Source organism: Acinetobacter sp. S54, assembly GCF_016624945.1.
Taxonomy (GTDB): Bacteria; Pseudomonadota; Gammaproteobacteria; order Pseudomonadales; family Moraxellaceae; genus Acinetobacter.
The window spans coordinates 1-115,343 of sequence record NZ_JACVUI010000006.1; the positions used below are offsets into that span (position 1 = coordinate 1).

General features: G+C 39.0%; 109 protein-coding genes and 1 other RNA gene (1 of these 110 running past the window's edge). 63 read left to right on the forward strand and 47 right to left on the reverse strand.

The window, feature by feature from the left end; genetic code table 11:
- From IAE20_RS10385 to rimI, 3 genes are all read left to right on the forward strand, one after another.
- The coding region (locus IAE20_RS10385) for an elongation factor Tu (RefSeq protein ID WP_227611132.1) at window positions 1–751 on the forward strand (751 nt) is incomplete at its 5' end.
- Window positions 752–1,017: 266 nt separating this feature from the next.
- Window positions 1,018–1,899 carry a metal-dependent hydrolase gene (locus IAE20_RS10390; protein WP_200482767.1) on the forward strand — a complete coding sequence of 294 codons (882 nt, stop codon included), beginning with the start codon at window positions 1,018–1,020 and terminating at the stop codon, window positions 1,897–1,899.
- A gap of 109 nt (window positions 1,900–2,008) precedes the next feature.
- Window positions 2,009–2,467 (forward strand): ribosomal protein S18-alanine N-acetyltransferase, encoded by a 459-nt coding sequence (rimI, locus tag IAE20_RS10395; protein ID WP_200482774.1) that lies wholly within the window; start codon window positions 2,009–2,011, stop codon window positions 2,465–2,467.
- Window positions 2,468–2,521: 54 nt separating this feature from the next.
- On the opposite strand, the gene IAE20_RS10400 is transcribed toward rimI, so the two are convergent.
- From IAE20_RS10400 to trxB, 4 genes are all read right to left on the reverse strand, one after another.
- The gene (locus IAE20_RS10400) at window positions 2,522–3,337 is read right to left on the reverse strand and encodes an arginyltransferase (RefSeq protein ID WP_200482766.1); all 816 of its coding nucleotides are present in this window, start codon (window positions 3,335–3,337) and stop codon (window positions 2,522–2,524) included.
- A gap of 22 nt (window positions 3,338–3,359) precedes the next feature.
- Window positions 3,360–4,088: a leucyl/phenylalanyl-tRNA--protein transferase gene (gene aat / locus IAE20_RS10405; protein ID WP_200482773.1), complete on the reverse strand. Its 729-nt coding sequence runs from the start codon at window positions 4,086–4,088 to the stop codon at window positions 3,360–3,362.
- 61 nt (window positions 4,089–4,149) lie between these two features.
- Window positions 4,150–5,706, reverse strand: a complete 1,557-nt coding sequence (locus tag IAE20_RS10410; RefSeq protein ID WP_200482765.1) for a class I SAM-dependent methyltransferase — start codon at window positions 5,704–5,706, stop codon at window positions 4,150–4,152.
- Between the two features lie 124 nt (window positions 5,707–5,830).
- Window positions 5,831–6,778: a thioredoxin-disulfide reductase gene (gene trxB, locus IAE20_RS10415; protein WP_200460789.1), complete on the reverse strand. Its 948-nt coding sequence runs from the start codon at window positions 6,776–6,778 to the stop codon at window positions 5,831–5,833.
- 321 nt (window positions 6,779–7,099) lie between these two features.
- On the opposite strand from trxB, the gene IAE20_RS10420 reads away from it, so the two are divergent.
- Window positions 7,100–10,153, forward strand: a complete 3,054-nt coding sequence (locus tag IAE20_RS10420) for a DNA translocase FtsK (protein ID WP_200482764.1) — start codon at window positions 7,100–7,102, stop codon at window positions 10,151–10,153.
- Window positions 10,154–10,231: 78 nt separating this feature from the next.
- On the opposite strand, the gene ppk2 is transcribed toward IAE20_RS10420, so the two are convergent.
- On the reverse strand, window positions 10,232–11,167 hold the full coding sequence (gene ppk2 / locus IAE20_RS10425) for a polyphosphate kinase 2 (RefSeq protein WP_200482763.1): 936 nt from the start codon (window positions 11,165–11,167) through the stop codon (window positions 10,232–10,234).
- Between the two features lie 225 nt (window positions 11,168–11,392).
- Here ppk2 and rhtC point away from each other — a divergent pair, with 225 nt between their 5' ends.
- On the forward strand, window positions 11,393–12,016 hold the full coding sequence (gene rhtC, locus IAE20_RS10430; RefSeq protein WP_200482762.1) for a threonine export protein RhtC: 624 nt from the start codon (window positions 11,393–11,395) through the stop codon (window positions 12,014–12,016).
- A 53-nt stretch (window positions 12,017–12,069) separates the two neighbouring features.
- On the opposite strand, the gene IAE20_RS10435 is transcribed toward rhtC, so the two are convergent.
- The 6 genes from IAE20_RS10435 to IAE20_RS10460 form a co-directional block, all read right to left on the reverse strand.
- A complete protein-coding gene (locus IAE20_RS10435) occupies window positions 12,070–12,357 on the reverse strand; it encodes a PA4642 family protein (protein ID WP_200460786.1) in 288 nt (95 codons plus the stop codon).
- A gap of 121 nt (window positions 12,358–12,478) precedes the next feature.
- The gene (minE, locus tag IAE20_RS10440) at window positions 12,479–12,751 is read right to left on the reverse strand and encodes a cell division topological specificity factor MinE (RefSeq protein ID WP_120370064.1); all 273 of its coding nucleotides are present in this window, start codon (window positions 12,749–12,751) and stop codon (window positions 12,479–12,481) included.
- Between the two features lie 2 nt (window positions 12,752–12,753).
- The gene (gene minD / locus IAE20_RS10445) at window positions 12,754–13,566 is read right to left on the reverse strand and encodes a septum site-determining protein MinD (RefSeq protein ID WP_200460785.1); all 813 of its coding nucleotides are present in this window, start codon (window positions 13,564–13,566) and stop codon (window positions 12,754–12,756) included.
- A gap of 65 nt (window positions 13,567–13,631) precedes the next feature.
- Window positions 13,632–14,354, reverse strand: coding sequence for a septum site-determining protein MinC (gene minC, locus IAE20_RS10450; protein ID WP_200460784.1), 723 nt, complete (start codon window positions 14,352–14,354; stop codon window positions 13,632–13,634).
- A 118-nt stretch (window positions 14,355–14,472) separates the two neighbouring features.
- Complete coding sequence (locus IAE20_RS10455) at window positions 14,473–15,519, reverse strand: preprotein translocase subunit SecA (RefSeq protein WP_200482761.1); 1,047 nt, start codon at window positions 15,517–15,519, stop codon at window positions 14,473–14,475.
- Window positions 15,520–15,540: 21 nt separating this feature from the next.
- Window positions 15,541–16,467 (reverse strand): acyltransferase, encoded by a 927-nt coding sequence (locus IAE20_RS10460; protein WP_200460782.1) that lies wholly within the window; start codon window positions 16,465–16,467, stop codon window positions 15,541–15,543.
- Window positions 16,468–16,718: 251 nt separating this feature from the next.
- Between IAE20_RS10460 and IAE20_RS10465 the strand changes: the two genes are divergently transcribed.
- The 10 genes from IAE20_RS10465 to IAE20_RS10510 all read left to right on the forward strand — a co-directional run bounded on the left by IAE20_RS10465 (window position 16,719) and on the right by IAE20_RS10510 (window position 26,725).
- The gene (locus IAE20_RS10465) at window positions 16,719–17,375 is read left to right on the forward strand and encodes an OmpA family protein (RefSeq protein ID WP_200460781.1); all 657 of its coding nucleotides are present in this window, start codon (window positions 16,719–16,721) and stop codon (window positions 17,373–17,375) included.
- 121 nt (window positions 17,376–17,496) lie between these two features.
- Window positions 17,497–19,536 carry a UvrD-helicase domain-containing protein gene (locus tag IAE20_RS10470; protein ID WP_200482760.1) on the forward strand — a complete coding sequence of 680 codons (2,040 nt, stop codon included), beginning with the start codon at window positions 17,497–17,499 and terminating at the stop codon, window positions 19,534–19,536.
- 24 nt (window positions 19,537–19,560) lie between these two features.
- Window positions 19,561–20,013 carry a dUTP diphosphatase gene (gene dut, locus IAE20_RS10475; protein ID WP_200482759.1) on the forward strand — a complete coding sequence of 151 codons (453 nt, stop codon included), beginning with the start codon at window positions 19,561–19,563 and terminating at the stop codon, window positions 20,011–20,013.
- Between the two features lie 178 nt (window positions 20,014–20,191).
- On the forward strand, window positions 20,192–21,616 hold the full coding sequence (locus tag IAE20_RS10480) for a phosphomannomutase/phosphoglucomutase (RefSeq protein ID WP_200482758.1): 1,425 nt from the start codon (window positions 20,192–20,194) through the stop codon (window positions 21,614–21,616).
- A 10-nt stretch (window positions 21,617–21,626) separates the two neighbouring features.
- Window positions 21,627–22,538: an acetylglutamate kinase gene (argB, locus tag IAE20_RS10485; RefSeq protein WP_200460777.1), complete on the forward strand. Its 912-nt coding sequence runs from the start codon at window positions 21,627–21,629 to the stop codon at window positions 22,536–22,538.
- 113 nt (window positions 22,539–22,651) lie between these two features.
- Window positions 22,652–23,431, forward strand: coding sequence for a GNAT family N-acetyltransferase (locus tag IAE20_RS10490; RefSeq protein ID WP_200460776.1), 780 nt, complete (start codon window positions 22,652–22,654; stop codon window positions 23,429–23,431).
- A gap of 103 nt (window positions 23,432–23,534) precedes the next feature.
- A complete protein-coding gene (locus IAE20_RS10495) occupies window positions 23,535–24,383 on the forward strand; it encodes a class II glutamine amidotransferase (protein WP_200460804.1) in 849 nt (282 codons plus the stop codon).
- A gap of 331 nt (window positions 24,384–24,714) precedes the next feature.
- Window positions 24,715–25,164 carry a bacteriohemerythrin gene (locus tag IAE20_RS10500; RefSeq protein ID WP_200482757.1) on the forward strand — a complete coding sequence of 150 codons (450 nt, stop codon included), beginning with the start codon at window positions 24,715–24,717 and terminating at the stop codon, window positions 25,162–25,164.
- Window positions 25,165–25,322: 158 nt separating this feature from the next.
- The gene (locus IAE20_RS10505) at window positions 25,323–26,408 is read left to right on the forward strand and encodes a hypothetical protein (RefSeq protein WP_200482772.1); all 1,086 of its coding nucleotides are present in this window, start codon (window positions 25,323–25,325) and stop codon (window positions 26,406–26,408) included.
- On the forward strand, window positions 26,405–26,725 hold the full coding sequence (locus IAE20_RS10510) for an RnfH family protein (RefSeq protein ID WP_200460774.1): 321 nt from the start codon (window positions 26,405–26,407) through the stop codon (window positions 26,723–26,725). The genes IAE20_RS10505 and IAE20_RS10510 overlap by 4 nt, the downstream gene beginning before the upstream one ends.
- Window positions 26,726–26,768: 43 nt before the next feature.
- On the opposite strand, the gene IAE20_RS10515 is transcribed toward IAE20_RS10510, so the two are convergent.
- Complete coding sequence (locus IAE20_RS10515; RefSeq protein WP_200460773.1) at window positions 26,769–27,167, reverse strand: outer membrane protein assembly factor BamE; 399 nt, start codon at window positions 27,165–27,167, stop codon at window positions 26,769–26,771.
- Window positions 27,168–27,278: 111 nt separating this feature from the next.
- On the opposite strand from IAE20_RS10515, the gene fur reads away from it, so the two are divergent.
- Window positions 27,279–27,719, forward strand: a complete 441-nt coding sequence (gene fur / locus IAE20_RS10520) for a ferric iron uptake transcriptional regulator (protein WP_200460772.1) — start codon at window positions 27,279–27,281, stop codon at window positions 27,717–27,719.
- Window positions 27,720–27,793: 74 nt separating this feature from the next.
- Here fur and IAE20_RS10525 read toward each other — a convergent pair whose 3' ends face one another.
- Window positions 27,794–28,912 carry a PilT/PilU family type 4a pilus ATPase gene (locus IAE20_RS10525; RefSeq protein WP_200460771.1) on the reverse strand — a complete coding sequence of 373 codons (1,119 nt, stop codon included), beginning with the start codon at window positions 28,910–28,912 and terminating at the stop codon, window positions 27,794–27,796.
- A 27-nt stretch (window positions 28,913–28,939) separates the two neighbouring features.
- The gene (locus IAE20_RS10530) at window positions 28,940–29,977 is read right to left on the reverse strand and encodes a type IV pilus twitching motility protein PilT (protein ID WP_200460770.1); all 1,038 of its coding nucleotides are present in this window, start codon (window positions 29,975–29,977) and stop codon (window positions 28,940–28,942) included.
- Between the two features lie 123 nt (window positions 29,978–30,100).
- On the opposite strand from IAE20_RS10530, the gene IAE20_RS10535 reads away from it, so the two are divergent.
- Both IAE20_RS10535 and IAE20_RS10540 read left to right on the forward strand, forming a co-directional pair.
- Window positions 30,101–30,787 (forward strand): YggS family pyridoxal phosphate-dependent enzyme, encoded by a 687-nt coding sequence (locus IAE20_RS10535; protein ID WP_200482756.1) that lies wholly within the window; start codon window positions 30,101–30,103, stop codon window positions 30,785–30,787.
- A gap of 146 nt (window positions 30,788–30,933) precedes the next feature.
- Entirely contained in the window at window positions 30,934–31,779 is an 846-nt protein-coding gene (locus IAE20_RS10540) for an undecaprenyl-diphosphate phosphatase (protein ID WP_200482755.1), read from the forward strand.
- A gap of 188 nt (window positions 31,780–31,967) precedes the next feature.
- On the opposite strand, the gene IAE20_RS10545 is transcribed toward IAE20_RS10540, so the two are convergent.
- Together IAE20_RS10545 and IAE20_RS10550 are read right to left on the reverse strand one after the other, a co-directional pair.
- Window positions 31,968–35,564, reverse strand: coding sequence for an AAA family ATPase (locus IAE20_RS10545; protein ID WP_200482754.1), 3,597 nt, complete (start codon window positions 35,562–35,564; stop codon window positions 31,968–31,970).
- Between the two features lie 9 nt (window positions 35,565–35,573).
- The gene (locus tag IAE20_RS10550; protein WP_227611125.1) at window positions 35,574–36,827 is read right to left on the reverse strand and encodes an exonuclease SbcCD subunit D C-terminal domain-containing protein; all 1,254 of its coding nucleotides are present in this window, start codon (window positions 36,825–36,827) and stop codon (window positions 35,574–35,576) included.
- 127 nt (window positions 36,828–36,954) lie between these two features.
- On the opposite strand from IAE20_RS10550, the gene IAE20_RS10555 reads away from it, so the two are divergent.
- From IAE20_RS10555 to IAE20_RS10565, 3 genes are all read left to right on the forward strand, one after another.
- A complete protein-coding gene (locus IAE20_RS10555) occupies window positions 36,955–37,428 on the forward strand; it encodes an OsmC family protein (protein ID WP_200482753.1) in 474 nt (157 codons plus the stop codon).
- A gap of 46 nt (window positions 37,429–37,474) precedes the next feature.
- Window positions 37,475–37,930, forward strand: coding sequence for a GNAT family N-acetyltransferase (locus IAE20_RS10560; protein ID WP_200482752.1), 456 nt, complete (start codon window positions 37,475–37,477; stop codon window positions 37,928–37,930).
- A gap of 290 nt (window positions 37,931–38,220) precedes the next feature.
- Window positions 38,221–38,673, forward strand: a complete 453-nt coding sequence (locus IAE20_RS10565; RefSeq protein ID WP_200482770.1) for an ABZJ_00895 family protein — start codon at window positions 38,221–38,223, stop codon at window positions 38,671–38,673.
- 33 nt (window positions 38,674–38,706) lie between these two features.
- Here the strand turns inward: IAE20_RS10565 and IAE20_RS10570 are convergent, their stop codons facing one another.
- Window positions 38,707–39,828, reverse strand: a complete 1,122-nt coding sequence (locus IAE20_RS10570; protein ID WP_200482751.1) for an NAD(P)/FAD-dependent oxidoreductase — start codon at window positions 39,826–39,828, stop codon at window positions 38,707–38,709.
- Window positions 39,829–39,852: 24 nt separating this feature from the next.
- On the reverse strand, window positions 39,853–40,866 hold the full coding sequence (gene hemB, locus IAE20_RS10575) for a porphobilinogen synthase (RefSeq protein ID WP_200460764.1): 1,014 nt from the start codon (window positions 40,864–40,866) through the stop codon (window positions 39,853–39,855).
- 108 nt (window positions 40,867–40,974) lie between these two features.
- Here hemB and IAE20_RS10580 point away from each other — a divergent pair, with 108 nt between their 5' ends.
- The 3 genes from IAE20_RS10580 (at window position 40,975) to IAE20_RS10590 (ending at window position 44,450) form a co-directional block, all read left to right on the forward strand.
- Entirely contained in the window at window positions 40,975–41,472 is a 498-nt protein-coding gene (locus IAE20_RS10580; RefSeq protein WP_200460763.1) for a thioesterase family protein, read from the forward strand.
- A gap of 275 nt (window positions 41,473–41,747) precedes the next feature.
- Entirely contained in the window at window positions 41,748–42,902 is a 1,155-nt protein-coding gene (locus tag IAE20_RS10585) for an HlyD family efflux transporter periplasmic adaptor subunit (RefSeq protein WP_200460762.1), read from the forward strand.
- 3 nt (window positions 42,903–42,905) lie between these two features.
- Complete coding sequence (locus IAE20_RS10590) at window positions 42,906–44,450, forward strand: DHA2 family efflux MFS transporter permease subunit (protein ID WP_200460761.1); 1,545 nt, start codon at window positions 42,906–42,908, stop codon at window positions 44,448–44,450.
- A 78-nt stretch (window positions 44,451–44,528) separates the two neighbouring features.
- Here IAE20_RS10590 and IAE20_RS10595 read toward each other — a convergent pair whose 3' ends face one another.
- Entirely contained in the window at window positions 44,529–45,935 is a 1,407-nt protein-coding gene (locus tag IAE20_RS10595; RefSeq protein WP_200482750.1) for a PLP-dependent aminotransferase family protein, read from the reverse strand.
- Window positions 45,936–46,203: 268 nt separating this feature from the next.
- On the opposite strand from IAE20_RS10595, the gene IAE20_RS10600 reads away from it, so the two are divergent.
- The 3 genes from IAE20_RS10600 to IAE20_RS16935 all read left to right on the forward strand — a co-directional run bounded on the left by IAE20_RS10600 (window position 46,204) and on the right by IAE20_RS16935 (window position 47,420).
- Window positions 46,204–47,031 carry a hypothetical protein gene (locus tag IAE20_RS10600; protein ID WP_200482749.1) on the forward strand — a complete coding sequence of 276 codons (828 nt, stop codon included), beginning with the start codon at window positions 46,204–46,206 and terminating at the stop codon, window positions 47,029–47,031.
- A gap of 27 nt (window positions 47,032–47,058) precedes the next feature.
- On the forward strand, window positions 47,059–47,217 hold the full coding sequence (locus IAE20_RS10605; protein ID WP_200482748.1) for a hypothetical protein: 159 nt from the start codon (window positions 47,059–47,061) through the stop codon (window positions 47,215–47,217).
- A gap of 92 nt (window positions 47,218–47,309) precedes the next feature.
- Complete coding sequence (locus IAE20_RS16935; RefSeq protein WP_413784495.1) at window positions 47,310–47,420, forward strand: hypothetical protein; 111 nt, start codon at window positions 47,310–47,312, stop codon at window positions 47,418–47,420.
- 235 nt (window positions 47,421–47,655) lie between these two features.
- Here the strand turns inward: IAE20_RS16935 and IAE20_RS10610 are convergent, their stop codons facing one another.
- From IAE20_RS10610 to IAE20_RS10625, 4 genes are all read right to left on the reverse strand, one after another.
- Window positions 47,656–49,026, reverse strand: coding sequence for a sensor histidine kinase (locus IAE20_RS10610; protein WP_227611124.1), 1,371 nt, complete (start codon window positions 49,024–49,026; stop codon window positions 47,656–47,658).
- Between the two features lie 8 nt (window positions 49,027–49,034).
- Window positions 49,035–49,721 carry a response regulator transcription factor gene (locus IAE20_RS10615; protein WP_200460757.1) on the reverse strand — a complete coding sequence of 229 codons (687 nt, stop codon included), beginning with the start codon at window positions 49,719–49,721 and terminating at the stop codon, window positions 49,035–49,037.
- Between the two features lies 1 nt (window position 49,722).
- Window positions 49,723–51,375, reverse strand: a complete 1,653-nt coding sequence (locus tag IAE20_RS10620) for a phosphoethanolamine transferase (protein ID WP_200482747.1) — start codon at window positions 51,373–51,375, stop codon at window positions 49,723–49,725.
- 84 nt (window positions 51,376–51,459) lie between these two features.
- Complete coding sequence (locus tag IAE20_RS10625) at window positions 51,460–52,200, reverse strand: phosphatase PAP2 family protein (RefSeq protein WP_227611123.1); 741 nt, start codon at window positions 52,198–52,200, stop codon at window positions 51,460–51,462.
- Window positions 52,201–52,363: 163 nt separating this feature from the next.
- Here IAE20_RS10625 and IAE20_RS10630 point away from each other — a divergent pair, with 163 nt between their 5' ends.
- Window positions 52,364–52,906, forward strand: coding sequence for an undecaprenyl-diphosphatase (locus IAE20_RS10630; protein WP_200460755.1), 543 nt, complete (start codon window positions 52,364–52,366; stop codon window positions 52,904–52,906).
- A gap of 43 nt (window positions 52,907–52,949) precedes the next feature.
- Here the strand turns inward: IAE20_RS10630 and IAE20_RS10635 are convergent, their stop codons facing one another.
- The 6 genes from IAE20_RS10635 to IAE20_RS10660 form a co-directional block, all read right to left on the reverse strand.
- Window positions 52,950–54,305 carry a sensor histidine kinase gene (locus tag IAE20_RS10635; protein WP_200482746.1) on the reverse strand — a complete coding sequence of 452 codons (1,356 nt, stop codon included), beginning with the start codon at window positions 54,303–54,305 and terminating at the stop codon, window positions 52,950–52,952.
- A 12-nt stretch (window positions 54,306–54,317) separates the two neighbouring features.
- The gene (locus IAE20_RS10640; RefSeq protein ID WP_200482745.1) at window positions 54,318–54,992 is read right to left on the reverse strand and encodes a response regulator transcription factor; all 675 of its coding nucleotides are present in this window, start codon (window positions 54,990–54,992) and stop codon (window positions 54,318–54,320) included.
- A gap of 71 nt (window positions 54,993–55,063) precedes the next feature.
- The gene (locus IAE20_RS10645; protein WP_200460752.1) at window positions 55,064–55,747 is read right to left on the reverse strand and encodes a Fe2+-dependent dioxygenase; all 684 of its coding nucleotides are present in this window, start codon (window positions 55,745–55,747) and stop codon (window positions 55,064–55,066) included.
- Between the two features lie 97 nt (window positions 55,748–55,844).
- Window positions 55,845–58,115 carry a TonB-dependent receptor gene (locus IAE20_RS10650; protein ID WP_200482744.1) on the reverse strand — a complete coding sequence of 757 codons (2,271 nt, stop codon included), beginning with the start codon at window positions 58,113–58,115 and terminating at the stop codon, window positions 55,845–55,847.
- Between the two features lie 160 nt (window positions 58,116–58,275).
- Complete coding sequence (locus tag IAE20_RS10655; RefSeq protein WP_200482743.1) at window positions 58,276–58,716, reverse strand: Fur family transcriptional regulator; 441 nt, start codon at window positions 58,714–58,716, stop codon at window positions 58,276–58,278.
- Between the two features lie 585 nt (window positions 58,717–59,301).
- Window positions 59,302–59,562, reverse strand: a complete 261-nt coding sequence (locus tag IAE20_RS10660) for a metal/formaldehyde-sensitive transcriptional repressor (RefSeq protein WP_200460749.1) — start codon at window positions 59,560–59,562, stop codon at window positions 59,302–59,304.
- Window positions 59,563–59,619: 57 nt separating this feature from the next.
- Here IAE20_RS10660 and dmeF point away from each other — a divergent pair, with 57 nt between their 5' ends.
- Window positions 59,620–60,594 (forward strand): CDF family Co(II)/Ni(II) efflux transporter DmeF, encoded by a 975-nt coding sequence (gene dmeF, locus IAE20_RS10665; protein ID WP_200482341.1) that lies wholly within the window; start codon window positions 59,620–59,622, stop codon window positions 60,592–60,594.
- Window positions 60,595–60,682: 88 nt separating this feature from the next.
- Here dmeF and IAE20_RS10670 read toward each other — a convergent pair whose 3' ends face one another.
- A complete protein-coding gene (locus IAE20_RS10670) occupies window positions 60,683–61,732 on the reverse strand; it encodes a helix-turn-helix domain-containing protein (protein WP_200460747.1) in 1,050 nt (349 codons plus the stop codon).
- Between the two features lie 106 nt (window positions 61,733–61,838).
- On the opposite strand from IAE20_RS10670, the gene IAE20_RS10675 reads away from it, so the two are divergent.
- The 4 genes from IAE20_RS10675 to IAE20_RS10690 are packed head-to-tail and all read left to right on the forward strand — an operon-like array spanning window position 61,839 to window position 65,519.
- Window positions 61,839–62,642, forward strand: coding sequence for an SDR family NAD(P)-dependent oxidoreductase (locus IAE20_RS10675; RefSeq protein ID WP_200482340.1), 804 nt, complete (start codon window positions 61,839–61,841; stop codon window positions 62,640–62,642).
- Window positions 62,639–63,385, forward strand: coding sequence for an acetoacetate decarboxylase family protein (locus IAE20_RS10680; RefSeq protein ID WP_200482339.1), 747 nt, complete (start codon window positions 62,639–62,641; stop codon window positions 63,383–63,385). The genes IAE20_RS10675 and IAE20_RS10680 overlap by 4 nt, the downstream gene beginning before the upstream one ends.
- Window positions 63,386–63,398: 13 nt before the next feature.
- On the forward strand, window positions 63,399–64,256 hold the full coding sequence (locus tag IAE20_RS10685) for a metal-dependent hydrolase (RefSeq protein ID WP_200482338.1): 858 nt from the start codon (window positions 63,399–63,401) through the stop codon (window positions 64,254–64,256).
- A gap of 27 nt (window positions 64,257–64,283) precedes the next feature.
- Window positions 64,284–65,519, forward strand: coding sequence for an NADH:flavin oxidoreductase/NADH oxidase family protein (locus tag IAE20_RS10690; RefSeq protein ID WP_200482337.1), 1,236 nt, complete (start codon window positions 64,284–64,286; stop codon window positions 65,517–65,519).
- 320 nt (window positions 65,520–65,839) lie between these two features.
- Here IAE20_RS10690 and IAE20_RS10695 read toward each other — a convergent pair whose 3' ends face one another.
- Together IAE20_RS10695 and IAE20_RS10700 are read right to left on the reverse strand one after the other, a co-directional pair.
- Entirely contained in the window at window positions 65,840–66,307 is a 468-nt protein-coding gene (locus IAE20_RS10695; RefSeq protein ID WP_200482336.1) for a BLUF domain-containing protein, read from the reverse strand.
- 454 nt (window positions 66,308–66,761) lie between these two features.
- Window positions 66,762–67,022 (reverse strand): hypothetical protein, encoded by a 261-nt coding sequence (locus IAE20_RS10700; protein ID WP_200482344.1) that lies wholly within the window; start codon window positions 67,020–67,022, stop codon window positions 66,762–66,764.
- Between the two features lie 177 nt (window positions 67,023–67,199).
- Between IAE20_RS10700 and IAE20_RS10705 the strand changes: the two genes are divergently transcribed.
- Window positions 67,200–67,649 (forward strand): BLUF domain-containing protein, encoded by a 450-nt coding sequence (locus IAE20_RS10705; protein WP_200482335.1) that lies wholly within the window; start codon window positions 67,200–67,202, stop codon window positions 67,647–67,649.
- Between the two features lie 22 nt (window positions 67,650–67,671).
- Here the strand turns inward: IAE20_RS10705 and IAE20_RS10710 are convergent, their stop codons facing one another.
- A complete protein-coding gene (locus IAE20_RS10710; RefSeq protein WP_200482334.1) occupies window positions 67,672–68,148 on the reverse strand; it encodes a pyridoxamine 5'-phosphate oxidase family protein in 477 nt (158 codons plus the stop codon).
- 429 nt (window positions 68,149–68,577) lie between these two features.
- Between IAE20_RS10710 and otsB the strand changes: the two genes are divergently transcribed.
- Together otsB and IAE20_RS10720 are read left to right on the forward strand one after the other, a co-directional pair.
- Complete coding sequence (gene otsB / locus IAE20_RS10715; RefSeq protein WP_200482333.1) at window positions 68,578–69,414, forward strand: trehalose-phosphatase; 837 nt, start codon at window positions 68,578–68,580, stop codon at window positions 69,412–69,414.
- Window positions 69,407–70,852, forward strand: coding sequence for a trehalose-6-phosphate synthase (locus tag IAE20_RS10720; protein ID WP_200482332.1), 1,446 nt, complete (start codon window positions 69,407–69,409; stop codon window positions 70,850–70,852). The genes otsB and IAE20_RS10720 overlap by 8 nt, the downstream gene beginning before the upstream one ends.
- A gap of 113 nt (window positions 70,853–70,965) precedes the next feature.
- On the opposite strand, the gene IAE20_RS10725 is transcribed toward IAE20_RS10720, so the two are convergent.
- Complete coding sequence (locus IAE20_RS10725) at window positions 70,966–72,174, reverse strand: MFS transporter (protein WP_200482331.1); 1,209 nt, start codon at window positions 72,172–72,174, stop codon at window positions 70,966–70,968.
- A gap of 420 nt (window positions 72,175–72,594) precedes the next feature.
- Here IAE20_RS10725 and IAE20_RS10730 point away from each other — a divergent pair, with 420 nt between their 5' ends.
- From IAE20_RS10730 to IAE20_RS10745, 4 genes are read left to right on the forward strand one after another with little or no spacing between them, the layout of a single operon-like run.
- Window positions 72,595–73,584 carry an acyl-CoA dehydrogenase family protein gene (locus tag IAE20_RS10730; protein ID WP_227610994.1) on the forward strand — a complete coding sequence of 330 codons (990 nt, stop codon included), beginning with the start codon at window positions 72,595–72,597 and terminating at the stop codon, window positions 73,582–73,584.
- A complete protein-coding gene (locus tag IAE20_RS10735; protein ID WP_200482330.1) occupies window positions 73,572–74,354 on the forward strand; it encodes a PIG-L deacetylase family protein in 783 nt (260 codons plus the stop codon). The genes IAE20_RS10730 and IAE20_RS10735 overlap by 13 nt, the downstream gene beginning before the upstream one ends.
- On the forward strand, window positions 74,347–74,946 hold the full coding sequence (locus IAE20_RS10740; RefSeq protein WP_200482329.1) for a class I SAM-dependent methyltransferase: 600 nt from the start codon (window positions 74,347–74,349) through the stop codon (window positions 74,944–74,946). Before IAE20_RS10735 ends, IAE20_RS10740 begins: the two co-directional genes overlap by 8 nt.
- On the forward strand, window positions 74,943–75,596 hold the full coding sequence (locus tag IAE20_RS10745) for a glycosyltransferase (RefSeq protein ID WP_200482328.1): 654 nt from the start codon (window positions 74,943–74,945) through the stop codon (window positions 75,594–75,596). Before IAE20_RS10740 ends, IAE20_RS10745 begins: the two co-directional genes overlap by 4 nt.
- 9 nt (window positions 75,597–75,605) lie before the next feature.
- Here the strand turns inward: IAE20_RS10745 and IAE20_RS10750 are convergent, their stop codons facing one another.
- Both IAE20_RS10750 and ssrA read right to left on the reverse strand, forming a co-directional pair.
- The gene (locus IAE20_RS10750) at window positions 75,606–75,872 is read right to left on the reverse strand and encodes a hypothetical protein (protein WP_200460733.1); all 267 of its coding nucleotides are present in this window, start codon (window positions 75,870–75,872) and stop codon (window positions 75,606–75,608) included.
- A gap of 376 nt (window positions 75,873–76,248) precedes the next feature.
- Window positions 76,249–76,608: a transfer-messenger RNA gene (ssrA, locus tag IAE20_RS10755) on the reverse strand.
- A 129-nt stretch (window positions 76,609–76,737) separates the two neighbouring features.
- On the opposite strand from ssrA, the gene glpK reads away from it, so the two are divergent.
- Window positions 76,738–78,225: a glycerol kinase GlpK gene (gene glpK / locus IAE20_RS10760; RefSeq protein ID WP_200482327.1), complete on the forward strand. Its 1,488-nt coding sequence runs from the start codon at window positions 76,738–76,740 to the stop codon at window positions 78,223–78,225.
- 87 nt (window positions 78,226–78,312) lie between these two features.
- On the opposite strand, the gene IAE20_RS10765 is transcribed toward glpK, so the two are convergent.
- The gene (locus IAE20_RS10765; protein ID WP_200482326.1) at window positions 78,313–79,221 is read right to left on the reverse strand and encodes a DUF4198 domain-containing protein; all 909 of its coding nucleotides are present in this window, start codon (window positions 79,219–79,221) and stop codon (window positions 78,313–78,315) included.
- A 114-nt stretch (window positions 79,222–79,335) separates the two neighbouring features.
- On the opposite strand from IAE20_RS10765, the gene IAE20_RS10770 reads away from it, so the two are divergent.
- From IAE20_RS10770 to IAE20_RS10780, 3 genes are read left to right on the forward strand one after another with little or no spacing between them, the layout of a single operon-like run.
- Window positions 79,336–80,904 (forward strand): DUF2271 domain-containing protein, encoded by a 1,569-nt coding sequence (locus IAE20_RS10770; protein WP_200482325.1) that lies wholly within the window; start codon window positions 79,336–79,338, stop codon window positions 80,902–80,904.
- A gap of 30 nt (window positions 80,905–80,934) precedes the next feature.
- On the forward strand, window positions 80,935–81,525 hold the full coding sequence (locus IAE20_RS10775) for a PepSY-associated TM helix domain-containing protein (protein ID WP_200482324.1): 591 nt from the start codon (window positions 80,935–80,937) through the stop codon (window positions 81,523–81,525).
- Window positions 81,526–81,535: 10 nt separating this feature from the next.
- On the forward strand, window positions 81,536–83,011 hold the full coding sequence (locus IAE20_RS10780; RefSeq protein WP_200482323.1) for a sulfite reductase subunit alpha: 1,476 nt from the start codon (window positions 81,536–81,538) through the stop codon (window positions 83,009–83,011).
- 103 nt (window positions 83,012–83,114) lie between these two features.
- On the opposite strand, the gene IAE20_RS10785 is transcribed toward IAE20_RS10780, so the two are convergent.
- Window positions 83,115–85,211: a TonB-dependent receptor plug domain-containing protein gene (locus tag IAE20_RS10785; RefSeq protein ID WP_200482322.1), complete on the reverse strand. Its 2,097-nt coding sequence runs from the start codon at window positions 85,209–85,211 to the stop codon at window positions 83,115–83,117.
- 506 nt (window positions 85,212–85,717) lie between these two features.
- On the opposite strand from IAE20_RS10785, the gene IAE20_RS10790 reads away from it, so the two are divergent.
- Both IAE20_RS10790 and IAE20_RS10795 read left to right on the forward strand, forming a co-directional pair.
- Window positions 85,718–86,716: an isopenicillin N synthase family dioxygenase gene (locus IAE20_RS10790; protein ID WP_200482321.1), complete on the forward strand. Its 999-nt coding sequence runs from the start codon at window positions 85,718–85,720 to the stop codon at window positions 86,714–86,716.
- A gap of 146 nt (window positions 86,717–86,862) precedes the next feature.
- Window positions 86,863–87,543, forward strand: a complete 681-nt coding sequence (locus IAE20_RS10795; protein WP_200460725.1) for a GntR family transcriptional regulator — start codon at window positions 86,863–86,865, stop codon at window positions 87,541–87,543.
- A 60-nt stretch (window positions 87,544–87,603) separates the two neighbouring features.
- On the opposite strand, the gene IAE20_RS10800 is transcribed toward IAE20_RS10795, so the two are convergent.
- Together IAE20_RS10800 and IAE20_RS10805 are read right to left on the reverse strand one after the other, a co-directional pair.
- On the reverse strand, window positions 87,604–88,551 hold the full coding sequence (locus IAE20_RS10800; RefSeq protein WP_200482320.1) for a PDR/VanB family oxidoreductase: 948 nt from the start codon (window positions 88,549–88,551) through the stop codon (window positions 87,604–87,606).
- Window positions 88,552–88,563: 12 nt separating this feature from the next.
- The gene (locus tag IAE20_RS10805) at window positions 88,564–89,640 is read right to left on the reverse strand and encodes an aromatic ring-hydroxylating oxygenase subunit alpha (protein ID WP_200460723.1); all 1,077 of its coding nucleotides are present in this window, start codon (window positions 89,638–89,640) and stop codon (window positions 88,564–88,566) included.
- Between the two features lie 481 nt (window positions 89,641–90,121).
- On the opposite strand from IAE20_RS10805, the gene IAE20_RS10810 reads away from it, so the two are divergent.
- On the forward strand, window positions 90,122–91,468 hold the full coding sequence (locus tag IAE20_RS10810; protein ID WP_200482319.1) for an MFS transporter: 1,347 nt from the start codon (window positions 90,122–90,124) through the stop codon (window positions 91,466–91,468).
- Between the two features lie 31 nt (window positions 91,469–91,499).
- Window positions 91,500–92,780 (forward strand): OprD family outer membrane porin, encoded by a 1,281-nt coding sequence (locus IAE20_RS10815; RefSeq protein ID WP_200482318.1) that lies wholly within the window; start codon window positions 91,500–91,502, stop codon window positions 92,778–92,780.
- A 69-nt stretch (window positions 92,781–92,849) separates the two neighbouring features.
- Here IAE20_RS10815 and IAE20_RS10820 read toward each other — a convergent pair whose 3' ends face one another.
- Entirely contained in the window at window positions 92,850–93,989 is a 1,140-nt protein-coding gene (locus tag IAE20_RS10820) for an FAD-dependent monooxygenase (RefSeq protein ID WP_200460720.1), read from the reverse strand.
- A gap of 235 nt (window positions 93,990–94,224) precedes the next feature.
- A complete protein-coding gene (locus IAE20_RS10825) occupies window positions 94,225–95,037 on the reverse strand; it encodes an IclR family transcriptional regulator (RefSeq protein ID WP_200460719.1) in 813 nt (270 codons plus the stop codon).
- 274 nt (window positions 95,038–95,311) lie between these two features.
- Here IAE20_RS10825 and IAE20_RS10830 point away from each other — a divergent pair, with 274 nt between their 5' ends.
- The 14 genes from IAE20_RS10830 (at window position 95,312) to IAE20_RS10895 (ending at window position 108,971) form a co-directional block, all read left to right on the forward strand.
- Complete coding sequence (locus IAE20_RS10830) at window positions 95,312–95,617, forward strand: non-heme iron oxygenase ferredoxin subunit (protein ID WP_200460718.1); 306 nt, start codon at window positions 95,312–95,314, stop codon at window positions 95,615–95,617.
- Between the two features lie 19 nt (window positions 95,618–95,636).
- The gene (locus IAE20_RS10835; RefSeq protein WP_200460717.1) at window positions 95,637–95,936 is read left to right on the forward strand and encodes a recombinase-like helix-turn-helix domain-containing protein; all 300 of its coding nucleotides are present in this window, start codon (window positions 95,637–95,639) and stop codon (window positions 95,934–95,936) included.
- A 17-nt stretch (window positions 95,937–95,953) separates the two neighbouring features.
- Window positions 95,954–97,006 (forward strand): aromatic ring-hydroxylating oxygenase subunit alpha, encoded by a 1,053-nt coding sequence (locus IAE20_RS10840; protein ID WP_200482317.1) that lies wholly within the window; start codon window positions 95,954–95,956, stop codon window positions 97,004–97,006.
- A gap of 11 nt (window positions 97,007–97,017) precedes the next feature.
- The gene (locus tag IAE20_RS10845) at window positions 97,018–97,782 is read left to right on the forward strand and encodes an SDR family oxidoreductase (protein ID WP_200460715.1); all 765 of its coding nucleotides are present in this window, start codon (window positions 97,018–97,020) and stop codon (window positions 97,780–97,782) included.
- Window positions 97,783–97,793: 11 nt separating this feature from the next.
- Window positions 97,794–98,729: a VOC family protein gene (locus IAE20_RS10850; protein WP_200482316.1), complete on the forward strand. Its 936-nt coding sequence runs from the start codon at window positions 97,794–97,796 to the stop codon at window positions 98,727–98,729.
- Window positions 98,730–98,756: 27 nt separating this feature from the next.
- Entirely contained in the window at window positions 98,757–99,968 is a 1,212-nt protein-coding gene (locus IAE20_RS10855; RefSeq protein WP_200482315.1) for an NAD(P)/FAD-dependent oxidoreductase, read from the forward strand.
- A gap of 68 nt (window positions 99,969–100,036) precedes the next feature.
- Window positions 100,037–101,266 (forward strand): MFS transporter, encoded by a 1,230-nt coding sequence (locus tag IAE20_RS10860; RefSeq protein WP_200460712.1) that lies wholly within the window; start codon window positions 100,037–100,039, stop codon window positions 101,264–101,266.
- Window positions 101,267–101,297: 31 nt separating this feature from the next.
- Entirely contained in the window at window positions 101,298–101,822 is a 525-nt protein-coding gene (locus IAE20_RS10865) for a cupin domain-containing protein (protein WP_200460711.1), read from the forward strand.
- A gap of 63 nt (window positions 101,823–101,885) precedes the next feature.
- Window positions 101,886–102,710 (forward strand): alpha/beta hydrolase family protein, encoded by an 825-nt coding sequence (locus tag IAE20_RS10870; RefSeq protein WP_200482314.1) that lies wholly within the window; start codon window positions 101,886–101,888, stop codon window positions 102,708–102,710.
- A gap of 15 nt (window positions 102,711–102,725) precedes the next feature.
- The gene (locus IAE20_RS10875) at window positions 102,726–103,520 is read left to right on the forward strand and encodes an SDR family oxidoreductase (protein WP_200460709.1); all 795 of its coding nucleotides are present in this window, start codon (window positions 102,726–102,728) and stop codon (window positions 103,518–103,520) included.
- Window positions 103,521–103,530: 10 nt separating this feature from the next.
- Window positions 103,531–104,322, forward strand: coding sequence for an aspartate dehydrogenase (locus IAE20_RS10880; RefSeq protein WP_200460708.1), 792 nt, complete (start codon window positions 103,531–103,533; stop codon window positions 104,320–104,322).
- A gap of 13 nt (window positions 104,323–104,335) precedes the next feature.
- Window positions 104,336–105,802 (forward strand): aldehyde dehydrogenase, encoded by a 1,467-nt coding sequence (locus tag IAE20_RS10885; protein ID WP_200460707.1) that lies wholly within the window; start codon window positions 104,336–104,338, stop codon window positions 105,800–105,802.
- A gap of 75 nt (window positions 105,803–105,877) precedes the next feature.
- Complete coding sequence (locus IAE20_RS10890) at window positions 105,878–107,518, forward strand: thiamine pyrophosphate-binding protein (protein WP_200482313.1); 1,641 nt, start codon at window positions 105,878–105,880, stop codon at window positions 107,516–107,518.
- A gap of 292 nt (window positions 107,519–107,810) precedes the next feature.
- Entirely contained in the window at window positions 107,811–108,971 is a 1,161-nt protein-coding gene (locus IAE20_RS10895) for a hypothetical protein (RefSeq protein WP_413784496.1), read from the forward strand.
- A gap of 79 nt (window positions 108,972–109,050) precedes the next feature.
- On the opposite strand, the gene IAE20_RS10900 is transcribed toward IAE20_RS10895, so the two are convergent.
- The 5 genes from IAE20_RS10900 to IAE20_RS10920 all read right to left on the reverse strand — a co-directional run bounded on the left by IAE20_RS10900 (window position 109,051) and on the right by IAE20_RS10920 (window position 114,523).
- Window positions 109,051–109,548 carry a GNAT family N-acetyltransferase gene (locus IAE20_RS10900; protein WP_200460704.1) on the reverse strand — a complete coding sequence of 166 codons (498 nt, stop codon included), beginning with the start codon at window positions 109,546–109,548 and terminating at the stop codon, window positions 109,051–109,053.
- Complete coding sequence (locus IAE20_RS10905) at window positions 109,539–110,303, reverse strand: ABC transporter ATP-binding protein (protein ID WP_200482312.1); 765 nt, start codon at window positions 110,301–110,303, stop codon at window positions 109,539–109,541. The genes IAE20_RS10900 and IAE20_RS10905 overlap by 10 nt, the downstream gene beginning before the upstream one ends.
- Entirely contained in the window at window positions 110,300–111,346 is a 1,047-nt protein-coding gene (locus tag IAE20_RS10910; RefSeq protein WP_200482311.1) for a FecCD family ABC transporter permease, read from the reverse strand. The genes IAE20_RS10905 and IAE20_RS10910 overlap by 4 nt, the downstream gene beginning before the upstream one ends.
- On the reverse strand, window positions 111,343–112,350 hold the full coding sequence (locus tag IAE20_RS10915; RefSeq protein ID WP_227611003.1) for an ABC transporter substrate-binding protein: 1,008 nt from the start codon (window positions 112,348–112,350) through the stop codon (window positions 111,343–111,345). Before IAE20_RS10915 ends, IAE20_RS10910 begins: the two co-directional genes overlap by 4 nt.
- 70 nt (window positions 112,351–112,420) lie before the next feature.
- Window positions 112,421–114,523 (reverse strand): TonB-dependent siderophore receptor, encoded by a 2,103-nt coding sequence (locus IAE20_RS10920; RefSeq protein WP_200482310.1) that lies wholly within the window; start codon window positions 114,521–114,523, stop codon window positions 112,421–112,423.
- A gap of 75 nt (window positions 114,524–114,598) precedes the next feature.
- Here IAE20_RS10920 and IAE20_RS10925 point away from each other — a divergent pair, with 75 nt between their 5' ends.
- Window positions 114,599–115,343, forward strand: partial view of a DUF1624 domain-containing protein gene (locus IAE20_RS10925; protein ID WP_200482309.1) — the 5' portion only. It continues 404 nt past the right edge of the window; the window shows 745 of its 1,149 coding nt (coding positions 1–745); the start codon lies at window positions 114,599–114,601; its stop codon lies off the right edge, out of view.

Consider the following 115,343-nt stretch of genomic DNA (forward strand, 5'->3'; position numbering starts at 1 on the left):
TGAGTTGGTAGAAATGGAAGTTCGTGAACTTCTTTCTACTTATGACTTCCCAGGTGATGACACTCCAGTAATTCGTGGTTCTGCGCTTAAAGCGTTGGAAGGCGATGCTGGCGAATATGGCGAGAAATCAGTTCTTGATCTTGTTGCTGCTCTTGACTCTTATATTCCAGAGCCAGAACGTGCAATTGACAAAGCATTCTTGATGCCAATCGAAGACGTATTCTCTATTTCTGGTCGTGGTACAGTAGTAACAGGCCGTGTAGAATCTGGTATCGTTAAAGTAGGCGAAGAAGTAGAAATCGTTGGTATCAAAGATACAGTTAAAACAACGGTAACTGGCGTTGAAATGTTCCGTAAGCTTCTAGACGAAGGTCGTGCTGGCGAGAACTGTGGTGTATTGTTACGTGGTACTAAGCGTGAAGACGTACAACGTGGTCAAGTATTGACTAAACCAGGTGCGATCAAGCCACACACTAAATTCGATGCAGAAGTGTACGTACTTTCTAAAGAAGAAGGTGGTCGTCATACTCCATTCCTAAATGGTTACCGTCCACAGTTCTATTTCCGTACGACTGACGTAACTGGTGCAATCCAGTTGAAAGAAGGCGTTGAAATGGTAATGCCAGGTGACAACGTAGAAATGTCAGTAGAATTGATTCACCCGATTGCAATGGACCCAGGTCTACGTTTTGCGATCCGTGAAGGTGGTCGTACTGTAGGTGCTGGTGTTGTTGCGAAAGTAACTGCATAATCACTTTATAGTAAAAGAACGCTCCGTTAGGGGCGTTTTTTTATGTCTGAATTTATATATTCTCTTATTTCTATGCAATGACCTTTGGGTATTTAACTTTTTTAATTTGAATAAAAATATTCGCAACATTTTTTGTCGTCATGACCCCAACTGATAATTCTGTGTCCTTATCTGCACTTAAGCCTTTTCATTAATTGAGTATGATAAGAATCAAGAAAACAAACAATAAATGTTGATGGCTCTATCGCCATTTAGGAGTAATTAGCATGAACGCTAAGGTAAATATTTCAAATCGTGCTGGTGCAAGTTTTCCAGTCCGTCGTATGAACTTTGATTTTGATAATGTGCCTGAATATTGGATGAATGGTTCGGCAGGATTAACCCATTTTATGACGGCATTATCTGCCTTATTTCCAGATGGTGAAAAACTATTTATCGATTCAGTTCGTGCGGTTCGTTATCATCCTGCGATTAAAGACAATGAAGCTTTACAGAAAGAAATTAGTGCATTTATTGGGCAGGAAGCTATGCACACCCAAGAGCACGTAGGTTTTAATGCTTCTGCACAGAAATATGGTCATGATGTCAACAGGTTGGAAAGGCAGACTGGTTTTGTCATTCAGACTGGCCGTAAAATCTTTGCTAAAGTGGTAAAACCTTTTGGTATGACACAAGAAATGGTGGATCTGACAGCGACGACAGCGTTAGAACATTTTACTGCTACGATTGCTTCTGAGTTATTACGTAATACGCATATTCAGGAACTTATGACAGATGAAACCATGAAATATATGTGGTTGTGGCATGCGATTGAAGAAAATGAACATAAAGCAGTAGCTTATGATGTTTATGAGGGGATTTTTGGTCGTGGTTTAAAGGCTTATGCTTTACGTAATACTGCATTAGTTGTCGCAATGGGACTGATTTTTTTAACACAATCTTCTTTTGTGCTACGCCTTCTACGTGAAGATAATAAATTCAATCTGAAAGAATTGTCTATGATTTACCAATATGCCTATAGCCCATCTAAAGGAATTATTTCAGGGATGGCCAAAGAAATGTTGGTTTACTTTAAGCCAGGTTTTCATCCAAATGATTTAGATACTGTTGAGTTATTAAAAAACTGGAAAGCTAAATTGGGCTTATAAAGTTTGCTAGTTATGCAAAGGGCAATTAAATTGCCCTTTTTTTATGACTCAGGATTCTATAAGATCAGACCTCTTTTTAGTCGTCCATAGTTCAGACATGCCAAATAAAATGATCCGTTCCATGCAACAAAAAGATGTCCAAGCTGTTGCGCAAATTGAAAAGCAAGTACAAACGCATCCGTGGACAGCACAGCAATTTTTGGAATCAGTCGAGGCTTATCAAAGTACCGTGATCGAGCAGCAAGATCAAATTTTAGGGTTTTGTATTTTGCAACCCGTGTTAGACGAGGCTAATCTGTTATTAATGGCAATTCATCCAGATTATCAGGGTCAAGGCTTGGGTTATCAGCTTTTGGAAGAATCCTTGCGGTTACTTGAAAATAATCCTGTACAGATATTTTTAGAAGTTCGTGAAAGTAATCTGGGCGCAATTAAATTGTATGAAAAAATTGGTTTTCATCAGATTGATTTAAGACCAAATTATTATCCTAATCTTGATGGTTCACGTGAACACGCCATTATTATGGTGAAAAGTTGTAGTGACGATTTCATGGCTTTATTTAAATAATAAGAACTTTGAATAAAGCTAATCCGTTATGGAGACAAGTTGCAAAATTGATATTTACTTAACGATTAAATGATTCCATTCAGAAGGAAGGGTGGTCATTAACGAATTACCCAATCGCTGAATCTCTTCTGCGCTTAATGCGCGATTCAGTCTACGCCATTGTCCATCAAGTAACAGCTCAAGTGGAATATATTGCGATTTATAATTCATTTTTTGTGAATGAGGAACCCAATAACCTAAATACAGATAATCAAGATTCAAGGTTTTAACGTACTCAAGTTGTTTTAAAATTGCAAATACACCTAGGGAGCGGCGACTCTCATCTGGGTCAAAAAATGTATATACCGCAGATAAACCATCATCCATTTTGTCGCAAGTTGATACACAAATCAGTTGATCACCTTTCCAGAGTTCCATAAAGAAACTTTCTGTACAGCTATGCACCAGAAATTTTTCAAATTGATCCAGACTAGGTGGATACATGTCACCATCTGCATGCCGCTCATTAATATAACGTTCATACAAATCATAATGTAATTTTACTGCTTGATTCGTTGGTGTGATTCGCATTTGTAAATCCTGATTACGTTTCCATGCCTTTTTTTGAATACTATTCATTTGAAAGTCATATGCAGGAACACGACAGGATAAACATTGACGACATAAATGGCATTCAGGGCGATATACAAAATCACCACTGCGCCGAAACCCAACGCGAGAAAGTTCAGATAGAGTCACCACATCAATACGATGAATCGGATCTAAAAAGACCATTCTTGCAGATTTATTTTCCAGATAACTACAGTCATGTGGCGGCGTAATATAATACTGCAAATCATTGAGCAGGGACTTGGGATGATAAGATTTCATATTATTGGTCCCTCAATTATTATCATTCAATTAACTTTGCATTTTCGGCAACCGTTTTACTTGAAAATACACGCTCTTGATAACTTTTCCAATCGATAGGGGGGCGGATAATTACATCTTGTAACGATTTTAAATAGTCTTGCCGAGAAAGTGTACAGGCACCCAGATTAATTAAGTGATCATTGACCAATTGACAGTCCACCCAAGGCAATCGGTTTTCTTTTCCAAGTAACATTAATGTATAGAAAGCCATTTTTGAAACATCAGTACGAAGACTGAACATTGACTCACCAAAACAACCGTGACCAATACTCACGCCATATAAACCACCGATAAGTTCCTGATCATCCCAAACCTCAATACTATAGCCATAACCTTCACGATAGAGTTCCACATAGCCTTGTATAATGTCTTCTGAAATCCAGGTTTCACTGGTGTAATTACGTGGGAGAGCACATGAACGCATCACTCGTTCAAAGGCATGATTAACAGTAATACGATAATCAAACTTTTTCATGTTACGTAACAATGTCTTGCTGGGTTTGAACTGGTCGGGATAGATCACACAGCGTGGTTCTGGGCACCACCAACAAATGGGATCACCTTCGTTAAACCATGGGAATAAACCATGCGTATAAGCTTCATACAACGTGGAAGGCTCCAGATCTGCACCAATACAAATGAGACCCTGACCTTCGGGATCAGACTCAATGGGATCTGGGAAAAGATACATGGATGGAAGCAACATGATGGGAGAAACATAAAAAAGATCGGCCTTATTTTAGCCGATCTATATCGATAAAACAGGTCATTTACGCAAATAGCCTGAGTTGCCGAGCGATATTTAATTTATCCGCGGCAAGGAAATCTGAAGCTTTCTTTTGAATAATTTGTAAACTTTGCTCTTGATCTTTAATTGTATTTTTATCTGCGTCCAACACATACCAGTTTAATTGATTGAGAACCTGTTGAACATAATGTGCAAATTCTTCCGCATTATTTAATCCATCAACAAAATGAGCGCGATAGAACAACTGATGGAAATGTTCAGTGGGAATCCCGATTCCAGTCAAGGGACTAATTAATGCCTGATAATTTTGATGAAAACTGGCTTGCTCTATTAAGTAATGATTAAGTTGCTGACATTGGGAAGCCACTTTTTCACTTGGTAATGAACTTTGACACGGTTGAGCAAAACCTAAATGACATAAAATGACAAGGGCATTTAAAATCTGACCGTAATTGAGTTGAGGCAAAGCCTGTTCAAGTTCACGAATCGTTTGTGGATGATATTCATTTTTAAAAAAATGTTGGCTAATAGGTTGATAGATATCTTCAATTAAATTAAATGTACCCAGATAACCTGTAATATCTTTAGGTAAAAATGAAGGTGCGCTGAGCAATATAAAGGCCGTGTTTCTTAACCGTTCTTGTGTTTGTAAAGTAGTGAGTGAATTTTTACCCCGTATAAACAAATCACGCCGAAACTGGGTACTGGCAAAGTAGTCACGACACTGTTCTTTAAAAATTGGATGTTCAATGGCATTTAAAAAGTCCTGATGCTGCTCTGAAAAATTAATATTATCCAGATGAGTATTTAAATCACTTGAACCTGCATAGGTCAGTTTAATTTCCTCAAGTAACCGCACTACTTGCTGAAATGAGAAGCACTGCCAATCCTGATTTAAATATTCATGAATGAGATAGTTGGGATTCTGGTTTTTTAATTCACCGACTTTTGACAGGGCATGCGGATGACGTTTTACAAATAATGGATCTTGAGAGAGCAAAGATTCACTAAAATCTAATGCATCTTTAACTTTCTGAATCGGATTGGTACTTTTACTGTTAAATTTAAAATGACTATGGAATAACTCACGAATGGGCATATTCGCTGCCCAGCCTGTAACACAGTTATAACTGATATAAACAATCCCACTCGGTTTTAAATATTTGCGTATAAATTTTAAAATAATGAGCTGATTTTCATAGCTAATCCAGCTCCAGATTCCATGTAAGCTAATCGAATCGAACATGGGTAAATTGGGTCTGTTAAGAAGTTCTTCAAAACTATCATCATAAAAATAATGTTCACTTTGGCTATGTTCAGCGACTTGATTAGCATGCGCGGCATGGGCTGGATTAAAATCTGTTCCCCAAAAAGTTCCCTCATTAGAGGCTGCATGAATATTAATACTGACACCTTGGCCAAACCCAAGTTCACAATGTTGGTGTGTTTCACTCGAACTTGGACAATCAACGCCATTTAGTAAGAGGCAAAAACGTTGGTAATTTGGACTTAGATCACGGTAATAACCATAGGTATAATTAACTTCTGTTTGATAGCCATTGGTCCAGGTTATAGTCATAAAGCTTCCTGTTAAATTAAAAATATTCTTATAAAAAATAGCGGAGTATGATAGTTATAACGTGTCCTTACATAAAAAAACCACCTTTTTGGTGGTTTTTTGTAGCTTACACAAAAAATGGCGTTTAGAGACTATCTAAGTAGAAATCTGCATCTAGCGCTGCCATACAACCTGAACCCGCAGACGTGATCGCTTGACGATAGATATTATCAGCTACATCACCCGCAGCAAAAACGCCTGCTACAGATGTTGCAGTGGCATTTCCCTTGGTTCCACTTTGTACTTGAATATAACCGTCACGTAATTCAAGTTGGCCTTCAAACATATCCGTATTTGGTTTATGACCAATAGCCACAAATAAGCCTTGTACATCGATAGTTTGAGTCGATTCATCTCGGGTTGATTTTAAGCGAACAGAAGTGACGCCTGTGTTATCACCCAGTACTTCATCAACTTGATGGTTCCATACAATACTGATTTTGCCTTCTTTTTCTTTGGCAAATAAGTGATCCTGCAAAATTTTCTCAGAACGCAAACTATCGCGACGATGCACGAGTGTTACATGCGATGCAATGTTGGATAAATATAAAGCTTCTTCAACTGCAGTATTACCACCACCAACTACCATGACTTTTTGATTTTTATAGAAAAAACCATCACAGGTTGCACATGCGCTTACCCCTTGACCCATAAATGCAGCTTCTGATTCCAAACCTAAATATTGGGCAGTGGCACCTGTTGCAATGATTAGCGCATCACAAGTGTATTCACCCATATCACCTTTTAATACGAAAGGACGAGTTTTAAGATCAACTTCATTGATATGGTCATACAGAATTTCTGTCCCAAAACGTTCTGCATGAGCTTGCATACGTTCCATTAAAGCAGGGCCTGTCAGGCCTTCTGGATCACCTGGCCAGTTATCCACCTCGGTCGTGGTTGTCAACTGGCCGCCTAATTGTAAACCTGCAATTAAAACAGGTTTTAAATTGGCGCGAGCGGCATAGACCGCGGCACTGTAGCCCGCAGGACCAGAACCCAAAATAATTAACCGAGAGTGACGAGCGCTCATCTAAGCTTCCTTATTTATACTAAAATTGAGAAAATTATACGTGAAAGTCGATCAGAAAGGGGCTGATTTGATGTCGATAATATTGATCATCTAAATCGAATTGAGCTATATAGATAAAAGAGTCAATTGTAGACAATTTAAAAAAATCCTTTAATGTTGTGTAATCAGGTCAATTGCCCCTGACACAAGATTAACAACAAGCGTAAACAATCATGCATCTTTTTTGTAAGAACAGGTGCATAATATAACTTTTATTCGCAGCGGCTTTTTTGAAGCTGCGACATAACAAGATCAATCTATAACTGGGTTACAGGACAGTATATGACTGCGGTGTCAAGTGTTTATGCACAGCGCTTATTAATCACATTATTTTTGGTTTCTTTTGGGATCTATATGTTTCTGGCAACAGTGACATATACGCCGTTTGATCCTGGCTGGATGCATATTTCAAGTGATACCCAACAAGTGTCTAATGCAAGTGGAGTGGCAGGGGCGTGGATTGCGGATTTGCTCTTTGGCTTTTTAGGCTGGGCCAGTTTACTGATTCCACTTTTTCTGTTCATAGAAGCTATACAGGTTTGGTGGCCACGCAGTTTTCTAAATCGTCCTTTTCGTTATGCCGCTCAGTTCTTTATTATTCTAGCGACCTCGACACTATTGTATTTGCATTGGAATCTGCCCGCTGACACTCTAGACAATGCCTCGGGCGGTATTATTGGTTATGAGATTGGGGAAAGCCTGCGTCATTTATTGACGATTTATGGGGCAACTTTATTTTTATTAGTGTTTTGGGTGATCTTAATCACACTTGCTTTTGGTATTCAATGGAATAAAACGTGGGCTACATTAAAAGCCACACCTGCCTATTTACAGGATCTATTTTATAAAAATGTATCTCCAAATGAGTCTGATTTTGATCTGACTGATCAACCTAAAAAAGTTGTGGCTACACAAGCAAGCAAAGCAACGGTAAGCTCAAATCTCTCGTCTCGTGGTGAATTTGCAGTAGAACCTCAGGTACAACCTAATACTTCCCCGACCTTAAAAGCAAATGGATATGTGAGTGATGCAGCCGCAGAACGGTTATTTGATGATGTCTTGGCCAAAGAACAGGCAGCGAGTCAACAGTTCCTGGATGATGAAGATCCTGAGGAATTTGAGAAAACCATTCAAAAAGCACATCAACTACAAAAAGATAGTCAGCGCTTAGTTGCAACTGGGGAGGTCTGGCGTGCCTTACAATCCGATGATTTGAATCATAAGCAGGAAATTGATGCCTTGTTACGGGCAGCGGATGATGAGCAAGAATTACAGCATTCACCTTATGATCATTTACAGCAGGTTGCACAGACTGACCCTGAAATAACGGATTATTCTAATCAGGCTCAAAAAAAATCGTCTCTGGATTGGAATGACGATGAAATTTTTGATGAATTATTGGCGGCTGTACCGAATAATAAAGTTGCGGATATTCACACTCCATTTCTAGATCATCCAGTGCCTGTCACACACGTACAAAATGATGCTGATGGCTTGATTGAGCAGGTAGAACAGACTATTCAGCAGGCTTCTGTAAGCTCATCTCAACCTAAAAATATGCAGTATGCAGAGGAACTGGACGATCTTACAGATTTACTGGTTGAGGATGAACAATCAAAGTCCCAGCTAACAAGTAGTAGTTATGCGCAGTCAACGCCATTTGTTAAAGCTACAATTCAAACGGATTTAAATCATAAACTATCTAAAGAAGAATTTATTGAAGCTTGGCAGGAAACTGCTGGCAAGCCTGATGAAGATGAAAATGATGAATTTGATTTCGATGCGCCTTTAATGGATGCTTCTGGTCGACCAATGTCACGTTCGATGCAGGTTGCACAAAAACGCAGAGACTTGTCGACCTTACCGGGATTTGAGTTGTTGGACAAAGTTGACCCGAACAAGAAAGTGAACTTTACTGCCGAGCAACTGACACGATTGTCTGAATTACTCGAAATCAAACTTCAGGAATTCAATGTCAAAGCTAAAGTTATCGAAGCTCAACCGGGGCCTGTTGTGACTCGTTTTGAACTGGATTTAGCACCGGGTGTTAAAGCGTCTAAAGTCACTAATATTTCCCGCGATCTGGCGCGTTCCATGTCGATGGCATCAGTGCGTGTGGTTGAAGTGATTCCGGGTAAACCTTATATTGGGATTGAAGTACCTAATAGCTCCCGTGAAATGGTACGTTTGATTGAGTTGTTAGAAACGCCTATTTTCAAGGATCCAGCTGGTTTACTTTCCATGGCAATGGGTAAAGACATTTCAGGAAATCCTGTGATTACTGATCTGGGTAAAGCACCACATATGTTAGTTGCAGGCACAACTGGTTCTGGTAAATCTGTGGCAGTCAACTCAATGATTCTGTCGATGTTACTAAAATACACGCCTGATCAATTACGTCTGATTTTGATCGATCCAAAACAGCTTGAACTGGCAAACTATAACGATATTCCACATTTGCTTACGCCAGTTGTGACCGACATGAAAGATGCGGTCAGTGCTTTGAATTGGTGTGTTAATGAAATGGAACGTCGCTATAAGCTTATGTCGTTCTTAAAGATTCGTAAACTTGCGGATTATAATCGCAAAGTCGAAGAAGCGTTGGCCAATGGTGAGGATCTAATCGATCCGACATGGAAACCAAGTGACTCTGCAACGCAAGAGCGCGCGCCACGTTTGCAACCTTTACCTTCTATTGTCATTGTTGCCGATGAGTTTGCTGATATGATTATGCAAGTGGGTAAAAAAGCTGAAGAAATGATTACTCGTCTGGCACAAAAGTCACGTGCCGCGGGTATTCACTTGCTCCTTGCGACTCAACGTCCTTCTGTTGACGTGATTACAGGTTTGATTAAAGCAAATATTCCGACCCGCGTTGCGTTGCGTGTCAACTCTAAAATTGACTCACGTACGATTTTAGATGCAGGTGGAGCAGAAGACTTACTTGGTCATGGCGATATGCTATTTCTTGGGCCTGGTAAAATTGAACCAGAACGTGTGCATGGGGCATTTATCAGTGATGATGAAGTTAACCGAATTTGTGATGCTTGGCGTGAGCGCGGTGATCCAGATTATGTCGATGAAATCCTAACGCCATACGATGAAGAACCTACATCACGTGGTTTTGAAGACGGCGGAGAAGGTGGCGCTGATCGTGACATGCTTTATGATCAATGTGTTGCCTTTGTTTTAGAGACGCGTAAAGCCTCAACTTCTTCACTACAACGCAAATTTAGCTTGGGCTATAACCGTGCAGCACGAATTATTGATCAGATGGAAGAAAATGGAATCGTGAGTGCAATGGGTGCCAATGGTAAACGTGAAATTTTAGTTTAAGGACTTAATAAATCAACACCGTAGATTAAGGGAATTTACGGTGTTTTTTATTGAAAATAAATCAAAATATTTTATATTCTAATCAGAGTCCATATCCATCACTTGTTTAAACTGAGGATTTGGAATGAGAACAATTTTATCATCGACACGGTTAGTTACCTTAACATCTTTATTGGGATAATCTAGTCGCGATAAGAAATATCGAATACAGTTTAAACGGGCGCGTTTTTTATCGTCTGACTTAATAATGGTCCAGGGTGCATCGCCTGTATGGGTATGAAAGAACATTTGATTTTTGGCTTCTGTATAATCATCCCAGCGATCCAGAGACTGAATATCAATAGGTGAGAGTTTCCAATGCTTTAAAGGATCATCACGACGCGAAATAAAACGACGTAATTGTTCTTCACGACTGACTGAGAACCAGAACTTAAATAAATGAATCCCGCTATTGACTAACATGCGCTCAAGTTCCGGTGTTTGGCGCATAAACTGTAAATATTCCTGTGGCTCACAAAAGCCCATTACACGCTCTACACCTGCGCGGTTGTACCATGAGCGGTCAAAAAATACCATTTCACCTTTGGTTGGAAGATGTTCAATATAACGCTGAAAATACCATTGACCACTTTCCTGAATGCTGGGCTTTTCAAGTGCAACTACTCTTGCACCACGTGGATTTAAATGTTCAGTAAAGCGTTTAATCGTACCGCCTTTACCTGCTGCATCCCGTCCTTCAAATAAACAAACAATACGCTGTCCCGTATCCTTCACCCAGGATTGAACTTTCAGCAATTCAATCTGGAGTAATTTTTTTTCAGCCTCATAGGTTTTGCGTGACATACGTGTCCGATAAGGATAACTTTCGGGCAAAGCAGCAGAACTAGATTCTTCAGATGTCACCAAACCTTTATATTCAAGAACAGATTTTTTAAAAATAGGTAAGTCTTTGATTTGTTCCTGATCTATCGTTTCAATATCTTCATTCGGGTTGGGTTGGTGATCTTTATTCATTTTTGTTCTCGCTATAACAATGGGCTGATATTAAAAAAACTAACATTCTAAAATTGAATGAGGGCGTTTTAAATCAAAGGGAGTTGATCTATCTGCTTTAACAATATCGCCAGTTTGATTAGAAAATAATAAACTTTTGTTGGCCGAATAGGCATAAAAATGGCTGGGGAAATATGCAAAAAAATGTTAAATTTAAACTCTAAATGCGTTTAATTAGGGGGAGTAATGTTCGTTGCCTTAGTCACATTAATATTTATTCAGTTTTGTGCATTAATTACTCCTGGCCCTGATTTTTTTCTAGTTTCACAAACTGCAATTAGTCGCTCACGCCGTGAAGCCGTCTTTGTGGTTTTAGGTATTACTGTTGGCGTCATGTTCTGGGCGATGTTGGCATTGATGGGGCTAAATATCATTTTTGAAAAAATGGCGTGGTTGAAGCAAATCTTATTGGTCGGTGGTGGGCTTTATTTGTGTTGGCTGGGTTTTCAGATGTTACGTTCTGCGTTTTCCAAACAAAAAACCCAAAGTAATAATATCTCAATTGATTTACCTAAAACTGATACAAGATTTTTTCTAAAAGGATTGTTGACCAACTTATCTAATCCTAAAGCTGTGATTTATTTTGGTAGTGTATTTTCCTTATTTTTAGCCAATCCTGCATTAGATCATGTACATTCATTGCTGTTTATTATTATTGCAGTAGAAACTTTAATCTGGTTTTTATTTGTAGTGTTTGTATTTTCTTTACCGAGTTTTAAATCTGCCTATCAAAATGTTGCAAAATGGATTGATGGCATTTCTGGCGGTATCTTCACAGCATTTGGTGTTTATCTGATTAGTCATCGTTAAACTATCGGAAAATAAAAAACCTGCTTCATGCAGGTTTTTTATTGGATTGAAGTTTAAGCAAATTTTGCTAAAACCTCTAAGAATGGTTCACGCTGACGTGGAAATTCAGCAATCACATCATGAATACGTTGACCTTGAGGACTAGTAGCATTGATATCACGACCATCTGCAACAAACTGGGTTAATAAACGTTCGTAGTCATTTGGACGCATGTGTTTGAAGGCATGGTATAGCACGTGAAAGTCTGCATTTACACCTTCTGGTGGAAGTTGATTAAGATAGGCAAAAACACGCTCGTCTGACCATTCTTCATTGAAAGTTGCTGGCTGTGATAATGCCATTAAAATCTCCTCAGTCTTAAATGACTTAAACAATTAGGGCAAAATGTTTGCGATACATTTTGCCCTTATTTGAATAAAATCGCTAATAAGAATTTTATAGATAAAATATCAATAAAATCGCTTATCGCTCTTCAGGTAAGTTGATATTCATTTCCAGCATTTCAATGTTGGCTTCCGAACGCACCTGCATTTGAATATGACCTTCATCGACACCGCGCACGTAGCGATTGACCACTTGCATGATTTCTTTTTTCATTTGGTCAATTTTATCTTGACTTAAACGACGGCCCAACCCTTGCTCAGAAGCTACAATGACTTTTAAGCGATCTTTGGCTGTTTGGGCGCTTGATGGTTTGTCTTCACCACTAAAGAGTTTACTCCAGAATCCTGCCATATCTACGCTCCAAATAAACGTGCCAACCAACCCTTAGGTTGAGATGTAATGTGTCGATAAGGACGTTCTTCTCCGAGGAAACGTGCTACAAGGTCGTCATACGCCTGACCTGCTTTGGTCTCGCTATAGAGAATCACAGGTTTACCTTCGTTCGATGCCTGTAAAACGCTTGGACATTCAGGGATAACGCCCAAAGTCGGTACGCGTAAAATATCTTTGGCAATGTCATCAATGGTTAACATTTCCTGACGATCGGCACGTTCTGGATTAAAACGGGTAATACATAAATGCTTACGTATACGTCCTTCGTTTTGTTCTACTTTTTTGGTTTTGCTATCGAGCATGCCAATAATACGATCTGAGTCACGAACAGATGAAATTTCAGGGTTGGTGACAATAATTGCTTCATCCGCATGATACATGGCTAAAATCGCACCACGTTCAATACCCGCTGGTGAATCACAAATAATATAATCAAATTCCTGTGATAGTTCATCAATAACGCGTGCGACACCTTCATCACTTAAAGCATCTTTATCACGTGTTTGTGACGCTGGAAGAATATATAAATTTTCAATATCTTTATCGCGGATAAGGGCTTGTTGTAAACGGGCTTCGTTGTTAATGACATTGACAAAGTCATACACGACACGACGCTCACACCCCATGATCAAATCGAGGTTACGTAAACCTACGTCAAAATCAATCACAACAGTTTTATGACCACGTAGGGCTAAACCTGTTGCAAAAGATGCACTCGTTGTAGTTTTACCTACACCACCTTTGCCTGATGTTACGACAACAATTTTGGCCACCGAATCCACTCCTGTTATGGTCATACACCCTTAAAACGGGCTTTTATTGGTGTTTAATTTATACCTTAAAATTCCAGAGCCTGAAATACAAGTTCTTGCTTGTCATTTAAACAAATATGTACTGCTTTTTTGAGCACATCTTTGGGAATATCATCCGCTACACAATAAGTTCCTGCAATAGATACCAGTTCAGCTTCTAAGCAGTGACAAAAAATACGTGCAGTTTGATTTCCTCCTGCGCCTGCGATGACTCTACCACGAACATTGCCATAAATATGAATATTTCCCGATGCAATGACTTCGGAACCACTATTCATACTTGCATTTAAAATAATGTCACCATGATCTTGTACCAGACTTTGTCCTGTACGCAAAATTTCATCATGGTAAGAGGTCTTGTGCGCAATCGCTGTTTTTGTTGGTGCTGTTTTTGTTTCAGAGTTTGACGGAGCAGGTTTTGTTTCCTCAACAAGAGTTACTTCTTCGCGAGACGGCTTGATGCGCTGTAAAGGCTGATCGGCAGGAAGCACTGGAAACTGGATGGCACGAGCTTCATCGCCTAAAACCCCATCAATAACTGCCATCGGTTGTAAACCGAGACTAATCAAGAGCTGAATTAGAGCAATAAGTTCCTGCTCAACTGTACTATCAATAATCACTAGTGTGCCCTGATAAGCACCTTCACTGAGTGTATTTGATAATTGCTGGCGGATGGCATCATGATCATTTGTATCCAGAGTCAACCGAGTAAAGTTGACCATTCTGCCTGTAATCCGTATATCAGCCATAATTATTCCTTAAGGACCTCTGACGAGCTGGTACGCCGAAGTAATGTGTTAAATAGTCCAAATCCTAGACCAAATTCAGTGATTTCTCTAGTTATTGAGTAAAAAATTGTTGAAATGCTTAATCTTTAGCTTGATCGCGTTCTTTTAAAATCTGTTGCCATTGTTTAACTTTAACTTGTTGACGAATGGCTTCCAGACTTTCAAATACTACAGATTCGACCAATTCTTCCAAGTGCTTGTTATCAATATTAATTTCACTCATGCGTTGTGCAATGAGTTTATAATTTGGATTGAGGGCATTCTCTGAACCTGTAGCAAAGGGCTGAATTAAGCCAGTGGTGATATTTTCGCCCAGACGTTGTCCAATACTTTGAATCTGTTGCTCAATTCGTCCCCCCACGATAGGGATCAAGCGCAATAACTGAGTTAATTCTGGGGTGTCTTCAATTGCTTGATTGACGATTTGCCCAACATCTTTAGAAATCTGAAGTTGTTGTGACTTCAGCTCTGTAGCGAGACTTTCCTGTAATAGCTCTGCCACGGTAACAGCAAATAGCTGGCGGTGATGATCTACCAGTTCATGAATAATTCGTTTGTGGGTTGAACTGGTTTCAAGTTCCCTCTGGATTCCATGAATAACTGTCAAGACTACCCGATCTGAAAGTTCTTCCATCACTACATGATAATAAAAGATGCCTTGACTAGACCAGTTTTCTGGGATGATTTTATAGCCCATTTCATGGAGTCGATAGGCAATAATTCCTGCTCGGAATAAACGTAGAAAACGTAAATGTGGAATAATTGCTAAAATTTCATACCAATGAATAAATGGAAAAAAGAACCAGCGTGAATGATGTTTATTGATTATTGCAATTGCCCAGCGTACCAGCAATTCTACAATTAAAAAGCCAATAAACCATGCTTCAGTGGTAATCACCCACGGATGCAGATGACCACGATAAAATTCAAGAATTTGAGGCAGATGAATGTGTTGAAAAAACCATGCACCGATACTGCTCATTAAAAAGAAATTGGCACATAGGCAGAACAGATTAAAAATAATAATAAACACCATAAAGATGTCGTAAACCAGAAAGATTTTGAACGATAAACTGGTTGGATCTACATGATGATACTTAGATTTTTCTTTGGAACTGTTCTGCATAATGCCTGTCAATTTAAATGATTAGGAGTGTTGAGAAGAAAGTTGTGTCTTCATTTGGCTAATAAGTTGGTCTTTCTCCGTCCAGAGTTGATCAACCCAATCCTGAAAACGTTTGCGATAATTTTCATCCTCTTCATAGTCACCGCCTAAAACCCAGCTCGGGATCTCGATTTTACGCAAATTCACTGCGATACAAGAAACATCCCCTAACCAGAAATCACTATATTCAGGTGGCCCATCAGGATAAACAATCGTCATATCCACCAAAGCATCAATTTGATCACCCAAAATATTTAAGGCAAGCGCCAAACCTCCTGCTTTGGGTTTTAGCAGATTTTTGTAAGGCGAATTTTGTTGATCATGCTTCGCTTGAGTAAAACGCGTTCCTTCCAGATAATTCAACAACGTAAATGGTTGAGATAACAGTTGTTCGCAGGCTTTACGGGCTTCGAGCATATCACGTGTTTTAAGTTCTGGATTTTTGGCAATTTGCTCTTTAGTGTGTCGTTTCATCATTGGGAAACCTAAAATTTTAAAGGCTTGTCCAACGAAAGGGATAAAAATGAGTTCCCATTTTGTGAAGAAACGGGTGAGAGGCATACGGCTTAAGCCAAAGTATTGATTGACCGTGGTATCGACCCAGCTTTGATGATTACACATCATCAAATAACGACCCTGCATACTCAATTCAAGCTGTGGATCAATCGTGATATCCCATTTTAAGTGTGGTAATACATGATCGATCAGCCAATTATTTACACCCAACCAGCTATTGGTAATCTGAATATTGGTTTCATCCACTTTTCGTGATTGTTTGAATAATTTGGTCAAACCGAGTGCCAATACAGGCGGGCCATGCAAAAAGGTACTTCCTGTAATAACACTACCCACGGTCACGCCTCGGGTAATTTTTTTGAGCATCGACTGTTTTTGGGGTTGTTTAGACATAAAATGAATCCTGATGATGAATCACATCCAATTTGTTAAAAATCTGCACACAATATAGACGTTGTCAGCTGATTTAAAAAGTTAAACAGTGAAACAATGGATAAAATGTAGTGAAGAATTAAACGAAAGATACCCAAAGTATTACAAAATGTAAAAAAACCACGTATTCTTAACAAAAAATCAATGGTCTACGTGGTTTTTTTCTATCATTATTTTTATAGACAACAAAGACACAAATGAGGAGGCATGCAATGCGTGCACTAGTAATTACAACAGTGGTTGGGGCAGCAGTGGCACTTTCTGGTTGCCAATCGACAGGACAAAATCTTGGTGGCGTAGAATACGATAAAGCTGCTTTAGGTACGTTGATTGGTGCAGCAGCAGGCTATGGTATCTCTAAATCAAATGCCAACTCTAGCCGTCAAAATAACCGTGCTGCTGCGATTGGTGCAGTACTAGGTGGCGCAAGTGGTTTATATCTCGATCAAAAAGAGAAAAAATTGCGTCAACAAATGGCGGGTACTGGCGTAGAAGTAAACCGTAATCCAGATGGTTCAGTTGGATTGGTGATGCCGGGTAACATTACTTTTGATACCAATAAATCAAACATCAAGCCAAACTTCTATTCAACTTTGAACAAAGTAGCGCAAACGCTTGCTGAAGATAACAAGAGTGCAATCCTAGTCACAGGTTATACCGACAGTACCGGTAATGATTCAATCAATATTCCATTGTCTCAGGCGCGTGCTCAAGCTGTGGCAAGTTACTTGAGTGGTCAGGGCGTTTCTTCTGCGCGTATTAATGCTCAGGGGTATGGTTCAGCTAACCCGATTGCATCAAATGCAACTGCAGATGGTCGCGAACAAAACCGCCGTGTTGAAATTAGCATCTATGAGCGTCAATCTTAGTCGTTCAATTCTCAAAAACCACCTTCGGGTGGTTTTTTTATGAGTAAAATTCATCTTAATCGATTAGGCATCTGAGGATTAGATGACTATAATCATGCTCGGATTCTTAAGAGGAAAACCTATGTCAGCAGCAAGTCATCTCAATGACAAGCAACTTGAAGCCATGAAATACACTCAAGGACCCTTGTTAGTACTTGCAGGGGCTGGTTCAGGTAAAACCTCGGTCATTACCCAGAAAATTGCATATCTGGTGAAAAATTGTCGTATCCCCGCACATCGTATTACTGCAATGACCTTTACAAATAAAGCCGCACGGGAAATGAAAGAGCGTGTAGGGAAGTTGCTTTCCCGTGAAGAGGGCAAAGGCTTATCGGTTTCAACATTTCATACTTTCGGTTTGAACTTGTTGCGCTTGGAACTTAAACATACACCACTTAAAAACAATTTTTCGATTCTTGATGCTGATGACTGCAAACGCATTCTGATGGATTTAATGCAGCGAGATAATCTTTCTGGTGCTGAAAGCAAAGAACTTATTGCTAAAGCGATGAAAAAAATCTCAGACTGGAAAAATGATTTGATTGTACCTGAACAGGCACATTCGACTTGCGAGACCGTAGAAGATGTCCAGTTTGCTCATCTTTATCAGCTTTATGAACGTAATTTACGCGCGTATAACGCGGTTGATTTTGATGATCTGATTGTGTTGCCGACCCGACTTTTACAGGAAAATGCAGAAGTTCGTGATAAATGGCAAAATCGCACTCGTTATCTTTTGGTAGATGAATATCAGGACACCAACACGGCTCAGTATATTTTGGTCAAATTATTGGTTGGAGTCATGGGACAGTTTACGGCTGTAGGTGACGATGACCAGTCCATTTATGCGTGGCGTGGCGCAAAACCTGAAAATATGGCGCTATTAAAAGAAGATTTTCCAAATTTAAAAGTCATTAAGCTTGAACAAAACTATCGTTCTACCAGCCGAATCTTAAAAGCAGCAAATGCCGTAATTGAAAATAATCCCCATATTTTTGATAAAAAATTGTGGAGTGATAAAGGGCATGGTGAGGTCATCCGGATTATTACTTGCCGTAATGATGATGACGAAGCTGAACGCGTCGTTAAAGATTTGATGACCCATAAGCTCATGAATGGTAAAAACTGGAAAGATTACGCAGTGTTATACCGCGGTAATTTTCAAGCGAGGGTATTAGAGACCCAACTGCGTCAAATGCAAATTCCATATAAGTTATCGGGGGGGCAGTCATTCTTTGCCCGCGCTGAAATCAAGGATGTGATGAGCTATTTGCGGCTGATTATTAATCCCGAAGATGACAGTGCATTTTTACGAATAATAAATACACCAAAACGGGCGATTGGGCCTGTCACTTTGGAAAAACTGGGTTTATTTTCTCAGGAAAACCATTTGTCTTTATTGGGAGCAGCCTCAGATCAGCGCCTCAGTATGGTGATTCCAAAAAAAGCTGCAACCCAATTACATGAATTTGCCGATTTTATTAGTAATTTTACCCGTGAACTTATGGATGATGATGAACCCGTACCCAAGGTTCGTCAGATGATGAATGAAGCGGGTTACATCGATTATATTCGCGAAAGTGCTGCTACACCGGCGCAGGAAAAAACTAAGTTAGATAATATCGAAAGTTTATTTAGCAGCATTCAAAGCTTGCTCAATCGTACCGAAGATGTAGATGAAAAGAACATTGAAAGTGTAATTCGCAAATTGGTCTTACTAGATATGCTGGAACAGCAACAAGAAGAAGAAGACACTGACAAGGTTAATCTTCTGACTTTGCATGCCGCCAAAGGGCTTGAGTTTCCATTTGTCTACATTATGGGGCTAGAAGAAGAATTACTACCGCATAAAAACTCGATTGCTGCTGAAACGATCGAAGAAGAACGCCGTTTGATGTACGTGGGGATTACTCGTGCGCGTCAGGGACTAACTTTGACGCTGGCGGAACAACGTAAAAATGGCGGGCAAATGAAACAGATGGCCCCAAGCCGCTTTCTGGATGAACTACCGCAGGATGAATTGGAGTGGTTGGGGCGCAAAAAGAAATTGGCAGGTAATATTGATCCTAAAGAACAGGCGCAACAATATCTTGCCAATTTAAAAGCTTTATTAAAGAAATAATTGATTGAATGATTAGGAAATACAATGAAAGTCCAAGTTAAAATTTTAGATCAGCGTCTGGGCAATGAATGGCCACTACCGTCCTATGCCACAACGGGATCCGCAGGTTTAGACTTACGTGCGTGTGTAGATGAAGCTATTCAAATTGAACCCGGACAAACTGTTTTAGTTAAAACAGGCATGGCGATCTATATTCACGATACGCAATTCGCGGGCTTGATTTTACCGCGTTCTGGGCTAGGTCATAAACACGGGATCGTATTAGGTAATCTAGTGGGATTGATTGACTCTGATTATCAAGGTGAATTGATGGTCTCAGTCTGGAACCGTGGACAACAAAGTTTTACATTAGAGCCAGGTGAGCGTTTGGCACAATACGTTCTTGTCCCTGTAATTCAGGCAGAATTTGAACAAGTCGAAGAATTTGTGGCCACAGATCGTGGTGCCGGTGGCTTTGGTCATACGGGCAAGCAATAATTTAAGCGCCTGTTTAAGCAGGCGTTTCTTTTTTTATATTGAATGTTTCAAAAAATTAGATTAAAACATCACACTTAATCTGTCTGAATGACTGACAAGAATGCTGCCTACTTTTTATACCATAAGCAATGCTATTTTTACTTTTTAACAGTAGGCTTTGAATTAAAAGAAGATGCCTATGGATGCGATGGTTAATTTTCCCTTACATATTTTTCGTGCCTACGATATTCGTGGCAAGCTCACAGTGTTCACGCCACAAGTGGTTACTGCGATTGCTTACGCCTTGGCACAACAATACCAAACCGTGGGTCAAACAAAAGTCGTGATTGGATATGATGCTCGGCTTAGTAGTCCACAGTATGCTGCAATATTAGCAACAATCTTTGAAAAACAGGGTTTAGACGTTATAGATTTGGGCTGTTGCTCTAGCCCGATGATGTATTTTATGGCGCGTCAAACTCATGGGAATGGAGTGATGGTGACGGCGAGTCATAACCCAAAATCCGACAATGGGATTAAATGGATTTTAAAAGGTGAACCACCCACGCCCGCACAGATTGAAGAGATAGGAAACGCATCTGCGCATCATTACATTAAAGTTATGGATACTCCTCGTATTCGAGGACTTAGCCATCAAATAAAAACAGACTGTTGTTTAAGCTATCAACAAGGCCTACTTCAAGATATCCAACTTGCTAGACCTTTTAAAATTGTTTTAGATGGTCTGCATGGTTCAGCGGGACGTTGTGCTGAAATCGTTCTAACTAAGCTGGGCTGTAACGTGATCGCATTACGCTGTGAAGCCAATGGAGAATTTCCAGATCATGCACCTGATCCATCTCAGGCCATTCATTTAGAACAGTTAAGACAAAATATTATTAAGCATAAGGCGGATATTGGCATTGCACTGGATGGGGATGGGGATCGTTTAGTGATTGTAGATGATCAGGCTCATATTATTACCGCTGATCGTTTGATTTCGCTATTTGCAAAAATCTGTCTCGCTGAACATCCACAGGCCGAAATTGTATTTGATGTTAAATGTTCTAGTATGGTTGCTCAAACGGTAAAAGCGTTGGGTGGAGTTCCGACCATGATTCGGACAGGCAGTAGTTTTTTAAGAAGTTATTTATCTCAGTCTCAAGGAAAAGCTGTTTTTGGTGGAGAATACGCGGGTCATTACGTTTTTAACGATGGGCGGGGGTTTGGTTATGATGATGGCTTATATGCTGCATTACGTGTATTGGAATATTTAAGTCAATTTCCTGAACAAACATTGTCTCAGTTATTGTCGACTGTTCCAGAGCGTTATTGTACCGAGGATACTTACATTAGCACTTATCGTTCAGAACCAAAGATTGTTTTACAGGATATTGAACGCCTCAGTTATCAATCTAAAGCCCATCTCAGTAAAATTGATGGTATACGACTTGATTTTGCTGATGGTTTTGGCATTATTCGAGCATCCAATACAGGCGAATATTTTACAGTCAGATTTGATGCAGCCAATCCTCTACAACTGGCTCATATTCGGCATCAGTTTGTTCGCATGTTACAGGATAAATATCCTAAAATAGCGCAAGATATTTCAAACATCCATTAAGGAGAGGCGAATGCCACATCAGCATACTGGCATCGACAAAGCGAAAATATTGACTGAAGCTTTGCCGTACATTCAACGTTTTTCGGGTAAAACGCTAGTTGTGAAATATGGTGGCAATGCAATGACCGATCCAGAACTGGAAAGCTCATTTGCACGTGATATTGTGCTATTAAAAACTGTAGGTTTAAATCCTATTGTAGTGCACGGTGGTGGTCCACAAGTTGATTCGCTGTTAAAACGCTTAGGTCAGGAATCTGATCGTATTGATGGTATGCGCGTAACAGATGAAGCGACCATGGAAGTTGTAGAAATGGTGCTGGGTGGAAGTGTTAACAAATCCATTGTTAATCTGATTAACAAACACGGTGGTCGCGCGATTGGTTTGACGGGTAAAGATGGTAACTTGCTACGGGCACGTAAACTGCTTATGGAAAAGCAGGATGAGCAGGGCCAAGTCCAGCATATTGATTTGGGCATGGTCGGTGAAGTAGTTGGGGTTAAAACGGATGTACTGGAAATGTTTACCCAGAGTGATTTCATTCCTGTGATTGCACCATTAGGGGTTGATGAGGACGGTAATACTTATAATATCAATGCAGATTTAGTTGCGGGTAAAGTCGCAGAAGCTTTGGGCGCAGAAAAACTGATTCTACTCACCAATATTACGGGTGTTCTGGATGAAAATAAAAATCTGCTAACTGGTTTAAGTACGCAGGAAGTCGACCGTTTGATAGAAACAGGTGTGATTTATGGTGGCATGATTCCTAAAGTGGGATGTGCATTAGATGCTGTTAAAGGTGGTGTCATCAGCGCGCATATCGTAGATGGCCGTGTACCGCATGCAACCTTACTGGAAATCTTTACAGATCATGGGGTGGGTACACTTATTACTAACCGGCTTGCACCTAAATCTGCACATTAATTTTTGACTTTAAACGTCATCTTTGGATGACGTTTTTACTGCCTAGAAAAACGTCATTTTCCTGTCATGATCTTATCCTAGTGTAAGCATAATGATAAAAACAGGGTGACATTATGCTAGAAAAACTAAATCACTATCGTCAAAATTTTAGTCTACCTTTAACCCGTCAAAAAACCAATCAAACCCAATTTCGCTTTGATTGGGTCGATAACCTCAAAGAATTACAAGAAGTGCAGCGTTTTCGTGCGGTTCAATTCAGTCAGCAATTTGGCGTAGCATTTGAAGATGGTCTAGATCAGGATATTTATGATTTTGGTTGTGAGCATGCCGTACTCAGAGAAAAATGGACAGGTGAGATCGTGGCCTATACCCGACTTAAACTGTTTCAGGGTCATGAATTGGCACAAAGTTATAGTGCAAGTGAGTTTGACATTATTCCTCATCTTTCGCATTTGCCAAATGTCGTTGAAATAGGACGTACCTGCGTACATCCACGTTTTCGCTCCGGTAAAGCTTTGTCAATGTTGTGGCTTCATCTGGTTCCCAAAGTACTCTGGTCAATGCGTGCTAAATATTTGATGGGATGCGTTAGCATTCACCTGCAAGATAATTTGGCACGCGCTTACCATACCCATCAACAAATTCAGCATTTGGATGCAAAACAAACTATTGCCATCGCGTCCAAAAATCATTTTGAACTCCCACGCCCTGAGTTTAGTTTTCCGCAGGACGAACGGATGCCCAAATTATTCAAAATGTATTTGGATATGCAATCAAAATTATCATGTCAGCCTTTTTATGATGAAAACTTTAACTGTTTGGATTATTTTGTTTTTTTAGAAGTAAATCATGTCGCGAAGTCTTTTGTAATGAGTAAACGTGTCCAAAAATAAAATTTATGGTTAATTTTGCATAACTGTCTATATATTCAGATTTGCAAGCCTTTTGCCACTCATGCACAATACAGTTAAGCCCTCTGCTTTTATTTGTAATGCTATGTGCCAACTACTTGGAATGAATTGTGCGACTCCAACCGATATTACCTTTTCTTTTAAAGGATTTTCACAGCGGGCGGGAATTACTTCTGATCATTCAGATGGGTTTGGTATTGCATTTTTTGAAGATAAAGCCTGCCGTTTATTTGTAGATAATCAGTCAGCGGTTGAATCTCCGATAGCAGAGCTGGTACGCAATTATCCGATTAAATCGCGTAATGTAATTGCACACATCCGTAAAGCGACACAGGGTAAAATCACACTGGAAAATTCCCATCCATTTATTCGGGAACTATGGGGTAGACAGTGGATTTTTGCACATAATGGCGATTTGCATCATTTTGATCCGCCATTAACGGGGCGTTTTACACCGATTGGTAATACCGATAGCGAACGAGCATTTTGTTATCTGTTAGATCAACTGGTTGAATATTTTGGTTATACTGAACCCAGTGTAATGCAAGTCTTTGAGGTTCTTGAACAGATCTCACCTAAAGTCGCTGAATTTGGAACCTTTAATTATTGTTTGTCCAATGGACAGGCCTTATTTAGTTACGCTACCACCAAATTACATTGGCTCGTCCGTGAATATCCTTTTAAGGCTGCACGGCTTATTGATCTGGATGTAGAAGTTGATTTTAGTCAGGTTACGACATCCAATGATCGTGTCGCAGTGATTACCACTGAACCACTCACCCAAAATGAACAATGGACTTCCTATCAAGCGGGTGAAATGATTTTATTTCAAAATGGGATGCCAATTAAACATGCACAAACTCATGTGAATCGTTTAATACGGGAACAAGAAAATCCTGAACTGAAAAGAATGACTCGAGCTGATGAGTATTAATTTGAAACGTATTTAGTTTTTTGGTGATTTTAAATGTTTGTAACGGGTTATTTAAAATATGTGGATGTTTCATTCAAAATGACATTTATGCATGTTAATTTTATCCATTTTAAGGTTTTTTTAATATAATCCCTGTTTATTAAACTATAAATTGGTTAAAAAATATCTTACTTTTTTACTCTGTTTTTTCTTTAATTATTGATTTAAATCAAATGATTGGATGAATTTTCTTTTTTTTTTATTAATCTTGACTGATTTGGTTTATTTTTATTTAAAAAAATTACCGATATGATGTTGATATCTAATAAATGTTTAGAAATAGGGGTGGGGTATGAAATGGCTTCCTGAATATAATACTGGCATTGAAGTCATTGATGATCAGCATAAACGCATTCTTGACTATATTAATGAATTAGAAGAAGTTAGAAAAACACATGATCGAGTACACGTTAAAGATGTTCTATTAAATTTGATCGATTATACTCAGTCACATTTTGCATTTGAAGAAAGTTTACAAGAAGAGGCAAATTATAAATATCGTGTTCCACATAAACGTGTACATGATCTATTTATTAAAAAAATTGAACATTATCGAGAACGTTTTGAAATGGGACATAATGTTGAAGAAGAATTATATGAAGTGCTTTCAAAATGGTTAATTAATCATATTCAACATGATGATGCCGATTATGTCGGGGCAGTAAAAGAAAATATGATGGGAATTATTAAAGAAAAAGAACAGAAAAAAGGAAAAGGATGGTTTGCTCGTTTCTTTTCATAAAAAATCACGAATCGGCAAACTTCAATAAAAATAATAACAACAAGACTCAGCGCTGCAAATCATCAATAAAAAGATGGTTTGCATTTTTTATATGCAAACTTTGATTTTCATACTCGACAAAGGCAAAATATCTCCAGACTTCATATTAGGAATGAATGATGCAGGATTCAGCTTTCGCGCGATGGTTATCACCATTTATGGCGTTTTGCTTCACTTTTATTATTATTGCGGCTTTAGCATCGGCTGTGGGGATTCAGATTGACCGCCAAATCGACTTTTGGTTGCTTTGGTTAGCAACAATGGTAATTCTGGCATTACCTGTATGCTATCTGGAAATTGCACTTGCTAAGCGCTCAAAAACAACAGCGCTAAATGCTTTATCCAGTTTAACTCGAGATGCAGATGCCTCACAAAAATGGCGTATTGTCGGCTGGCTGGCTGTGGCTTTTATTCCTTTTTTGGCTGGCGCTATTTTATCGCATTTAGGTGCAGCGGCCTCTGCGACGTTGGGACTTAATTTGAGCGTGCAAGCGATGTTTGCTGGTTTGACGATAGTTGCTTTGGCTTTGTCATTTGTTCCACGTCAGATTTTACTTATTCTCATGATGATTGGCGTAGTGATCTCTTTTATTAGCTCACTCATATTGGTTCAACCTGCTGTGAGCTGGCACTGGACTTCAATCGAGTTTAAAGAGTGGGGCAATGCCACGGTTCTGGCTTTGGTTGCGACAGGTCTAGGCATGGGACTTTACTGGCAAAATAGCTTGCAACAAGTTCAAGATGGACAGCAAGCCAGTAAAACTGCTTTGCCCATCTGGATTGCTCAGTTTATTGCCGTGATTGCCTTTGGTTTTTATTCTGCGCTGCACAACATTCCAGTTTTAACGTTGGCCATTGCTGGGGTAATGGCAGCAGCATTGCTATTGCAATTGGCAAAAGAACAATTACAACAACGTCAGCTTTCGGTTGTAATTCAATGGGCAGTCTTGTTCGTTGCAACGTTCATTTGGCTCATTCCTCAGGTGCAATTCGAGTTTAATATTCTACTTATGTTGTGGGGACTACTTATTTGTTTGATTTACTCAATCTTTGCGGGCTGGATTATGAAAATCAGTCATTTGCGTAAGTCGATGAATTTTAGTAATGAACTTTTTTATAATCTTTGGCGAATTGCGGTTCGAATTGTTCTGCCCTTGTCGATTGTTCTTGCAATGATCGCGATCATTGGACAGTTATTTTCATGAGACAAGCTCAAGTTTGGGTAGCTTATGTAGCAGTAGATCAGCAATTTTTGATTGCTGTTCCTTTTGTTGATGGTATGACTGCAGCCCAAGCAATTGAACGTAGTCAGATCAGACAGAAAATAGAGATAGATGATCCACTTCAACTGGGTATTTTTGGGATCAAAATTACATTGGATACCCCATTAAAATCAGGAGATCGTGTTGAGATTTATCGACCTCTCACGATTCATCCTCACGATATTCGGCGTAAGCGGGCTCAGAAAAATCCAGTAGGCCGTTTCCAGCGCGGTAATCGTTTTAAACAATCTGACTCATAGAAAGAACCCCTCAAGCGAGGGGTATCTTTTTATTTAAAAATCATTATAGTGGTGGGGCTGTCAAGATCGCTTCCTTAGAGGCTGGTAAGCCAGGTTGCGTTTCTGGAATAGTATCTAAACCTTCTATACTTTTGACGATCCCTGATTCGTCAAAGTAAATTTTTAAATGCTGACCATGTGCAGCTGGGATTTTTGCTTTTTTAGCATAAGTACCTGGAATATAGTTGTAGATATAGTCCCAACGTAGTGGATTTAAAGGATCTGTAACAGTTGGACTACCGAGCAAAAAGCGAACTTGTTGAAAATTCATACCTATTTGAACTTTCGATGCTTGGGCTTTGGTTAATGGAGTTCCTTGAGGGATGTCAACTTTGTAGACACCTAAAGTTGAACAACCAGCAAGCAGTGAAGTGACGAATAACGCCAACATAAGTTTTTGCATTTTGCTACACTATCCCGATAAATTATGATGCATTTGACTTAGGGATAGATCATACTGCATCTAACTACGATTGCCTATTCCAACTTTAAATTTGTTGAGAGACCTTTTTTTATGCCGATTTCCAATCAAGATTTACGTAAAGCTGGACTCAAAGTCACCCTGCCACGAATTAAGATTTTGGAATTATTAGAAAATTCAAAACAGCATCATTTGAGCGCAGAAGATATTTATAAGACTTTGCTTGAGCAAGGTGAAGATGTAGGTTTAGCTACAGTTTACCGTGTATTAACACAATTTGAAGCCGCGGGTATTATCCAGCGTCATCATTTTGAAAACAATCATTCTGTTTTTGAAATTATGCAGGAAGATCACCATGATCATCTGGTTTGCTTAAACTGCGGTAAAGTTGTTGAATTTACAAATGAAATTATTGAACATGAACAGCATACAGTAGCTGAAAAGCGTGGTTTTACCTTAACAGGCCATTCTTTGAATTTATATGGTTATTGTGATGCACCTGAATGTCAGGAAGCTTATCGCAAGAAGCAATAAAATCACATAAATACAACAAATTAAAAAAGGAAGCTCAGGCTTCCTTTTTTAATTTCAGCGCTAGATCAATAAATTTATTGGCCATCAAAAGTAATATTACGACTTGCATTCATCAGTTGTTCTGCGCCTTCTTCTGAAAGCTTGATGCTGAGTCGCAGATCATTTGGTGAGTCGGCATGTTTCAGTGCATCTTTATAGGTAATCTCGCCTGCCTTATACAGATCAAATAAAGCTTGGTCAAAGGTTTGCATGCCCAGTTCGCGTGAGCGTTTCATTAAGTCCTTGATCTCATGAATTTCACCTTTACGAATATAATCTGATAGTAAAGGGGTATTAATCAGAATCTCAATCGCGGCACGACGTGAGTTTCCATCTGGCGTCGGGATCAATTGCTGAGCCACCATTGCTTTTAGATTTAGCGAAAGATCCATATATAACTGATTATGACGATCACTTTCAAAGAAATGAATAATACGGTCTAGTGCTTGGTTAGCATTGTTGGCATGGAGCGTAGCCAATACTAGATGTCCAGTTTCAGCAAACGCGATGGCGTAGTCCATCACTTCACGAGAACGAATTTCCCCGATCAAAATCACATCAGGTGCTTGTCGCAAAGTGTTTTTAAGGGCAATTTCAAATGAGTCTGTATCGATGCCGACTTCGCGTTGCGTCACAATACATCCAGAATGTTCGTGAATGAACTCGATTGGATCCTCAATGGTAATAATATGACCTTTGGAGTTCTGATTTCGGTAACCAATCATGGAGGCTAGAGACGTCGATTTACCTGTTCCTGTCGCACCTACGAAGATAATAATGCCACGTTTGGTCATCGCAAGGTCTTTTAGTACGATGGGCAAACGTAACTCATCCATTGAGGGAATAATCGTTTCAATACGACGTAATACCATCCCTGGCATATCTCGCTGTTGAAAAGCACTCACACGAAAACGCGCGGTTTTATCACGATTCATGATGGCAAAGTTACATTCGCGGGTTTCACTAAATTCTTTGCGTTGCTTATCACTCATAATGGATTGAATCAGCTGGCCAACCACCTCACCGTTGAGTTTCGTTTTAGAAATGGGAACAATTTGTCCATTAATTTTCATGGAGGGTTCAACACCTGCGGTTACAAACAGGTCTGAAGCTTTTTGTTCAATCATGAGATTGAGAAGGTCGTTAAAATCCATATCTTGTCATCCTTTTATTTTTATCGTTTATAGGAAGGATTCTGGTGACTTGGCCACAGTACGTGCAGTTTGTGGGCTAATCATGCCTTTGGAGACCAATGTTTTTAGACTTTGATCCAATGTTGTCATTCCATAGTTCGCACCCGTCTGAATAGCTGAATACATCTGGGCAACTTTGTTTTCACGAATGAGGTTACGAATCGCAGGTATCCCAATCATAATTTCATGCGCTGCGACACGACCACCGCCATTTTTCTTTAATAATGTTTGAGAAATAACCGCCTGTAAAGATTCAGACAACATAGCGCGAACCATATCTTTTTCTTCGGCAGGGAATACGTCAATCACACGGTCAATGGTTTTTGCGGCTGAAGTGGTGTGCAAAGTTCCAAACACCAAGTGACCTGTTTCTGCTGCAGTTAAAGCCAAACGAATGGTTTCGAGGTCACGCATCTCACCCACGAGGATAATATCGGGGTCTTCACGTAGGGCTGAACGGAGAGCTTCATTAAAGCCATGGGTATCCCGATGTACTTCACGCTGGTTAATCAGACATTTTTTTGATTGGTGTACAAATTCAATCGGGTCTTCTACAGTAAGAATATGGTCATAGCGATTGTCATTGATATAATCCATCATCGCTGCAAGGGTGGTAGATTTACCTGAACCCGTTGGGCCTGTTACCAAGACAATACCACGTGGATAATCACAGATATCTTTAAAGATTTGCCCTAAGCCTAAATCATCCATCGTCAGTACTTTGGATGGAATGGTACGAAACACTGCACCTGCGCCACGGTTTTGGTTAAATGCGTTCACACGAAAACGAGCAATGTTTGGAACTTCAAAAGAAAAGTCAGTTTCCAGTTGTTCTTCAAAGTCACGACGTTGTTTATCATTCATAATATCGTAAACAAGACGGTGAACTTCTTTGTGCTCCAGCGCAGGCAAATTAATACGACGCACTTCACCATCGACGCGAATCATGGGTGGCATTCCTGCGGAAAGATGTAAATCTGATGCACCATTTTTAACCGAAAAAGCAAGTAATTCTGTGATATCCATGATTTCCCCTAATATAATGAGTATGTATCGTTATTTTGTAGAATAATAAGCGTTTCCGAATCGCTTACCAACACTTCAAAGTAAGGTTAAGCAAAAAAAATAACTGAAATGAGAACCCTGTCAATGAATCAGTTTCAACAAGCACGAAATCAGGTCCTTGATCAAATCAAAAATGCATGTCAAATGACTCAACGAGATCCATCTTCGGTGCATTTATTGGCAGTGTCGAAAACTCATCCAAGTCAGGCATTGCGTGATATGTATCAGTTAGGTCAGCGTTGTTTCGGAGAAAACTATTTACAAGAAGCGCTGGATAAAATTGAAGAATTAAATGATCTGGAAATACAGTGGCATTTTATCGGACATGTACAGCGTAACAAGACCAAACATCTGGCTGAAAAATTTGACTGGGTACATGGGGTCGATCGTTTAATTATCGCCGAGCGTTTATCTAGCCAACGTTTAGCGATGCAGCAACCACTAAATCTATGTCTACAAGTCAATATTGATGCCCAGCAGTCCAAAGATGGTTGTCGACCAGATGAAGTCGCAGAATTAGTAAAAAAAATTACTCAATTACCGCATATCCGTCTACGCGGTTTAATGGTGATTCCAGCTCCAGATCATGAGCAGGCCTTCTTAGATGCCAAGAAACTATTTGATGAAGTAAAAATCCAGCATCACCAACCTCAGGACTGGGATACTTTAAGTATGGGAATGTCAGCTGATCTGGAGGCTGCGATTGCTGCTGGAGCAACAATTGTGCGTATTGGAACAGCTTTATTTGGTACGCGAGATTATTTGAAATAACGTTTGCAAATTAAAAAGTGCAGGGGTAATCAGACTGAATGCACTCGGATGAGTCGCGTTCTTATTTTTCAACTCAATTGATCTTTTTAATCTGTTTTTAATGGCTTCTGCGTATATAAGCATCACGGGCGTATACGAGAATATAAATGAATCTTTTACATATCTTTATTTTGGCAGTCATACAGGGGCTAGCTGAACTTTTACCGGTTTCTAGTTCTGCACACGTGATTTTGGCAGAGAAAATGATGGGTTTTGATCCTTCTGCACCGCAAATGACGTTTCTCTTAGTCATGTTACATACGGGAACTATGTTCGCTGTTATTGTTTATTTTTGGCATTCATGGAAAAAAACTTATTTTTCAAGCTGGAATGATTTTAAACAACGCTTCTGGTATGTCTTGCTTGCCACAGCAATTACAGGCGTATTGGGACTCTTATTACAAGCATTGATTAAACATCTTTTTTTTGGCGGCGTAAGTACCTTTGAAATTGAGCATTTATTTAGTAACTCCAAACTCATGGCTGCTTCTTTAGCTGCAGCGGGGATATTGATTATCTTGTCATCCCGTCTGGATCGTGGCCAGCAAGGTGATATACATTTGTCCAGTGCTATCGTGATTGGGGCTGTGCAGGCATTATGTTTACCGTTTCGTGGGTTTTCACGTTCGGGTGCGACCATTTCAACAGGTCTATTTTTAGGTATCTCACGTCAAAAAGCAGAAGAATTTAGTTTTGCATTAGCGGTGGTATTAACCCCCGCTGTGATTGCAAAAGAATTATTACGTTTGGTTCATGCACAACATACTACGGCAGGCACGGCACATCTGGCTTTAGGAAGTTTACTATTACCCAGCTTATTTGGAATGCTATTTAGTTTTTTAACAGGTTTGCTCGCACTAAAATGGTTATCTGCATGGCTTGAACATGGTCGTTGGTATCTTTTTGGAATTTATTGTCTGGGCTTTTCTGGTGTAGTTTTGGCTCTAAGCTAGCAAAAAAATGGATGAAAGATGATCTTAAGGGTAATCGTTTGGCTTTTAAAATAAGCTGATTTTAAATGTATTGGTGACTGTGAGCTGGGGTTCTTTCAACTCTAATTTTCTTGTTGATATATTTAAAAATTCGGTTCTAACTTACAAAAGTTTGAGTAAGATCAAGCTTTTGTCTTAGCGCATCTCTTTTATCCAACCACCTCGATTCGACTTGAACCTGAACCTAATGGTTGTACCTGTATCTGTACTGGAATCCGTTCATGCATTTCTTGAATGTGCGAGATTAAAATCACTTTGCGGCCTTGACTTTGCAGTTGATCCAGCGCGTTCATAACCATGTGCAAAGAAGATGCATCCAGTGTGCCAAAACCCTCATCAATAAATAAAGATTCGATTTTCATGGATCCAGAGGCCATATTGGCAATAGCTAAAGAAATCGCAAGTGCAGTTAAGAAAGACTCGCCTCCCGATAACGAGGCCACAGAACGAATTTCGCCATCCATGTCGTGATCGATAATGGCAAGGCTGAGAGAGTTCTCTAAACGTTTGAGAGTATAACGCTGCGATAACATCGCCAGTTGTTGATTGGCATATTCTAGTAAAATATCCAGATTGTATTGTTGAGCTAAATCACGAAAATCCTTACCTTTAGCATCTCCAATTAAACTGGAGATTTTATTCCAGCGATGTTCTTGCTGTTGAATGAGCTGAATCTGATCTGCATATTGTTGTTGTCGGGCTAGATTCTGCTGATGTAGTTCCAGTTTTATTTTATATTGATCACGTTGCTCGCCGTTAATTTGCAATTGAGAAAAGATATCCTGAAGTTGAATTTTGAGTTGTTCAAAATGAATATCGGGTTGTAATTGCAAATGATCACTAAGTTGCTCTTGTATGGTTTTGAGCACTGAATTTGCTTCATTTAGTTGACGTTCTGCTTGCTGCAAATTCACACGAATTCGTTGTTCCTGCTCATTTGAAATGACTAACAATGTGGCAAACTGCTGTTGATCAAAATTTGAATGTTTATTTAACCATTGCTGGATATCAGCTTGGCATTGGGTCAGACTATTTTGATTATGTTGATGCTGTGCCTTAAGTTGATCCAACTGATTTTTTTGCTGCTCAAAATTCTGCCGTAATTGCTCAAAATGTTGCTTGGTTTGATGATAGTGTTGTTGTAAATGTTGGCGTTGTTGCTCATGTTGAGCTAACCATTCATTGGCTTTCAGTCCAGTTTGCCCTGTCATGTGTTCAATTAGGCGGGCCGCATTTTCGCTATTTTGTTTACCTTGATGTCCCAACGCTTCAAGTTGCTGCTTGAGTTCAGTTTGCTGTTTACTAGAATGTAATAGATCGGCTTTTAATAAATTGAACTGTTGTTGGAGAAGATCCTGCTGTTTACGCACCGTTTCATTTTGCTCAAGTTGCTCGGCACGACGTTGTAAACGATTTAGCATTTTGTGAGCCATACCAAGCTTATGCTGCGACCATTGCTGCTGTTCTTGTGCATCTAGACATTCGACAATATGTTGAACTTGCTGCTGTAATTGTTGAATGCTCTGGAGTTGATGGGACGTGTTCTGGTTGCTCTGATGTAAAGTGAGCTGTTGTTTCTGTGCCTGTTGTAATTGTTGAATCTCTTGTTCAATTTCCAGTTTGGTTTTATGACTGTGTTCTAAATGCTGATGCAATTGAGTAGTTAATTCAGATAATGAAAGAGACAAGTCAAGTTGAATACCAGACTGTTGCATGGATTGAATCAGTTCTTGTTGTTGCACCTCAGATTTTTCCTGACAACGCGCCAAGCTGCTATTTAACTGGGTCAGTTGCGTCTGAAGCTGTGTCAATTGTTGTTGCAAAGCCTGCCATTCTTTGAAATGTTGCTGTTCGACTTGGATTGCGGGCTGTTCCTGTTGCTGTTGCAGTTCATATAATGCTTTGGAGATTGGACTTTCCTCATTACGATAAGGATGTTCAGTACTGCCACATACCACGCAGGGCGCGCCAGGTTTTAATTCAGCACGTAACTGCTCAATATTTTCAGCATGTAACAAACGCTGTTGCTGCAAAATCTGCTGGAGTTTTTCGCGTTCTGATTTTGTTGTTTGGTAACTTTGTTCAGCATTTTGGGTTTGATCACTCAGCGTTTGTTGGCGCTGGTTTGACTGTTCTACATTCGACTTAATTTCATGCAATTCCTGCTTTAATTCAAACAAAGAATTGAGCTTTTGCTGAAGCAGATCGAGTTGATTGGAACGGTTAAACTGTTGTTCTCTCAGCAATTGTTGTTGTTGGATTTTTAATTCAATTTTTTCAGAATCACCAAGGGTCTGAATCAACTCTTTTAAGGTATTTTGGTCTAGCTGTAATTTGTTTTGAGCCGCTGCAACATCGCCAATTGTATGTTCAACTTTTTGATACTGTTCAACAAAATTAGAAAATTGCTGAATATGTGCATTTAGACCCTGATCGAGTGGTGCAAATTGAGAACTTTGTTCAAGTTGAAGTGAAACATGCTGCTGTTGTTCAGTTAGTTTTTGCAGTTGCTGTGCAAGTTGTTGTTGTTGCGCGAGTAACGGCTGTTGTTGTGTTTCAAGTAGCAGCACCCTGTTTTTAGTTTTTTTATATTCTTCTGCAATATAGTCACGTTCCTGAATGTAGTTACGCACCTGATTTAGTTCAGTCTGATGCTGTTGTTCAAAGTTTTGACATTGCTGTAAGGCATTTTCGGCCTGATGATAACGATCTTTTTCTTGTTCAAATTGAATCGCAAGATTTGAAAAGAGTTGCTGGTGCTGGTTAATCTGTGGTTCAAGTTGCTGCTGATTCTTGAAAAGTTGCTGCTGCTGAAAGACATGCGGTCGAATTTCAGAAAAGGTATCCAATTGATTTAAAAGGCACTGGTCTGCCTCCAAAGCCTGATGATTTTTGACTTGCTCATCATATTGCTGCTGTTTCAGAAGAATATCATAGTCAAGTTTTTGTTTGCGTTCAAACCATTGCTGTAATTGTTGCAACCTTATTTTTTCATTTTCAAGACGTTGATGCTGTTGTTGCGTGGTCTCAAATTGGGCACGTAATTCGGTCAGCTCGTCGTCGGAAAGTAGTTCTATGTGACCTAAAATATTTTCTAGTTGTTTACGCTGATTGCTAATGTCTCTGGTTTTTTCAAAGGCCAATTGGCCAATTTTGGCAAAAATAGAAGAGTTAGTCAGATATTCTAATAGTTCCCCACGTTCATTATCACGTGCTTTCAAAAAAGCCGTGACTTCGGATTGCGCCAAAAGTACGGCGCGGGTAAATTGTTCAAAACTGAGTTGGGTAATCTGTTGAATATACGTTTCAACAGCTTTGGTTTTATCGGCAACCACTATGCCATCGGTAAGGCATTTCAAAGAACGCTGTACATTTTGTAATTTGCCATTGGCATTTTCACGGGCGCGTTTAATTTCCCAACGTGCCAGATAATGCTTTTGATCCTGTGCTACAAAACATAATTCAGCGAAACCATGTGCAGTTCCGCGTCGCAACACGGTTAGAGGTGAATTGGTTAAGACCTCAGAACCATCTACATCAGAAAGTTTGCCATCACTATCTTTAAGCCTTGGGATTTTATTAAACAGCGCCAGGCACATGGCATCCAGAATCGTGGATTTGCCTGCTCCTGTTTTACCTACGATAGCAATCAGCCCAACACTCGCCAAAGGATCACTTTCAAAATCAATAAAATGCTCGCCTGCCAATGAGGCCAGATTTTTGAGTCGGATGGATAAAATTTTCACGGTAATCCTTTAACTCTTTTGTTGATCTTCAAGTTGTTGTTGTGCCTGAGCGACTAAACTCATAAAGTCTTTTTGGACTTGATCATCTGCGTTATAACCTTTTTTATTCCAAATTTGTTGAAATAATTTCTCAGGCGTTGGCGGTTCAAGATGAATCTGTGCCTGATGTCTAGCATTATTTTCAGTTGATAAATATTGACGGGAAATACGTACCAAGCGATAACGATCTGCGGGTAAGGCATCTTCAAACTGTTGTCTTAAATTTGGCTGGGGTGGGGTCAGGGTATGGTATTCAATATCGACATATTCACGCTGATCAATGCTTTCAATCATGCCGCTTGGCAGTGATTTTAATTGCTGCATCACCTCATTCAACTCACCACGAATTTTATGGAGTTGTACGCTACGAGGAATTTCTAAAACCTCGAACTGAAAATATTGCTCATCTTTTTGATGAGGGTGAATACGGACGTCAACTACTTGATGTTTGTAATTGATTTCGCTAAAGGAAAGCGGAATAGGTGAACCACTATAACGAATATAGGCTTGTCCAACTTTTTGTGGTTTATGTAAATGTCCAAGCGCTACATAATCAATGCCATCTTCAAACAACGCTGTAGATAATGCTTCTTCATTTCCAATAATGATGGGACGTTCCGAATCAGATGTTTCTCCCCCTTGCATATGGGCATGTGACATTAAAATTAGGGCTTGATCATCCGTCTTTCGACGTTTTGCTTCGGTGATCAGTTGTTGATGCAAATAGGCAATGGCCTTTTGACTGTTGCTAGTGTGTTCATTGAAGCCTGTAATTTCAGCAGAACGTAAAAAAGGCAATGCAATACACCATGCAATAGTCTGTTTTTTTTCATTGCAAATCGGCAAAATCAAGCGATCCAGATTCAGTGTTTTATCTGCATTCCAGCGAATAACGCCCACAGTTTTAGCATTGTATTTTTCTAAAAGTGGTTCGACTTGCTCAATGCGATAACCAGAATCATGATTGCCCGCAATCATTAGGGTTTGCATATGTGGTGCATGCACATGTGCATCGGCCAAAAATTGATAAAGCTGTTTTTGTGCCTGAGAACTGGGGTTGATGACATCAAAAATATCACCAGCAATGAGTAGCGCATGTGGTTGTTTAAGCTTGATTTGTTCTAATAACCATGTCAAAAATTGTTCATGTTCATAGTGGCGGGAGTGATTATAAAAAAATTGTCCCAAGTGCCAGTCTGATGTATGAAAAAAGCGCACGGTCATAAGTGACTGTATTCCAGTTTTAAATTAGAAGATAAGGTAACATAAATTAAATTGGAATTCAGAATACATCCACGAGCAAAATCTCAGTTATGACTGTGGACCGCATTTTATCAAATGGGCAGTAAAAATGACGATACATCAATATGATGTCAAAATTCGCTGGATAGGAAATATAGGGGACGGAACAAAATCTTATCAATCCTATACACGAGATTTCTTAATTGAAAATCATAATAAACCCTCTATTTGTGGATCAGCCGATCCTGCATATAGAGGTGATCCGACAAAGTGGAATCCAGAAGATTTAATGGTAGCGGCAGCTTCAGCTTGTCATAAATTATGGTATTTACATCTTTGTGCAGTAAATGGCGTTTGTATCATGGATTATGTCGATCATGCATGCGGTTTTATGGAAGATGCTCATCCCGAAAAGCGTGGGCATATCACCCATATTATTTTAAAACCTCATGTAATATTACAAGCAAAGAAAAGTCTGGATTTGGCTAAACAGCTACATCAACAGGCTCATCATGAATGCATGATTGCAAACTCGGTTAATTTTCCAATTTTATGTGAACCCTCTTTTGAGGTTGATAAATAATTTGATCGAATTGATTGAATACATAAAGTCTAAAGATGCATATGAAATGAAAGTGATTAAAATTTCGACTCATTCAGACCATAAAGAAAAAGCGGCATTATGGTTTTCGCAACAATGGCATATTCCTTATGAAGCCTATTTGGAGAGTATGACGGGCGCGATTGATCAGCTAAATCACGTACCTGAATGGTATATAGCTGTAGATGAAAATCAAAATATCGTGGCTGGAGCAGGGGTTATTGACAATGATTTTCATCAGAGAACAGATTTGACGCCTAATCTATGTGCATTATTTGTAGAGCCTCAATATCGACGACAACATTTGGCAAAACAACTTTTGGATTTTGCTAGAAGGGATTATGCAAATAAAGGATTTAAAAAATTATATTTAATTACGGATTTAAATGATTTTTATGAGAAATGTGGCTGGATTTTTTTAACGATGGTGATAACCAATGACGGCGAACCAATGAAAATGTATGAAACTCAAACTATATCCTAAGCTTGAAATAACAAATACATTCTTTAAAAAATAAAGACCGACGATTCGAGTGATGATAAATCGTCGGTCAAAAACTTTAGAATATATCTGGCTGCTAACAAAACATATTCCAAAGGAGATGTCATAATGAAAGGTCACCGAACATTTGCGGATGCCGTGCAAACTAAGCTCGGTTGCTGCTGACCTTGTACCCTATATAACGAAGCTCATACCGAAAAGGTTGACAAGAAAATGCAAAAAACTTGAAAAAAACTTAAAATATTTTTTTGGATGCTCAATTTGTGATGAAAATGACCAACTTACGCCGTTATTACTTGTGGTTTTTTCTTATTTGTTTCATGGTTACCCTGCTTATGGGTGTCATTGCTGCTTTATTGCCCCAAGGACTAGGTATGGTGATCACGGCGGTTCCGTATCTGACTGCTATGATTGCGGTACTATTTAGATTTTTAAAACAGGAAAAACGTGCACCCACTCAAGCAGAACGTAAAAAGCTGACATTAGGGTTTAGTCTGATTTTCTGGGGATATAATTTATTGGGTGTTTTGCTTGGTCTGGCTATATTTTCGTTACGTGATCCTGAAGTTTTTCAAAATTTTCTGCTTTATTTACAACAACCTCAATTTATCAGCATTATTTTGATCATGTTTTTGGTACTGGCGATTCCTTTGTATCTCATTACCTACTGGTTTTATGGCAAACAAGCACAGCGAATGGCCACAAAAATGTTTGGTTCAAAATAAGGATGAGATTATTAAAAGCTTGCTTTGAGCTATCTAGCTTACGATCAGTTGTTCGCTGTTTAAGCGTTCTGGGGAGTAAGGTGTCGGATCTATAAAAGTCGGTTGCTTCAGCATTAACTGACGTAACAACTGTGCAGAAGCAGGTCCCATACATAAGCCATTACGAAAATGTCCCACATTCATCCAGAGATTATTTACTTCTGGAACAGCACCAATATAAGGGATGCCTGTTGGTGAACTAGGTCTTAGACCCGCCCATTGTTTTACGATAGGAAACTGGGAGAGCTCAGGCACCATTTCCAGACAGGCTTCTACAATATTATGTCTGGTTTTTGCATCGGGCAGCGTATTGAAACCACAATAGGCCATGCTTGAACCACAAACAATATGTCCATCCTGACGTGGAATCAGATACATCACTTTATTCATGCACATAGTTGGAAGCCAGTGGGCAGGGGCTTTAAATAACACCATTTGTCCCTGTACGGGCTGTACTGGAATTTCTAGATTTAGTTGTTCCGTCCAATCTTGACTCCAGGCCCCTGTCGCAAGCACAAATTGATCCGCTTGTATTTTGTTGCCGTGTTGATCTATCGCATACTGAACTTGGTGTTGTTGAATCTGAAATTTTATAATATGTGTTTGTTCAACAAAATTGACCAAAGGATGCTGCTTTAAATAAGCGATAACGGACTGTAATAGTCGCGGATTACGAATATTGGAAAGTTCAGGGAAATAAATAGCGTGTTGAAATTTGGGATGAATCCACGGGTTAATCTGTTTTAAAGCATCAGGTGTTAGGTATTCGGCCTGTTGCATGGGTTCCTGATAACGCTCTGCATAATTTAAACCGATGTCGAAATCATCTTCATCAAAAATCAACATGCCTGTGTCATGGATTTCAAAATCAATACCGGAATTTGGACGTAATTTCTCGTTCCATGTTTGATACATTGATTTGCCATATTGTGCCAGTGTATTGACCGCTTGAGGGTAGCGCCACGGATACATGGGCGACAGGATTCCACCACCCGCCCATGAAGCCGCTTGTCCAGCCTGTTGCTGATCAAAAATAGACACCTGACAGCCTTGTTCAATTAATTCAAGTGCAGTGAGTAATCCACTGATACCAGCACCAATAATGGCAATGTGCATGCTCATATCCGATTTGTAATAAGCTTATTTCATCTCTTTGAGTTTTAGCGCCGCTTCTTCGGCAAAATAGGTCCAAATTCCATCTGCGCCTGCACGACGGCAGCACAGCAGTGATTCTAAAATCACACTATCGGATAACCAGCCATTTTGAATTGCACCCGCTAGCATGGCATATTCACCACTGACTTGATAAAGGAATGTCGGCACCCCAAAAGTATCTTTCACTTCACGGACAATATCCAGATAAGGCATACCCGGTTTGACAATCACCATGTCAGCACCTTCTTGCAAATCAAGTGCGATTTCATGTAAAGCTTCTGCACGATTGCCAATATCCATCTGGTAATTATATTTATTACCGCCTTTTAAGTTGCTTGCAGAACCGACTGCATCACGAAATGGACCATAAAAACTGGAAGCATATTTAGCTGAATAAGCCATAATATTGGTATAAATAAAACCGTTTTGTTCTAAAGCCTGACGGATCGCTGCAATACGCCCGTCCATCATGTCACTAGGTGCAACCACATCTGCGCCCGCAGCAGCATGACTCAAAGCCTGTTTAACCAGACACTCTACGGTTTCATCATTGAGTACATAACCTGTATCATCGATAATGCCATCCTGACCATGTGTGGTATATGGGTCTAAAGCACCATCGGTGATGAGTACCATTTCTGGTAATTCTTTTTTGAGTAAACGACAAGTTTCCTGAACCAAACCATCTTCACGCCATGCTGCTTCAGCAGTCAGACTTTTGTCTTCTTGTGGTGTGACTGGAAATAGAGCAAGCTTGGAGACGCCTAATTCTAAAAGCTGTTCTGCTTTTTTGACTAATAAATCTGCCGATAAACGCTGAATATTCGGCATACTTGGAATATCTTGACGTTGATTTTGTCCCGGCAAGACAAATACTGGGTAAATGAGATGATGCGGCGTAAGCTGAGTCTCACTTACCATGGCGCGCAGTTGATCATTTTTACGGATTCGACGCATGCGAGTCGCTGGAAATGCAGGACGATTGAACGTATAAGTCATAACAATCTCAAGCCTCAGTATTAACTTGTGGCGTATTGTAGACCCATAATAGGGCATTTGTACAAACAGAATTGGCATTAATTCAGATTTATGGGTATCAGGTGTTTTATGACTGAATCGAAAAAAACATGGACTGGGCATATTCATTTAGGCTCGAAAACAGAGATTACAGTGATTCTGAATCAGCTATGTCAGGCATTTAACAGTTCTCCTTTTTTTAAGCATAGTGGAATGACCATGCGTGTCGTGGATGAAGAGATTGAAGCGTATATCGAGATGCAACCGACTTTGATTGGTAATGTGGCATTCCAGATTTTGCATGGTGGTGTGGCTGCGACATTGCTGGACAGTATTGGCGGGATTGTTGCAATGGGTGAGTTGTATAAGAAAGCAGAGCCTGAAAATATGCCAGAAACAATTAAAAAAGTTTCCCGTTTAGCAACGGTTGATATGCGAGTTGATTATATCGCACCGGGTCGAGGGGAGTATTTTATTGCCAAGGCCGAAACCCTGCGTTTGGGACGCAAGGGGTGTACTATGCGTATGACCATGAAAAATAATGAGGATAAAATTATTGCGGTGGGTACAGCTTCTTATGCGTATTAATTCAATTTATTGAGCATCGTGGAGCACCTTTTGAGGTGCTTTTTTTGGGCCTTACGTTCGTGGAAAGTGGATAAAAATCAGCTTAAGCAAAAATGAACTAATAAGTTATCTTTTTATTATCAAATTATGATTTTTTTAGTTATTCTTGCTTCATTTGAAAATTAACATTGTCAGAAAATTTCTTATTTAAGATTAAGTTCAGATTCAGAACTTAGACTGATCGATCGAACTGAAAAAGCTTTGACAATTTCAACCTACTGACTTAGGAATATGCGATGACAAATGCTCAAGATGAAATACAGACAAAAGAGCAGACAGCATCAACTTCTGATGACGCAATGAAATCAAAACGCAAAAAGATACTGAGTTATTTTGCGCTCATTTTAATTATTGCTGCAATTTTATATGCGATTTGGGCTGTATTTTTTAACAATTCAATGAGCACAGACAATGCCTACGTTGGTGCGGAAAATGCTCAAATTACATCTATGGTCAGTGGGCAAGTCGCGAAAGTATTAGTCAGTGATACGGCTCAAGTCAAACAGGGTGATATTCTGGTTGAAATTGACAATCGCGATGCAACTATTGCTTTGGCGCAGGCAAAGGCTGAATTGGCAAAGGCTAAGCGTCAATATCAACAAAGTTCAGCCAATAGTAGCTCATTAAGCTCGCAAGTTATTGTCCGTGATGATGAAATCAACAGTGCCAAAGCGCAGATTGCAAAAGCACAAACTGATGTAGATAAAGCTAAACAGGACTATGATCGTCGTGCTTCACTTGCGGCAACAGGCGCGATTTCCAAAGAAGAGCTGACGTCTGCACAAAGCGCATTGCAAACAGCGCAAGCGAATCTAAACGTAGCTCAGGCAGGTTTGTCTCAGGCAGAGTCTAACCGCAAAGCTGCAATGAGTAATTTGGCTGCCAACGATGCCTTAATTAAAGGTACAGATGAAGATACCCTTCCAGATGTATTGGTGGCACAGGCACAAGTAGAGCAGGCACAACTTGATCTGGATCGTACAGTTATTCGTGCACCAGTCGATGGCGTGGTGGCTCGTCGCAATATTCAGATTGGTCAGCGTGTTGCGCCGGGCACAGTTATGATGAGTGTTGTCCCGATTTCTCAGTTGTATGTCGATGCTAATTTTAAGGAGAGTCAACTCGCAAAAGTCCGCGTGGGGCAAACTGCAACCCTGACTTCAGACTTATACGGCGATCATGTTGAATATCATGGCAAGGTGATTGGATTTTCTGGTGGAACGGGTGCCGCATTTGCCTTGATTCCTGCCCAAAATGCGACTGGTAATTGGATTAAAGTTGTTCAACGATTGCCTGTGCGTATTGCACTTGATCCAAAAGAATTGGCAGATCATCCATTACGAGTGGGTCTGTCGATGGAAGCAACGGTCGATCTTTCTTCGAAGAAGTAATCTATGAGTGCTCAAAATCAGGCTGCAACCCGGACACCTTTTGCCGAGTTAAGTGGTGGTCGCTTGCTGCTTGCAGCATTTGTCATTGCTTTGTCCAATTTTATGGTGGTACTGGATACCACTATTGCCAATGTCTCCGTACCTCATATCACAGGTAATCTGGCGGTATCTTCCTCACAAGGGACGTGGGTTGTTACTTCCTATGCGGTTGCCGAAGCGATTTGTGTTCCCTTGACTGGCTGGCTAGCGAGCCGTTTTGGAACCGTCCGTGTCTTCGTCATGGGGCTGATAGGCTTTACTGTGTTCTCATTCTTATGTGGACTGTCAACTAGTCTTGAAATGCTGGTACTGTGTCGTATCGGACAGGGGTTATCAGGCGGACCATTGATGCCACTTAGCCAAACATTGCTTATGCGTATTTTTCCACAGGAAAAGCATTCACAGGCCATGGGCTTATGGGCAATGACCACTGTATTAGGACCAATTTTGGGGCCAATCCTCGGTGGCTTAATCAGTGATAATTTATCTTGGCACTGGATTTTCTTTATCAATATCCCTGTGGGTATTATTTGTGTCATGGCCGCCGTTCGATTGTTATCTGTTGCAGAAACAGAAACTATTCGCTTAAGAATTGATAGCGTTGGTTTATTCCTATTGGTGCTGTGGATTGGCGCATTACAGCTCATGTTAGATTTGGGTCATGAGCGAGATTGGTTCAATAATACTAGTATTGTTATGCTTGCCTTGATCGCGGTGATAGGTTTTATTGTCTTTCTCATCTGGGAAATGACCGATAAACAACCCGTGGTTAATCTCTGGATTTTTAGGCATAGGGGTTTTACCGTTTCTGTTTTGGCATTGTCTTTTGGATTTGGTGCTTTCTTTGGCAGTATTGTATTAATTCCACAATGGTTGCAGATGAATCTGGGATATACCGCCACATGGGCCGGTTATTTAACGGCAACCATGGGTTTTGGTAGTCTAACAATGTCTCCTTTGGTCGCCAAACTGGCCACTAAACATGATCCACGTGCGTTGGCTAGTTTTGGTTTGTTATTGCTAGGGGTTGTGACTTTTATGCGGGCATTCTGGATTACGGATTCTGATTTTATGACACTGGCTTGGCCTCAGATTTTGCAGGGCTTTGCTGTGCCATTTTTCTTTATTCCATTATCCAATATTGCACTTGCTTCGGTTCTGCCTCAAGAGATTGCCTCTGCTGCTGGATTAATGAATTTTTTAAGAACCATGGCAGGTGCGATAGGAGCTTCGCTTGCGGTCACTATCTGGGATGACCATGCCAAAGTTGCACGAAGCGAAATGGTGTCTAGTCTGCATGTTGAAGAGACGCAAAATGTGCTTCTCCAGAATGGTTTTAGTTCAGACACAGTTTTAGGTGTAATTTCTAATTTAGTCGATAAAGAAGCGATTACGATGTCGGCAAACCATGTGTTTTTATTATTTGCTTTGGCTTTTGTATTTGCAGGATTGATTATCTGGCTTAGTCCAAAACCACAACGCAGTTTACAGGGGCCAGCGCCTCATTAATCACTTGGGGCGATAGCCCCTATTTTTTTGTCAATTTACCAAGAATTAATGGTTTTTTTCATGTGGGTATAGGGATTCTCAAGGAAAATTCAAGATGGACTGGATGAATTGGTCTAATCCGTCTTGAATGCGTGAAGTCCATTCAAATGAACAATTTAAGCGAATATAGTGTTGATTCGTTTCTAAAACATTAAAAAGTGGGCTTGGTGCCACACTGATATGTTTTATGATTAGTTTTTGGTAAAGTTCTAAGCTACTGATATGCAGTGGTAATTTGATCCAGAGGAAATAGCCACTGGGAAAATTATATATTTCACAGCATTGTCCCAAATGTTGCTTTAAATACTGAGCAAAGCGTTTCTTGTTTTTTTCCAGACGACGACGTAACAATCGTAAGTGTTTTTCATAATGATGACTGGATACAAATTCAACCAATGCATTTTGAATCAGTGCATTGGCTGAGATGGTGCTCATCAGTTGTAAATGTTGAATTTGTTCTGAGTATTTTCCAGCATATACCCAGCCCACGCGAAAGCCTGCGCCTAACGTTTTTGAAAAAGAAGAACAATGTAAAACGAGATTACCCCGATCAAAATATTTCATAGACAACGGTTTATGCATACCATAAAAAAGTTCTTCATACACATCATCTTCTATTAAATAGATTTTGTGTTCATGTAAAAGTTTGGCAATTTTATATTTAATCTCATCACTGACTGTAAAACCGATTGGATTCTGCGCATTCAGCATAAACCAGCAAACTTTAATCGGATAATGTTGAATGACTTGTTCAAATGCTTCCAGATCAAAACCATATTTGGCATGTTCGGGCAAAGTAATGACCTTTAAGCCCAAACGTTCTGCTGCTTGCCATGCACCATAGAATGTGGTTTGTTGCAATAAAATATAGTCTCCTGGGCGAGTGAGTGCCTGTAACGATAAATTTAATGCATCCAGACCGCCCGAGGTAATTACAATATCATCCGCATCGGTTGGGATCCCTTGCATACAATAACGTTGAGCGATGATCTTGCGTAAAGCCAGATTTCCAGGTGGGAGATTGGTAGTTTGATCATAACTTTTTTGATCACGGGCCATTTGGCTGACTACTTGTAAAAGCTTGGAGGGTGTCAGTAAATGATGATCTGGAAAAGCTGAACCAAAAGGAACAATGTCTTTGGATTGAATCGATTTTAAATATTTAAACACCAGAGAATTAATCTCTATTTTGGGATTTAAAGAAACGATGGCTGCGCTTTGCGGAATCTGGGTTTTTGCATTTTCAGCAACGAAATAACCCGATTTTTCTTTAGAATAAATTAAACCTTGCGCTTCAAGATCCTGATAGGCATTCATAACCGTCATAAGACTAAAACCCGAAATTTCAGCTTGCTCACGCAAAGAAGGCAAGCGGGTATGCACGGGCCATGAGCCGTTTTCAATGAGTCGCCTTAAATGTTGTGCAAGTTGTTCAGATTTATACATCGCAATGAAAAGAGCGCCTAAAGCCTAAAAGATAGAATACTTCAGTTATAAAGTGAACTAAAAAATAGAGCAGTACAACTAATTTTTCATCGAAAAAAATCAGTTTTATAACAGTTCAGATGGATACTTGCTTATCTGTTATATTTTTTTAAGCTTATTCTGTGTCTAACAACTTACAGTGTTTTTGATGACAATGGATATTGTACCAAGCTGAATTTGATTTTTTGGATCTGACTTTAAAAGTTTGGCCGAAATAGAGAGGTGTGATGTGTTTAAAACTGACGAATTAAATCAAATATTGCAGATTTTTATGCAGCGGTTACCGTCTCAAAACATCCAGCAACAACTTTCGCATCAATATGTCAATCTTGAAGCAACCATTTTACGCGCTAAAATATTGAGAAATTTATCTCCTGCCCATTCAGTTTATATTATTCAATCCTCAATTGAATGGAATGATCTCAATCTTGCCTATCTTTTTTCGCCGATTATTCTGGCAAACCTAAATAAAAAGACAATTTATACTACGCCATTAACAGTAGCAATCAATTATATGCTTGAATCATATTATCAGATACAAACAAAAAGTCTGGTCAATATTGATAATACACTGGAAAATTTAAATTTATATCTAGATATTTTTGAGTATATAGATGATGTTGATTTTTTATTTTTAAGTTTGATTAAAGCTATTTGCCATACAGATATATCAAAGATATTTATTATCTCTAAACTAGATATTGATGTGCAGATTTTAAATAAAATTAGCCAATTTTTAAATATTGAAATTTATATTTTAAATAAGACATGCAATATCTCTATTTTTTCTATACAGCAAATAGATCAAAAGAAATTATTTTTTAAAGTAAAAGATGAATTCCATCGGACATTGTGTCACGATTTTTCTAAAATAAATGCGAAATTATTGATGTTGACACATGGTTTTAACCAAGAACAGGCACATCATTTGATAGAGGATATGTTTTATTCGGAACATCTTTTTGAAAAATTATCAGTTTATTCAGAATATATTCAGACACAAATCCAAAATGAAAATATTCTAAAGCCCTCTCGTTATTCTTCCTCTTCTTTTTAACCGTGTAAATATTCAGGAGCGTCTCTCATGCAAAAAAATAAATCGCATTTTCCATTTGTAACGGTAGGAATCAGTATTTTACTTGGATGTCTATTTCTTACCTTTTTCTATTTGGCAGTCAGTAATGAACCTGAATATATGCCATCTCAGCAACAAAAACAGTCTCTAGTCAAGCATCAGCCATAATATTTGAAATGGTTCTGTGTAAAATATATTGATCGTAAGGCGTATGTTGAAAGTTAATTTAATTAATATTGGTAATCGTTAAGGTGAATGATATGCGTTTTTTAAAGCAAAAAAATAAGGCAAGTTTTGTATTTCTTATTATCACGCTTTATGCTTTTTTGGGTTTTGGTATTGGTTATATAATCTGGGAATATTTGCTGTAAAAATTAAGTATTTCTATAGATTTTTTGAAATTAATAGAGCTATTTTGATTATCTAAATAAAACATTATTTTCATAGAGAAAGTAAGTTGGCTGTTTGATCTCGTCCATAACGGCCTTACATGCAGAGGTTAAATAACAATGTAGCGTTAAATTCTATAATGCGGTCTATTTTGTCACTCCCAATATCAAATTTTTTACTTTTACTTGATTTAATAATAAAGAGTTACACGTTTGATTAGATGTTTTGCTTAAAGCATAACGTGACCTTTAAACCACTTAATTGTTCTGACTGATCAAATTGCATCGTGGCCTCAATTGCTTGTAAAGCAGATTGTACAATAGATAAACCAAGCCCACTTCCTATTGCCTGATGCTGCGTTGCAACCAGTCGAACAAAACGTTGCATTACATGGTCATATTGTTCTGGGGCAATGCCATGACCACTATCATGAATTTCAACATAGCAATGTTGGTTTTCTCCACAATATAATTTAATCAGTACCAAACTTTGGACTGGACTATATTTGATAGCATTATCAATCAGGTTAATTAAAATACTGTCTAATGTACTACGAGTAGCAAATATATCTAGGTGTTCTGGCTGATTTTGAATGTCGACTTGTAGATCGATATTTTTATGATGTGCATTTGCCAATAACTGTCCAATACTACGACGTGTTGCTTCAATTAAATTCAAATTTTCCAGTGGTTCGTGCTGTTGAATCTCTTGATGTGCCAATGACATTAATTGTTCGACTAAATGTGTCATTCGATTTAGGCTTTGTCTTAGATCTGCTAAATTTTCATTATAACTTGAGCTATTTCGTTGAGTTTTCATGAGCAGTGAACTTTGCAGATTGAGTGCGGTTAAAGGCGTTCTTAGCTCGTGTGCAGCATTGGCAACAAAAAGCTGTTGTTGCTTTTGTGCTGTTTCAATTCGTTTAAATAAATAGTTGAGTTCATTGATGGCGGGCGTAAGTTCAACGGGTAAATCTTTTACATGAATCTCAGATAAATCGTGATAATCCCGTTGTGCAAATGTGGTGCTTAATTCATTGATAGAACGTAAATGATGACGGATAAGACGATAAACTGCATAAATACCAAAGGGCATAAAAAGCAAATAGGGAATGAGCATATTAAATGCAAGTTCTTCGGCCAGATGGCGGCGAACTTTAATCAGTTGGCTAATTTGTATTTGTTTATCAGGCAGTGGGAGTACATAAATTTTTAATTCACCCCGTGTGGTTCGATGTTTAGAAAAATGAGCTGAATTTGAATAAGGCAATAGGTAATTATGCTGCTGGCTTAATCGTTCAAGTTCATTTTTGGAAATAATATCAATAAAAACATCGGTCTCATCATATCTGGCTTTTGGGTCAAACGTGGAGAGGCGGTTTGACAGGTTGTTTTTATCTAGAAACTCTGCCATTTCCTGCATTTGTCGATCAATCACTTCCTGTGATTCTTCAAGTGCGATCCGATAAGCAGCAATGCCAATCACAATCAGTAAAATAATACTAAAAACCGAGATGCTCCAAGACATCCTCGAACTGAGCGGCTGGTCATGGTAAATTTGCCAGAGTTTAGCTAAAGCAGGGGGCATCGAGACATCTAACCTGAAGCTTTTGGGGTATCTATACAGTAACCCAGACCACGTACGGTACGAATAAAATCTTTGCCTAATTTATATCTGAGGTTATGGATATGAACTTCGATGGTATTACTATTAATTTCGGTGTCCCAGTCATAAAGTTTTTGCTCAAGCATTTGTCTGGAAAATATCTGATTGGGATACATCATCATCGGTTCTAAAATCGCCCATTCTTTGGCCGAGAGTTCAATTTTCTTTTTACCTTTGAGTACCCGATGGGTATTGGGAAAGAGCTGAACGTTTCCCACTTTAAAATGAATTTCTTCAAGTGAACTATAGTTTCCACGTCGCAACACCGATTCAATTCTTGCAATCAATTCATCAAAGTCATAAGGCTTCACAATATAATCATCAGCACCGAGCCTTAAACCCTGGATTTTATCGCGGCTTTGGTCTCGTGCACTAATAATAATCACTCCCATCTTATTCATATCAACTTGTTTACGGATATGTTTAAGTACTTCTAGGCCTTCCAATTCGGGTAATCCAAGATCTAGAAGAACAATATGATAAGTTTGACCAAATAAATAATCGAGAGCCTCCAATCCTGTTTTAGCCCAGTCAATTTCAAATTTTTCATGTTGAAGTAGCTGATAGGTCGATTTTCCAACCATTAAGTCATCTTCGATATATAAAATACGAATCACTTTAAATACTACCTCTACATTGTGCGAGTAAATTCAATTGTGGGTTCAGCACTTTGGTTTGAATATTTAACAGACCCAGCAAAGTTGGGAATAAATGATCCTGACTCACTGCATGATCCTTTTGTAGACTTAAACAATGCTGAATCTTTTGATGTTCAGGCCATTGTTGTGATGTCCAAAATAGAAAGGGAACATGTGTTTGTTCTTTAGGTGCCATAAAATAAGGTGTTCCATGTAAATATAAACCGCTTTCTCCTGTCGATTCGCCATGATCAGATAAATAAATTAATCCTGTAGGTACGCCAGTTTGTTGTAATACATGGATAGCACTTGCCACGATATGATCCGTATATAAGATGGTATTGTCGTACGTATTAATCAAGGAATCATGATCACAATTTTGAATATTATTGGTTTCACAAGCAGGTAGAAATTTTTTGAAATCATGAGGATAACGTTTGTAGTAAGCAGGTCCATGACTACCCATCTGATGTAAAACAATTAACTGATTTTGTTTTAATTTTTTAAGATCCATACTTTTAAGATAGTCATTTAATGCAGCTAGTAAAACTTCATCTTGACACTCACCATTGCTACACCACTTCTGATAAGCGGATTGATCTTTAGGAGAAATATAATTTTTAATACGGTCACAGGTTCCTTTACAACCCGAATTATTATCAATCCAAGTTACTTGATAACCTGCTCTTTGAGCGATATCCAATAAACCTTCGCGATGTGCAGCTAATGCTTGGTCATAATTTTTTCGCGGCATTCCTGAAAACATGCATGGAACTGAGACAGATGTTTGTGTTCCACATGAGGATGCCTGACTAAAATTTACAATATCCAGCTGGCTGAGTTCAGGATTCGTCATTTTGGGGTAACCATTTAAGCTAAAGTTTTGCGCACGAGCAGTTTCTCCAACAACCAAAACCATGATTTTTGCAGGCTGTTGAATCGTATAATTGACCTGATGAGCATCTTCACCATAAGAAATTAACGGTAAGTTTTGAGTTTTTACATTCTTATGGGCATAACTCCAACTACTGGATAAAATATTTAATGGTGAAATTTGTGCTTTTAACTCTCGGTTTTCCCTAAAAATAGGTGCATATTGGCTATAAAATGAAAATAATCCCAGACCGATGATGAACAATGCGACCATTAGGCTGATCAATTTATCCAGAAAAAGATGTTTGATATTTTTTGTAGGTTCAATTTTTAGATAACATAAAAGGGCTAAAGGTAAGACAATCGTTTTGATTAACCACAATAAAAACGGAATTGATAATAAATCAACAGCTTCATGGGCATCGGTCTGCACGACATTCTGGATTTGGTCTGTATTAATATTCACACCAAGTTGATTGACAAAATACGATGAAAATCCTGTCAATATAATTAAAACTGTAGCCAATACTTTAGCCGACTGTTGCCAACTAAGAAGCTGTAAAATAAAGAAATAAAAACCACTTAAGATTAAAAAAGTCACAAAAATAAATGAATATTGGGTTAACCCAGAAAATGAACTAAACGAGGATAGGTGTTGATAAAACCCTATATTGGTAAAACTGGCTAACCAGCCAGCGACCAAAATATTAAACACTCTCAGTGAGACTGAGATTCTTTTAAGTCGAAGCCGTTGAGCCATGTGCATGATTTCGTATAATGGATGCCGATGTCTTATTTAAAACTGAGAAGATTAAGGAATGATTAGATAAATTTTAATTAAAATTCAATGGTTAACATCATGTCTGAGAAATTTCTTATTTATTGAAATATCTTTTAAATAATTAGGCCAGAACATTTGCCATACTTTATACACCATGAAATCAATCAGCCATGACCACCAGAATGACCATAAGTTATGACTTAGAAAATGAGCACCACGTACCATCTGAACCGTACTCATGAGCGAACCCATGACTAAAGCTAATATCAAACCATAGCGCGCCAACTTTGGATAAAATGGGCGATAAGCAAAATATAAAATTAATAAAGAAAATCCCGCAGATGCATGACCGCCAGGAAAGCATTTCCCATGTACATGAAGAGATTTGAGCCAGTCGATATGATTCGCGTGAACTCGTAAAAGCGTCCATGGGCATGCATGTACAGATTGAGACTTAAATATCCCGATCACTGAAATGGAAATCATCATTCCGATGACTACAACACCTGTTATAGAACGAAGTGGTGAGAATGATTTCTGGAAGATGAATTTAATCCATAATACGACATGTATCATTGCAATAATAATGACTAGATTTTTCAAAAACTCATGTCCAAATTTAACTAAAAACTGGTTTTCTCTTAAGTAATATCCCGAGTGATTTACCCAAGGAAGACTGAGCATTTGATCTAATGATCCAGCAATAGGTATGAAAATCAGCATCAATAGGGCAGTGGAAAATAATAAAACCAAATTGTATTTATCAAATTTCTCTAGATACAAAGCCACTTTACGAGATTCCAAGTCATATGAATCCCTAGAATAAAAAATATAGATTAAGACTTGCTGAGAAAGTTATTAATTTTTTTACATTATATTTCAGTTATTTACTATGGTTTTTTGCTAAGAAACACTTAATCATATTCCGCTTTAATAAGCGAACTTGTATGACCTGTATGATCATGTTATGTCACTTTCTGAATTAAATAATACTTTGTTTTTATGGATTAATGCTTCTGTTACGCCATCTCCATTTTTATTAAAAAGTGCCATTTTTATTTCACATGACCTCATTGGTGTTTATCTTGGTTTATGCACTATTTTATTAGTTAAGACCTCTTTAAATTACAAAAGAGCCTATTTGCATAGCATTTTGATGGTTCTCATTGGGGTTTGTATTGCCGCAATCATTGATCATTTTTATTATCATCCACGACCTTTTGTATTGAGACTGGGACATTTACTGGTTTCCCATGCGGCTAACAATTCTTTTCCTAGCCACCATATGTTGACCATTAGCATATTAGCATTTTCATTTTTATATCAAGATTGTAAAAAGCTTGGGACGATAGGCATGTTGATTGCGGCTTTGGTTGGGTGGTCACGTGTTTATTTGGGGGTACATTTCCCCCTTGATATTTTAGGAGGCATTCTTATGGCATTTGTTATAGTGAACGTCTACATACAAAGTCGAAAAATCTTATTCCTAAAGCCCCCTCAAACCCTATAAATTTGTGTGGGCAAGAGCCTTATCAATGAATGCAATCGTTTATTTATAACTTGAAATAAAGTTTTATTTTTAGACCCTGTAATATTTCTGAACGATCTAACTGTAGAGTGGCCTGAATAGATTCCAGTGCAGATTGCACGATGGATAATCCAAGTCCACTACCTACGATTTGAGATTGGGTTTCAATCAAGCGTACGAAACGTTGCATCACATGATCATATTGTTCAGGCGCAATGCCCGGACCACTATCATGTATTTCGACCAGAATCGTATCAGTGTACTCAAATAATTTAATCAGAATCTGGCCATGTTCAGGGCTATATTTAATGGCATTATCAATCAAATTGAGAAAGATACTTTCCAACGCACTGACTGTGGCCTGTACTTCTACTTTTTCATTGAAATCATCAATATTGACCTGAACATCGATGTCTTTTTTACGGGCATTGGCAAGCAATTGACCTGTACATTGACGTATAATTTCAAGTAAATTGAGAGGATATAAAGCTTCGCTAGAAAGTGCCTCCTGATGTGCCAAAGTCATAAGTTGATGAACCAGATGCGACATTCTTTTCAGGTTTTGATCCAGATCATCGATATTTTCCTGATAAAAAGGGCTGTCTTTCGGCGTTTTAATCAATACGGCTGTTTGTAAACTTAATGCGGTTAAAGGTGTTCTTAATTCATGTGCTGCATTGGCAATAAATTTTTGTTGTTGTTGTTGGGCATCTTCAATCCTTTTAAATAAATAATTTAATTCATCAATAGCAGGAGTAATCTCGACAGGCAGGTTTTTAACTTGAACTTCAGATAAATCGTTATAGTCCCGTTGTGAAAACGTTGTCTTTAAATCTGCAAGTGGTCTTAAATGATAACGAATGAGAAAATACACTCCCAGTATGGCAAATGGCATAAAAATAAAATAGGGAATAAGCATATTAAAGGCCAATTCACGCGCCAGATTTTTACGCACAATGACCAGTTGACTGATTTGGATTTGCTTATCTTCAAGCGGTAAGACATAAGCTACTATTTTACCGCGGGTGCTATTTTTTCTTATAAATTGAGCTTTCTCCAGATGATCGACCAAATAGTTATGATTTTTGATTAAAGTCGATAATTGATCACGGTCAACAATATCAATGAAGACATCGCGTTCACCGTAGCGGCGATGAGGATCAAAGGTTGAAAGGCGGTGAGGAATGTTGACACTGGCAAGAAATTCCGCCATTTCCTCCATTTGTTTATCAATAACTTCCTGAGATTCTTCCAAGGCAATCCGATAAGCAGAAATCGCGATTAAAACCAGTAAAATAATACTTAAAACAGAAATACTCCAAGTCATTCGAGAACTTAGAGGCTGTTTATGATAGAAGTGAAACAATTTACTAAAAATCATCCTTCTCCTGTTTTATCGGGTTTCAATGCAGTAACCGAGGCCTCGCACTGTACGGATTAAATCTTTACCTAATTTTTGACGTAGTTTATGGATATGGACTTCAATGGTATTACTATTAAGTTCAACATCCCAGTCATAAAGTTTTTGTTCAAGTGCCTGTCGTGAAAAAATCTGGTTAGGATACATCATTAAAGGTTCTAGAACGGCCCACTCTTTTGCTGAAAGTTCTACAGAATGTCCTTGTTTTAATACTTTACGTGTATTTGGAAACATCTGGGTATCTCCAACTTCAAAGCAGATTTCTTCAATCGTGCTAAATTTTCCTCTGCGAAGCACCGATTCAATTCTCGCGACTAACTCATCAAAATCGTAAGGTTTTACAATATAGTCATCTGCACCTAGTCTAAGTCCCTGAATTTTATCGCGACTTTGATCTCGTGCGCTGATAATAATTACGCCTAATTGTTTTAAATCAGCTTTTTTACGAATATGCTTAAGGACTTCTAAACCCTCTAATTCGGGCAGACCCAGATCAAGTAAAACCAGATGGTAAACATGATTAAAAAGTAAATCTAAAGCTTCGAGTCCTGTCTTGGCCCAATCGACATTAAATTTTTCATGTTTTAATAATCGGAAGGTTGATTTACCAATCATGAGGTCATCTTCGATATAGAGTATTTTTATCATGAAGCACCTGTAGGAAGCTTAAATTCTAAGAAAGAGGCAGGGGAAGCAAACTTTAAATCAAAATATTGAAATTATAACTCGGCCCATTTACGCATTAAATTATGGTACAAATTGGTGAGTTTGATTACTTCCTGATGTTTATCCCCTAATTGCATCCGCAAATTTTGTATCGTTTGATCCAGATTAAATAACATATAACGTTCTGCATCATCTCTGACCATACTTTGAACCCAAAAAAATGAAGCAATACGACAGCCAGCAGTGACCGCAGTGACTTCGTGTAAACTAGTGGATGGATATAAGATCATATCACCTGCGGGAAGTTTAACTTCATGATATCCATAGGTGTCTTCAACCACCAAATCGCCACCGTCATACTCGTCTGGCTCACTTAAAAACACAGTACAAGATAAATCAGTTCTTAACCGTTCATTACTTCCTCGGATTCTGCGAATCGAATTATCGACGTGAAAACCAAAGGCTTCATTATTTTCATATCGATTAAAAAGAGGAGGAATAATATCCAAAGGAATGGCAGCAGATAAAAATAAAGGGTGTTGTCCTAAGGATTCTAAAATTATATTACTTAAATGATGGGTTAAAGGATGATCTTCTGGAAGCTGCTGGTTTTGTTTGACTGTAGCTGAAAGTGTTCCAGCGGTAACTTTTCCATTGACCCATTCAATCTTGCTCATTTCTTCGCGGAAATACAGAACTTGTTCTTTGCTTAAGACATTTGGAATATGATGAATCATTACACTACCTGCCAGATGAGTGGCTCATAATAAATAAGGATAAAATAGCCTCACGATGAGGCTATTTTATCCCAAATCCCATAATTAAAATATGGAATTAATACTTAAAGTTTAATGCGACTACAGCACTACGGCCTTCTGCTTCAGTTGCAAAGTGAGAAGCATAAGCTTTGCTGAAGTAGCGGGTATCGGTCAGGTTATTTAGATTTAGCTGTAAATTAATGTTTTTGTTTACGTCGTAACGTACCATGGCATCATAACGTACATAACCCGGCACCCATTTTGTATTGGCAGCGTTGCCGTAAACTTTGTCCATCGCGATTGCACCTGCACCTAAAGTAAGCTGTGGTAATACTTTATAAGTGGTCCAGAGTGTGGCGCTGTTGGTTGGAACGTTTGGAAGGTTTTTACCTTTAGCTGGGTTATCTGGAGAACATACACCAGTACGTGAGCATGATGGTCCTGGATCAGTTTGTTCACTATCTAAATAAGTATAGCCTGCTGATACCGCCCATTTATCCGTAATATTTCCGTTTAGACCAAGTTCGATCCCGTCAACCTTACTTTTCCCACCATTCGTATAAGTAGTTGGGTCGATTTGAATACGTGTATTTTGCTTCTCGGTACGGAAAATGGCAGCCGTTAAATTAAGTTTATCGTTTAAAAGATCCCACTTGGTGCCAACTTCAAAGGTACGTGCTTTTTCTGGATCAAGATCTTGATTGTTTGCACTGACTGCTGTTTCAGAACCATCGCCAGCATCGGCACCTACAGGGTTGGCTGAAGTTGCATAGCTTGCATAGATAGCGCCATTTTCCGTTGGTTTAAATGTTAAACCAGCTTGATAACTAAAGAAATCTGTATTGTTTTCTAATGTAGCACCAGTCGCATTAGTTTTTAACTCAGTATCAAACTTGTCCCAACGTACCCCCAGATCTAACAACCATTGTGGGTTAAATTCAATGCTATCCAATAAATAGACAGATGTCGTTTCAGAGGTTGTCGTTGTTACGGCCTTGTTAGCAGTAATTGTTCCGAGGAAACGATCACTTGAATTAGGATTGAAGGTCGACGTACACCAGCCATTGGAAGCGGTTAAACCTAAGCTACATGCGCCATTTGCAACTGCGCCAGTAATTGACTTGGTATTTGGATCCGTAACGGTATAGCTACCTTTATCTGACTCAGCTTTACTATATTCAGCGCCCACATTAAAGCTATGTTTGAATGTGCCAGTATTAAATTTACCCGCTAAAGACAGCTGATCAGAAAAAGTATCAGTGTCTGTAATACGGCTGTTCGCACGACGCCAGATACCTGTATCTTTTAATTCACCTGTTGTTGAGTTAATAAAATTACCCTGACTATCATCTGGTTGAGTCCATACATAGTCATTTTTAGATTTGTTATAAACGGCCGTATTACTGATCGTTATGCTATCAGTCAAATCATGTTCAAGCTTGATGGTACCGATCTGGTTTTCCTGTTTTTGAAAATCACGGTCTTTCCAGCCGTAATAAATACCCTGTTTAACATCAATTGGCTTTCCAGAACCAGCAGCATAATTATTTGGGTTGTTATAAGGAACACCAGAGTCAGGAGTATCATCTGTTCTTAAGTAATAGTAACTTAAAGTGGCACGAGTAGCACTGTCCAGACCGAACGTGATACTTGGTGCAATACCGGCACGTTTATATTCTGTACCATCACTTTGTCCTGCTTTGTCATTTTCATGACCCATTACTGCAACACGCGCAGCAATACCATTACCAAAGTCTTTATTGGCATCTAAGGTAATACGATGATAGTCATCTGTACCATTTTGGATAGAACCTTCTAAAGAGTCGCCTTTTTTGGCTACTTTAGAAATCATATTGATGCTACCACCGACTGAACCGGCACCCCCCATTGAAGATGAAGATCCTTTGGTGACTTCAACTTGTTCAATCGCAAACATTTCACGATTTTGTGAAGTAGAGTTACGCATGCCATCAATATACATTGAACTTTCAGAACTATAACCACGGATAAACGGACGGTCGCCATTTGGGTTACCGCCTTCACCTGCGCCTAATGTAATACCCGGTACATTACGCAACGCATCGCTTAACGTTGTAACGTTGGTATCTTCAATAAGTTGCTGAGAAATGATTGAAACAGATTTCGGTGTATCGAGTAAAGGAGCAACAAATTTTGCATTCGCAGAATTATCAACTTTTAAAGATTCTTGTTGGGTTGCTGTTGCTGCACTTTGGATTGTAGGAAGTTGGGTCACATTTTCTTGTGCAAATGCAGGTACAGCGACCACTGATAATGAAGAAGCAATTGCAGATGAAACAATTTTCTTTCGCGTTTTGATAAAAGACATTCTTGCCCCAATAGTCAATAATAAACAGTATGCGAATAGTAATGATTCTTAATTATAGATACAATATATTTACATTGTTATTTTCGATAAATTTATAAAAAAAGATAATATTTTTAAATATTTTATGCTTAATAATAATGATTATTAGTAGGGATTTTACTTATTTTTTCTTCATACATTCTTCACATTTTATCTGTATAAATAAAGAAAAGGATTTAATAGATATATTTCTATTTTCTGAAAGATTAAGAATGTTTTTCTCAATATCACTATTATCTAGTAAGTAGGTTTTTTCACATTCTTCACAATATAAACGAATAGATCCATTTTGTTTTTTTATTGAGTAATAAGCTTGCTGGTCGCCTATTTTAAAGCGCTGTATTACCCCAGCCATCTCTAAAGCTCTTAGTGATGAATATATTGTTGATATATATACATTTTTGCTATTTTTTTGAGCGACTTTTCTTTCAATTTCATAAGCTGTTATTTCTTTGTTTGCTTCGATTAATGTCTTTACTACATGAATCCGGGGTAAAGTGGCTCGCAATTTTGCTTTTTTTAAAATATTTATAACAACTTCTTCTAAATGATGACTTTCCATGATGATTCTATTATCCAATATAAAACGTTATTTTAACAACTAGTATAAAAAATGCATATATTTTTAGATTAAAAATAAAAAAATAAAGCTTAAGTAAGTCTTAAGAATTATTTTTTATAATATGTGCTTATTTTTATTAAAATATAAATTGTGTAGAAATTATGAAGATAAATTTAATAAATAGAATATATGCTGAAATTGGTTTTTGAGGAATATTTAATAATTATTTATTTTAGTTTTATATTGGTTTTAATTTATAAAATAAATTCCATGAAAGAGGTGTGAAGCATTCCTATGTAGAGGATATTTTTCGATAATTAAATCTCATGTTTTACTCGTCTGAGGTTTGCAGAAACACCCAATGGATTCTGAATACATAAAAAGCCACTTTTACAAATGATTGATTTACTTTATGGCATTTGTTAAGGGCATTTGAAATAAAAAAATGATATAAATTATTGATAAAACTAATTGTTTCTTTGAAAGTTCAATTTTCTTCTAAAGCGGTCAAATGCTAGGGATCGCTGGATGTCTAGTTTTAGAGCTTAAATCTCGATCTCATTTATAGCGAATTTTTGTTCTTTACTAATTGTACTTTTTCAATATTTCCAGAAATTTTTCCAGTTCCTGTTCATTATATTTGTCTTCCAATACATGAGTTTTTAAGTGTTGTTCCACTAATTCATTCATCAAACCATTGATCGCGCCACGGATAGCCGCTACTTGTTGTAAAACCGCTATACACGAAACGTCCTCATTGGTCATAGCCGTATGAACCGCATTCATTTGGCCTTGTACTCTTTTAATCCGATTTAAGATTTTGCGATTGTCGTGCAGGTGGCTCATAGACGAACTCAAATAATTTAAATATACTCTGGGGGAGTATATTGGATTTTTTAAAAAATGACGAATAATATTTTGCTAGACAAACATCATCATCAATTTGACAAAGGTAATCCGTTGGCTCAAAAGAAAATTCTATGGGCAACTTTACTCACTGGGATCATGATGATTGCTGAAATTTCTGGTGGGATGGTGTTTAACTCAATGGCGTTATTGGCTGATGGCTGGCATATGAGCTCTCATATGGTTGCATTGGGACTTGCATATCTGGCTTATCGAGCGGCGCGTTATTATTCACAGGATTCTAGGTTCTGTTTTGGTAGCTGGAAGATTGAAGTTTTGGCTGGTTATAGTAGTGCCATACTTTTAATGGTGGTTGCGATCTTGATGTGCTTTAGTTCAGTCGAAAGATTATTTAATCCTGTGACCATTTACTATAACGAAGCTATCGGGATTGCTATCGTAGGTTTAATCATTAATTTAATTTGTGCGTGGTTGTTACACGATGATCATTCACATCACCATTCGCATGATCATGCTGAACATACTCATTCACATCATCACGAACATGGCCATCAGGATCTAAACCAAAAAGCTGCTTTTATTCATGTTGTAGCAGATGCTGCGACTTCTGTACTTGCCATTATTGCACTATTTGCAGGTAAATATTTTGGATGGAATTTTTTAGATGCGCTATTAGGAATTGTAGGGGCAGTCCTTGTAGCCAAATGGTCATGGGGATTGATTCGACAAACTGGAAAAATCCTTTTGGACGCTGAAATGCAAGAGCCAGTTGTCGAGGAAATAAAAGAAGTTATTGATCAGCTTGATAGGAAGATCACTATTGTGGACTTGCATGTTTGGCAAGTCGGGAAAGGAAAATTTTCTTGTATTTTATCCTTACAAACATCGAATCATTCTTTGACGCCTAAAGATATCAAACAGGCTTTATCTATTCATGAAGAAATCGTACACGCCAGTATTGAGATCAATCTCATTCATGAAGATGATTTAACGTTAGCAGCTTATAATTAAATTTATATATGTAGTGCACCAACCTTAATATAAAATTTCAACGTGACTTTTCAAAAGCTTAAGAAGTGGTGAGTTAGAGAATATCAACTCATCCTAAATTTCTGCGATACTGAATAGGAGTTATTCCACTCCATTTTTTAAAAGCACGTGTGAAGTTGGTCGGTTGTTCATATCCAAAATAAACAGCGATTTGTTGAATTTCCATATCTGCATTCAACAATAATGCTTGTGCTTCTTTATATTTAATGTCATCGAGAAGTTCTGAAAAAGAAGTTCCTAGTTGTTGTAAGTTTCGTTTCAAAGTTCGACTCGATATAGCCATTCTCTGTGCAACTTTGTCTAATTCGGGATATCCTTCATATGGAGTGAGGGTTAACTCTGCTTTGACTTTGGTGAGGATGTCACTGATATTTTTAACAAAACGTAATTGTTCAATTTTGCATTGCTGTAAAGCCTGCTGATAGGCAACAGAATCTGCCATTGGTAATGGGGTTAATAAAGCAGGGGTTCGATAGCGAATGAGATTGTTTGGTTGGTCAAACTGAATGTTTGGAAGGTAATCTTTAAATTTTTGATGATAGTCAGGTTCAGCCCAATCTACTGTGATTTCAATATCATCAAAACTATATTGAGATAAAAATTTTCCTGCCTGCGCTGTCCCGATTAATAAACATTCATAAAAAAAACGTCTTAATAGAAATACTTGCTCAACTTGTTTACTCATGACTGGATGAACTTCATTGATGATCACCGTACATTGTTCGATATTTTCAGTAAAACTCAATTGATAGTGCCGTAAGCGCATGCTGAAAAATTGAATCGTAAGTTCAATTGCTTGTTTAAGATTTTTACAGCTCATCAGTGCAAAACCCATGGGGCCATGTGCGGTCAACCGCAAGCGTAGACCATATTCATACCCTAACCCTGTGTCACCCGCCAACCTCAAACTTTCCCAGACCAACCGTGACCATTGTTTGGGGGTAACGCGTGCATTACTGTCTTGAAGTAGATGTGGAGAAATTTTGCTTTTTTTAACCAGTTCCCGTGTACAGAAGTTTTTATCAGCCATAATTTCTAATAATAAAAGTACGTAGGAAACTGGAATACTGGCACTGTTCAGTAAGAAAGGGTCTTTCATATTTTAATATTTGGCCTGATCTGATTAGTATTATGTCTCAACTGCATCTCACGTTCAAGTTTTAAGCGATGAATACTAGTTCAAGTATTTGAGTCGAGATCAAACTATGCCACTCCCATCCGTACAAAAAGATTCTAAAGTCGTGATTACTGGGGCTTCCTCAGGTATTGGAGAGGAGTTAGCAAAGCAGTTTGCAGCACAAGGGTATGCTTTGCTATTGGTTGCAAGACGTGGGGATAAGCTAGAACAGTTAGCACAACAATTAACACAGCGTCATCATATACAAGTGGATGTATATTCGTGCGATTTAGCCAATCGTGATGAAAGAGCAAAGTTTAGAGATTATCTTCAACATATTCAGGTCAGTATTCTTTGCAATAACGCAGGTTTCGCAACATTTGGCAACTTACATGGACTAAGCGCTGACCGTGAATGTGAACAAGTTGAACTAAATGTTGTTGCAGTACATGACCTAACGCTAGCTGTTTTGCCACAAATGATTGCAAAAAAGTCAGGGGCAATTTTGATTGTAGGTTCTACTTCAGGCCATCAACCTACACCTACTAATGCAACTTATGCTGCTACTAAAGCATTTGCCAATTCATTCGCAGAATCCTTACATAGTGAACTTAAGGGAACAGGGGTAAGTTGTACCTTGTTGGCTCCTGGGCCGACGCGTACAGGTTTTACTGATGTTGCAGGTATTAGCAAAATTGAGGGTGTCGGGGGAAATTTAGTCTGGGTGAGTGCCGAACGGGTTGCCAAAGAGGCTATACAAGGCATGCAGCGTAATCGTCGTATTGTGATTCCTGGTTTTATTGCTCAGGCGCAAACCTTGGGTGGACGTTATACCCCTCGCGTCATTTTGTTGCCCATCCTTAAACAAGTATTTTCGAGATTGAAGTCATGAAACAATTTATTCAAGATTTAAAGACACCATTTCGATTGGCTCGTTTAGGCAATAAGATTTATCACAATGCACAGTACCTCACCGCAGTGGTTGAGATTGATCCTAAAAAAATGGCGAAATGGTTACCAGCAGGGATCAAACTTGCCACTCCCTATCGAGCTGATCTTTTCTGTGCTTATTTTCCGGACAATGTATATACAGATGCCTATCACGAAGCGGGATTATTCGTGCATATAAAAGTGGGCAAAAAAACAGGAATCTTTTGCCCCTGGATGATTCTGGATGATGATCGCGCCATGATTATTGGCCGTGAGTTGCTCGGATATCCCAAAAAAATTGGTGAAATTAGTTGGGACAATGATGGCACACGGATTATAAGTCAAGCATCACGTCGTGGCACAGTACTCATCGAGATGGAGGCTCAGTTAGGGAAACCTTTACATAATGCTCCGCCAATTCTGGGCTTACCACATCGCAATATTTCTGGTTGTTTGGGGATAGGGCTGCCGAGGGAGATTCGTTTTACGCCGCAAGAGCATCCAATTGAAGTGCGTCAGGTTGAAATGAAACTACATTTTAGCGGAACAGAAAATGATCCTTTGCATGATATGGGGCTAGGGTGCGTAGTCGATGCTCGTTTGCATCGTGTCGATTTATCTGGAGGTTTTATTCCTCCTATGCAAATTCCAAGATGGCGCACTCCATTGTTTTTAATGCGCCAATTTAATCCGCGTGTTCTGTAAACAGGGAGCGTAAATGATGAATAGTGCAATAAGACAGACTAAAATGAGTCCACTGGAAATTTCAGCACGTATAGATTTTCCTGTACGGCAGTTAGATCTGGAGTTTACAGATAATATCGCCGAATTCTGGTATTCACATAATGCTTTGCTTACTGGATTTATGGCCGCTTTATCCAGCGCTTTTCCTGATGGAGAACGGCAGTTTATTCATAGTGTTCGTCTCTATCAGGCACAGATTCAGGATTCTCAATTATTAAAACAGGTTCGAGCATTTATTGGACAAGAAGCTCATCATGGTAAGGAACATGACCAACTTAATGATTTAATGCGACGTCGAGGTTATCCAGTTGATCGGATCTATAAGCGTTTCAAGAAAATGAATCGGATGATGCAAGCGCGGTTGTCACCGGCCCATCAACTGGCTTCGACTGTATGTATGGAACATTTGACAGCGATTCTGTCAGACTATTTTATCAGTAAGAAACCAGAACATTTAAATCATTTTGATCCTCATTTACGCAAAATCTGGGCTTGGCATGCCATTGAAGAAACTGAACATAAGGCAGTCGCTTTTGATGTTTATCAATCCTTGGTCAATCGTCCGTATTTTTTAAGGCTCATCATGTTGGAAACGACATTTTTCTTTGTGGTGATTACTTCAAGAGGCACCTATGAAATGTTGAAGCACACCAGACAACAGCGCAATATTGGTAGCTGGTTGTATGGACTTAACTATTTATTAGGTCCTAAAGGGGTAGTGAGTCAAATCAGTCGTGATTATCTGGATTTTTTTGCATTGAGTTTTCATCCGTGGCAACACGACAACCGTGTAATGGCTGAACAATTAAAACAAAAATATGCAATTCATTAATGCATAAAATTTAAACAGGAATGAATAATGAATACACGAATTGCAAAACAAGCCCCGTCAGCACTTCAGCAATCTTTACGTTTACCCTGTGGTGTGGAAATACCAAATCGTATTGCTAAAGCTGCCATGAGTGAGCAACTTGCTGATCGTTATGGTTCACCTACAACTGATTTACAGCAACTTTACGCAGCATGGGCCACAGGTGGAACAGGGTTACTGATCACAGGTAATGTGATGATTGATCACCGTGCATTTGTAGAACCAAGAAACGTGGTGCTGGAAGATGAAAAGTTTTTACAGGCGAATCAGCTTTGGGCACATGCTGCACACGTTAATGATAGTAAGATCATTATGCAGATTAATCATCCTGGTCGTGTTGCAGTGTTGCCGCTATTTAAAAAACCAATCGCTCCGTCAGCGGTTGGGCTGGATTTACCTGCGCTGAATATTGTACGCATTCCCAGAGCAATGACCGAAGTTGAAATTTATGAGCAGATTCAGCGTTTTGCTACAACAGCAGCATTGGCCGTCAAGGCGGGTTTTGATGGCGTACAGGTACATTCTGCACATGGATATTTACTGTCTCAGTTTTTGTCACCCTTATCTAATATCCGTAATGATCAATGGGGGGGCAATGCACAAAATCGACGACGGATGTTGATTGAAACAGTTAAAGCAGTTCGTAAAGCAATAGGGGCGAACAAGATATTGAGTGTAAAACTGAATTCGGCTGATTTTCAGAAAGGCGGATTAACTCAAGCAGAATCTGTTGAGATCGCGCTGGCATTAGAAAAAGAGGGAATTGATCTTCTTGAAATCTCGGGGGGAAATTACGAATCACCCGCACAATTAGGGTATATGCCTGGGCGTCAGACACAACGTGATGCCTATTTTCTTGATTATGCGAGGGCATTGCGTACACAGAGTAAACTACCATTGATGCTTACAGGCGGGCTCAGAAATGTGGCATTGATGAATCAGATTATTGCGGATGGAACAGTGGATCTAGTTGGTTTGGCCCGACCTTTTGCTATGCAACCAGATATTGCTACACAACTTTTGGCAGGGCAATCGGTTAAGGCGTCTCAAAAAGTTCCTGCTATTGGCTTTAAACCAGTTGATGCATACTTGCAATTAGCATGGCATGCAGCGCAGTTCCGTCGTATTAGTCAGGGTCAACGCCCTAAAGCAATAAAGGGCCTAATCAAAACTTTATGTGCTTTTGGTCCCCGAATGGGGCTGAATATTCTGACGCAGAATTAATCTGGTTTTATTTGAAAAATTAAAGAGCCAATGAAAATTTAACAAATATAAAACTGATGTACATATTAAGTTGGATAATTATTGGCACTCACTTTCTTATTTTAACCTGGATATTAAGACCAAAAAATATTATTTAAAATATATCAATAATATGCAATTTTGAAATGGGAATCTTGTTTATCATTTCAAATACATTTATAGCTTGTCTCAAGCTAAAAGCATTTCTTTCGGATTTAAAGTAAATTTGAGCTTAACTTCAATCAATTAATTAAAATGCCTCACCGTAAAAGCTCAACATTTTTTATCATTAATACTTATCGCTAAATATATTTATTTACGCCGCGATTATTCATTCCAACTTTTTGTTTTATTTGAGTTTGATCTGCATCGTATAGATGATTTAAAAAAATGGGAAGCGTTTTTGTATCTAGGATCGAAGGGGAAAATGTTTGAAAATTCATGCTTTTGAAAAACTTATTGATCTCTGAGTTACGTTGTACATATTTCATAGACCAATCTTTAAAATTAGTTTCTTCGATCTCTAAAATTTCAAATGAAACAATTTCACAATGCCGCTCATCTCTACGAATATCAGAAAAAAGTTGTTCGACAATTTCTTTTTCACCTTGTAAGCATTGAAAAAAGGAGCCATCAGCATAGTAGAGCACACCACAAATATCATGACGACTATTAAAATCTCGAGCTATGGTCAAAATATCATTAAGATCCTGTAAAAGATCATCTGATTCTGGATTACGAGTACTCGCATAACATAACTGGATTTTCATGATTGCACACTCCTTAAATAAAAAATGTCACATTTCAACTAAAGATGAGCAATAGAAATTGAATAAAATTTATATCTTATTAATAAACAAAGATTAAATTTAGAGGAGGGGTGACATAAGACATACTATCCTTTTTTTAAGAAATTAGCTAATTCTTGTAATTCAAATTAATTTTAAAAAATAGTTATGTGCTAAACGGGTTTAGTTAAATTCTTTTAAATACAAAAACTTAAATTTTTGGTGCAAAAGACTAGATTCTATTTTTATTTTTTTTATCAAAGCATACAATTTTTTATGTCTATGAAAAATATTAGAAACATATTATAGGTAGGTTAAAAAATAAACATTTGTAATCTTTGGATTACAGGGGAGGTAATAGGCTTTGACGAAGAAATAAACATCTTGAATAGTATAGATGACAGTTGTAATGAATTCGATAAGCTAAATGGATCAGTCATGAGTACTTTAATTTTTTTATTTTTAAAATATTCACCACTTTAAATTTTTTATGATCATGAAAAATCGTTTCATGAACTTTAACTTGATTCAGTTTTTCCCATAATTCAAAAGGGAAAAACTCAGAACTTTCTGCAAAAACCCAAAGCCATTGATATGTATTCATAAGCGTTTGTGTATTGAAAGATACATCCTGCACTCTAACAATTTTATGTCGATTCTTATGTTCATCTTGAAGAATAATTTGATGATTCTCCATAATGTGTAAATCACTTGCTGTTTCTTTCAATTTATATTAACAAATTCACACAACTAAAAGTGGATACTTTGTATAAGTATGGTTCTAAAATTTTTGATTAAAACTTACAATAATACTAATTATAAGTGATAAATATTAATGATATAAATCTAGTTTTAAAAAATACTGAGATCCAAAATGACTTTAGTAAGCATGATGTATGCGAGTAAAACCAATAAAGATCATAACTCTATTAAACAAGATCTAATGAATATTCTTACAGAGTCCATAAAGTTTAATTCTTTAAATGATATTACAGGAGTGCTTTATTACGGTCACGGATATTTCTTACAATATATAGAAGGCAAGAAAACAAATATTGATCAATTATTTTACAATACAATCGTAAAGGATCAGAGACATACTCATTGTGAAATTCTTTATTATGCTGAACTTGAAAAGCCCCTGTTTGAAAAATGGAGCATGAAATTTGCTCCACTTAATCAAAAAATCAAAGATTTTTTTCATGAAAATCATATTGATGAATTTAATCCCTATTTACTTACCACACATTCAATTGGTCCCTTTATTCAAATCCTTAGCGATGAGCCTGCTTATGATGTACATAAATTTTCGAATAATAAATAATTTGGACCAAAGTTAGAATATGTTACAAGGATAAGGTTTCGGAAGTTCCTAATTGTTGCTTTTCTCCTGAAATTGCAGCTTTCGTTAATTTATATAAAGTGGCAATAGCGCCAGCACTTTCCCAGTATTGGGCACCATGCGCATCTATGCGCACTAATTGTATATCAGGATCATCCTTTCCATTTTCAAAAAAAGCGTCATAAGCAGGTGACCATAACTCATCTAAAATAGTTTGATCATTCACCAGTGTTCCAGTCCCATGAATAGAAATGTATTGATGGGAAGAGGTGGTATAAGCAAGATTCACTTGTGGATGTGTTTCAAGATTTTGGCATAATTCAGATCTTTTTGAACCAATGAACCAAATTTCTCCATTAAATTCACGATTTTGTGTGGTCATAGGAACAGCATGTAAATGTCCTTCAGCATTGGTGAAGGTTACGATCACAGTTCTTTCATTCTTAATCAGATCGTTAATGGTTTGGTAGTCTGTCGTCATTTTTAGTCTCTTCGAAATTAGGTACGTTTCAAGCATGCCCGCTTTGTAAGGATTTTAAAAAGAATAGTCATGTTTCAAATGTTTACTTTTTATTAGGAAACTGGGTAGATCATGTAAGAAAGGTTTTATGATGTATATAAATGAGTTTCTAAATTAGCTTAAAAATTTGAATTATGCGTGAGAAAATAAACGTAGATAGCGTTTTTTTTTAAATATAAAATTTTTAATAGGATGAAAATTAACAATAAATAGTTTTTGGGTTTTAAAATAATTAAATTTGACCCTGTGTGTAACTAAATATGAAAATGTATTGTTAGAATCAATTTAGGTAAGCTCTGAGTCAATTGTATAGATGTTTAGGTAACTTAGCTTTATTTTTGATCATTTTTAATTCAATCTAAATAAAAGTATTAATATAAAGATGGTCATATGAACATAAATATTGGGAGTGAAAATAGCACTTTTTTTTCTTATGAGTTTAAAGAAATATTAAATGATATTCATCATGAGAATAAGAAAGTTGTTTTGTTTTTAGATATTGATGGTACTTTGGCTGAATTTAAGAATGATCCTTCGGAGTGTTATATTCCAGAAGATACACTCAATTTAATTAGAAATATTCAAAAACATATTGTGGTTGCTGCTATAACAGGTCGCGATCTATTTTCAGCAAAAAAACTATTTAAACAGATTAATTTGCCGATTGCTGCATTACATGGTTTAGTTATTTACCTTAATGATGAAAAGAAATTTATTAAACATTCAGATGGTGAATTATTTCAACGCATAAATACATTTTTAAATCAGCAAGTTAAAGCTTATCCTGAGTTAAATATCGAAAATAAACAACATGCTATAGCCTTGCATTATAGGAAATGTCCACAGCTTAAACAGACAGCATGGGACATTATGCGCCATCTTCAAGAGCATTTTAATCAGCTTAAACTGATTACAGGTAAATATGTCTATGAATTGGTTTGGAAGGATATAGATAAAGGGCAAGCGATTGCAGAAATATCTGCTTTATTAAAATTGGAGAATCACCTACTCATATTTATTGGCGATGATCGAACGGATGAAGATGGCTTTCAATATATTAATAGCGTAAATGGTATCAGTATAAAAGTGGGTATGGGCGCAACAAAAGCTACTTATACATTAAAGGATATAGCGCAAGTTACTGTCTTTTTAAAAAACCTTTCACATTCTCTTTCTCACTCATTAAACGACCACGGTATAAAAGAATTCGGAGAAGAACATGTCTAGACTTATTATATTATCGAATCGCGTCAGTTTACCTCAAACAGGAAAATGTGTAGCAGGCGGGCTAGCTGTTGCTATGCAAGATGCATTGAGCAAAGTTGGGGGAGTTTGGGTTGGCTGGAATGGGGAAAAGATTGAAAATCAAGTCAATCAACGTTTCGATATTTTGTACAAATCAAAAATCACATATATGACTTGCCCTTTGACACAGAAACAATATCAAGATTATTACTGTGGCTTTTCAAATAACACTTTATGGCCCATGATGCATGATCGTGATGATCTTATAGAATATGATCATTCAGAATATGAAACTTATCAGCAGGTGAATCGCTTGTTTGCCAAAAAAATAAGTGAGTTTGCTGAACCGGATGACTTAATTTGGGTACAAGATTATCATTTTCTTAGTGTAGCCCGTCATTGCCGTGAATTAGGTATGCCAAACAAAATTGGTTTCTTTTTACATATTCCCTTTGCTTCAATGAAGTTATGGAAAAAACTACCTGTAGCCCAAGCACTGCTTGAGGACTTATGTCACTACAATCTGCTTGGTTTACAGACCGAACAAGATCAGAAAACCTGCATTCAAACGTGTGCGCAATTGCTTAAAGCACAGAAAATTCAAACCCATCTTTTAAGCTTAAATCAAAATCTAGTATCAATTCAGCATTATCCAATAGGCGTGGATGTTAAAGGTATTCAAAGGTCAGTAAAAGATGGGCTAGACGTGGAATTACCAGAAATGTGGTCAAAAGATTCGTCAATGAAAACTATTATTGGAGTTGATCGTATAGATTATTCTAAGGGTTTATTTGAACGTTTTAACGCATTTGCCAGTTTTTTGGAACAGCATCCTGAAACCCATGAAAAGATACAACACGTACAGATCGCTTGTCCTTGCCGTTTGGACGTTGCGACCTATAAGCGTCTGTTTGAGCGATTTAAGTTAAAAATGGATCTGATCAATAATGAGTTTAAGCAAAATAAATGGTATCCAATTGTTTGTAGTTATGAATCTAAACCGCATCATGAGCTTATGCAGCTTTATCGTCAGGCAGATATTTGTTGGATTAGTTCATTGAAAGATGGCATGAATCTGGTCGCAAAAGAATTTATTGCTGCTCAAGATCCGCAAAATCCAGGTGTTCTAATTTTATCAAAATTTGCGGGTGCGGCAGAGCAAATGGTTGATGCGTTGGTGGTTGATCCGACTGATCGAAAAGCGATGCTAAGTGCTTTGGAAACCGCCTTGAATATGTCATTGATGGAGCGTAAATATCGTTATCAGCGATTGATTCATCAATTAACGAATTATGATATTAACGATTGGTGTACTGACTTTCTGAGCGATCTGGAATGCTCGCAATATGCTCAGAGTTTTGTATACGAAAATACATTAGAGGCGGTTTCATTTTATCCAAAAGCTTCATTCAGAATTTAAAACCGATTGAGTGCGGGTAGACTCCTCAATGAGGATATGTTAAAGCTTCATAATAAAGCCTTTATCCCTTGAAGATAAAGGCTTTATTTAAAAAAACGAAGAAGGAAAAACGTTTAATCTTGTGTTTTAAGCTGGCTAAAATGATTAAGAGCCAGTATAGATCCAACTAAAACTGCAAGACCAGCAAAGACCAGTTGTAGACCTGTATATTCACCAATAATCCCAATTAAAGCAGGACCAGTTAATGAACCTGTATACGCGATTGTTGATACACAGGATAAAGCAGCGGCTTTTTGCATGTGATTTTGACGTCCTACTCTAGAGAACATAATTGGAACAATGTTGGCTGATCCCAAACCAAGTAAGGCATAACCGATCAATACAAATATCCATTGGGGAGCAAGTACAATGCTCATTAGTCCTATTAACGCACAAATTACACTGTATTGAATCAGCTTTTGCTCACCGAGAATTTTAAGAGCCTTTTGTCCAACTAAACGGCCTGAGGTCATCGCAATAGCAAAAAAAGTATATCCTAGGCCCGCATACGCTGCATTCATTCCAAAATGACTGGTTAGATAAATCCCACTCCAGTCCATTGCTGCGCCTTCGGATAAAAAGCTAATAAAGCAAATCATCCCGATTAAAAGTATAAGTAAAGTTGGACGTTTTTTTTCTATATCACTGGTTGAAACGTCACAGCCTGTTTCTTTTGTAATTGTATTTTTTGGCATAGTCGATAGGGCATAAGGTACAGTAAATACACTCATAACTATAAGAATCAGACTGATCATGAAAATACTGACCACGGCTGACACGCCCAATGTCAGCAGTACAGTCATGCTCATGACTCCAAGTAAGCCACCCAAACTACACATGCCGTGAAAGCTTGACATCATCGGTCTGTCCGAACTTTTCTCGACAAAAACCGCTTGAAAATTTACAGTGACGCCTAAACTACCTGCAGCTGTACCAAACAAGAATAAAATCACGGCCATACTTAGGGCAGTGCTGCCCAGTGCCAGTGCAGGCAGTAATAGTAGCAGCATGAGAAGGGCTATACTAATAAGAACTTTGCAACCCAGACGATAAATCAATAAACCTGTAGTTGGCATAGCCAGAATAGCGCCCAGACCTGAACATAAGAGCAATAAACCAAAATCAGCATGGTTGAGATGCAAGCGCTGTTGTGCAAATGGAATGAGAGGTGCCCAAGCTGCGGTAGCGAAGCCCAGTGAGAAAAAAGCAAGCCGTGTTGAAAGACGTTGAGCTGCGAGTTGAATTTGAGCATCAGCGCGTGCTGCTCTGGAAAAAAAGATCATGCTAAAGCCGCCAATCTAAGACCCGATATTATCCATTCCAGATAAGCCGTCCATGTAAAAACCCTTACAAAAGTTATAGAAAAGTTCTATCACTAAGCAAGGGTTTATTTGGCGAAATTATACACAGGTTTAGATAAATAGCATTACTTTTATAAAAATAAATTCACTTAAAAATCAGCGTATTATAATTTATTTTTTAAGTGGCTGAAAATCTTTGAAAAATAGTTTTAAGCAAACTTTATTGTAAAGTTCCAGATTTTAAATATAGGATTATCCAACTGCATAAATAAAGAGCAGATGCTTTAATATTTTAACTAAAAAATAAATATAAGTGATTATAATAATTACAAATTATATATACATCACATGCCTGTTTTATGTTCAAAATAACGAAATAATAAATATTAGTTTTGGGACATAATGACATTACAACAGGTTCTATCCAACTTTGAACAAAAGCTGGCTACACATAATCAAAAGCTCGAATTAAATTCTGTATTGCATGAGTTAGCCGTTTTTACGCCTGACATTCCACTTCCTGGCAGCGGACAAACCTATAAGCGTTGGCAAATATTGGCTCAGATTGCTGCGACGCATCTGGGACTAGCCAAATGTTTTGAGTCTCATCTGGATGCGATAAGTATTTTAAAGGAGTTAAATCATGCCTCACGTCCTAAAGGACTTGGGGCTGTTTGGGCTGCGGAAGGACCGGATTGTACCTTGTATTATGAACAGGGCTATTGTTATGGTCGAAAAGCATGGTGTTCTGCTGCTAAAGATGCAGATTATGCAGTTATGACCTATCGTGATCAGGACAATCAATCACAGTTAGTCCTGAGTAAAATGAGAGAAAGTGGTGTCCAGATTGACCTAACGGGATGGCATGCCACAGGAATGCAGAGTACTCAGACCGCAAAAGTAGAATTTCAGCAAGTGCCTGCTGAACTTGTCGGAAAAGCAGGTGACTATATAAATAGGGCAGGTTTCTGGCATGGTGCGGCAGGTATAGCAGCGTGTTGGTATGGAGCAGCCACACGCTTAGCTGATATTTTACTTGCAGCCACGAAAATTCGTACTTCTTCTTTTCAATCTTATTACCTAGGGCAAATTTCTACTCAGCTTATGACTACACGTTCACTTTTTCAGAAGATTGCTGATCAGATTGACAATGATCCTGAACGAAGTCATGAGTTTATGATTCGGATACTTCGAGCAAAGGTAGAAGAAACAGCACAAACTATTTTGACGTTGACAGGAGAAGCATTAGGGGCACGTCCTTTTTGTGAAAATCCTGTATTTTCACATCTTGCTGCTGATCTTCCTGTTTTTTTAAGACAGAGTCATGCTGCTTTTGATTTTGAAAAAATAGCAGAACTGACGCGAAAGGAGCAGCAGTTATGGCATTTATAAAAGATCACCATCAGCCTGAACGTCTCATTTACGGAGCTGGAACTTCTATAAAGGAATGGCAGCAATGGGAAGAATTAAATCAATTGCCCGTTTGCGAGGTAGCGAAAACTTTTCCTGCCCAGCAGCGTGTCTTGATTATTGCACCTCATCCAGATGATGAAATTTTAGGTTGTGCTGGATTGATTCAGAAATTGGCCAAACTAAAACGGGAAGTGGTTTTGGTCGCCATTACTAATGGAACCATGAGCCATCCCAATTCATCTTACTATACTTCAGAAAAGCTTAATCAAATTAGGCCAGAGGAATCATTACAGGCACTTAACGTTCTTGATCTGGAAATCCAGATTGAGCGAATTGCACTTAATATCATGGATGGACAAATCAGTAACAAAACTGAGCTATTGTATCAAGCGCTGGAAAATATAACTCGATCTGACGATATTTTGATTAGCACTTATGAAATGGATGGTCATCCTGATCATGAAGCGGCAGGACAAGTTGTTAAATATTTTGCACAGCACCATGAATTATCCTGCTATCGGGTATTTATCTGGACATGGCACTGGGCCAAACCTAATCATCCTTCGCTTAATTTGGAGCAATGCTTCAAGGTTGAACTTGATTTATCTGAAGTAGATAAAAAAAGACAGGCCATTGCTTGCTTCCAGAGTCAGTGTGTCGCTGACCCCAGTACACATCAAGCGCCCATACTTTCAACGTTTACCATTGAGCGGATACTCCAACCTTATGAGGTGTATTGTTATGGCTAAACATTTGGAATATTTCAATCAGTTGTATGAACAAAATGATGATCCTTGGTCATATGCTGATCGTTGGTATGAGCATCGTAAGCGGGCAATTTGTTTATCTTTACTTTTGCATGATCAGTATAAAAAGGGACTGGAATTGGGATGTTCTAACGGTATTTTTAGTCAACAGTTGGCTGAGCGCTGCCAACATCTAGTGTGCATAGACGCAAATGAACGTGCTGTGTATTTGGCGCAACAACGGCTAAGTTCTGCTGCTCATGTAAAAATTCTGCAAAAACAGTTACCCGATAACTTTCCAGAAGATCATTATGATTTGATCGTGATCAGTGAAATTGGATACTATTTAACCCGAAATGAACTGCTAAAACTCATTGATCTGTGTCAAAGAAACTTAACAGATAATGGGATGATTTTATTGTGCCATTGGCGTTATCCCATTGAAGGATTTGAATTGAATGGTGAGACAGTCCATTCACTTTTTAAACAGGAAATGAAACTAGGTCATTATCTTCGTCTGAACGACAAAGATTTTCTGATTGATGTATGGACCAAACACAATAACAGTCTGGCAGATCAGGAAGGGCTTGTATGAATATTGGTGTTGTGATTCCTGCATTTAATGAAGAGGATTATCTGGAAAAGTGTCTGGCTGCACTTTACGATGCCCAAAAAAGCTGTATAGCTCAAAATATTCAAATCCAAATATTGGTTGTGCTAGATAGCTGCTCTGACAAATCTATTGAGATTGTGCAGGCACGCAAAATTGATTATTTAGAATGTAACTTTAGATGTGTTGGTAAAGCCCGAGATTTAGGAGTGCGTCATTTTATAGCTCAGGGCGTTGGTTGGGTCGCTTGCACGGATGCAGACAGTGAAGTGACTCACGACTGGTTTATTCAGCAGTGTTTGCATCAGCCCACAGACGCCATTTGTGGAATAGTGGAAATCAATAATTGGCATACACTTTCTGAACAGGTGAAACACGACTATTTATTGCATTATCAGGATAAAATGCATCATCGTCATATTCACGGTGCAAATTTATGTTTTAGTACCGAAGCGTATCTTTTAGCAGGCGGTTTTGATCATCTTGAATGCCATGAAGATGTTGGATTGGTTGAAAAAATGCAGTCATTGGGGCTGAAAATTTCATGGAGTAATAAACTCAGAGTGGTCACTAGTGCGCGTTTAGTGGGAAAAGCGCCACAAGGATTTTCATGTTTCTTATTAAACTTATGTTAAAAATATTGATTAGATTCTTGCCAAAACCCAGTCTATAAAACGCTTTTTATCATCATAATCGGGTGCATCATGAATTGAGACAATAATCGGAAAACCAAAATTTCCAATAATTCTATGGGGCATTTCAAATTCAAATTCAGTATCACTGTCTTCATGAATTTCTCTAAAAAAGGCAATAATTTTTTCGAATTGAGCTTTTTTAGAGAAATTTGGTCTTTCTTTTATAAAATCATAAATTTGATTTAAAACCTCATCAGTATTTCTATTTCTAAACATCCTATATCTCCCGTTATAATGCTTTTATCTTGTTTAAATGGATTTAAAAAAGTGTGAATCACCGCAATCATTATTTTAATTAATTAAGATGACAAAAAAATAAGATATATCTTACAGCCATTGTAGGAAAAATCTGACATTTGTATAAAAAACAAACAGAATGAGCATTAAAAAATAACTAATTAGAATTAGACATTAACTAGCCAAGAGGTAAATCTTAATGAATGGGTTAATTAACCCATTTTTTCCCCATACAAAGCAAAAAAGTAGTCAAACTGTATCGAATCTAATCGGACAAATAGACCAATAAAAAATCCTTTAAGTATTGAACTTAAAGGATTTTTTATATTTCATCGGATGACTCCGAATCGAATTTTGGTGGAGGTGGCGGGAGTTGAACCCGCGTCCGCCAGCACTACACTCGAGAATACTACATGCTTAGATATCGTCTATTGTTTTAACACTAAGTGACCCGACGAACAGGGTACAAATTGCGATCCTCTAAGTTTGGTATAAAGCCCCGAGGCTTGACTTTATACGGACTTGTGTGCGTGCGCTTCAGTCGGGTTCCCAGACCACAAGTATTCTAGGAAGCGGACAAGCTGCCCTTAGGCAGCTAGAGCGTAAGTTTCGTCGTTTGCGACTATTAAAATGCAAATTTTATTTACGAGAGAAAATGCGCTCTCGGCATGCATCTATGAGCTTCATCACCAGCGTCGAAGCCAATAACACCCCCAGATGAGTCATACATCATAACACAGACACCAAAAATTGCTATGCAATTTATAACCAACTAGATTCTGCTGATGTATTTAACTTTATAATTGAGCTAATATTTTATTTTTCAAGTACACCTATAAAAAATATGAGCTATTTACTTGCACTCGATCAGGGAACAACTTCTAGTCGCGCGATTATTTTTGATGAACAAGGACGTGTTCATGCAACAGCTCAGCGCGAAACGAAAATAAGAACGCCCCATTCTGGTTGGGTTGAGCAAGATGCTGATGAAATCTGGTCAAGTCAGATTTCAGTGGTGCAACAAGCTTTAGCTTCTGCGCATGTTTTAGCAAAGGATATTAAAGCGCTGGGATTAACCAATCAGCGTGAAACTACGGTTGTGTGGAATAAACGTACAGGTAAGGCTCTTGCACCCGCAATTATCTGGCAGGATCGGCGTGCGACAGAATGGTGTAATGAGCTGATTCAAAAGGAGTTACAGGATAAAGTTCATTATAAAACAGGACTACGAATCGATCCTTACTTTAGTGCAGGAAAATTAGTCTGGTTGCTTAAACATGTTGACGGTTTGAGAAGTTTAGCAGAGCGCGGGCATGTTGCTTTTGGAACGATTGATAGTTGGCTAATCTGGAATCTGACTCAAGGAGCAGAGCATGTTATTGAGGTCAGTAATGCTTCAAGGACAATGCTGATGAACCTTCAAACACAACAGTGGGATGAAGAATTACTCGAATTATTTCAGATTCCCCTTTCAGTATTGCCCAAAATTATTTCATCCGATGCTTATATTGCCGATACCGCTCAAGGTTTGCTGGGCAGTACCATACCCATTACAGGAATTTTGGGAGATCAGCAAGCGGCACTTTTCGGACAATCCTGTTTTGAAACAGGGACAGCAAAAAATACATATGGGACAGGTTGCTTTATGCTGTTTAATACAGGGGAAGAATTGCAATTTAGCCAAAACCAACTGCTTACTACACTCGCGTGGCAATGTCAGAATCAAACTCGCTATGCACTTGAAGGTAGCGTATTTATGGCAGGTGCAATTGTGCAATGGTTACGCGATGGTTTAGGGATTATCCAGAGCAGTGTACAGGTTGAACAATTAGCAAATCAGGTTAAAAGTAGTGAAGGGGTCGTCTTGGTGCCTGCCTTCACAGGACTGGGTGCACCGCATTGGGACAGCGAAGCTCGTGCTTTATTGTGTGGAATGTCGCGCGGAACCAATAAAGCACATATTGCACGAGCAGCTTTGGAATCAATTGCTTTTCAGGTTTCTGATGTGCTGTGTGCCATGCAATCGGACTTATCTAAACCCTTAAAAGAATTACGAGTTGATGGGGGAGCTAGTCGGAATGATATGTTGATGCAATTTCAGGCGGACATTTTAAATGTGCCTGTATTACGACCTAAAATGTTGGAGTCGACTGCATGGGGGGCAGCTGCAATGGCGGGTCTTAAATCTGGTGTATTTTCAAATCTGGATGAAATTTCCCAATCATGGCAGCTTGATCGGGCTTTTGAACCTCAAATGAGTGAAGATGAACGCTCTCATCATTTGGAGCTTTGGCGACGTGCTTTGAAACGTGCCAAATCAGATTTGTATTAACTCTAAGGGTTTTAATGCTAAACCTGATGATAAAGTCAGGCGGTTATTCGATTAAACCGCCTGTTTTGAATCTGAAAAAAGATTGAATTATTCAGCAACTTCCACCGTCAAACCATAAGTATAAATATCACTGGCAGGTTTTTTGGTAGCATCTGGATTTGCTTCTGGATATGAGGTTGTAATGAGGTAAATTCCTGTTTTTTCAAACTTAATATCAGCTTCGCCTTTACTATTGGTTGTTACATGGGGTTGTTGACGTTGTGCATTTAAATCATAACTGTCTGCACCTTTAAAGACATCAATCTCAAGATTCGGAACGGGTTTACCATTAAATAAAACTTGAGCTTTTAATGCTTCTCCAGAATAAAGTTCACCTGGATGAGTGAGTAATTTTACTTCAAAACCTTTATTAGTGACTGCTGGAATTGGAGAGGGCTTCCCTTTTGTGACAAAGCTTTCAGCCATCAGGTGATTGGTTACTTCAATAACTTGGGCATTTTTTGGTAGTTGATCTTCACTCACAAAACGTGGAGGTTGATTGGCATTGGTTTGGGCTGGACGCTGTTCATTTTTTGCAGCTTCAGCAGGTTTATTCGCTTGATTTGGGTTTTGCATTGGCATGCGGTTGGCACGAACACGTAACCATCGACCATCAACTAACGCATATTTGCTTGGGTTGCCTGTAGCATTTTGAGTACGAATACGATATGTACCTTCTTCATTCAAATCAAATTCTGCGACATTAAATTTTTTCAAGGCAGCTGCGGCATCAATATTTTTTTGTTGACCAGCAGGTGTGCTAATGACATAACTTGTCTTGAAATTAAAACTGGGTACAAAGAATTTTTCTAGCGTAATTGAACTCTGAAAGCTCACTGAATTTGCCGAAGATGTATCAAATACATCGGGTAAGATATAAGGACCCGCGGTATGAGCAGAGGCTAAAACCGGTAATGCAGACGTTAATATCAACGCTTTAATCCATGAAGTACGCATATAAAAAATCTCTCAGAAAAATATCGTAACGCAATAAAACATTTTCCTAACAATTTACTTGATAATAAATATCATTTTCAATATTATTTTTCCAGAAAATTCTGGAGAATGAGCATGTCTAATCCTGCTTTGAAAAATGTTCTTAAACAATCCTCATCCGTATTTCGTTTAAAACCTATTGTAATTGCAATTTCGCTCATTTCTCCACTGACCGCAATGGATGCATTTGCCGCGTTATCTCCTTCGTCAAATTTGCCCACTGAATTAAATCAAGCCAACCATCGTTTTCACCAAGATCATGTTTTGGGAACCTCACTGGATGTGGTCATGACGGGGGCAAATGCACAAGAAGCAGAAAAAGCATTTCATGCCGTTCAACAGGAAATTGCCCGTCTGGATCAGATACTTTCTACTTGGAACACCAAAAGCGAGATCAGTGCATTAAATCGCAACAAAGAGGCTCAAGTTTCTTCTGAACTGTTTGACGTGATTGCAGCGTGTGAAAGTTGGCGTAGTAAAAGCTGTGGTGCATTTGATGCACGTCTAGGTCAGCTAATTGGTTTCTGGGAAAAAAATAATAATGTGCATCAACTTGATGAAAGTACACGTCAACACGTTCTTCAACAAATACAGCAACAGCCTATGCATCTAGATGCGCAGCAAAAAACAGTCCAACTGGATAAAACGGTGACTATTGCACCTGATGCTTACGCCAAAGGATATATTATCGATCGTGCTTTGATAGCAGCACGTCAGGCTGTACCTTCATTACAAGGTCTGATGATTGATATCGGAGGCGATTTACGTGTTTGGGGTGAAGCTCCTCAAAAATCAGGTTGGAAAGTTGGGATTCAAAGTGCACAGGCAAAATTCGATAATGCCTTACCTGAACAGGTTCTCAATCTTAATAATCAGGCGATTGCCTTTAGTGGCAAAGGTTATCGTGATTTGGCTGGTCAAAGTCATTTACTTGATCCAAAAACAGGACTGCCATTACAACATGTTGAACAATGCGTAGTGGTCGGCCACTGTGCAGCAGATGCCGATGCTTTGGCGACAGCACTTGCCGCTATGTCACCAGAAGAAGGAATGGCGCTAATCGAATCGCTGATTGGATATGAAGCTAAAATGACCCTGAGTAATGGTGATGGCTATCAAACGACAGGGTGGGGGCAAATGGTTGAAGCTCGTCCACAGGCAGAAATGCTCAAAGTTGCTGCTGGTGGATCATCTTCATGGCCTGCTGGTTATCAGGCGATTTTGGAGCTAGTGATCCCTAAAATTGCAGTTGAAAACTATCGTATTCCTTATGTTTCGGTCTGGATCACTGACAGTAATAAAAAGTTGGTGAAAACATTAGCAGTTTGGGGCAAGGATGAAAAATGGATCAACTCCAATTATGTCTGGTGGCGTCGTTATGGCCGTCAAATGCCAAATCTGGACGCTGTAGCCAAACCATCACGTCAACCTGGTCAATATAAGTTGGCGTGGGATGGTAAGGACGAAACAGGTAAGGCTGTAGCCGCAGGTCAATATATTGTGCATGTGGAAACCTCTCGTGAGCATGGTGAGCATTCATATCAAACATTTGATCTGGATGTTAAAGCCAAAGCTTCAAGTCAAACGCTTCCAGCACAAAAAGAAATTGGCGCATTAAAATTGAATTTCCAGAAAGTAAATTAATTGTTAAATCTATAGACTGGGATTTTAGTCGTGTACCAACGCCGTGATTTTTACCGCCATGCACGTTATGTGCATGGTTGGCTGTCTGCTTTCGCATTTTTAGTTTTGATTTTTTTTGCCTTAACCGGTTTATTTTTAAATAATCCGGACTGGTTTAAATCTTCAGCACAGGAAAAAACTCAGCAGATTACGATTCCTCCTGATGTCTTGACTAATGTCCAGCACCAGGAAAACCCAAGTATGGCTTTGTTGGATTATATTCGTCAAAAAGAAAGTATTGTGGGACGTTATCGCAGTAGTGAAGTGCTGGATGATGAAGTCATGATTCGTTTGGAAAGTCCGGCTGGAACGACTGATATTTCGGTATTAATGGATACGGGTGATGCAGAAATTACCCAAAAATCAGCGACACTGGTCTCTGTGCTCAATGATTTGCATCGAGGTAAAAATGTAGGAACCTCATGGCATTGGCTGATTGATATTAGTGCAATTTTAATTTTGCTGCTCTCTGTGGCAGGTTATATTCTATTCTTAAGTATTAAAACACGTCTGATAGCTCACCTTTTATTAACTACAGCGAGTCTAGCAGTTTTGATTGTTTTGATCTGGTTTGCAGTATGAGGACATACTTATGACCTCTGCGGTATTTTATATTCTCCTCGTATTGTCAGTTTTATTGTTTATCCATCTAGGTGTCATTGCAGTTTTATTATGGAATAAAAGCCGATCCTCTATTCATTTTATTAAGGATCAAGAGGGATATCTTGTTGTCTATGCGAGCCAGTCTGGTCATGTTGAGCATTATGCCAAACAGTTAGCGCACCAGTTACAACAGTCGGGCCAGCTCAATGCAGTGCTGGATATGCAATATTTGTCTCTTCCTAAACTAAGTGCTACAAAAAAAATATTATGGTGTGTCAGCACCTATGGCGAAGGCGACGCGCCCGATAGCGCACGTGCGACAGCCAAAAAACTTTTTATGCAATCATTGGATTTATCTGCACAACACTATGCCGTTCTGGCGTTTGGGGATCGACGTTATGCACAGTTTTGTGCTTTTGGGCAGCGCTTAGATCAATGGCTTAAGGCCCAAAATGCGCAGTCGCTTTTTGATATGATAAGCGTAAATGCACAGAGCTCTGCCGATCTAGCAAAATGGGATACTCAACTTGAGCAAGTGACTCAAATCAAACTAAATGCCCAACCTGACTCTGAAGCATGGCAGCAATTTAAATTGCAACAACGAAAATGCCTAAATACAGGCAGTTCAGGTCAACCGATTTTTCAGTTGCAATTACGTTGTCTTGAAGAAATTCATTGGCAGTCTGGCGATATTCTTGAAGTACAATGCGGCAATGCTGACACAGAGATGGTCAAATTTTTAAAACTTCATGATATTGCAGGATATCCTGAAGTAAATCAGAAGTTACGTCATAAAAATTTAAGAAATGCGCCTTTACGTTTGGCAGATGAATCATTAGAAGCATGGCTAGTACGTTTTGATGTGTTGCCTACACGTGATTATTCAATTGCTAGTATTGCGCAGCAGGGTTATGTTGAATTGTTGGTTCGCCAACAACAAACTGAACATGGCTTGGGTTTAGGGTCTGGTTGGCTGAGTGCTACGTTGACCCTTGGAGAGAGCATTTCGGCACAGATTCGTTCTAATCCATCTTTTCACCTCGATCAACAACAGCGACCCCTTGTTCTAATTGGTAATGGAACAGGAATTGCGGGATTGATGTCTCATCTACGTCAGCGTGAACAATGGCAATATTCACAGAACTGGTTAATTTTTGGTGAGCGGCAGCAACATTATGATCATCTTTATGCAGAACAGCTACAACAATGGCAAATGCAGGGATTTTTAACTGATATTGATTATGCATTTTCGCGAGATCAACCTCAGAAAATCTATGTGCAAGATCGCCTCATGCAAAAAGCGGATCAACTCAGACAATGGGTTGCGGAGGGTGCGGCAATTTATATTTGTGGTAGTCTCAATGGCATGGCACAAGAAGTAGAACAAGTGTTAATACAAATTTTAGGGCAAGAAAAATTGGAACAACTTCGGCAGCATCATCGCTATCAACGTGATGTGTATTAAAATATTGCATAGTAGTAGTTTATATTACAGTTCAAGTTTTTTTATAAAAAGAAGTCGTTAGCGCAAGTAACAACTTCTTTAGTTGAATTTAAATTAGCCAAGTTTAAAATTTCTTTTCGATACTCAACAGGATATTCGGAATCGATTCATTGATTCGGGCTTGATAGAGGCTGTCATCAGATTGATTACGCAGATATTCTTTGTAATCTGTCCCCAAAATATTTTTTAAACTTAAGGTTGCACCCCAGTTATGACTAAAGTTTTTGGTGGTGCTGATATCCACTGTTACTCGACTGTTGGTGGTACGATCATAGGGCTGATTATCCAGTGCACGAGTGAATTTAGGGGTGTAGCTGACATTAATGCTATTGGAAAGTTTCCATGGTTTATAACTATAAGATAACCCTGAACTTGCCGTATACGGGGCAACGTCACTGGCTAAACGGTCATTGCCATCGGTATCTTCAATACTGACGTGAATGGTTGAAACCTGTCCTGTGACCATTAAACTATGTCCAGCTTCAGTTTCTTTTATTGCGTAACGGCCTGTTAGCTCAGCGCCATAGGCTGTGGCTTTATTCTGGTTAATGGGACGTTGTACATAACGAGAGCCTTCGAGTCGAATGACATTTTCAATATAATCTTTAATTTCACGATTAAATGCAGTTAGGTTAAAACCACCCGCAGCCGTGTTATAGCCTAGAGTGGATTCAATTGCTGTTATTTGTTCTGGTTTAAGATCAGGATTACCCCCACGATCTGGATTATTCAAACTGCCTGCATCACTATCCGTTGAAATAGTAACTGTTGGTGCTAGACGATTTGCGTTAGGTGCTTGAAATGCCTTGCTTAAATTTGTTTGTAACGACCAGTGGTCATCGAACTCATAACGATGAGCTAAGACGGGACTGGCATGTTGGTCACTATAGTCAACCAGCCCACTACGCTGAATCCATTCTTGTCTAACGCCTAGAGTGACGGTTTGTTGGTCGGTAAAACGCCAGCTTCCTTCACCATATAAAGCATAGCGCTCTTCATCTAATGTGCTAGCAACATTGCTTTCCAGTTCATTTTTGCGGGCTTCAAAGCCGAATTTGATCTGTTTATTAGGATCAAGTTTTCTGACCCCATCATAGCCAAGGGCATATTCATTGACGGTTTCATCTGTATAAATATCGCCCTGACGTGTACCCGTTAATTCTGTTTCATTCTGATGTTCAGCCGAAATGCGGATTTTATCTGAACCATCATCAGTTTTGCGTTCATAGCGGGTATTTAATCGAATGCTATCATTTTGATCTTTCTGAATTTGATCCTGATGAGTTCCATCGCTTTTGGTATTGCGATAAAACAAATCTGCAACCAATTTTTGTGTGTCATCAATGGTGTATTCCAGTCGTGGGGAAAACATCTGCATGCTGCGATCAGTGGTTCTTTGCTGTTGGCGCTCACCATTACTATCAATGGTTTTAGTTACTGAAGTAGTGTCTTGCCACATCTGATTGGCAGAAAGACTGTAACTCCATTGATTGTCTCGGCCATCGGTTTGTAGGCTGACTTGTTTGCGAATTTCTTCCTGAGGACTAGACTTGGCGATGCCATAACCTACTCGCACATTTCCATTGATGAGTGTATTAAGGGGTTCTTTTAAAATAATATTGATCACCGCAGAAGAGGCGACAGAAGCTTGCGCCACACTAGGTTGTTTTATTACCTCGATACGCTCAATCATATCGGTAGTGATCGTATCAATTACGGACATCCCACCACGAGGGCCACCCTGAACTGCCTCACCATTGATTAAAAAGGTCGGACCTGCACCGCCCCGAAAACGCATACCCGATGCTGGATTATTCCCACGTGGCCCTTGACCGGGAGCTGGCATTTGAAAACCCGCTGCACGACGTAGCGCATCACTTACAGACTGATCACCATATTGCAGCATTTCCTCTCGGGTAATAATTGTTTTTGGAATCGCGCTAATATCGTTATCTTTACTACTTTGTTCCGAAGCTGCTTTAAGCGTAATCGTTTTGAGAGTTTGAGTGGGTTGAGCAGTGGGTACTGGTTCGGATGTTGATGTTGAAGTCGTGGTTTGAGCTACTGAATGCTCTGTATCTGTGCCCCATGAATGACTACAAATTGAGAGTAAAGCAAAACTAAGAGGTGAAATCTTCCAGAAAACATGAGGTTGTTTCATGATTCTTATTCCGTTATGAGTTAATTTTTGCGCAGAATAGCTGACAATTGTGGAGAAATTTTAAAGAACAGCAAGATTCCAGCGACAAATCAAAAATATATTTATCGTTGTGTGTGTTGGCTATAAAAAACGTTTAAAGTGTAATAAAAATTAATATTTCCATAATCTTAATAGGTTATAGTAGTGCAGATTTTGCTCCTAAATAATGCAAATAAAATAAGCTTGTTCTACTTTTTATGCCAATATTGATGGATCGAATATCCTAATATTTTAAAAAATTTGATGAATTTAAAATAGGAGCTAAGTTGGCATAATCATTGCTTTCATTTAAGTAGAGTATAAGCTGTCAACATATTGTGCTAGTCATTATGTGGGTCATTGCTCTAAGCGATATCTATTTTCCCTGAAAATAAAATGTCGTTTAGCGTGACTCAATTGAATACTTTTCTATTTTCTTAAAATTGGGTCACATCATTAAAGTCTATTTTTTAATGTGAGTGGCAAACATGAATAGTTTAAATACCTATACTGAATTTTCTCTGGAAGAATTAAAAAAAGAATCTATGATGGGGGTGATGGGTACTGAAACCCAACGCGAAGTACGGATTATCGATTTAAGTGATTTTGAACATCGTAAATATCAAATTGCTGATCAACTCTGGGATGCAGCTGTTGAAATTGGTTTTTTTCAAGTCTCTAATCACGGCATTCCGCAAGCAGAAATTAATCATGCTTTTGGTTTGGCAGAACAATTTTTTGCTTTGGATCGTGACGTCAAAGCACAGTATCCTTTAAATCGTAATGCAGGCTGGGAGAGCAAGGCACAAATTCGTCCTTCAACCAAAACACCTGATCAAAAAGAATCCTACCAGATTACTCGTCCACGTATGACCAATCTATGGCCGTCACAACAAGAGTTGCCAGATTTTAAGGCGCAGGTTTTAGATTTTGAACGAAAATGTTGGTCTGTGGGCATGAAAATTTTATCTTGTTTTGCTTATAAGATGGGATTTGCAGAAGATTTCTTTACTTTAGCGCATGACCCCTCAAAAGAAACCTACCAAAGCACATTGCGTATGTTGCATTATTTCGCAGTAGATCCTGCCCTAAAGGATGAGTTAGGTTTATGGCGGGCAGGCGCACATACCGATTTTGACTGTTTAACTTTACTGTTCCAGCAAAAGGGGCAGGGTGGTTTGCAGGTCTGTCCAGGTAAAGAAATGGAAAATCGGGCATGGACTTCAATTGAGCCACGTGAAAATTTAATCACCTGTAATATTGGTGATATGCTCATGCGCTGGAGTGATGATGTATTGCCTTCGAATTTCCATCGTGTAAAAAATCCAGCTGATGATGAGTATCAGGGGGCTCGTTATAGTTTGGCATTTTTTTGCCAAGCCAATGAAGATGTGTTAATCCAAAGTCCAAAAGGCAAATATCCAGATATTACTGCAAAGGATTATCTGGCACAGCGAATTAGTGCTAATTTTTCTGGTAAATACTAGATTTATAATTTTATGGATTCAAAAAAAGCAGCTTTGGGGGCTGCTTTTTATTCCTTCTTTTTAAAAGAAAACACTCAGAAAAATATTGTCATTGCAGCGATGAACTTGATAGCATCGGGAACAATCTTTTAATAAAAGTGGCTGTAATGTCTTCAGGGCAACAAGTTTTAATTAAACTCAGAAAAATGATCATTGCGGGTGAACTTGAAGGCGGCAGCCGTATTGCGGAAATTCCAACAGCTGAACTGCTGGGGGTGTCGCGTCAGCCTATACGCATGGCTTTTCGTTTACTCGAACAAGAAGGCCTACTCATCAAGAATCCAACGCGAGGCTATATTGTTCGTGAAATTTCTGATGAATTAATTCATGATGCACTGGAAGTTCGTGGGGTTCTGGAAGGTCTAGCGGCAAAAACAATTGCAGAACGAGGGCTAACCGAGGAACAAAAAAAAATATTGCACCAGTGTATTGAAGAAACTGAAAAACTTTTTGATGGAAAAACCGAATTTAATGATGAACAACTCGAACGATATCATCAGTTTAACGTGATTTTCCACGACACCATTATTCAGGGCGCAGGTAATATTGCTTTAATGCAGGCTTTAGCTAAAAATAATCAGTTGCCTATGGCATCGGCTCAGGCATTAACCTATGACCAATCCCGTGCCTTATCTGAATATCGCCGTTTACATTATGCTCATCTTCAGCATTGTTCTATTCTAGACGCGCTTATTCATCGTCAGGCAGGGCGTGCTGAAAGTCTGATGCGTGAACACAGCAGCGTAGTCATGCTAGGGGAAACCGTGAGACAAATTTTAGTAGAATAATTCTTGAAAAAGCTCCTATACATGGGCTTGAGGTAATGTATAGGAGAAAAACTTAAATTTTTAAGCCAGATCAATGACCAGTGTTTTCGATTTGGCGCGTGAGCAACATGGAGTAAATTGATTGTTTAGACAATGTTCCTCATCGGTCATGAAGACATCACGATGATCAGGTGTTCCTGAAATCACACGTGTAATACAGGTTCCGCAAATACCCTGTTCACAGGATACAGGCACATCAAAACCATTTTCCAGTAAGGCTTGTGTCGCAGTTTGATGGGAGTGAACTTCAATCTTACGGTCTGAACCCAAAACCTCAATTGTAAACATTTCATTTTCGCTTTGATCAATCTGCTGCGCGACAAAATGTTCCTGATGTAATTGACCAGTTGACCAGCCTGCTTGCGCAGCTGAATCCATGACAAACTGCATAAAACCAGTTGGGCCGCAAACGTATAAATGTCGTGTAGTCGAAAATGCCTTGAGCACCTGGTTCATTTTGCATTGTGTTTCGGGCTGATCCTGAATGTGAAAATGAACTTTTCCTGCAAAATGTTCAACCAAATTGCCATAGAATGCAATCATTTCATGACTACGTACAAAATAATGTAATTCAAAAGGAATTTGCTGTTGTCTCAGACGATAAGCCATTGAAATAATAGGGGTAATTCCAATTCCCCCTGCAAATAAAACAGCTTCTTTGGTTTCTGGGTGAATCTCAAATAAATTACGCGGTTCACCAATGGTCAGCCGATCACCTTCTTTATATTCAGTGTGAATACAACGCGAACCTCCACGTGAATGTTCATCCTGTAAAACACCGATCACATAACGATGGGTTTCACTACAACAATTGGCTAGAGAATACTGCCGTATGAGCCCATTTTTTAGATGTATATCTATGTGTGCACCTGCTTCAAATTCAGGCAAAGCTGTAGTATCGGCTGAAACTAGTTCAAAGGCCCGAATATTTGAGGTGAGCTGGTGGATTTTATTAATGATCACGTCCATGTGCTGTACTCCTTAAATTACGCGAATATTAGGAAATTTTCGGTTTTGGCTTTCAGGAGATGGCGTATTTTCTTGGGCAAGCAGCCGATCAATAATTTTACGGGACTGTACGCCACCTGCATCAATATTCAGCATCAGCAATTGACGTTGCGGATTGCGTAAAATATTTTGCTGCTGTTGCTCTAACATTTCTAAATCTTCGGTAAAAATTTTGCCTTGGCCTTCTCGAATTTGATCAGTCAGTTCAGTGTTTTCTGGTTGGAAGTTACGTGCCATGCCCCAGAAATACCAATGTGATGTTTCAGTTTCAGGAGTAATAAAATCCACCACAATCGAAGATACTTTTTTACTTTTTGGCGCGTTATATCCGCCGTGACCAACATGCGCTACACCCACTTCAATGTGCACATTACTGGGAGCAAAAAAATGACAACGCTGCCAGCGATCTACTGCTACGTCATCAGCTAAATGATTGCCACGCAATGCCATTTGCCAAAATGGAGGCGCCGTTACGTTTTCCATATAACGTTCGGTAATCACATGATCGCCATCTACTCTGGTCACTGGAAGCGCTTCGTCAATTTCCTTTTGACCGATACTGCTCGAATGTACATAGGTTTCATGGGTTAAATCCATGAGGTTATCAACCATCAAACGATAGTCACATTTGATATGAAATAAGCCACCGCCGTAACTCCAGTCTGGATTATCTGCCCATTCTAAACTCGGTAAATCTGCTTCGTTGGCTAGGGTTTTCTCTCCTGGCCAGACCCAAATAAATCCAAATTTTTCTACGGCAGCATAGGATTTATTACATGGAAAACCTGCTACACGTTGTGCTGGCATTGAAATTGTTTTTCCTTCGCAACCCATCACAAGACCATGATAACCGCAGACTAAGTTGCCATCTTCGACATAACCTAAAGAAAGTGGTGCACCACGGTGTGGGCAGAAATCCTCAACAGCAGCCACTTTATTTTCTTTACCACGATAGAAAACTATTTTTTCTCCGCAGATAGTACGACCTAAAGGCTTATCCTGAATATCTTCTGGACGGCAGGCAACATACCAGGCGTTTTTTATAAACATGTGTGACGACTCCTTATCACTTATTGGATCCAATTTATGTTTTTTTTAAATTTTAGTCAAGATCTGGATTATATTATTTGTTATTAGTTACTGAATTTTAATTAAATTTAATTTATTTAAATATTCTTTTTTATATATCTGTATCCAATTTTTGAGTAATAAATGGATCCACACTATTGAAAATAGCTTTTATTTTTATAATTATGAAACTTAAATTATTTTAATTATCTGATTTTTATAATTTAAATAATTATTTATTCACTAGGCATTAAATTTATTAAAAATATATTGATTTTTTGGATCCAAATATTCAGTATAGAAAAAGAGCAGGAAGCTCCAGAAATCAGGTCACTTATTTGCTCCTGTTTTTTGCAATCAAATTATTCCTTCTAGGCAATTATGGATATGGATATGCATAATCACCCAACATCTCATTACGGAATGTCGTGTGTATATCTTATTCAAATTGGGAGATATGCAAATGGAAAGAGATGTTCTTGGTGAGATCAATCAAAATCAAATGAGCCGCTATCAATGGTTTGTCATTATGATTTGTCTTTGTCTCAATATTATTGATGGTTTTGATGTCATGGTTATGGCATTTACTGCACCATCCGTTTCGGCTGAATGGTCACTTTCAGGCGCGCAAATTGGTTTATTGCTTAGCTCTGGTCTGTTCGGTATGGCCGCAGGTTCCATCTTTTTGGCTCCACTCGCCGATAAATTTGGCCGTCGATTACTGATTTTAGTCTGTCTGGTAGTTGCGGGACTAAGTATGATGGCGTGTGCTTTTGTACAAACTCACAGCATGTTAGCAGCTCTTCGTTTTATTACGGGAATTGGGGTCGGGGGTATTTTGGCGAGCAGTAATGTATTAGCCAGTGAATATGCGAATGCTCGCTGGAGAAGTCTGGCCGTAAGTTTGATGTCAACAGGTTATGGTATAGGTGCAACATTAGGTGGAATTCTATCGCTTATTTTGATTGAACATTTGGGCTGGCGTTCGATTTTTCTAGCGGGAGGTTTAACCACAATTTTTATGTTATTGATAAGTCTGTGGTTATTACCGGAGTCGCTTGATTATTTATTTGCAAAAAAACCAAAACAAGCATTAGAAAAAGTCAATGCTGTCATGCAGCAGATAGGCTTAACCACTTTGTCTGTTTTACCACAATATGAAAAAAATTATCGTAAGAAAGGTGGAGAAATTGCCCAATTATTTCAGGGAGCACGAGGGTTTCAGACCTTTTGCTTATGGGGTGCCTTTTTTATGGTGATGTTTGGTTTTTACTTTGTTATGAGCTGGACGCCTAAAATTTTAATTTCAATGGGCATGTCAGCAGATCAAGGCGTAAGTACAGGTATTTTGATTAGTATTGGTGGAATCTTTGGTGCAGCTATTATTGGTTTGCTTGCATCACGTATGAAAATTTTCCATGCCTTAAGTCTATTTTTGGGGTTAACTGCGGCCTGCGTTTTCTTATTTGTCGCTGTATCCTCTCAAGTGGGAATTGCCCTAATCGTAGGTCTATTACTGGGCACCTTAATCAACGGTTGTGTCGCAGGTTTATATTCTATTTCTCCAACGATTTATGATGCAGATATTCGTAGTCGCGGTGTTGGTTATGCAATTGGCTTTGGTCGCATTGGTGCCATTTTATCACCCACAGTTGCGGGTATTTTTCTGGATCAAGGTGTAGCGCCTGCGACTTTGTATGCGTATTACGGCATTGTTTTTATTCTCGCTATCTTCTTGATTTTAAGTTTGGGTAATGCATTTTATCGCCAGCAAAAAGCTCAGTCTTATTCTTTGAAAACCGCACCTTAACCTTATAAAAAATTAAATGTAGAGATAAAAGATGAAAAAGACATCCTTATGGGTGGGGGTCTGCTTGTGCCCATTTTTTGCCCCAGTTACTCATGCTGAATTTATTGCTGATAGCAAAGCCGAGTTGAGTTTAAGAAATTATTACTTTGATCGTGACTATAAGAAGGATCCATATCCATATACAGCTGCCCGCGATTGGGCACAAGGATTTATTTTAAAAGGACAGTCAGGATATACCGAAGGGAGTGTAGGCTTTGGTGTCGACGTATTGGCAATGGCTGGTTTCAATCTTTTAGGTGATTATGCAGATGATTATGCAAGAAGTAGTTTGTTGCAGGTGAATGCCGATAATACACGTGATGATTATTATGGAAAAATAGGAATCACTGCAAAGGCAAAATATCGCCAAAATGAGTTATTTGTGGGCGATCTGGTTCCATTGCTGCCTACGATTTTTTCATCACCTGCACGGCTTTTCCCTCAAACTTATCGTGGAGTGCGCTTTCTTTCGACGGAAATTCCAAATTTTCAGTTAGAAGGTTTTTATGTTGATGAGGTACGACAGCGTGATTCAACCCGTTATACCGAGGTTGGGATTGATAATATTAATCATCGTTTTGATAAGGCTATAACAACAGATCATTTTTATAGTATTGGAGGAGCTTATCAGTTTAAAAATTATCGGGTACGCGCTTATCAAGCAGAACTTCAGGATATTTATCAGCAACAATTTCTAGGGTTTAATGGTAAACAGGCGCTCAATGATCAATTGAACTTTTTAAGTGATGTACGTTTTTTTAATAGTCAAGATACGGGTTCACGTAAGGTTGGTAATGTCGATAACCAGCATTTGAGTGGTCTATTCGGTTTGAACTATCAAAATCACACTATCTCTTTGGGTTATATGCAGGCTTTTGGTTCGACTGGATTACCGTTTTTGTCAGGGACAGAAAGTCCTGTAGTTCTGGATTTTATGAGTTCAGATTATTCCAATAAAGATGAGAAAGTGTATTCTATTCGTTATGAATATGACTTTAAAGATGCTCAAATCGGTGACATTTCTTTAAATGGTTTACGCTTTATGACGCGTTATGCGAAAGGTGAGGACATTGATCTTCTCAGTTATGGGGATCAACGTTTTAAAGAAAACTCACTAGAGTTTGACTTAGGATATCGTATCCCGGAAGGAAGGTTAAAAGGACTGGGGGTTAGAGCGCGTTTTTCTCATTATCGTAATGATATGCCCACCAATATGACTTTTCATTCCGCCAATGAAAGCCGTTTAAATGTAGACTATACGTTTAAATTCTAATTACAGCTTAAATTAAATGTAAAAGGATAAGATCATCTATGTATAATCTTATCCTTATGATTTATTTGATTATATAGTTTCTAGTTGCGTATTCCATGCATCATAATTATATACCCAGTCGGCATTTCCTTGTTGTTTCATCCATTGATTTCCTCGTGAACCCAGTTGGATTTGTGCTGTCCGTTGCTGACGTGTTTTTTCATAAATTTTTAAGGCTTGTTTTGCCTGAGTTCTATGATTTGAATCTTGTAGACAACGTCCCAAAACCACAGCATCCTCAATGGCCATTCCTGCGCCTTGAGCCATAAATGGAAGCATTGGATGGCACGCATCTCCCAATAATGTCACTGTTCCCACTGACCATACTGGGAGGGGATCACGTTCATATAAAGCGCTTTTCAATGTGGTTTCACAGGCATCTAATAGGGCTTTGGCATTCGGGTGAAAGTCTTTATAAAACTCCCGTAATTCATGGACATCTCCTGCACTGGTCCATGATTCTTCTGTCCAGCTGTCTTGACCTGTTGTTGCAAAAATAAAGGTATCTTTGCCCTGATTAAGTGGGAAAGTCACAATTTGCTGTTCTGGAACGGGCCCCCACCATTTAGTGAATGCTTCTATTTCAGGAACATGCTTAACCTTTTCTGTGGGTACAACTGAGCGGAATGAAACAATTCCTGTAAATCTAGGCGATTCTTCTCCAAACAATGCAGTACGGACACGGGAATGGATGCCATCTGCGCCCACAACGATATCAAATTGATAAGTGGAACCATCATCAAAATGCAGTTGTGCGCCACTTTCGTGTTGCGTTAAAGAATTTAATTTTTTTGAAAATTGAATATTTTCAATAGGAAATAATGCAGCAAGTGCATTGATGATATCAGCGCGGTGAATAGTGACTTGTGGTGCACCATAACGCTGTTCCGCATCCTTACTCATGCCAAGCCTTGAGGTTTCAAGGCTGGTATCCCAATCACGACTAATACGATAAGTTGGCATGGCTCCAAGTTTGCGAATGGCATCGCCTGCACCTAATCCATCAATAGCACGAACAACATTGGGTGTTAGGTTAATATCAGCTCCAACTCTGGAGAAACCGGATGCTTGTTCAAAAACAGTGACATCATGACCATACTTTTTTAACGCAATTGCTGCGGCTAAACCACCGACACCACCACCGATAATTGCAATCTTTAAAGCATCCATACCTGCACTCACTATTTTGATTGAATAAAATACTATTATTTAAAATAAATGTTTTATGATTAAAACATAGTTGTCTATATAAAACACAATTTATAATTATGCTGATTTGAATGCAAGTCAACTATTTTAAGTTTTTTTGTGGAAATTTTTTAAAAAGGAAGGTATTACACAGGACATAAAATTATTTTAAAAATATGTCGTTTTTTAATAAATGGGCAATCCTTTGCCTTTCATATCAATACATAAACTTTGATATTTTATTTGCAGTTTCAATAACTTGTTTGGAAATAATATTGTTAAAAGTATTTTCGTCATAGGTCGTAATCGGACAGCTTACAGATAAAACTGCGACCATATCTTTGGATGATTGACGGTAAATCGGTGCTGCACAAGCTGCCATATCGTTATTGTAATGTCCCCAACTGACCATAGAAGATTGAGTTTTGACATAGTTTAAACGCAATAGTAATTCTTTTAGATTTTTTGGAGTGAGGTCAGAAAAAGTATCCCATTCATTAAATTTACGATAACGCTGACGAATTTCAGTTTCAGGCAGATTGGATAAAAGTAATTGGCCAATCACCGTAGCATGTGCCGGCCAGCGTGTGCCCAGACTGATCGTGCTGGTAAATGGTCCACTGGATTGAATATTGTTCACAAAAACAATATGGGTCCCTTCTAAAATAGAAAGATGTACTGCAATTTTAGTTTGATCACGAAGTTCTTTCATGAGAGGAGTGGATAAATCCAGTAAAGAAAGTTTGGATAAACTGTTAAATCCAAGCTCCATAACTTTTGAATCCAACGCATAAGTTTTCTGGGAAGCTTTGCGTAAATATCCACACGATTCTAGCGTATAAATCAGGCGAAATGCACTAGAACGGTTCACATCCAGAATTTCGGCAATCTCAGAAATGGTCATTTCCTGCGCTTCTTGATTAAACGCCTGTAAAATTGCCAAGCCTCTTACAAGCCCCGGAACTAAATAACGATCATCATTTTTTGTGCTTTCAACTTCTTGTACATCTTCTTCAACGACTAAGCTCATTCGATAAAAATTCCTAAAAAGAGAAAAGGGATAATATTGGTGCACGCTGCTTTATTTTAGAACTATTGTAATGATATCGAATGTATAAAACAATGTTTATATATAAAACCAAATTTACCTTATAAAACGTAATAAAATATTAAACTTTGGTCAAATATTTGAATTTAATGAATTTTATTTTATTGACATATTGGCTGTAGGGGTATTATTCTTTGCATATGTTTTGAAAATCAAATAAAGTTTTGCATATAAAACAGGATCGAGGGCTCAAACGATGAGTTGGATTTCAGTTTGTGGCATTGATGATGTCTCGGAAGATGAACCAAAAGCAGTGGAAATAAATGACAAAAAGATTGGTGTATTTGTCATCGATGAAAATTATTTTGCGATTGAAAATGTTTGCCCACATGCTTTTGCCTTATTGACAGAAGGATTTATCGAGGATCAAACCGTAGAGTGTCCATTACATGAAGCTATTTTCGACATCCAGACAGGTGAATTAAAGAGTGGTCCTGGCTGTCGTGATTTATGTACCTATCCCGTTCGTGTGGAAGGTCAGGACATCCAGATTCAACTGTAATGGATAGAAGGAATTCCCCATGAAACAATTTAATGAAAAACTGGCTAACTGGATTAATGCAACGCCTGCAAAAGATGCAGGTATTAATAACATTCAGATTCCGGGGCAGGTCGAACATCTGGTTTGGCAAACACGCTATAAAGAACCAACCGTCTATGAACAGGATTTTGTTCAGCATCTGATAAAAGCTTTTGGCTCAGGTATTACTGAATTGAATGATTTGGTTAATGCATTAAATCAGCAGGGTTTTCGTCGTGATTCAGGTGAAGTCTGGACGATGCAGAGCTTCACTGAAGAAATGCAGCGTTTGGGTTACTAAGTTCAGGGAAGACAATAATGAATGCAATTTATCAACAAGCTCCAAGCACTGAAGAATATCTTGATTTAGGTTTACGTGATCAATGGTATCCGGTACTCGCCAGTTGGGAAGTGAATGCCAATCCAGTTGGGATTACCCGTTTAGGCGAAAATATTGTGGTATGGCGTGATGAAGACGGTCAGCTACATGCGCTAGAAGATCGCTGCCCGCATCGTGGTGCACGTTTATCGCTAGGTTGGAATTTGGGCAATCGCGTTGCATGCTGGTATCACGGTGTTGAAGTCAATGGCGAGGGTGTCGTGGTCGACGTGCCTGCAGTTCATGAATGCCCATTAAAAGGCAGTGAATGTGTTAAGAGCTACTCCATCATTGAAAAACATGATGCTATTTTTATCTGGTTTGGTCTGGATGAAAATGAAGCACCTACTGAACTTGACTTTCCTGAACAATTGTCTAGTGAAGAGTGGAGTTCATTTCTATGTCAGGCGGACTGGAAAGTTAATCATCAATACGCCATCGATAACGTGATGGATCCAATGCACGGGACTTACTTGCATTGCACTTCACACTCAATGGCTGAGGGTGAACGTACCGCAGAAATGAAACATCGTAGCACTGAACATGGTTTTATTTTTGAAAAAGAAGGTCAAACGGGAGTCAACTTTGACTGGGTAGAATATGGCAATACAGGTGCAAGCTGGTTGCGTCTTTCTATTCCATATCGTAAAGAATTTGGTCCAGGCGGCGTATTCTGGATTGTAGGTTTTGCTACACCAATTGATGCCGATAATACTCGCGTATTCTTCTGGCGTTGTCGTAAAGTCAGTGGCTGGCAGCGTAATGTCTGGCGTTTTCTATACCGTAATCATTTAGAGAAGTTGCACTGGGATGTCTTAGAGCAGGATCGTATTATTCTGGAAAATTTGGCACCTAATGCTCGCTCTAAGGAATTTTTATATCAGCATGATGTTGGCTTATCTCGTCTACGTCGTTTAATGAAAAAAGAAGCTGAGAAGCAGCTGAAGAAAATTGCAGTGCTAGATACCTCATCTTTGACTGAAACACCATAAGGACTGTGGCCATGACCATTCACACATTACTGCAAGGTAAAAAAATCATTGTTACGGGTGCAGCACGCGGGCTAGGTCTGGGCTTTGCTCAGGCGATTGCAGCAGCGGGTGCGCAGGTAGTAATGGCGGACATTCTGACCGAACTGGTTGAGCAAGAAGCAAAGCAGTTACAACAACAGGGCTTGGGTGTTCATGCTGTTGGACTGGATTTGTCCAAGGCGGAATCCATTCGGTCAGCTGTTCAATTTGCTGTAGAGACGTTGGGTGGTCTGGATGGTTTGGTGAACTGTGCGGCATTGGCTACTGGTGTTGGTGGTAAAGATTTGACCCAATATGATCCTGATCTGTGGGATCGAGTCATGACTGTCAATGTTAAAGGTACATGGCTTATGGTTCAGGCATGTGTCCCATATTTGAAACAAGCTGATAGCGCAAAAGTTATTAATATTGCCTCAGATACAGCGCTTTGGGGTGCCCCTAAACTCATGGCATATGTGGCAAGTAAAGGCGCGATTATTTCCATGACCCGTTCCATGGCACGGGAGCTGGGCGAATTTAATATTTGCGTAAATACCATTTCTCCGGGACTAACACTGGTTGAAGCAACCGAATATGTCCCGCAGGAACGCCATGATTTATATGTTACTGGTCGGGCGATTCAACGCCAGCAACATCCGCATGATTTAAATGGAACAGCACTTTATTTGCTTTCCGATCTTGCATCTTTTGTGACGGGACAAAATATCCCGGTCAATGGCGGTTTTGTCTTTAACTAGGAGCAAATAATATGATTACTGGAATTGAAGTTTTAAAGTTTGGGGTTGAAGACAAGGCGGAAGCGATCAAGTTTTTATCTGATTTTGGTTTGTCAAAACACCAGACAGATATTGAAAATACTGAATTGTTTCAAACTCAGAATGGCAGCAAGATTTATCTGTTTAATATCGATGATTCACGTTTACCCGTAGCGATTGAAACGGGTTCAACTCTGCGTGAAGTGACATGGGGTGTAACAAGTGATCAGGATTTACAACAGTTGGCTTCAAACCTAAAAGATGTTGAAGGTTTTTCACAAAGTGATACACAGCTACAATGTCGTGATCCAAATGGCATGACTATCGTATTTCAACGTTCGATTACTAAAGATTTGCCTGAACAGAAAACCGAAGGCATTAACCAGTATGGCAATATCCAGCGCATCAATGCAGCTAGCCCCGTTTATGAAAAAGGTGAGCCAATTGCCATTGGTCATGTGGTCTTCTTTACACCTGATTTAGCTGCGACAGAAAATTTTTATAAAGAGAAAGTCGGTTTTCATTTATCAGATGCCTATTTAAATCGTGGTGCTTTCCTGCGTTGCCGTGGTGAAGGTTTTCATCATGATTTATTTTTGCTTTCCATTCCGAATAAACCAGCAGGTCTGAATCATGTTGCTTTTGTTGTACGTGATATTCATGAAGTGATTGGTGGTGGTTTAAATATGAATCGCTCTGACTGGTCAACCTTTATCGGACCGGGGCGCCATCCTATTTCTTCTGCCTATTTCTGGTATGTCAACTCACCTCTTGGTGGGGCGTTTGAATACTACACCAATGATGACTATTTGACTGAAGAGTGGCAGCCACGTGTTGAAGAACATCGTTTGGAATTATTTACCGAATGGGCGATTGAAGGTGGTTTAGATCACGATACTCGTCGTCAGGTTAAACCCGTTCAAGGCTAATCAGTTGAGGCAAAAGGGAATAAAGGCATGGAAAGAATCGTAGTGGTTGGTGCCGGTCAGGCAGCAGGTTGGGCAGTCAGTACTTTGCGTCAGGAAGGATATAGTGGAGAAATTCATGTGGTGTCAAATGAACATCAGATTTTCTATGAACGTCCGCCACTTTCCAAACAGGTGCTTTCCAAAGAAGCAAGTTATGACAGTCTGAATTTATTTTCGCCTGAACAAATCGATGCTTTTTCTGTGCAATGGCATAAGCCTGATTTAGCCACACAAATTGATCGTGATAATAAACGGGTCGTTTTGGAAAGTGGAAAAATTTTACCTTATGACAAATTATTAATTGCAACGGGTAGCCGTGCACGTGTACCTGTCAATACATGGAAAGAAATTTCTAATGTCGTGACCTTGCGTGATGTCCAGGACTGTGAGCGTTTGGCAGGTTTGCTGGAACATGCAGATTCTATTGCGATTATTGGTGGCGGTTGGATCGGTCTAGAAATTGCAGCGACAGCACGTAAGCAAGGCAAGGCTGTACATGTTTTTGAATATGCTGATCGTTTATGTGGTCGTAGTGTGAGCCCTGAAGTTTCTGCTTTCTTAAAGGAAATCCATGAACAACAAGGTACGCAAATTCATCTCAATAGTAAAAATTTGCACCTGATTGAGAGTTCGGATCAAACCATTCAAGTATTGAATCATCCAGAAATCGCGCAGATTTTTGATTGTGTAGTGGTGGGTGCTGGTGCCGAAATTGCCAAAGAATTAGGTGCAGATGCAGGACTTGATGTTAAAGATGGCATTGTGGTCAATTGTTATGGTCAAACTTCCGACGCGGATATTTATGCCGCAGGAGATGTTGCCATTCACCCTGTTTTAGGTTATTGCATCCAATCTTGGGCAAATGCACAGAATCAAGCGATTGCCGCTGCCAAATCTATGTTGGGAGTAGCGACTGAGTATGTGGACATTCCATGGTTATGGTCAGATCAATATCATTTTAATATCCAGATTTTGGGAACTTATCAGCCACAGTTAAATCCAAACGTGGTTGTTCGAAAAACCAGTCCGACACAAGTCAGTTATCTATATCTGGATGAACAAAGCCGTCTGATCAATATGATCGCAATTAATGATTCCAAACTGGTCAAACTGGCCAAACGCTGGATTCAAAACGGCACAGTATTAAACCCAGAACAGTTAACTGATCCTGAATTTAATGTCATGAAGCTCAAACCATAACCAGACTTCAAGACCTCTAGCCAGAACAATCATTTTAAGGCCTCTAGCCAGATCGAAGGAACGCTTGCATGTTAAATGATGTAGATGAGAAAAAAGGATTCAAACACTGGATACCCGCTTTTGTGTTAATGGCCTGCGTGGTACTGGCTTTTTTTGACAAAATTAGTATTGCTGTTTTGTTTTCAGATCCACATTTTCAAGACGCGATGGGTATTGCCCAAGATAAAGCTAAATTGGGTTGGTTAATGACCAGTTTCCTACTGGCATATGGTTTTTCTTCCATATTCCTGAGTTTTCTGGGCGATATTTTTAATCCTAAAAAAATGCTGTTCTGGAGCGTGGCCTCATGGGGCGTGCTAATGCTGATCATGGGGTTTACTACCCACTATGGCAGCATGCTATTTCTACGGGTTTTATTAGGAATCGCTGAAGGACCATTATTTGCATTGGCTTATGCCATTGTGAAACAAACCTATACTGACCGTCAGCAGGCACGTGCATCTACGATGTTTTTATTGGGCACACCGATTGGGGCTTTTTTAGGTTTTCCGATTACCGCAGCTGTGCTCGCCAAGCATGACTGGCATACCACTTTCTTTGTTATGGCAGGCCTAACGCTATTGGTACTGGTCTTTGTGGTGATTGGACTGCGTAACTTGCAGTTGCGTAAAACCATTGAGATCGAAGATTCAAGCAAACGGATCAATTTTAAAGGTCATCTTCGCAATACTAAGTCATTACTACAAAACGGAGCATTTTGGCTGGTTTGTATTTTCAACATTGCCTTAATGACTTATCTATGGGGCCTAAATAGCTGGGTACCTTCTTATTTGATTCAAGACAAAGGCTTTAATTTAAAAGAATTTGGTTTTTATTCGAGCTTGCCTTTTATTGCCATGCTGATTGGAGAAGTCGTTGGAGCCGTATTTTCTGACAAATTAGGCAAACGAGCGATTCAAGTATTTGGCGGATTGCTGGTTGCAGGTATTTCACTCTACGTCATGGTTTTGATGACGAATCCTATCATGATTATTGTCGCTATGTCGGTCAGTTCAATGGCGTGGGGCTTCGGTGTCGCCGCAGTATTTGCTTTGCTGGCACGTGTCACTACAGCTGATGTTGGAGCGACAGCAGGCGGTATTTTCAATGGTTTGGCTAACTTTGCCAGTGCGATTGCACCAGTCCTAATTGGCATGATCGTAATGCAGACAGGCAGCTTTAATTTGGGAATCACGTTCTTAGCGGTGGTGGCTATCGTGGGTTCCTTTTTCCTTACACCATTACTCAAACGTTACTAATTTAGTTTCAATTTTTTCGCAGGAGTAAGACATGAGCACTCAACAATTTGAATCATGGAAGCAACCCGATGGTACAAGTCTGGAAGAATGGTTAAATACTCGTATCGCACGTTTTGAAACCCGCAAATACGATTTCAACGCACTGAAATTTCAGGCGGACTACGATCCAAAATACCGTCGTGCCCAAATGCGTTATATGGGTACAGGCGCAACAGGCGTAGCGAATGACAATAATACTGTGCCCGCTGAAAACTTTACTTTTTCTACAATGGTTCTGCCACCGCAATGTGAAGGCCCGTTGCACATTCATCATGATGTTGAAGAAGTGTTCTTTATGTTACGGGGTGAAATTGATTTGTTCATTGAACACAACGGTGAGAAGTTCAGTACTCGTTTAAAAGAACGTGACCTAATTTCAATTCCACCCGGGATTTATCGTGGGTTGTTTAATCCTGGAACCGAAGATGCATTGATGTGTGTGATGTTAGGAACCGGTAAACCTACTATTCCGAACTATCCACCTGAGCATCCATTGTCTCAAATCAAACGTAACTAAGTCGATTGAATCTGAGTTGTCAGAAAGAGGCTTGAACTCTGATTGCAACCTTAAAGGAAAATGATGATGACACTTGTTGAAGCCCTACAGCAATTTCCAGTCAAATCTGTCGAGATTAATGGACGGAAGCAAAGCTATCGTGAAGCTGGTACCGGAGAGCAATATCTGGTGCTACTGCATGGCATTAGCTCTGGAGCAGGTTCATGGGTCAATCAATTACAAGATTTAAGTCGTCATTTTCATATCATTGCATGGGATGCACCTGGTTATGGTTCGTCCGATGCTTTAACCACAAAAAAGCCTAATGCTGAAGATTATGCACAGCGTTTGGTAGATTTATTTGAATGCCTACAAATAAAAAAAGCAATTCTTGTTGGACATTCTCTAGGCGCATTACAAGCCAGTGCTTTTGCCCAACATTACCCAGATTATGTTGAAACCTTAATTATTGCCAATGTTGCACAGGGTTATCAGCGTTATCCCACGGAGCAACAAGCTGAAGTATATAACAAAAGACCAAAAATGCTGGCTGAACTTGGAAATCGGGGCCTGGCACAAAGTCGTGGTCCCCATTTGACCTATTTGAAACACCCTCAAACTCTTGAGCTGATTGAACAGGTCATGCAAAACCTGAATGTGGATGGCTTTACTCAAGCATCCTATTTACTGGCTCATGATGAAATTCGTAATTATTTAACAGATTTGGTCGTGCCATGCGTGGTCGTTGCAGGATTGTGCGACAGCATTACACCGCCGCAAGCAATTGCAGCTTTGGCACAGGAAATCCAGTGCCAAAATTATATTGAAATTAGTGAAGCAGGACATTTGAGTTATGTCGATCAACCTGAATTATTTAACGACATTATTGTGTCTGCGCAGCAGCATTGAAACGAGAGAAAAAGTATGAGCTTCCAGGTAGAAGGAAAAGTAGCAGTTGTCACCGGTGGCTCTTCTGGCATCGGATTAGCTGCGGTTGAGATTTTAGTTGCAGAAGGCGCAAAAGTAGCATGGTGTGGACGCGATGAACAACGCCTTGCTGAATCAAAGCTTTATATATTAGAAAAATATCCACATGCACATATTTTTACCCAAGGTTGCAATGTGCTGGATAAAGAAGATGTCAAAACCTTTGCACATACTGTGAAACAGCATTTGGGCAATGTCGATATGCTGATTAATAACGCAGGTCAGGGACGGGTTTCTACTTTCGAAAATACGCAAGATGAAGATTGGATGAAAGAAATAGAGCTTAAATATTTCAGTGTGTTGCATCCAATTCGTGCTTTTTTGAATGATTTAAAAAGCTCGGCAATAGGTTCAGTGACCAATGTCAATTCGTTACTGGCTTTACAACCTGAACCGCATATGATTGCGACTTCATCGGCACGTGCAGCTCTGCTTAATCTTACTCATTCTCTAGCGCATGAATTTATTCAATATAACGTACGTGTCAATTCAATTTTACTAGGCATGGTTGAATCAGCTCAATGGAAACGCCGTTATGAAACGCGTTCGGATCCGAATCAGTCGTGGCAAGACTGGACAGCCAATATCGCCAAAAAACGTGGCATTCCAATGGCCCGGTTAGGTAGACCCGAAGAACCTGCACGTGCGCTGGTGTTTTTAGCATCACCACTCGCTTCTTATACCACAGGCTCTACCATTGATGTCTCTGGTGGATTTAATAAACATTTATAAGGTGACTGCAATGAAACAATTGATGATGATTGGTTTTGGCGCGATGGCCTCAGAAGTGTATACCCATTTACCCCATGATCTTGAATTGAAGTGGATTGTGGTGCCTGAGCGTAGTATTGAAAATGTGAAACAAAAAGTCGATGCCAATATTCAGGTCATCTCTGATGTCAATCAATGCGATGGCACACCTGACTATGTGATTGAAGTGGCAGGTCAAGCCGCAGTGAAAGAACATGCCAAAAAAGTGCTACAAAATGGCTGGACTATTGGTTTGATCTCTGTGGGTACATTGGCTGATAGTGAGTTTTTTACTGAACTTCAACAAACTGCTCAACAAAATGGCGCGCATTTACATCTATTGGCTGGTGCGATTGCAGGCATTGATGGCATTGCTGCTGCAAAAGAAGGTGGCCTGGAAAAAGTCACTTATAAAGGTTGTAAAAGCCCCAATAGCTGGCGCGGTAGTTACGCAGAACAATTGATTGATCTGGATCAAGTGCAAAAAGCTACCGTATTTTATCGTGGTACAGCACGAGAAGCCGCGCTAAATTTTCCTGCCAATGCCAATGTAGCGGCAACTATTGCTTTAGCTGGTGTGGGTATGGATAACACTATTGTAGAGCTGACCGTTGACCCAGATATCACGCAAAACAAACATACTATTGTCGCGGAAGGCCGTTTTGGACAAATGACCATTGAAATGGTTGGTGTTCCGTTGGCATCTAACCCAAAAACCTCGACATTGGCAGCACTAAGTGTCATTCGTGCTTGTCGTAATAGTGTTGAAGCCATTCAGATTTAACAAGGATATTATTATGGTTAAGGAACTTTATATTGCTGGTGAATGGCGTTTGGGTCGCGGTAAAGTTATTCAAAGTACATTTCCAGCAGATAATTCTATCAATGCAGAAATTTCTACTGCAAGTCCAGAAGATATTGAAGAAGCGATTCTCAAAGCAGATCAGGCATGGCGCGCACCTGAGTGGCGTAATCGTATGCCCCACGAACGTGCCAAAATTTTATACAAAGTTGCGGATATTATTGAAGCACGGGTTGATCAACTGTCTCAATTACAAACTCGCGATAATGGCAAGCCCTTAGCAGAAACTCGGGGCTTGGTCTTAAGTGCAGCAGCAACAGCACGTTATGTTGCGGCTGCTTGTGAAACATTAAATGATGAATTAACCACTCAACGTGCGTCAGATTTTATGACCTTGAGTGTGCATGAACCTGTCGGTGTAGTGGCAGCGATCACCCCGTGGAATTCACCGATCGCCAGTGAAGTGCAAAAACTTGCTCCTGCTTTGGCTGGAGGCAATGCGGTGATTTTAAAACCAGCTGAAGCGACCTCATTGATTGCACTGGAATTGGCAAAGATCTTTGAAGAAGCGGGTTTACCTAAAGGCTTACTGAGTGTATTGGTGGGTAAAGGTTCGGTAGTGGGTGACGCGATTGTGAAGCATCCATTGGTTCGCAAAATCTCCTTTACTGGTGGAACGACCACAGGTCGTCATTTGGCACACATTGCAGCGGATAAGTTAATTACTACCTCTTTGGAGTTAGGCGGGAAATCACCAACGATTGTGCTCCCAGACGCGGATGTAGAGCTTGCTGCGAAAGGCATTGCATATGGTATTTTTAGTTCAGCGGGCCAAGCGTGTATTGCCGGTTCTCGCTTATTTATTCACAGCAGTATTTATGATCAATTCTTGGCACGTCTGGTAGAAATCACCAAAGGTTTACGTGTCGGACACCCTGAACAAAAAGATGTACACATGGGATCTTTGATTAATCAGGCACATTTACAGTCTGTAGATCGTTATGTTCAGCTTGCCAAACAAGAGGGTGGAGAAATCCTAACAGGCGGTCAAGCCTTAACTACAGGTGAGTTTGCAAAAGGTAGTTTTTATCTGCCGACCATTATTACAGGGCTGAATAACACAGCACAGGTCTGTCAGGACGAAATTTTTGGTCCAGTATTAGTCGTCATGAAATATGACGATGAACAAGATTTAATTCAACAAGCAAATGACAGTTGTTTTGGTTTAGCAGCAGGCATTTGGACTGAAAGTTATCGCAAGGCATGGCGTATCTCACGTGCGCTTGAAGTCGGTACAGTATGGATTAATACCTACAAAAAATTCTCAATTTCAGCACCATTCGGTGGCTTTAAAGACAGTGGGATTGGTCGTGAAAAAGGTCGTCAGGGTATTTTGTCTTATATGCAACAAAAAAGTATCTACATGGGACTGAATGAACAGCCGAACCCGTGGTGTGACTAATTGTTTGTAACCGTATCAATTTAAACGATTCAAGCTTTTCAATGGATAGTGAACAAAATTTAGAGGAATATTTTCATGACTGAACGTGTCAATGTGGGTGAGGCGATTGCTCGCTTATTAGAAGAACATGACGTAAATAGTATTTATGGTGTGATTTCTATTCATAACTTGCCAATTGCGGATGCCATTGGTCGCCGTGAGAAAATCCGCTTTGTGGCGGCACGTGGTGAAGCAGGTGCGGTGACCATGGCGGATGCACATGCACGTTTTAAAGGTCTAGGGGTTGCTTTAACCAGTACGGGCGCTGGGGCAGGTAATGCCGTAGGTTCATTGATTGAAGCCATGAATGCCGCGAGTCCTGTGTTGCATTTAACAGGTCAGGTTGAACGTGAATATCTTGATCGTGATGCCAGTTTTATTCATGAAACCAAAGATCAGTTGACTTTCTTACGTGCATCTAGCAAAGCTGCATTTCGTATTACTAGTCCAGATAATGCTATTGGTGTAATTCGTGAAGCCATTCGTGTAGCAACAACAGTTCCAATGGGGCCAGTTAGTGTTGAATTACCGATTGATGTGCAAGCCGCTGAGATTGATTTACCACTGGATTTAAGTCCTGTTAAAGCAATGCAACTGCCAAATGTTGATGAAACTCAGGTTCAGTTATTAACAGATCAAATTAAACAAGCTAAACGTCCAGTATTCTGGATTGGTGGCGGTGCGTTGAATTGTGTGAGTGAAATCAAGGCTATTGCTGATTTGGGAATTCCTGTGGTGTCTTCAACGCATGGCCGCGGTATTTTGCCTGATGCGCATCCACGTAGTCTGGGAGCATTTCATAACTCGGCAAAAGTTGAAGAGCTGTTAAAAAATGCTGATTTATTGGTTGTGGTAGGGTCGCGTCTACGTAGTAATGAAACCAAGACTTATTCTGTTCAGTTTCCTGAAAATATCATTCAGATTGATGCTAATCCTGTTGCACAACAACGTAATTACAAGATTCGCCATTTTATCTGTGCAGATGCCAAAGATATTTTAGTGCGTAGTTTGGCTGAACTTTCAGACGTCTCTAAGATCGACGCAACTTATGATCAGGCGGTTATTGATGCTAAAAATGCTGCGGTAGATGCATTACGCAAACAACTAGACCAATATGCTCTGATTTGTGATCACTTACGTGCAGCTTTACCCGAAGATGGTATTTTTGTGCGTGACATTACTATGTCTGGTAGCACATGGGGTAGTCGTTTGTTCCCAGTACAAGCACCAAATCGAAATATTCATTCATTGGCAGGGGCGATCGGATTAGGCTTGGCACATGCGATCGGTTCAAGTATTGCTAATCCAGACAAAAAGGTTGTAGGTCTAGTTGGTGATGGTGGCTTGATGCTCGGCATTGGTGAAATCGCGACGATGGCCCAAGAAAATACCGACATGGTTCTGATGATTATGAATGATGGTGGCTATGGTGTGATGCGTGGGATCCAAAATAACTATTTTGATGGACGCCAGTATTTTAATGAACTCCATACTCCAGATTATCAAAAATTGGGTGAATCGATGGGAGTGAAAAGCTGGAAAGTTGGCAGCGCAGATGAATTTAAAGTTGCCATTAAAGAAGCAGTCGATTTCAACGGCCCTGCGGTCATTGAGCTAGATATGCATGCGATTGGCCCGTTAAACTTTGCAGGTCCCCCGCAGAAAAAACTTTACTAAGTTGAGTATTATTCAGTTTTTTAAAAATTAACTGAACTCAAAATTTTTCAATTATACGGCCTATGTGTTAAGGCATGTCGGCTGTAAGCGTGCTAAAAAAGATGATTTATAATATGCCATGAGCAAAAGGATTGCTCTCGCCACCAAAATATCATCTATTTTTTTTAGCCAAAAATCAAAGCAAACAAAGTTTTGTATATAAAACCAAAATTGTCATTTTTCATAATCAGTTTATGGAAAAGAAAAGGGAAGTGTGATGAAAAAAAGTGTGGTTTCAACAATAAGTGTTTCTATGATTTGTCTAGGGGTTTCAATGGGCTCTTGGGCGGATGGTTCTCCACTAGAATGGAAAAATGACGATGGCACGGCTTCATTTAAAGTCGGTGGGGTTATTCGTGTGCAGGATCGCTACGAGAGTTGGCCTCAAAGTTCTAATCGTGGTATGGGTAAGCTGGACTTTGATGTATTGCGACTCGATCTCAAAGGAACCTATGACGATTTCTATTTAAATTCTAGTTTTTTATTGCAGGATCAGGAATTTACTTCTATTGAAAAAGCCTATGTAGGATATAAACTCGACGCCAATAATAGTCTGGAAGCTGGTTTTGTCTATAAGCCATTTGCTATTTATCCTTATCCACAAAATGGCTGGACCTATCATTTACCTTTCTTTTTAGGCTATGGCAATAATATTGCTCCTGGTTTGAACTGGAATTACGATGATAAAAATTGGGATATTAAACTGGGGTATTACCCAAGCATGCTTGAAACCAACATGCGTTACTCTCCAGAAAGTGGCACTTATGATGATCTGAAAAATACATTTGCAAATCAGAAAGCGTATCAGAATGAAAAACAAAATCAGGTCAATGCCCGTGTTGTTAAGAAGTTTGATACTGCTGTAGGTAAGCAGGAGATTGGATTATCAGGCGCTATTTCACAACTCCACAATAAAATTACGGATGATGATGGAAAATATTATGCTTTAGGTCTTCATGCCAATAGCAATATTAATCGCTGGAATATTCAGGGTTCTGTGATTCACTATCAGTATGATGCCAAAAATCCTGAAGGCGTTGATGATCGCTTAACCTTAATGGGAACCAATGGTTTAACACCTTCTTATTTTATTGCCTCAGAAGGTACAGTTTCTAGTCTGAACGTATCTTATACCTTGCCCATTCAAGATATGTGGAAGTTGAAGGCTATTAAGTTCTATAACGATTTTAGCTATCTGGATAAAACACATACAGATTGGTCTGCTTCACAGATGAATACCACGGGCATGATGTTTATTGCATCGCCATTTATGGTATGGGCAGATTATACCTGGGGTAAAAATGCCAATATTATTGGGGGCTCGACTAACAGTACGGGTTATACCACGGCTACTTCTCTGAATAGTGATAAATGGTTATATAGAGTTAATTTAAACTTTGGTTTTACTTTTTAAATATTTTTCAGTTAATGACCATAAAACCAACAGCCCGGTTTTATGGTCTTTTTTTAACGATTAGATGATACCTATAGGGTCATTGGAAATTTTCTGTTTTAAACATATGAATAGTATCGTAGTGCGCTAGCCATTCACGATGAATCACTTGAAACCCCTGTTTTTGCCAGAAATATTCAGCGGCGGGCAAAAAAGGATGAGTATGTAGATAAAAATGCCAAATATTTTGTTGTTGAGCATGTTCAAATAGAGCATGGCATAATTGCGATGCCAACCCTTGTCGTCGATATTCAGGCTGTATAAAAAGTTTGACCACTTCTACACTATTTAAAGGTAAATCTAACTGAAAACGATGGTTATAAGATCGATAAGCCACCATTCCAATAATCTTGTACTTATCTTTCACGACTAAACAAGCGCCGTGGGGATCATTTAAATAAGTCGCGCTGAAATGAGTTAGATCATGAGGAAGCGTAGATTGGTACACTTCTGGGAATAGCAATTGGCGAGTATAAATTGCAAATTGAGTGGCTTGAGACACATCTGCTGGTTGTAAAAGTTCAATCATTAAAGCCATGAGTAATCTGGCACCACAATAGTTTTATCCTGAATCATGGCTTCATGAAACTCAACATCGTAAACACTTTTTAAAAAAACAGGATCGGTCAGGCGTTGAGGTGATTCTGGTCGAATAATTTCATGCTGACGCATAAAGAACAACTCATCTGCAAATAAAAATGCCAGATTAGGATCGTGCATAATCGCAATAACTGTATAGTTCTGCCGAGAAAGCTGACGTAATTTTTTCATTAAATAAGACTGATAATATACATCAAGATGATTGGTTGGCTCATCCAATAGAATGACTTGAGGCGCCTGTACCAGTATTCGAGCGATCATGACCAATTGTCGTTCACCACCTGAAAGTTCAGTATAAGCCTGATGTTTTAAATGGCTAATATCTAACTCTTCCAAAGCTTGATCAACTAGATATTCATCCTGCTTGGTCGGGTGGAAATGACTAAATGCCGCACGTCCAGTCAAAACGACATCTTTGACTTTAAAAGGAAAAACGGTTTTGTGAAACTGTGGTAAAAAGCCTAAAAGTTTGGCACGCTGCTTACCTTTATATTGATCTAAACGTTTACTGTTATACAAAATACTGCCACTTTGTAAGGGTTCTAGACCAGCCATTAATCTAAATAAAGTAGATTTACCGCAACCATTTCGTCCTAAAATCACAGAAAATTGATTTTCAGCAAATTCCAGATGAATATTTTTAAGTACTTGCTTGTGGCTATAGGCAAAGTTAAGCTGATGAATATGAATCATGACCAGTTCATCCGTTGACTTTTCATGAGTAGCAAAAAGAAAGGTGCACCAAGCAGCATGGTAAAAATTCCAATCGGGATTTCAAAACTTAATAAAACACGTGAAAAATTATCAATCAATAATAAAAAACAACCGCCTAAGACCATATTACAAGGAATGGTTGCGCGATGATCAGGCCCGACCAGCATCCTCACAATATGGGGCATAAATAAACCATATAAACTAATAATACCCGCCGCTGCAACAGAGGCAGAGGTACATAAAGTGACCAGTCCAATAAGCAAGATCTGTTCCCATTTGGGATTAATGCCGACCGCTTGAGCTTCTTCTGTACCGAGTGCTAGCAGATTGAGTCGCCAGCGCATTAAGAATAACCCTAATAATCCAACAGAGATGGGGAAAATCGCATATTGCACTTTATCCCAATTGGCCTGATGTATATTGCCCATGGTCCATTGCACGATTGCCTGTAACTTAAATGGATCACTGATATATTGAATGATGGTCAACCCTGCCAAAAAAAGCCCTGAAACAATCATGCCAGCCAGAATAATCATGACTAAAGAAGTTTGTTGTTCTTGCTTTTGGTAGGCAAATAAATAAGTTAGAAGTACAGCGGCAATGCCAAAAATAAATGCCAGTAAATTGGGGGAATTTAAGTTAAATGACAAGGCCAATGCAGCGCCAAATGCCGCTCCAGAAGAAATACCGAGTACGTACGAATCCACTAACGGATTACGGAATAAAGCTTGTAAACCATTCCCCGCAGTGGCCAGTGCAGCGCCGACCATAAAGGTTAATAAAATACGGGGTAATCGGACATTCCAGAGAATATTTTGCATAAGTGCGTATTGTTCAGGAGCAATATAGTTGCCGCCGCTCAGACTTTGCCAGAACCATAAGAAATAATCCTGATAGCCTAGAATATGACTAGGTCCAATTAACAAGGAACAAAAAAGACAAAGGAGAGGTAAAAAAATAAAACTACTATAACGAATAGCAGGACTAAACTGAGTAATAGATTCAACGCGTATGATATTCATGGAGCGAGAAGTGCCTGTGCAGCCGTTGAACCATACAACATGTTCAACACGTCATATTGGGTTGCTTTCATTGTGTAAGGTTGGGGCTCCTCATAAATATGTTGATGTAAATAAAGCGCTGTAAGTACGATTTTAATGGTATGTGGATTATAGATAAAAGCCGGGCTCAAATTAAAAACTTTACGATTTTTTACTGCTTGAAGAAGTTTTAACTCTGGACGTTGATAAATCAGTTGGGGGTCAGTATTCCAAAGCACAATATTATCAGGATTCCATTCAATCAAGGTTTCAGGGTTTACATTTGGTTGATTGGTTTCAGTCCGAACAATATTTTTGGCGCCTGCCAATTCGATAAAATCATTGGTAATGGACTGGGTACCAGAAGTAGAAAAAATACGTCCGCCTGACCATGCATAATAAATACTTTGTTGATGCGATTCTTTTGCGGTATTGCGCTGGATTTCAGCAATTTTTTGATCTGAATAGTGCAGTATCTTGTTTGCACGTGCGGTTGCGTTGGTTAAAACGGCAATTTCAGATAATTCTTCTTTGACCTGTGCATAAGTCGAAGATTCCATAATATAAACGGCAATACCTAACTTGCGTAGCAGGGCAATGGTTTGTTTTTCTCCTCCACCCATGATGACTAAATCGGGTTGTAACATTAAAAGACTCTCAATATTTGTTGCATTACTACCCTGTGAAGGACTTTGAATCTGCTTGGTTTTTATACGTGAATCTAAAATAGAATATGCGCGATACAGCATGGGTTGCTGATAAATTTCTGCAGGAATACCTACGATTTTATCTCCCTGATTCAACATATATAGACCATCACATCCCGATTCAAATAGACAGACTACGCGTTGAGCAGGATGATTTAATTTAACGGTATATCCAGAAGAATCAACAACATTAAAGGCTGTTGTTGATTCATTCGCTTGGGATTTTTCAGGGCTAAGTTGTATTTTTTGTTTGAGATCCTGAGTCCGTTGACAGGCCATCAATGCCATTCCTGAAAGCAGCAGAAGTGCGTATTTGAAAACTTTTGGGAATGAATATGACCACATTAAATCAGAATGTCCATTGTACAGAAAGCGATGCATTTAAAGGATCACCAGGCTGTATCCACATATCATTATAACTTTCAACGTAATAAGTTTTATCCAACAAATTATTTAGGTTGAGTTGATAACGTAACTGTGAATTCGGTTGGTAATAAGCATTCAAATTGACCAAAGTATAATCTGGTAATTCAAATCCCGAACTTTGTGTACCATTACGCGTACCGACATATTGGACATTGCCCCCTATACCTGCTTTGCTTGTTGCTTGTTGTACGACTACATAATCCAGAGCCAGATTACCACTATGACGAGGAATATTATTGAGCGCAGTTCCCTTGGCAATAGTGGTGTCTTTATTAATTTGTGCATCAGTGTACGTATAATTTACTAGCACATGCAGTTGATCGGTGAGTTGGCTTTGCAGATCCACTTCGACGCCTCGACTTAAGGCTTCGCCAGCGGCATATTGATAGTTGGCATCCGTGGGGTCAGTCGTGAGCACATTGCGTTTTTTCATGTGAAATGCAGCTAGACTGAACAACGTTTTTTGATTGAGCTGGTATTTACTACCGATTTCATAACTTTCTCCTTTTTCAGGCGCAAATACTTGTCCGTTTGCATCTGTACCACTGTTCATGGCAAAAGAGCGTCCATAGTTTGCATAAAAAGAAACCTGGTCGTTCCATTTATAATTGATACCTGCACGAGGGGAAGCCTGATGAAAGGTTTTATCGGTAGACGTATTGGCTTTGTAATTTTCTAAAGACTGTTTGACCTGATCGAAACGTGTCCCAACTAAAATGCTCCATTGGTCATTGAAGAACATTTGATCCTGAAGGTTTAATGCAAGATAGTCCTGTTGTTCACGGGTATTGGTTTGCAGCCCCATATTGGGTAAATATACGCCATATTCAGGATGATAGACATTGATTTGATTAATACAATATCTCGTGCCTGAATATTTATAATCACAGCGCAATTGATATTGGTCAGAGGTCAATTGACCCGCTTCGCTGCTGATTAAAATTTCATGACGTGCCCAGTCGGTATTTACTTGTCCTAAAAGCTCAGCCTGTGCCAGCAGATCTTTAGTGAAATAATCACGATAACGACGTTGTCGATTTAGGGTTTCACCATCTGACTCAAATGATTTGGGTTCAGTTGAAAGGCCCTTCATCAAACCTTGTTTATAACTCACAGCACTATTGATTTTCCAGTTATCATTAAATTCATGCGCCAGACGTAGTTGATAAAACTGATCCTTTACTTTCATGTCGCCATCGTCGGGTTCACCTGTAAAGGTTTTCGGATCCATAAGAATCTGACCTTTATAGGCACTGATACCACGATCAAATGTGCCTTTTTGCTGAGTAATTTCACTGTCAAAATCAAGTTGAGTCTGGTCTGAGATTTTCCAGCTTAATTGTGGTGAGAAAAACCAGCGCTCACTGCTCACTTGATCGCGAAAGCTTTGATTATCTTCATGGGCCATCGCCCATCGGTAAGCCAATTGATCATTAATTGGTGCAGTATATTCAAAACTGCCACGATATTGTTGTTCAGTATTGGCGCGTAAGTTGAGCTGTCCTTGTGCCTGCCATTGTGGTTTTTTTGTGGTGATATTAAGCAGGCCGCCCATTTCACCACGACCATATAGTGCAGCAGCGGGACCTTTTAAGAAATCTAGAGATTCAATATTGACCATATCGCGTGGCGCACTTAGGCCTCGATTCAGACTTAATCCATTACGAATACTTGCTGCTCCAAGATTAGGATCTGTTGCAAAACCACGAAAAGAGTAATTATCCCAAAAGCCACCACCATAATTATTTTGAGCAAATACACCACTGACCAGATGAATCGCATCTTCAATGCGCTGAGAATCTTGTTGTTTTAAAACGTCCTGAGAGAGATAACTGCGGCTAAACGGGATATCCAAACTATCATGTGCAAATTTGGTTGCGGCAGAGGTGGTTTTTTCATCCTCTTGATTTTGATCGGCCTGAAGCGTGATGGTGGAAAGAACATTATTTGCAGAATCGGCCCAACTTAGACCAGAAATAAAAGAAAAGCCAATAAATGACGACAGCAAACGATATTTATGCTGCATAAACCCCTCGATAAACAAGACAAAAAACAATTTTTGAAATAATATAACATTTCATAAATTGAAGATATAGAATGTATGTCGAAAGCAAGAATTATTCCACGTCTCCAGTCTATCGATGCATTGCGCGGTTTGGTCATTATCATCATGTTATTGGATCATGTTCGAGAAACATTTTACTTACACAAACAAGTAAGTGATCCAATGAACGTCGCAGAAACCGAACCTGCACTTTTTTGGAGCAGGGTTTTGGCACATTTATGTGCACCTGTATTTGTTCTACTCACTGGAATGTCTGCTTTTTTATTTCAGTTGAAAACGCAAAGTATTAAACAAACACGTCTTTTTTTATTGAAGCGTGGCTTATTTTTAATCTTACTGGAATTGACCTTGGTTAATTTTGCATGGACAGCGACCTTTCCTCCAGACGTAATTTATTTACAGGTAATTTGGGCAATTGGCCTGAGTATGGTGGTCTTGTCAATGTGTATTGGGATACCTAAAAAGATTCTACTGAGTATCGGGCTATTTATCATTATGGGGCATAACTTACTCGACAATATCAGTTTTAAGGATATTCCAATACTTGAACACGCTTGGTTAATTTTGCATGAACGCGGTTGGATCGAATTTGAATTATTGCGTGTGAGAACTTCATATCCAGTGTTACCGTGGATTGGCGTTATTTTGATTGGATATTGTTTAGGTCAATTTTTTGAACAAAAATTTAGTTCTCAGCAACGTGATCGTTATTTGCTATGTATTGGCTTTTTTAGCATTTTATTATTTGTGGTGCTACGGTGGATCAATGTCTATGGTGATC

What these genes read in the sequence shown, in the direction of transcription:
- IAE20_RS10390 (WP_200482767.1), top strand. Translation starts at nt 1,018, where the DNA reads ATGAACGCTAAGGTAAATATTTCAAATCGTGCTGGTGCAAGTTTTCCA.
- rimI (WP_200482774.1), top strand. Translation starts at nt 2,009, where the DNA reads ATGATCCGTTCCATGCAACAAAAAGATGTCCAAGCTGTTGCGCAAATT.
- IAE20_RS10400 (WP_200482766.1), bottom strand. Translation starts at nt 3,337, where the DNA reads ATGAAATCTTATCATCCCAAGTCCCTGCTCAATGATTTGCAGTATTAT.
- IAE20_RS10410 (WP_200482765.1), bottom strand. Translation starts at nt 5,706, where the DNA reads ATGACTATAACCTGGACCAATGGCTATCAAACAGAAGTTAATTATACC.
- trxB (WP_200460789.1), bottom strand. Translation starts at nt 6,778, where the DNA reads ATGAGCGCTCGTCACTCTCGGTTAATTATTTTGGGTTCTGGTCCTGCG.
- IAE20_RS10420 (WP_200482764.1), top strand. Translation starts at nt 7,100, where the DNA reads ATGACTGCGGTGTCAAGTGTTTATGCACAGCGCTTATTAATCACATTA.
- ppk2 (WP_200482763.1), bottom strand. Translation starts at nt 11,167, where the DNA reads ATGAATAAAGATCACCAACCCAACCCGAATGAAGATATTGAAACGATA.
- rhtC (WP_200482762.1), top strand. Translation starts at nt 11,393, where the DNA reads ATGTTCGTTGCCTTAGTCACATTAATATTTATTCAGTTTTGTGCATTA.
- IAE20_RS10435 (WP_200460786.1), bottom strand. Translation starts at nt 12,357, where the DNA reads ATGGCATTATCACAGCCAGCAACTTTCAATGAAGAATGGTCAGACGAG.
- minE (WP_120370064.1), bottom strand. Translation starts at nt 12,751, where the DNA reads ATGGCAGGATTCTGGAGTAAACTCTTTAGTGGTGAAGACAAACCATCA.
- minC (WP_200460784.1), bottom strand. Translation starts at nt 14,354, where the DNA reads ATGGCTGATATACGGATTACAGGCAGAATGGTCAACTTTACTCGGTTG.
- IAE20_RS10455 (WP_200482761.1), bottom strand. Translation starts at nt 15,519, where the DNA reads ATGCAGAACAGTTCCAAAGAAAAATCTAAGTATCATCATGTAGATCCA.
- IAE20_RS10460 (WP_200460782.1), bottom strand. Translation starts at nt 16,467, where the DNA reads ATGTCTAAACAACCCCAAAAACAGTCGATGCTCAAAAAAATTACCCGA.
- IAE20_RS10465 (WP_200460781.1), top strand. Translation starts at nt 16,719, where the DNA reads ATGCGTGCACTAGTAATTACAACAGTGGTTGGGGCAGCAGTGGCACTT.
- IAE20_RS10470 (WP_200482760.1), top strand. Translation starts at nt 17,497, where the DNA reads ATGTCAGCAGCAAGTCATCTCAATGACAAGCAACTTGAAGCCATGAAA.
- dut (WP_200482759.1), top strand. Translation starts at nt 19,561, where the DNA reads ATGAAAGTCCAAGTTAAAATTTTAGATCAGCGTCTGGGCAATGAATGG.
- IAE20_RS10480 (WP_200482758.1), top strand. Translation starts at nt 20,192, where the DNA reads ATGGATGCGATGGTTAATTTTCCCTTACATATTTTTCGTGCCTACGAT.
- argB (WP_200460777.1), top strand. Translation starts at nt 21,627, where the DNA reads ATGCCACATCAGCATACTGGCATCGACAAAGCGAAAATATTGACTGAA.
- IAE20_RS10490 (WP_200460776.1), top strand. Translation starts at nt 22,652, where the DNA reads ATGCTAGAAAAACTAAATCACTATCGTCAAAATTTTAGTCTACCTTTA.
- IAE20_RS10495 (WP_200460804.1), top strand. Translation starts at nt 23,535, where the DNA reads ATGTGCCAACTACTTGGAATGAATTGTGCGACTCCAACCGATATTACC.
- IAE20_RS10500 (WP_200482757.1), top strand. Translation starts at nt 24,715, where the DNA reads ATGAAATGGCTTCCTGAATATAATACTGGCATTGAAGTCATTGATGAT.
- IAE20_RS10505 (WP_200482772.1), top strand. Translation starts at nt 25,323, where the DNA reads ATGCAGGATTCAGCTTTCGCGCGATGGTTATCACCATTTATGGCGTTT.
- IAE20_RS10510 (WP_200460774.1), top strand. Translation starts at nt 26,405, where the DNA reads ATGAGACAAGCTCAAGTTTGGGTAGCTTATGTAGCAGTAGATCAGCAA.
- IAE20_RS10515 (WP_200460773.1), bottom strand. Translation starts at nt 27,167, where the DNA reads ATGCAAAAACTTATGTTGGCGTTATTCGTCACTTCACTGCTTGCTGGT.
- fur (WP_200460772.1), top strand. Translation starts at nt 27,279, where the DNA reads ATGCCGATTTCCAATCAAGATTTACGTAAAGCTGGACTCAAAGTCACC.
- IAE20_RS10525 (WP_200460771.1), bottom strand. Translation starts at nt 28,912, where the DNA reads ATGGATTTTAACGACCTTCTCAATCTCATGATTGAACAAAAAGCTTCA.
- IAE20_RS10530 (WP_200460770.1), bottom strand. Translation starts at nt 29,977, where the DNA reads ATGGATATCACAGAATTACTTGCTTTTTCGGTTAAAAATGGTGCATCA.
- IAE20_RS10535 (WP_200482756.1), top strand. Translation starts at nt 30,101, where the DNA reads ATGAATCAGTTTCAACAAGCACGAAATCAGGTCCTTGATCAAATCAAA.
- IAE20_RS10540 (WP_200482755.1), top strand. Translation starts at nt 30,934, where the DNA reads ATGAATCTTTTACATATCTTTATTTTGGCAGTCATACAGGGGCTAGCT.
- IAE20_RS10550 (WP_227611125.1), bottom strand. Translation starts at nt 36,827, where the DNA reads ATGACCGTGCGCTTTTTTCATACATCAGACTGGCACTTGGGACAATTT.
- IAE20_RS10555 (WP_200482753.1), top strand. Translation starts at nt 36,955, where the DNA reads ATGACGATACATCAATATGATGTCAAAATTCGCTGGATAGGAAATATA.
- IAE20_RS10560 (WP_200482752.1), top strand. Translation starts at nt 37,475, where the DNA reads ATGAAAGTGATTAAAATTTCGACTCATTCAGACCATAAAGAAAAAGCG.
- IAE20_RS10565 (WP_200482770.1), top strand. Translation starts at nt 38,221, where the DNA reads ATGACCAACTTACGCCGTTATTACTTGTGGTTTTTTCTTATTTGTTTC.
- IAE20_RS10570 (WP_200482751.1), bottom strand. Translation starts at nt 39,828, where the DNA reads ATGCACATTGCCATTATTGGTGCTGGTATCAGTGGATTACTCACTGCA.
- hemB (WP_200460764.1), bottom strand. Translation starts at nt 40,866, where the DNA reads ATGACTTATACGTTCAATCGTCCTGCATTTCCAGCGACTCGCATGCGT.
- IAE20_RS10580 (WP_200460763.1), top strand. Translation starts at nt 40,975, where the DNA reads ATGACTGAATCGAAAAAAACATGGACTGGGCATATTCATTTAGGCTCG.
- IAE20_RS10585 (WP_200460762.1), top strand. Translation starts at nt 41,748, where the DNA reads ATGACAAATGCTCAAGATGAAATACAGACAAAAGAGCAGACAGCATCA.
- IAE20_RS10590 (WP_200460761.1), top strand. Translation starts at nt 42,906, where the DNA reads ATGAGTGCTCAAAATCAGGCTGCAACCCGGACACCTTTTGCCGAGTTA.
- IAE20_RS10595 (WP_200482750.1), bottom strand. Translation starts at nt 45,935, where the DNA reads ATGTATAAATCTGAACAACTTGCACAACATTTAAGGCGACTCATTGAA.
- IAE20_RS10605 (WP_200482748.1), top strand. Translation starts at nt 47,059, where the DNA reads ATGCAAAAAAATAAATCGCATTTTCCATTTGTAACGGTAGGAATCAGT.
- IAE20_RS16935 (WP_413784495.1), top strand. Translation starts at nt 47,310, where the DNA reads ATGCGTTTTTTAAAGCAAAAAAATAAGGCAAGTTTTGTATTTCTTATT.
- IAE20_RS10610 (WP_227611124.1), bottom strand. Translation starts at nt 49,026, where the DNA reads ATGCCCCCTGCTTTAGCTAAACTCTGGCAAATTTACCATGACCAGCCG.
- IAE20_RS10620 (WP_200482747.1), bottom strand. Translation starts at nt 51,375, where the DNA reads ATGGCTCAACGGCTTCGACTTAAAAGAATCTCAGTCTCACTGAGAGTG.
- IAE20_RS10630 (WP_200460755.1), top strand. Translation starts at nt 52,364, where the DNA reads ATGTCACTTTCTGAATTAAATAATACTTTGTTTTTATGGATTAATGCT.
- IAE20_RS10635 (WP_200482746.1), bottom strand. Translation starts at nt 54,305, where the DNA reads ATGATTTTTAGTAAATTGTTTCACTTCTATCATAAACAGCCTCTAAGT.
- IAE20_RS10640 (WP_200482745.1), bottom strand. Translation starts at nt 54,992, where the DNA reads ATGATAAAAATACTCTATATCGAAGATGACCTCATGATTGGTAAATCA.
- IAE20_RS10645 (WP_200460752.1), bottom strand. Translation starts at nt 55,747, where the DNA reads ATGATTCATCATATTCCAAATGTCTTAAGCAAAGAACAAGTTCTGTAT.
- IAE20_RS10650 (WP_200482744.1), bottom strand. Translation starts at nt 58,115, where the DNA reads ATGTCTTTTATCAAAACGCGAAAGAAAATTGTTTCATCTGCAATTGCT.
- IAE20_RS10655 (WP_200482743.1), bottom strand. Translation starts at nt 58,716, where the DNA reads ATGGAAAGTCATCATTTAGAAGAAGTTGTTATAAATATTTTAAAAAAA.
- IAE20_RS10660 (WP_200460749.1), bottom strand. Translation starts at nt 59,562, where the DNA reads ATGAGCCACCTGCACGACAATCGCAAAATCTTAAATCGGATTAAAAGA.
- dmeF (WP_200482341.1), top strand. Translation starts at nt 59,620, where the DNA reads ATGACGAATAATATTTTGCTAGACAAACATCATCATCAATTTGACAAA.
- IAE20_RS10670 (WP_200460747.1), bottom strand. Translation starts at nt 61,732, where the DNA reads ATGAAAGACCCTTTCTTACTGAACAGTGCCAGTATTCCAGTTTCCTAC.
- IAE20_RS10675 (WP_200482340.1), top strand. Translation starts at nt 61,839, where the DNA reads ATGCCACTCCCATCCGTACAAAAAGATTCTAAAGTCGTGATTACTGGG.
- IAE20_RS10680 (WP_200482339.1), top strand. Translation starts at nt 62,639, where the DNA reads ATGAAACAATTTATTCAAGATTTAAAGACACCATTTCGATTGGCTCGT.
- IAE20_RS10685 (WP_200482338.1), top strand. Translation starts at nt 63,399, where the DNA reads ATGATGAATAGTGCAATAAGACAGACTAAAATGAGTCCACTGGAAATT.
- IAE20_RS10690 (WP_200482337.1), top strand. Translation starts at nt 64,284, where the DNA reads ATGAATACACGAATTGCAAAACAAGCCCCGTCAGCACTTCAGCAATCT.
- IAE20_RS10695 (WP_200482336.1), bottom strand. Translation starts at nt 66,307, where the DNA reads ATGAAAATCCAGTTATGTTATGCGAGTACTCGTAATCCAGAATCAGAT.
- IAE20_RS10700 (WP_200482344.1), bottom strand. Translation starts at nt 67,022, where the DNA reads ATGGAGAATCATCAAATTATTCTTCAAGATGAACATAAGAATCGACAT.
- IAE20_RS10705 (WP_200482335.1), top strand. Translation starts at nt 67,200, where the DNA reads ATGACTTTAGTAAGCATGATGTATGCGAGTAAAACCAATAAAGATCAT.
- IAE20_RS10710 (WP_200482334.1), bottom strand. Translation starts at nt 68,148, where the DNA reads ATGACGACAGACTACCAAACCATTAACGATCTGATTAAGAATGAAAGA.
- otsB (WP_200482333.1), top strand. Translation starts at nt 68,578, where the DNA reads ATGAACATAAATATTGGGAGTGAAAATAGCACTTTTTTTTCTTATGAG.
- IAE20_RS10720 (WP_200482332.1), top strand. Translation starts at nt 69,407, where the DNA reads ATGTCTAGACTTATTATATTATCGAATCGCGTCAGTTTACCTCAAACA.
- IAE20_RS10725 (WP_200482331.1), bottom strand. Translation starts at nt 72,174, where the DNA reads ATGATCTTTTTTTCCAGAGCAGCACGCGCTGATGCTCAAATTCAACTC.
- IAE20_RS10730 (WP_227610994.1), top strand. Translation starts at nt 72,595, where the DNA reads ATGACATTACAACAGGTTCTATCCAACTTTGAACAAAAGCTGGCTACA.
- IAE20_RS10735 (WP_200482330.1), top strand. Translation starts at nt 73,572, where the DNA reads ATGGCATTTATAAAAGATCACCATCAGCCTGAACGTCTCATTTACGGA.
- IAE20_RS10740 (WP_200482329.1), top strand. Translation starts at nt 74,347, where the DNA reads ATGGCTAAACATTTGGAATATTTCAATCAGTTGTATGAACAAAATGAT.
- IAE20_RS10745 (WP_200482328.1), top strand. Translation starts at nt 74,943, where the DNA reads ATGAATATTGGTGTTGTGATTCCTGCATTTAATGAAGAGGATTATCTG.
- IAE20_RS10750 (WP_200460733.1), bottom strand. Translation starts at nt 75,872, where the DNA reads ATGTTTAGAAATAGAAATACTGATGAGGTTTTAAATCAAATTTATGAT.
- glpK (WP_200482327.1), top strand. Translation starts at nt 76,738, where the DNA reads ATGAGCTATTTACTTGCACTCGATCAGGGAACAACTTCTAGTCGCGCG.
- IAE20_RS10765 (WP_200482326.1), bottom strand. Translation starts at nt 79,221, where the DNA reads ATGCGTACTTCATGGATTAAAGCGTTGATATTAACGTCTGCATTACCG.
- IAE20_RS10770 (WP_200482325.1), top strand. Translation starts at nt 79,336, where the DNA reads ATGTCTAATCCTGCTTTGAAAAATGTTCTTAAACAATCCTCATCCGTA.
- IAE20_RS10780 (WP_200482323.1), top strand. Translation starts at nt 81,536, where the DNA reads ATGACCTCTGCGGTATTTTATATTCTCCTCGTATTGTCAGTTTTATTG.
- IAE20_RS10785 (WP_200482322.1), bottom strand. Translation starts at nt 85,211, where the DNA reads ATGAAACAACCTCATGTTTTCTGGAAGATTTCACCTCTTAGTTTTGCT.
- IAE20_RS10790 (WP_200482321.1), top strand. Translation starts at nt 85,718, where the DNA reads ATGAATAGTTTAAATACCTATACTGAATTTTCTCTGGAAGAATTAAAA.
- IAE20_RS10795 (WP_200460725.1), top strand. Translation starts at nt 86,863, where the DNA reads ATGTCTTCAGGGCAACAAGTTTTAATTAAACTCAGAAAAATGATCATT.
- IAE20_RS10800 (WP_200482320.1), bottom strand. Translation starts at nt 88,551, where the DNA reads ATGGACGTGATCATTAATAAAATCCACCAGCTCACCTCAAATATTCGG.
- IAE20_RS10805 (WP_200460723.1), bottom strand. Translation starts at nt 89,640, where the DNA reads ATGTTTATAAAAAACGCCTGGTATGTTGCCTGCCGTCCAGAAGATATT.
- IAE20_RS10810 (WP_200482319.1), top strand. Translation starts at nt 90,122, where the DNA reads ATGGAAAGAGATGTTCTTGGTGAGATCAATCAAAATCAAATGAGCCGC.
- IAE20_RS10815 (WP_200482318.1), top strand. Translation starts at nt 91,500, where the DNA reads ATGAAAAAGACATCCTTATGGGTGGGGGTCTGCTTGTGCCCATTTTTT.
- IAE20_RS10820 (WP_200460720.1), bottom strand. Translation starts at nt 93,989, where the DNA reads ATGGATGCTTTAAAGATTGCAATTATCGGTGGTGGTGTCGGTGGTTTA.
- IAE20_RS10825 (WP_200460719.1), bottom strand. Translation starts at nt 95,037, where the DNA reads ATGAGCTTAGTCGTTGAAGAAGATGTACAAGAAGTTGAAAGCACAAAA.
- IAE20_RS10830 (WP_200460718.1), top strand. Translation starts at nt 95,312, where the DNA reads ATGAGTTGGATTTCAGTTTGTGGCATTGATGATGTCTCGGAAGATGAA.
- IAE20_RS10835 (WP_200460717.1), top strand. Translation starts at nt 95,637, where the DNA reads ATGAAACAATTTAATGAAAAACTGGCTAACTGGATTAATGCAACGCCT.
- IAE20_RS10840 (WP_200482317.1), top strand. Translation starts at nt 95,954, where the DNA reads ATGAATGCAATTTATCAACAAGCTCCAAGCACTGAAGAATATCTTGAT.
- IAE20_RS10845 (WP_200460715.1), top strand. Translation starts at nt 97,018, where the DNA reads ATGACCATTCACACATTACTGCAAGGTAAAAAAATCATTGTTACGGGT.
- IAE20_RS10850 (WP_200482316.1), top strand. Translation starts at nt 97,794, where the DNA reads ATGATTACTGGAATTGAAGTTTTAAAGTTTGGGGTTGAAGACAAGGCG.
- IAE20_RS10855 (WP_200482315.1), top strand. Translation starts at nt 98,757, where the DNA reads ATGGAAAGAATCGTAGTGGTTGGTGCCGGTCAGGCAGCAGGTTGGGCA.
- IAE20_RS10860 (WP_200460712.1), top strand. Translation starts at nt 100,037, where the DNA reads ATGTTAAATGATGTAGATGAGAAAAAAGGATTCAAACACTGGATACCC.
- IAE20_RS10865 (WP_200460711.1), top strand. Translation starts at nt 101,298, where the DNA reads ATGAGCACTCAACAATTTGAATCATGGAAGCAACCCGATGGTACAAGT.
- IAE20_RS10870 (WP_200482314.1), top strand. Translation starts at nt 101,886, where the DNA reads ATGATGACACTTGTTGAAGCCCTACAGCAATTTCCAGTCAAATCTGTC.
- IAE20_RS10875 (WP_200460709.1), top strand. Translation starts at nt 102,726, where the DNA reads ATGAGCTTCCAGGTAGAAGGAAAAGTAGCAGTTGTCACCGGTGGCTCT.
- IAE20_RS10880 (WP_200460708.1), top strand. Translation starts at nt 103,531, where the DNA reads ATGAAACAATTGATGATGATTGGTTTTGGCGCGATGGCCTCAGAAGTG.
- IAE20_RS10885 (WP_200460707.1), top strand. Translation starts at nt 104,336, where the DNA reads ATGGTTAAGGAACTTTATATTGCTGGTGAATGGCGTTTGGGTCGCGGT.
- IAE20_RS10890 (WP_200482313.1), top strand. Translation starts at nt 105,878, where the DNA reads ATGACTGAACGTGTCAATGTGGGTGAGGCGATTGCTCGCTTATTAGAA.
- IAE20_RS10895 (WP_413784496.1), top strand. Translation starts at nt 107,811, where the DNA reads ATGATTTGTCTAGGGGTTTCAATGGGCTCTTGGGCGGATGGTTCTCCA.
- IAE20_RS10900 (WP_200460704.1), bottom strand. Translation starts at nt 109,548, where the DNA reads ATGGCTTTAATGATTGAACTTTTACAACCAGCAGATGTGTCTCAAGCC.
- IAE20_RS10905 (WP_200482312.1), bottom strand. Translation starts at nt 110,303, where the DNA reads ATGATTCATATTCATCAGCTTAACTTTGCCTATAGCCACAAGCAAGTA.
- IAE20_RS10910 (WP_200482311.1), bottom strand. Translation starts at nt 111,346, where the DNA reads ATGAATATCATACGCGTTGAATCTATTACTCAGTTTAGTCCTGCTATT.
- IAE20_RS10915 (WP_227611003.1), bottom strand. Translation starts at nt 112,350, where the DNA reads ATGGCCTGTCAACGGACTCAGGATCTCAAACAAAAAATACAACTTAGC.
- IAE20_RS10920 (WP_200482310.1), bottom strand. Translation starts at nt 114,523, where the DNA reads ATGCAGCATAAATATCGTTTGCTGTCGTCATTTATTGGCTTTTCTTTT.